This window comes from Tardiphaga sp. GW821-FHT12E02, from assembly GCF_058807155.1.
Map to the genome: position 1 here is coordinate 4,111,297 of NZ_JBXAQK010000001.1, position 110,980 is coordinate 4,222,276.

Consider the following 110,980-nt stretch of genomic DNA (forward strand, 5'->3'; position numbering starts at 1 on the left):
CATTCGATATTGTAGGTCTTGCCAAGCGAGGTGAATTCCTGCGGCCGCTTCATCATCCAGTATTTGGATTCCTCGGCCGGAATGGTCCAGCCCACCTTGATCGTTTGCTGGGCAAATGCCGCGCCGCTGTTCAGCAGCGCCCCGACACTCACTGCCCCCAGCGCCAAAGCCGCAACAACGCCACGCTTAAAAGTCCGCTTCATCGTGTATCCCCTTGTGATGCCGATAGTGAATGCAAAACTCTTGCCGAAACTCTGCCCTGTCACGATTGTTTCATGCTTCAAATGATCGCGCAATACGCCTCGCAAAGGGCTATATTGTCGCGTGAGTGACTGAGGCTTCCAGCCGGGAATTGATTCAGCATGAGCAATGACTTCTTCTCCGACCTCCTCGCCTCGATCTCAGAGCGCGGCCGCACGCTGTTGCGGCTCGGCCCCGCGTCGGTGGACCCCAAGCAAAACGCCATCGACATGATCGATCTCTGCGGCGATCTGCTCTCCGGTCGCGGCGAAGCCTCGGGCACCGCCATCGCCCGCGGTGTGCTCGATCGCTATCAGTCGCTGGATGAAGCCGGGCGCGTCATGTTCTTCGAAACGCTGGCGCATAAATACGGACCGGATCGCGACAAGCTCGACAAGGCCATCGAAGCCTGGCGCGCCAAGCCCACCAGCGATGGCGCAGGCCTCTTGCATATCGCATCGGAACCGCAACGGCAGGAGCTGTTCCGCCGCCTCAACCGCGCGCCCGGCGGCACCAGCGAACTCGTCAAGATGCGCGAGGATCTGCTCGATCTGAAGAACGGCAACAAGGAGCTCAACGCCGTCGACAACGACGTCGTCCATCTCTTTGCATCATGGTTCAACAGGGGTTTTCTCGTGCTGCGCAGGATCGACTGGTCGACGCCCGCCAACATCCTCGAAAAGGTGATCAAATACGAAGCGGTGCATGAGATCCATGACTGGGACGATCTGCGTCGCCGCATCGATCCCGTCGATCGCCGCTGCTATGCGTTCTTCCACCCTGCCCTTGTCGACGAGCCGCTGATCTTCGTCGAGGTCGCGCTCACCGAAGCGATCCCCGGCGCCATCGCGCCACTGCTGGCGCAGGACCGCCAGCCGGTGCCGATCGATCGCGCCCGCACCGCCGTGTTCTATTCGATCTCGAACTGCCAGCGCGGACTCGGCGGCATTTCGTTCGGCAATTTCCTGATCAAGCAGGTGGTCGAGGAGCTACGCCGCGAATTGCCGAAGCTCGATACATTCGTCACGCTGTCGCCGGTGCCCGGCTTCATGAAGTGGCTGAAGAAGGCGGATGATCTCAACCTCACGAATGAAGATCGCGCGCTGGTGGATCTGCTCGACGATCCGCTCTGGGCGAATGACGCCGCCTTGCGCGAGCAGTTGAAGCCGATCATGGAAGGCCTCGCCGCGCATTACTTCCTGAAAGCGAAGAATGCCCGCGGCGGGCCGGTGGATTCCGTCGCCCGCTTCCATCTCGGCAATGGCGCACGGCTGGAGCGCATCGACTGGCTCGGCGACATGTCGGCCAAGGGCTTGCGCGAGTCCGCCAGCCTGATGGTGAATTATCTCTATCGCCTCGACGACATCGAGAAGAACCACGAAGCCTATGCGGATCACTACGAGATCGCGGCATCGAGCGCGGTGAAGAAGCTGCTCAAGACCGAAGGCGGCGGATTGAAGCTGCTGGACAGCATGCGGTTTTCACGGGCGGAGTGATTGCGCTTTAACCTCTCCCCGCTTGCGGGGAGAGGTCGACGTTCACATGCAAAGCATGTGGGCGTCGGGTGAGGGGAAGCCTCCACAAGCTCCGAGTTCGCGGAGAGTCCCCTCACCCGACCGCGCTTCGCGCGGCCACCCTCTCCCCGCAAGCGGGGCGAGGGAACTACTTACAAGCCTTGGTCTCTTTCACCATCAGCTTGCTCATCGCTCCCGCAATGACGAAATCATTGTAGTCCAGCGCCAGCGCACGCGACACGCCGTTCTCGTACAGTTCGAATGACATCGCATAGACCGGCGTCTGCTCGCCGCCGTCCGCTGCCTTCGCCGACTTGTCGTAATAGCTCACCGTCACCGGCCAGCGCGACATCGTCTTCATCGTGTCGTCGTTCGTCGCCGGATCCGGCTCCGCCACCTTGCGATCGGCCGGGATCGCCTGCCCGATCACCGTCAGCGTGCTGTAGACCTTGTCGCCGGTGTCCGAGCCATCGAACACATTCAGTTCGAGCACCGACTTGCCCTCTTTCGCCGCGGCGATGATGCGGTGGATCTGCTCGGTGGGAAACACGATGTCGCCATCGAGCTTGATGGTCTTCTTCTCCGGCAGCGTCAGCTTGACATTGATGTGGTCGCCTTCGCGCTCGGCGATGCCGTCGATCTTGTTGGGATCGCTGTCATTCATCTGGGTGTCGATCTTGAAGCGATAGCTCTTGCCATCGCCCGCCTCCCAGCTGGTGGAGCGCAGATCGCTCAGCGTCGTCTTGTTCTCGCCGCTGTTCAGTTCGGAGACCTGACGGAAATCCGACGAATAGCCTTCGCAGGAACTGCCGGTGAAATTGTAGAGAATGCGGCCCTCGGCGGCGTTCACATTGGCATTGCCACGCGATTTGGTGAGCTTGAGCTCATACAGCGCCTGATGCGCCAGAAACGGCACTGCCGATCCCGGCGCCGCTGCCTCGCCCGTCACCGGTGCCAGCAGCAGAGCAGCGCCCAGCGCGAGGGTGGCAACCTGAAGGCGCGAGGTCGAGACGGTACAGCGCATGGAGTCGTCCTGTATGATGGAACAATGATCATAAAGACCGCCCCATTGCGCCGCAACTAGGGCCGCAGGGGATGTCCGGGAGTACAACCTGCGGAATGCCATATTTCATCGGGATTGTGGCCTCCCCGGCGTCGTCCGAACGTCACTTGCATGGGCGGACTTGATGGGGGAAACAAACGCGCCCGAACCGCTTCTCGCGGCCGGGCCTTAACTTCAAGCTTTGGGGAATTTTCGTATGCCAGGTGCAGTCGAGCAGAAACTTGCGGAATTGGGTGTCACCCTTCATGAGCCGGTCAGCCCGGTGGCCAATTACGTGGGCTTCGTGCGCACCGGCAATCTCTTGTTCGTGTCCGGCCAGATCTGCCTCGGCGCCGATGGCAAACTGATTGCCAAGGGCAAGCTCGGCGCCAATGTCAGCCTCGAGGACGGCGTTGCCGCCGCCCGTGGCTGCGCCATCAACATCCTCGCCCAGGTCAAGGCCGCCCTCGGCGACCTCGACAAGGTGGCCCGCGTGGTGCGCCTCGGCGGCTTCGTCAATTCGACGCCGGACTTCGTCGATGCGCCCAAGATCATCAATGGTGCTTCGGACCTGATGGTCGCCGCTTTCGGCGACAAGGGCCGCCACTCCCGCGCCGCTGTCGGCGTCGCCTCGCTGCCGGCCGATTGCGCTGTCGAGGTCGATGCGGTGTTCGAAGTGGCCTGATCCCAGGAACAAACCCGATGCGCGCACCTGACTGGCTGATCGCCCGCCCGGTCACGCATCGCGGCCTGCACGACCGTGCCCGCGGCATCATCGAGAACATGCCCGGCGCCATGCATGCGGCCATCGCGGGCAATTTTTCCATCGAGGTGGATGTCCAGCTCACCGCCGATGGCGAGGCGATGGTCCATCACGATGACGCGCTCGGGCGCCTGACCGAGGGCTCGGGTGCCCTGCTCTCCAAGACCACAGCCGAGCTGAAGGCCACAGCGTTCAAGGATACGCCCGAGCGGATGATGTCGCTCGGCGACCTCCTCGCGCTGGTGGACGGCCGGGTCGGCCTCGTCATCGAGATCAAGAGTCACTTTGACGGTGACCGCCAACTGGTTCGCCGCACAGCCGAATTGCTGCGGGCCTATCGCGGCCCCGCGGCCTGGATGTCGTTCGATCCCGATCAGGTTTTTGCCATGCGCGAGGTCGCCCCGGAGATCCCCCGCGGCATCACCGCCCAGCGGACCTATGACGACGGCGAGTGGCTGACGCTAACCGAGGCCCAGCGCGACGGCATGCGGTATCTCCGCCACGCCTTCCGCACCCGCCCGCATTTCGTCTCCTATTGGGTGAAGCAACTGCCTGCGCCCGCGCCTTGGATCGCCCGCAACATCTTTGGCTGCGCGCTGATCACATGGACCGTGCGCACACCGGAGCAGCGCGCCGTCACCGAGCGCTGGGCCGACCAGATGACGTTCGAGGGGTTCGTTCCGTGATCCAGGGGACAACCATCCCCGCGCGCTCCCCTCATGGTGAGGAGCGCGCCCTTGCGCGCGTCTCGAACCATGAGCTGGCCTGGCTCCGAGTTTCGCAGCCATCCTTCGCGACGCCGCTTCGCGGCTCCTCAGGATGAGGGGGAGTAACTCTCCCCCGGGTCTTGAAGTGCGACACGAAGTGCCCAATTGAAGCGCGAGGTCGCCGCGCTGTTCGCCCCTGACCGGTTCAAGTGATTGATGACGTCATCGGACATTACCCTCGAAGCAGTTGGATCGATCAGCCAGGTGCCGCCCGCGGAATGGGACGCTTGCGCAACCGGCCGCGCCGTCGCCGGGCAGACAGTGGCCGACGATCTGGCGGCGCTCGACACGCTCTCAAGCGCTGACAACTCAACTTCAGAAAAGCCCTACAACCCCTTCGTTTCACACGCTTTTCTGGCCGCAGTTGAGGCATCGCATTCAGCCTGCGCGCGCACCGGATGGGGACCCCGGCACCTCCTCGTCAAGCAGGGCGGCAAGATCGCAGGCATCGTGCCCTGCTATCTGAAATCCCATTCGCAGGGCGAATATGTCTTCGACCGCGGCTGGGCCGACGCCTATGAGCGCGCCGGCGGCGACTATTATCCAAAGCTGCAGGTGTCGGTTCCCTTCACCCCGGCCACCGGCCCCCGCCTTCTGATCCGCGACGGTGTCGACGTTGCGCGGGTCAGCGACGCACTGGCTGGCGGCCTTGTCGGGCTGTGCGAAGCGACGGAGGCATCATCGGTCCACGTGACCTTCGCCCGCGAGGATGAATGGAATTTTCTCGCCGGGCGCGGCTTTCTCCAGCGCACCGACCAGCAGTTTCATTTCCATAATCCCGGCTATGACAGCTTCGACGACTTCCTCGCCACGCTGAATTCCCGCCACCGCAAGGCCATCAAGCGCGAGCGCCGCGATGCGCTGGCCGCCGGCATCACCATCGAGGCGCTGACCGGGACAGACATCACCGAGGAAGCCTGGGACGCCTTCTTCGACTTCTACATGGAGACGGGCTCGCGAAAATGGGGGCGCCCCTACCTCACCCGCGAATTCTACACGCTGATCGGCGAGACCATGGCCGATGACGTGGCGCTGATCATGGCGAAGCGCGATGGCAAGTTCATCGCCGGCGCCATCAATTTCATCGGCTCGGACACGCTGTTCGGCCGCCACTGGGGTGCGGTCGAGCATCATCCGTTCCTGCATTTCGAGGTCTGCTACTACCAGGCCATCGACTTTGCTATCCGCCGCAAGCTCAAGACCGTGGAAGCCGGCGCCCAGGGCGAGCACAAGATCGCCCGCGGCTATCTCCCGCAGACCACCTATTCCGCCCATTACATCGCCGATCGCGGATTTCGTGCCGCGGTGGCCGATTATCTCAAGCGTGAGCGCAGCTATGTGGCCGAAGCTGGCCGCGAACTCGCCGAACTCGGCCCGTTCCGCAAGGGCGATCCGGCGCCTTGACCGGAACGCCATCGGCGGCGACATTCGCCGCGCAATGTCGGGAGGATTCCATGGTCGCGTATGACAACAACAACATTTTCGCCAAAATCCTGCGTGGCGAGCTGCCTTGCGTGAAGGTCTACGAGAACGACCACGTCCTCGCCTTCCTCGACATCATGCCGCGCTCCCCCGGCCACACGCTCGTGATCCCCAAAGCCGCCGCGCGAAATATCTTCGACATCCTGCCGGAGGATTACGCCCATGTGGTCCGCGCCGCGCAGAAGATCGCCGTGGCGGCGAAGCAGGCCTTCCATGCGGACGGCATGACCGTCGCGCAATATTCCGAGACCGCCGGCGGCCAGGTGGTGTTTCACCTGCACATGCATGTGATGCCGCGCTTCGAGGGCACCGCACTGCTGCCGGCCGCGAGCGTGAAGGAAGATCCGAAGGTGTTGGAAGCCAATGCAGCGAAGCTGATTGCGGCGCTGACGGCGCTGGGCTGAATCAAACTCCGCCCCTCATGGTGAGGAGGCGCGCAGCGCCGTCTCGAACCATGAGATGGCCTGGCTCGGAGCCTGCCGCCATCCTTCGAGACGCGGCCAAGCGGCCGCTCCTCAGGATGAGGGCAGAGTGGATCACTCTGTCTGAAAATCCCCCGGCTGCGGCGGCGCCAGTGGCGTGAATTCGCAGCGATCGGGCTTGATGTCGAGCAGCGGCGTCTCGTCGAGACAATCCAGCCCGCGCACCAGCACGGTCGCCCCATCGATCCCCACCAGCTTCACCAGCGAGGTGCCGATCGGATTCGGCCGCACCGGCGTGCGCAGCGAGAAGATGCCGCGCGCGGTGCCGTCATTCTTCGGGCTCTGCAGCACCAGATCGCGCCGCGACAGGTGCAGCCAGTACAGCACCTCAAGCGACTTGTAGAGTTCGAGATCCTTCAGCCCCTTGACCCACGGCTCGAAGATCTCGAGGCGGCACACCGGCCCGTCATGCCGGCCCTGCCGCGGCGTTTCCAGCCGCGACGTCCAGGGCGTGCGGATGCGGCCGATATAGACCAGCCCGGCATGGTTCGGTTTCGGTGCCTCGACGACGACTTTGCCGGCGCGGATTTCACTTTCACGAACCATGGTGCATCCCTCGATCAATCCAGCGAGATATTCATCGCCTTGATGACTTTCGACCACCGCGCGCGGTCCTCGTCAACGAATTGATTGATCTCGGCGACCGTCTTCGGCTTCAGCACGGGAAAGCCGATCTTCTCCAGCGAGGCGCGGAAGGTCGCATCGTTCAGCGCCTTGTCCATGCTGGCCATGACCTTCGTCACCACCTCGTCCGGCAGTTTCGACGAGCCCGCCAGACCGAACCAGACGCCGACCTGGTAATCGGGATAGCCGCTCTCGATCACGGTCGGCACATCCGGCAGATCGGGGCTGCGCTCCTTCGACGACACGCCGAGCGGACGCAGCAGCCCGCCCTTCACCGGCGGCAGTGCCGTGGAGAGCGTGTCGAACATCACCTGGATATTGCCCGACAACAGATCGGTCAGCGCCGGCCCCGCGCCCTTATAGGGCACATGCGTCATCTCCACGCCCGCGATCTGCTTGAACATCTCGCCCGCCAGATGGATCGTGCCGCCCGTCCCGGCCGAGCCGAAATTGAGCTTGCCCGGGTTGGCCTTCGCATAGGCGACGAATTCCTTCACCGTCTTCGCCGGCACCGACGGATGCACTTCCATCACGACGGGCAGGTCGGTGACCACCGTGAGCATGCGCAGGTCTTTCTGCGGATCGTATGGCAGCTTTTTGTAGAGCAGCGGGTTGAGCACCATGATCGATGCCGCCGTGACGAACAGCGTGTAGCCGTCCGGATCTGCACGCGACACCATTTCGGCCGCGATGGCCCCCTGCGCGCCCGGCTTGTTCTCCACGACCGTGGTCTGCTTGAGATCGCGGCCGAGATAATCGGCCACGAGGCGCGCCAGCACGTCGGTCGGTCCGCCCGCGGCATAAGGCACGACAAGCTTGATCGCACGCGTCGGATATTCCGCTGCGCGGGCGAGCGGAGCGGCGACCACTGTTGCGGCGATGACGAGCGTGGATAGCAGTGCGGAGCGCAGGCGCGATGTCATGGTTTCTCCCGAGGCATTCTTGTTTGCTTGGGGGAGAGACTATCGTGTTTGGATAGTGAGACAAGAGCGCCGGCCGTAGGGCGGATGAGTGCAGCGTCATCCGCCTTTCTTCGCCACACAAACTCGGCCGGCGGATGACGCCTTCGGCTCATCCGCCCTGCACTTCATCCCATCCAATACTTCCCGCCGACCATCATCAGCTCGCCGCACAACACGCCGGCGAAGATCGAGCGCTTGAAGCCGAGAAACACCAGCAGCCCGAACAGCACAGAGCCGTAACGCAACAGCGCCGGCACCGTCGCCAATGCGCCGGGCGGATGAACCAGGATCTGCGCAATCACGCCGGCAAGGATCGCGGTCGCCACCGCCCTCACCCAGACGAGAATGTCTGCCTCTTCGTCGATGCCGCCGCCAAGCCACAGGCCGAGCATGCGCCAGACCTCGTTCGGCAGAAAGCCTGCGAGCACGAGAATGACAAGCGCATGCCAATCGCCGATGAAGGTCTGCAACGCGCTCACTTTCGCCTCCAGCGATGAACGCCATAGGCGATGGTGCCGGCGGAGATGCCGGAGATCAGGATATCGACGCCGGTGTTGAACCACGACACGATGGGAAACAGCGCAAGGCCAAGCACCAGCGCGATGACATCGGGAAGCTTCTTGCAGTTGCGTGCCGTCGAGAGCAGGAACGCCAGTGGCGTCAGCAGCAGGATCGCAGCACCGAACAGCGGCGGCAGATTGGCGGCAAGATGATAGCCGATCCATGTCGCCGTGAGACATGTCAGCACGAGACCGCAGCCGAGCCCGTTGACGAACGCGATGCGGCGCTCGCGCGGCACCAGTGGCAGCAGGCGAAAACATTCGACCCACAGCGTCACCGCGATGAAATGCGATGGCAGGATCAGCTGTCGCTTCTTCGTCTCCGGCGCCCGCAGCATCGGCAGCACCGACACCACCATGGGAAACAGACGGATGCCGCTGACACCAACGGCGATCGCCGCCTGAACCGCCGTGGCACCGGACCCGAGCGCCGCCAGCAGGATGATCTGCGCCGGACCGGCCCAGATCAGAAACGTGCTCAGCAGCGCCCAGAACAGGCTGAAATGCGTATCATGCGCGAGCGCGCCGATGCCGACATAGGTAGCGAACAGCACCGCCGAGAGAATCGTCGTGGCCACCGAGCGCAGGCCGTAGAGAAATGCCGGTGCGGTCCCCTGCCATCGCGGTGAGTCCAGTGCAGGTAGCAGCGCCACGATGGTCCGTTTCTGTCCGATTGATCCCGCTGCCCATTGGCTGCCGAATGCCGTATCGGTCAAGAGCGCGGCATGCATGGATCACGCAGATCCCCCTCGGCCCTCGCAGATCACGCGTGGCCTGGCTGATGCGGTTGAAACCGCGTCACCTTCAGCAAGCAGAGCGCCAACAGCGCCAGCAGGCTGAGGCCGGACGACACCACAAGCACATAGCCGCCGAGATCATCGATCAGCAGGCTGAACGCCAGCGGTGCCATCGCCTGCGCCACCCGCGCCGGCGCGCCGAGCAGGCCAAGGCGATAGCTGTAATTATGCGGCCCGAAAATCGCCAGCGGAACCGTGCCGCGCGCAATGGTGAGGATGCCATTGCCGGCGCCGTGGAAGATCGCAAACACGATTGCTGCCGGACCGCCGATGGCGGCAATGATCAGTGCGCCCACGGGATGCGCCGCACAGGCCAGGCGGCACGACAGCAGCGGATGTGACCGGCTGAGCAGGCTGGCCTCGACGATCCGCGCCAGCACCTGTGCGGGCCCGATAAACGCGCCTGCGGCCACCGCCTGCACCGTGGTCGCACCCATGCTTTCGAGGATCCGCGGCAGATGCGCAGCCATGGCCCCCGTCACCGCCCATGCCGCCGCGAAGGCAATCGCCAGCAGCACCATCGCCCGGTCGATCGGAATATGCGGTTTGGCCCCGGCCTCCGCCGCCACCACGCGCCGCTCAACGCGCGGCAGGCAGAAGAGATTGAGCGGCAGACCGATCACGAGATGCGCGATGGCCCAGACATAGCAGGTGTTGCGCCAGCCGATATGTTCGAGCCCCCAGGCCGAGAGCGGCCAGCCGATCGTGCTGGCAAAGCCGGCCATCAGGGTGATGCCGGTGATCGCCCGCCGGGCCTTGTCGCCAAAGATGCGCCCGAGCGCGCCAAAGGCGGCGTCATAGAGCCCGAGCCCCATGCCAAAGCCGAGAAACAGCCACGCCACGATGAGCATCGCGCTGGAATGCGCACTGCCGAGCAGCGCCAGCCCGATGGCGAAGGTCACATTCGAGATCGACAGCACCTGCCGCCCGCCGACCCGATCGATCTGCCGCCCGACCCGCGGGCCGAGCAGCCCCGAGATCACCAGCGCACCGGAAAACGCCGCAAAGAACAGCGTCGGCGAAATGCCGAGATCCTGCGCGATCGGATTGGCGAGGATCGCCGGCAGATAGTAGCTGGAAGCCCATGCCAGCGTCTGCGTCGTGCCCAATGCGAGAATGACCCGCAGCTGCTTCTCGCTCATTCCCGACCTTCACCCATCCACGACTCGCGCGCTTGACATGCACCAATGTATCCATAATTCTGGATATATGAAATCACAAGACGCGATTGCAGCACTCTCCGCACTGGCGCAAGTCACCCGCCTCGAGACGTTCCGCTTGCTCGTGAAGCACGAGCCCCCGGGTCTTGCGGCGGGCGAACTTGCGCGCCTCCTGGAGGTGCCGCAAAACACGATGTCGGCGCATCTCGCAACTCTGTCCCGCGCAGGCCTCGTCAGCAGCGAGCGCCAGAGCCGCTCGATCATCTATCGTGCAGACATTGACGGCTTCCGCAAGCTGACCCTGTTCCTGATCCAGGATTGCTGCGGCGGCAGCGCCGAACTATGCGCGCCGCTGGTCGAGAGCCTGCTGCCGTGCTGCGCGCCCGCCAAGAAGGCGCCACGCGTCAAGCGCGCAGCGACAGCAGAGTGATGCCAGCCAACGACGACATAGCGACAGCGATGCCGCGCTTCGATCTTTCGCGACGACTGTTTGCTGAGGCATTGGGATCGGCGCTGCTGGTTGCCACCGTGGTGGGCTCCGGCATCATGGCCGAAACGCTGACCAGAGACATGGCGCTCGCTCTGCTCTGCAACACGCTGCCAACCGGCGCGATCCTCGTCGTGCTCATCAGCATTCTCTCGCCGATTTCCAGCGCGCATTTCAACCCGGCCGTGACGCTGGTCTTCGCCCTCCGGCGTGAGATCACAGCATCCGATGCAATTTTCTACATCCTGGCCCAGATCGCAGGCGCGCTGGCCGGAACCTTGATCGCGCATCTGATGTTCGCGATCCCCATGGAGATGTCGTTGAAAATGCGCACCGGCAGCGCGCAATGGTTCGCGGAAACCATCGCGACCTTCGGACTTGTCGCCACCATCCTGGCCGGCCTTCGTTTTCAGCGCGCCAGCCTGCCATGGCTGGTCGGACTATATATCACCGCGGCCTACTGGTTCACGGCCTCCACATCCTTCGCCAATCCGGCGGTGGCAATCGCGCGCGCCTTCAGCAACACCTTCTCCGGCATCCGCCCGATCGATCTTCCCGGCTTCATCATCGCGCAACTGTCCGGCGCCCTGCTCGCGCTGGCCATCATGACATGGCTGCTGCGTCCAGCGGACAGAGCCATTTGCAGCAAGGCATCCTCATGAGCATCACGATCTACCACAATCCCTCCTGCGGCACCTCACGCAACACGCTGGCCATGATCCGGCAAAGCGGCGTCGAGCCCACCATCATCGAATATTTGAAGACACCACCGACGCGTGCGCGGCTTGTCGAACTGGCCGCCGCGATGGAGCTTCCCCTGCGCAGCCTGCTCCGCGAAAAGGAGGCTGCCTACAAGCAGCTCGGCCTCGATGACGACAGCCTGAGCGACGACGCGCTGCTCGATGCCATCGCGGCACATCCGGTTCTGATCAATCGCCCCATCGTGGTGACAGACAAAGGCACGCGTCTGTGTCGGCCATCGGAACAGGTGCTCGACATCCTGCCCAATCCGCGGATCGGCCGTTTCGTCAAGGAAGATGGCGAGGTCATCGATGCCGGCTGATTGTCCCAACATTCTGGAGACCGCATTCGAAGTGCCCGGATTCGACCGCATGTCGGCAGCGCCGGTGTCCCACAAGCCGCGCATCCTTCTGTTATACGGCTCGCTGCGCGCACGGTCGTTCAGCCGTTTCGCAATCGAGGAAGCGGCGCGTCTGCTCGAAGCCTTCGGCGCGGAGACGCGCATCTTCAATCCGTCCGGCCTGCCCTTACCCGACGACGCGCCCGCCGATCATGCAAAGGTCGGCGAGTTACGCGAACTCTCTGCATGGTCCGAAGGTCAGGTCTGGTGCAGCCCGGAGCGGCACGGCGCCATGACCGCCATCATGAAAGCACAGATCGACTGGATTCCGCTTGCCATCGGCGCGGTCCGCCCGACCCAGGGCAAGACGCTTGCGGTGATGCAAGTGAGCGGCGGATCGCAGTCGTTCAATGCCGTCAACCAGCTTCGCGTGCTCGGACGCTGGATGCGCATGATCACGATCCCCAACCAGTCGTCGGTGGCACGCGCCTATGAGCAATTCGACGACAACGGTCGCATGAAGCCGTCGCCCTATTACGACCGCATCGTGGATGTCGCCGAGGAATTGATAAAGTTCACGCTGCTGACGCGCGGTCACAGCGCCTATCTCACCGACCGCTATAGCGAGCGCAAGGAACATGCGGCTGCGCTGCACGAACGTCTGAGCTTGCAGAACGCGACCTAAGCGCCCCGGTTACGCAACACCAGACAGGCCTGCCCCGCTTTGTGGATCTGGCTGCAGAGGCCATTCGCTTCCTCGCGCGTGTCGGCGCCGATCCGCACCTGATAGAACGGCCGCGTGCCGCGGCTGCGGAAGATCGACCGTACGAGGTTCGGATCGTGATCCCCAACCACCGTGCGTAGGCGCGTCATCGCCCGCGCATATTGCATCAAGGCGCGATCGCGGCTGAAGCCGGCGGACAGCTGGACACCCCATGGCTTTGCCTCGCCAAGTTTCACACGAACTTCGAGCTGCTCGACAAAGGGATTGGGCGCACGCCGCAGCAGCGCCATCAATTCCCGGCAGCTCGATGTCTGCGGCCGCGATGGCGCCTTGCCATTGCGGCCGGTCGCCTGCCAGTCCTCCACCGTAGCCCCGGTAATGGCCGAGACATAGTTGCGCGTCTCGCCGGGCATATAGCCTTTGCCATCGAGCCATTCCTGCACGCGGCGCGGCCCGGCATTGTAGGCCGCAGCCGCAAGACCAAGATTGCCGAACTGATCGCGCAGCTCGCGCAAAAATTCCGCGGATTTCGGCAGCGCCTGCACGGGATCGAAAGGATCGAGCAGCCGCCGCTCGGCGGCCGTCCCCGGCATGAACTGCGCGATGCCTTGCGCGCGTGCGCCGCTGCGCGTCACCGGCCCCACCGCATTGGCCTGGAAACGGCTTTCCTGCCAGATCACACGGGCGAAGAATTCCAGCGGCAGATCATTCGCGCGCGCCGCCGACTCGATCATCAGGCACATCGCCTCGCGGGCGCTGGAGTCGCGCGACGCGTCCGATATCTCCGGACGCATCGGCAACATGCGGTCGGCGCCGGGTTTTGCGAGCTCGCTGAGCGGCAGCTCCTCGGCCTGCGCAGTGCCTGTCAGCAGCAACGCAAGGCTCGCCATCGCTCCCGTGATCCATCGCGTCATGCAGGGCCCTGCGCGAGTTCCGCGCCTTGAACAGTCATTTGCAACCAGCTAGCTATGAAGCAAATACGGCGGATGCGGGAGCGAAAACCATGAGCGAGATTCCGAACGAGACCCCGGACCGCGCGGCACAGGACGATGTGTCGATCCAGTATATGGCGCGCACCCGCGCCTATTACCGCGCCCTCGGCTATGACGCGCCGTATCGCTGGTCGCACAATATCGACGCCCCGTTCCAGTCGCTGAAGAAGCCACTGGCGCAGGCCCGCGTCGCGATCATCACCACTGCCGCCCCCCACGATCCCGCCAAAGGCGATCAGGGCCCCGGCGCGATCTATAATGGCGGTGCAAAGTTCTACGAGGTCTATGACGGCGATACGTCGCAGACGCATGACCTGCGCATCTCCCACATCGCCTATGACCGCGTGCACACCAAAGCCGACGACAGCGGCACCTGGTTTCCCCTCGCAGCACTCAAACAGGCCGCGGCGCAAAAACGCATCGGCGAAGTCGCACCGCGCTTCTTCGGCGCGCCGACCAATCGCAGCCACCGCGTCACGTCGGAAACCGATGCGCCGGAGATCCTCGCCCGTGCGCAGGCCGACGGCATCGACGCCGCCGTGCTGGTGCCGAACTGCCCGGTCTGCCACCAGACCGTCAGCATCGTCGCGCGGCATCTGGAAGCCAACGGCATCCCCACCGTGGTGATGGGCTGCGCCAAGGATATCGTCGAACATGTGGGCGTGCCGCGCTTCCTGTTCAGCGATTTCCCGCTCGGCAATTCCGCCGGCAAGCCGCATGACAAAGCCTCGCAGGCGCTGACGCTCGAACTGGCGCTGCGCTTGCTGGAATCCGCCGTCGGACCACAGACGACCATGCAGTCCCCACTGCGCTGGGCGCAGGATCCGGCCTGGAAGAACGATTACAACAATGTGGCCCTGCTCAGCGCCGAAGAGCTGGCCCGCCGCCGTGCCGAATTCGACAAGCAAAAGGAGATAGCTAAAGGGCTGAAGGATACCGCCGCGTGAATTATGGCCGGTTTTCGGCGGCCGATCTTAAACTTGATTTACGTTAACTTCGCGAGGCCACGCCGGGAGCCTTCCCCGGCCGATGGAACCGCGTAGAGTCCGCCCGAACCAAACGGGGATTTCAGGACATGGACGACCGTCGCAAACAGCCGCGCGACAAGGTGACCTTGGGCGCCACTGCGTCAAAGGACCAGAAGGCCAAGGAATGCATCGTGCGCGATATGTCGGAAGACGGCGCGCGCATCCAGTTTCCGCTCGGCCACCGTCCGATCAAGGAGCAGATGTCGCTGACCATCGAACGCGACGGCCGCCCCGTCACGGCGGATATCGTCTGGACCAAGGGCAATGTGGTCGGCGTGTCGTTCAACGACGCGCGCAGCGATGACGCCTCCGATCTCGACGCCCGCGTGCGCAAGAGCGAAGCAAAGAAGCGCGAACTGCAGATGGAAATCCAGAAGCTGTTGGGGAAGTGACACGCTCCCCTCATCCTGAGGAGCGCGCACAGCGCGCGTCTCGAAGGATGACCTCAAACTCAAGAGCCCAGCCTGCTCATGGTTCGAGACGGCGCTTCGCGCCTCCTCACCATGAGGGACGGAGCCAAACAAAAAGGCCGGTGATCCCTCACCGGCCTTTTTCATTTCACTCGCGCAAAAGCGTTACGCCTTCACCAGCCCCTTCGACGAGCCTGAGCCCTTGCCGGGCTTCGACTTCTTCGCCGAGCCGCGCTTGGCCGGGAGCTTTTCCGGCTTTGGTGTCACCGGACCATCGACGAATTCGAAGCCGATGCTCTCCTGCTCGACGCCAAGAACCTCCTCGCCCTTCTTGAGGACGACGCGGACATGGCCGCCGTTCTTGAGTTCGCCGAACAGCAGCTCTTCCGCGAGCGGCTTCTTGATGTGCTCCTGGATCACGCGGCCCATCGGGCGCGCGCCCATCTGCTCGTCATAGCCGTGCTGGATCAGCCAGGCCTTGGCGGGCTCGGACAGTTCGATGGTGACGTCGCGGTCCGCCAGCTGGGCTTCCAGCTGCAGCACGAACTTCTCCACCACCATGCCGATGACGTCGGAATTCAGATGGCCGAACGACACGATGGCGTCGAGACGGTTGCGGAATTCCGGTGCGAACTGGCGGTTGATCGCCTCATGATCATCGCCTTCCCGCTTGCTGCGGGTGAAGCCGAAGGCTGCACGCGCCATGTCGGCCGCACCGGCATTGGTCGTCATGATCAGGATGACGTTGCGGAAATTGACCTGCTTGCCGTTGTGATCGGTCAGCCGGCCGTGATCCATGACCTGCAGGAGCACGTTGTAGAGATCCGGATGCGCCTTCTCGATTTCGTCGAGCAGCACCACGCAATGCGGATGCTGATCCACGCCATCGGTGAGCAGGCCGCCCTGATCGAAGCCGACATATCCGGGAGGCGCGCCGATCAGGCGCGACACGGTGTGCCGCTCCATATATTCGGACATGTCGAAGCGGATCAGCTCGACACCCAGCGACGATGCCAGCTGTTTCGCCACTTCGGTCTTGCCGACGCCGGTCGGGCCCGAGAACAGATAGGAGCCGATCGGCTTCTCCGGTTCGCGCAGGCCGGCACGCGCCAGCTTGATCGATGCCGTCAGCGCCTCGATGGCCTTGTCCTGGCCGAACACCACACGCTTCAGCGTCCCTTCGAGATGCTTGAGCGTCTCGGCATCGTCCTTCGACACGGTCTTGGGCGGGATGCGCGCCATGGTCGCGATCGTGGTCTCGATTTCCTTGATGCCGATGGTCTTCTTGCGCTTGCTCTCGGTCACCAGCATCTGCGCCGCACCGGATTCGTCGATCACGTCGATCGCCTTGTCCGGCAGCTTGCGGTCATGGATGTAGCGCGACGACAGCTGCACAGCAGCCTCGATGGCCTCGTTGGTGTATTTCAGCTTGTGGTAATCCTCGAAGTAAGGCTTGAGGCCCTTGAGGATCAGGATTGCGTCATCGACCGTCGGCTCATTGACGTCGATCTTCTGGAAGCGCCGCACCAGCGCGCGGTCCTTCTCGAAATGCTGGCGATATTCCTTGTAAGTGGTCGAGCCCATGCAGCGGATGCCGCCCGAAGCCAGCGCCGGCTTCAGCAGATTCGATGCATCCATGGCACCGCCGGAAGTGGCGCCAGCGCCGATCACCGTGTGGATTTCGTCGATGAACAGGATCGCATTGGGATGCGCTTCCAGTTCCTTCAGCACCTGCTTGAGGCGCTCTTCGAAATCGCCGCGATAGCGCGTGCCGGCAAGCAGCGTGCCCATGTCCAGCGAGAACACGGTGGCGGCCTCCAGCACTTCCGGCACATCGCTATCGACAATGCGCTTGGCCAGGCCTTCGGCGATCGCCGTCTTGCCGACACCGGCTTCGCCGACGAACAGCGGATTGTTCTTCTGCCGGCGGCACAGCACCTGGATCGCGCGGTTGATCTCGGACGTGCGTCCGATCACCGGATCGATCTTGCCGTCCTTGGCCTTCTTGTTGAGATTGACGCAATAGGTCTCGAGCGCCTCACCCTTCTTCTTGGTGTCGTCGCCGCCCTTGGTCTCGGTCTCTTCATCGACACCGCGCACCGGCCGCGCTTCCGAGACACCCGGACGCTTGGCAATGCCATGGCTGATGTAATTGACCGCGTCGTAGCGCGTCATGTCCTGCTCCTGCAGGAAATACGCGGCGTGACTCTCGCGCTCGGCGAAGATCGCGATCAGCACATTGGCGCCGGTCACTTCCTCGCGACCGGACGACTGCACATGAATCACCGCGCGCTGGATCACGCGCTGGAAGCCGGCGGTCGGCTTGGCGTCATCGCTGCCATCCGTCACCAAGTTTTCGAATTCGGTTTCGAGATAATTGACGAGACTGCCGCGCAGCTTGTCGAGATCGACACTGCAGGCCCGCATCACCGCTGCTGCGTCCGAGTCATCCACCAGCGACAGCAGGAGATGTTCCAGCGTCGCATATTGGTGATGGCGCTCATTCGCGATCGAGAGCGCCCTGTGCAGCGATTGTTCTAGGCTTTGAGAAAAAGTTGGCATTCCGCGTCCTCTTTGGCCCCCACCATCATGGCCATCGTTGCCCTCGCAGGCAACAAGAACCTTTCTGCATATAGTGATGCAAGATCGTGGCGAAAGGCCGGTTCCAGCACCGATCGTTCAGTGCCGTCATTCGTGCCGGCAAAGCGCAATTTATGACGTCAGGCGACTCATGTCCGAGCAGTTTGGCGCATCGAGGCCAATCTGGAATCGATGCAAGTCCCATTCCCCTTTTCGGGGCCAGCGTGGCGTTATTTCTTTTCCATCACGCATTGCAGGGGATGCTGGTGCTTGCGCGCGAAATCCATCACCTGCGTCACTTTGGTTTCGGCGATCTCATAAGTAAATACGCCGCACTCGCCGATGCCGTGATGATGGACGTGCAACATGATCTGCGTCGCCGCTTCCACATCCTTCTGGAAGAACTTCTCCAGCACGTGGACGACGAATTCCATCGGCGTGTAATCGTCGTTCAGGATCAGCACGCGATACAGATTCGGCCGCTTGGTTTTCGGCTTGGTCTTGGTGATGACCGACGTGTTCGGACCGCCCGGCCCGCCGGACTGATTATCGTCATCTGCCATCGCACTGGTTTTGGCGCGGATAACGGCCTGCACATCAGGTCGCAGCGTCCAGATGGACGGCCACGGATGGTTCTCGGGCTCGGATGTCGAAACTGTCTGCAGCATGGCGCCTGTATAAAAGTCCCCGCCGGGGATTGGCCAGCCCTGCGCAGGCTGCGTCCCCCGGAATTGCTTCCCCGCCCGCTTCGAAAGACGGCCGCCAGGCGGCCACACTGTCGCCGCAAGGATTTAGCCGAAAACGGCCTCCCAGGCGCCTGCCGAAGCTGAAACGGCATGGCCAATATGGGTCCGGCTCCGTCCCCTCGCAAGCGCACCCGGAATATCCGCCCGTGGAACGCCCCACAGCCCGGTCGCCCAAAGGTTAACGGATTCTGCGCAATTGCACGGCTGAACCATATCCCCGGTTTAGCGGCTGTTCAGGATGATACCGAACACCCGCATCCCCGGCTACCAATACAGAGCCTTTTACCGATTTTCCGAGGAGACCTTTACCACCCGTTTAGCCACGTACCGCGAAATGACCGGCATCAAACCATTTTGGCGGTCACCATGTTCATCCCATCGATTTCAGACAAGGCGCGCAACGCGGCTCGGCGGTTCGCCCGCAACGAGCGCGGCAATGTGGCAATGATCTTCGCCGTGTCGCTGGTGCCCCTGCTCGGCTTCGTCGGCGCCGCCATCGACTATTCGCGCACGACGGCGGCCCGGTCATCGATGAAGGTGGCGTTGGACTCAGCCGCGCTGATGGTGTCGAAGGATCTCGGCTCCAATCCGTCGATGTCGACCGCAGAAATCTCGGCCAAGGCCACCACCTATTTCAACGCGCTCTACACCAATAGCGCGTCCAGCCCGATCACCGTCACCGCGACTTACACCACCAACACCAAGAGCGGCTCGACCGTGACCCTGAACGGTTCCGGCACCGTGCCCACCGACTTCATGAAGATGGTCGGCTTCCCCCAGATGACCATCAATGGTGGTTCGACCACCACATGGGGCTCGACGCGCATGCGCATCGCCATGGCGCTCGACGTGACGGGCTCGATGGCGTCGAGCAACAAGATGACTGAAATGAAAAAGGCGGCGAAGAGCCTGGTCGATACGTTGAGCTCGGCGTCGCGCATGACCGAAGATGTCTATATTTCGATCGTGCCCTTCGCACAGATGGTCAATGTGGGCTCGAGCAACAAAGACGCCTCGTGGCTCAAATGGGACGACTGGGATGATTCCAACGGCTACTGGACCTACAAGAACAACAAATGGGTCTGGCAGACTGCGGATCACAGCGGCTGGAACGGCTGCGTCACAGATCGTGATCAACCCTACGACACCACAAATGACGCACCGACGTCTTCGTCAACGCGCTATCCGGCCAATCAGTATAACGCTTGCCCCGACCCCATTCTGGGCATGACCACGGCCTATGGCGCCACCAACACGCAAAAGCTGAAGGACAAGATCGACGATCTGTCACCAAACGGCGCGACCAACCAGTCGATCGGCATGGCATGGGCGTGGCGCACGCTGCAGGTTGGCGGCGATCCGTTCCCGGCTCCGACCAAGGACTCGAACTACAAATATACGGATGCAATCATCCTGTTGTCCGATGGCGACAACACCAAGAACCGCTGGTACGGCAACGGCAGCAGCAATTCGCCGGAAGTCGATGCGCGGCAGAAGATCCTTTGCGACAATATCAAAGCCGAAATGGTCGATGGCAAGCGCAAGACGACCATCTACACCATTCAGGTCAACACCGACGGCGGCCCTGATTTTGCCGTTCTCAAATACTGCGCCGACTCCGGTCAATTCTTCGCCACCACGACGGCCGCCGGCATCGCCACCGCCTTCCAGGCGATCGGCAACTCGCTCAATGCGCTTCGCGTCTCGCGCTAGGACGCGCAGCACACCCCAAACGAAAAACGCCCGGCCAGATGGCCGGGCGTTTTGTTTTCTGATGATCCCTGCTCTCAGGCAGCCGACGTCATCTTGGCCATGAAACCTTCGAACGGCTTGCAGGCCTGCTTGGCCAGATCCGCATACAGGCCGCCGATCTTCTGACCTTCGGCAACAAAATTCTCATAGGCGATCTTGGCGTAGTCGCTCTGGATCTCGAGCGCCTTTTCCATCGACTTGACGGTGGCCAGTTCGGTCACCATGGCATTGCCATCCTCGATCGACTTCTTGGCATAATCGCCAACTGCGGTCGCGATGGCCTGCGCGTTGCTGCCCATCTCTGCCGCCGACGCAACGGCGCTGGCGAAGTGCTCCTGGCCGTATTGCTGGAAATCTTCGAGCTTGATCATGTGAATCCTTTCCCGGACTGCAGGGGCGGGCGGAAACTGGTTCCCGCCCGGGTGGCGCAACCTGCATCTATCCCGCAATGCACAATTCGGTCAAGAATTGCGTGCAATGCACAAATACCGGCATTTGCCATGAATCCGGGGATGCAGCGCAAGATTTGCTTAACTGTTTGGCAACCCGGGCCGCCTACCCTGATTCCCTGCATTGGTGCGTATTGGCCGCAAGGCCTAAAAACTGCGTGAGCACATGCTCTTAGCCAGAATGGCGAGATCTTTATTGCCTTCCGTCGAGAGCGCGCTCAGGCCGACCAGAAAAACTGAGACGAACCTCCGGTTGCCGGGCATAATTTAGCCTTACCGGTGGGGGAATGAGACCGATCTGACGGGGAAGTCCATGCTTCGCACAACGTTTGCTTCGTCGCGCACCCTTCGTGCGTGCGTATTGGGGCTTGCAACCATCAGCATTGCTGTCGCCTTCACGGTGGACACCGCGGATGCCCGCCGCCGGCACAAATCGGGCAAGGCAAAAATCTCCCGGGTCTCCAGCTACAACCCGGCTTTCGCGACCATCATCGTCGATGGCAATTCGGGCGCCGTGCTGCAGGCGACCAACCCGGACTCGCTGCGCCACCCGGCATCGCTCACCAAGATCATGACGCTGTATATGCTGTTCGAGAAGCTCGAACAGGGCAAGATCACGCTCGACTCCGAGATGGACGTCTCGCAGCACGCCTCGTCACAATCCCCCACCAAGCTTGGCCTGCGCCCCGGCCAGACGCTCCGCGTCGAGGACGCCATCAAGGGCCTCGTCACCCGCTCGGCCAATGACGCCGCCGTCGTGATTGCCGAAGCCATCGCCGGCGACGAAGACGATTTTGCCAAGCTGATGACCAAGAAGGCGCGCGCGCTCGGCATGAGCCGCACCGTGTATCGCAATGCTTCGGGCCTTCCTGATGATGCGCAGGTCACTACCGCGCGCGATCAATCGACGCTCGGCCGCGCCATCCAGGATCGCTTCCCGCGCTATTATCGCTATTTTGCCACCGCCTCCTTCAACTTCCGTGGCCGCAACATCCGCAACCACAATCGCCTGGTCGGCTCGGTCGAAGGCGTGGACGGCATCAAGACCGGCTACACCCGCGCCTCCGGCTTCAACCTCGTGTCCTCCATGAAGCGCGGCAACCGCTTCCTGGTCGGTGTCGTGCTCGGCGGCCGCAGCGGTGGCTCGCGCGATGCGGCCATGCGCACCCTGCTCGCTGACAATCTGGAAAAGGGCGCCAACCGCCGCACCGTGGCCGCCATCACCGAGCGCAGCCCGGCGGAATCCGCGACCGAGGTCGCCGAGGTCGAGGCCAAGTCGCGCCCGACCGAGACCAAGCAGGTCAATGGCGCGATCCAGGTCGCTTCCGCAGCGCCGCCGTCAGCCGAACCGGTTGCCGCGCCTGAGCCCGCCCCTGCCCGCCCGGCCGCAGCCGCCGCCATTCCCAACCGCTCGTTCCTTGCGGCAGCAACTGCCGCCGTGCCGCCTGCAGCCGTGCCACAGGCACGCAAGCCGGACACCGGCCCGCTCAATAGCGGCGTAATCCAGTCGGAGCCGATCTCGACCATTCCGGGCTCGGCCGAGCCGATGAAGCCGGTTCGCGTTCGCACCGTCCAGGTCAAGTCGGGCCAGTATCGCGTCGCCTCGGCGGGCACGGATGCGCCGGTGGCAACCAACTCGACGTCGGCCTCCGCCGAGCCGACCGCCCGCTCTCCCGAGACCACCAATTCGCTCTATGCCCGCTCCGAGATGCCGCGCCAGCCCGCCGGGCATGGCACCGGCAATGGGATTCTCGGCGTCCTCCCCGCCTCTGGCGCCCAGCATGGCGGCACCGCCATGGCCTATGCCGCTCCGGCAGCGGCTCCGGCTCCTGCGCCTGCCCCTCAGGCGGTCCAGCAGGCGGGCTCCATCAAGCCCACCGCAGCCCATTCCGGCTGGATCATCCAGGTCGGCGCGCTGGGCAGCGAAAGCGAGGCGAAGTCGCGCCTCGATGCCGCCCGCGACAGCGCACGCGGCGCACTCGGCAAGGCCGATCCCTTCACCGAGACGGTGGGCGCAGGATCGCGAAAACTCTATCGCGCCCGCTTCGCCGGCCTCGACCGCGACCAGGCGGAGACGGCCTGCAAGGCGCTGAAGCGCTCGGACATCCCCTGCATCACGATCAAGAACTGATCGCCGCCACACACGGCGCGACAACGACAAACGGCCGGGACGATGTCCCGGCCGTTTTGCGTTTCAGGGTAAACAATTCCTCGTACGGGCAACGTCTCGTCAAGAAATCCCGACTACAAAAGTCAGACGGGGAATGATCGACCGCCGAACAACGGCAGGCGACGGGGCGTCCCACAGAGCAACGGAATCCACTCGCAGTCAGTAGCGTAAAGCGTTCTGGAGTTAGCTGCGATGCGTGCGAAACAGAGTATCCTTGGCCTCGTTGACGCGAGCCGCGAGGTACGTCGAGCCCCCCTGGTCGGGATGCAGTTTCTTCATCAGGGATCGATGAGCCCGGCTGATATCGTCACGCCCCGCCCCCGGCTTCACGCCAAGGATCTGATAGGCCTCCTCGTCCGACATTTTGCCCGACGCCGCGCTCCGGTCGTTCCGCCCTGCCGCGTTGCCCTGCGCGTGCTGACGCCAGCCGGGAAACCGGCGGTCAAGCTCTCGTTCGGCCAGCCCGCCGCCGAACGGCGCCCAGCCAAGCAGGCCAGCGCCAAATAACCCGATCGGGATGGCGACCCAGAACTCGCCCCTCAACCCGGTGAAAGCGGCGGCGGCCAGGCACAGAACCCCGCCACCAATCTTGGTGGCGCGCGCCAGCATCGCCGGATTCGCGGTGCGAAGCAGCTGCAGCAGCATGTAGAGAACGAAAACGGCGACAGCGCCGGCGATCAGTGTGGCCATGCGCGATCATTAGTCGGTTGCGGGCGGGGTTGGAAGCGCCGCGCGCCAGCGAAGCTCTCTCTTCAGGATATGCAAGCCATCAACGGCCCATCATGGAACGATCCCGAGCCATGTGCAAAACCGAGGCAATGATGATTTGGCCGACGTCCTTGCGAATTTGATACACAACGAGATACGGAAGTTTGGGCACGATAAGCTCGTGGGTTTCCGGATGCCGCCCTCGACGCCCGCGCTCCGGAAAGCGATCGAGGACGCTGATTGCACGACGAATACGTTCAAGTACTTTTGTGGCCCTATCGGGACTGTCTTGCGCGATCCATTCGCGAATAGCCTGAAGGTCGGAGATTGCCTTGTCGTCGAAGACAATCTTCATGACGGGCCCGACTAGTCTTGGAGTCCCAAACGGCGCCAGGCCTCTTCGTAGGAGATCAAGATCCGATCAGGATCGGCAATACGGCGATCAATTTCTGCCAACTGCTCATCCGATAGCTCGAACTTGTCCTTGCTATCCAGATAGTCGATCAAGGCATACGCGGCCTGTTCCTGCTCCTCAGCGGACAGTTCCTTCACCTTGGCAATTGTCTGATCGAACAGGTCTGACATGCCTCAACCTAACACGCGGCGATGACCGCGTCAGATCAATTCACGCTGGGCGTATACCGCGCGAGCTTGTCCGGCTCGGTCACCATGCTCTGCTGGGCAGGCGCAGCGGCCGGCTTCTGCAGGATCTGCGGCTTGCCGCTGACCGGCGACAGCTTGCTATCGTCGTCCAGGAACTTGGACAGCAGACCCTGGATCTTCTCTTTCAGCGCCTCCGGTCCGCGGTCGCTCATATCCGTGTGCTGGGCACCGGTGTTGACGACGGTGATGCCGGCCTTCTCGCAGACGTCGTCATCGGGCACCACGCCGGGATCGGGCTTGAACACCGCATCATGCGAACGGAACGACAGGATCTTGAACTTTCCGTCGGTCATGAACGGCACGCGCAGATTATCCAGCGTCACGACCTTCTTCACTTCGTCCGGATATTCCTTGGCGAAGAACATCGAGATGTCGCCGCCATTGGAATGACCGACCAGCGTCAGATGATCGTAATCGGAGCTCGGCTGAATCTTCTTGAGCTCCTTGACCGCGAATTTGATATTTTCGACGCCGCGCTCATAGACCGGCAGGCGGCCGACATAGACTTCACCAACTTTGGTGACGAGCGGCGCGTCCGTCGCCAGATCATGCTGGATGCTCACGGCCATATAGCCGCGCGCAGCAAACACGTTTGCGAGGAACGAGTATTCGGTGAACTTGACGGTGTTGCCGTGATTGAGGATCGCCACCGGCAACGTGATCATGCCGGCATTGGCCTGCATTTCCTTGTCGCGGCGGACGGCGATATCAACCTGGATCTCACGGCCACGCGACTTGTCGAAGAATGTCAGCGTCTCATGGCGGATCGCCCACTTGCTCGCGGTGAAATACGCGACAGCGGTCAGTACGCAAACCGAAAGCAGAATCAGTAGTCCGCGTTTCATGTTCGGTCCCTCGGCATGATCCCTCAGAGGACGCTCGCCGGTTCAAGGCTGCGATGATTGTGATCGGTGGATGACAATGACCGCTGCTTGAACAGCATATATGTCACAGCGCCGTGACAGAAAGACTAAATGTTGTGAATCTCGCGCCGTAACATTGTGCGCCGCATCCCTTTCTTGTGCAGTTGCGAAGAAAAGCCACGATTGAATTCAGCGAATTTGGCCCGTTTTCGCAAGGGAACGACGTTCCAAACTCGGTCGCATCTCGACGATGAATCAACTGTGAAATGCAGCTCACGTTCCACGGTTCAGGGCCATAGTACCCGTGAAATCGCTGTAACGGCTTAGGCCGACAGTTAAAATTTTAAATATTTCAATCGCTTAAGAAATCGACTGATTGCATCAGGGATCGACGATATCGTGCAGGTCGAGTGGCCCGACGGCCTGCGATGCCCATTCCGCCCGGTTCGCGGCCCGGCGGCGACCACGCTCGTCGAGCGGTAATTTGAGTTTGCGGAGCAGCTCCACCACTTCTTCGCGGGCAGTGACGTGGCCCATGCTCGGGCGGCGGCCGAGCGTGGCCTCGTTGAGGTCGTCGAGGGCCGTCAGACCACGCGGGAAGAATTCGCGATACATCACTCGCTCGGCCAGCCCGTCCACCGGGCGGAAGCCTAGTCGGAAAGCAAGCTCGTCCAGCACGCCGGCGACCAGCATCTTGTTGCGCGAGCCAAGCATCGAGAGCCGGTTGCGCACCACGATCCAGTCGGTGGAGGAGCCATCGTGCTGACGGCGCTTGCGCCTGGAATCACGCGCCATTTGCGCATAATGACTTTCGCCGGTCACCGTGTAGTTCGCGGGATCGACGGTGCCGAGCACATCGAAATCGAGAAAGCTGTCATTGATCGGCGTGACCAGCGTATCCGCCATCGAATGCGCCAGACGCATCAGGAAGGTGTCGCTGCCCGGCGTATCGATCACGATGAAGTCGTGCGTACGCTCGACGGCCGCCATCGCTTGCGCAAACTGTTCGAGCTCGAATGACTCGTTCTCGGCAATCTGCATGCTGCCGCCGAGCTGCAGGCAATAGTGCTCGGGCACTTCGAGCGCCAAACCTGCCTGCGCGGCCCATGTGCGACGATTATCGATGTAGCGCGTAAAGCTGCGCTGGCGGCAATCGAGATCGATGGTGGCGACACGCTGGCCGGCCTTGAGCAAGGCCACGGCGATGTGAAGCGCGGTCGTGGACTTGCCCGACCCGCCTTTCTCATTACCCAGCACGATGACATGCGCCGTGCCGGATTGCTGTGCGCTCTGCATCAACATCGATTGAATCCTTGCCTCACCATCAAAGCAGAGCTGTTCGAGCGTCAAGGAAAATGCGGACCCGAAGGTACCGGAGGTCGCAGCCGATGGTCTTAATGATGAATCCGGCGAATGCCCGCGGCATCGGAACACCACAGCGAGGCTTGGCGCACCCATACGGGCTTTGCTAAGCAGACGCGCCCGCCTTGCCACGACGCCAACGATAACGAGCCAACATGCCCCGTCGCGCCCCCCTCATTGCCCGCACCCTCCCCACGCTTCGCCGCGCCACGGATGGCCTCCGCGCACGCAAGGCCACCATCGGCCTGGTGCCGACCATGGGCGCGCTGCATGACGGCCACATCTCACTGGTCCGGCTCGCCCAGCGCCGCTGCGACAAGGTGGTGGTGTCGATCTTCGTGAATCCGACCCAGTTCGCCCCCACCGAGGATTTTGGCGCCTATCCGCGCACCTGGAAGAGCGATCTCGCCAAACTGACCGAGGCCGGCGCCGACCTCGTCTGGAATCCCGACGCCAAGGTCATGTATCCCGAAGGCTTCGCGACCAAGATTGTCACCGAAGGCCCTGCCACCGCTGATCTCGAAGATCGCTTCCGCCCGCATTTCTTCGGCGGCGTCGCCACCGTGGTCGGAAAACTGTTCACACAGGTGCGCCCTGACATGGCGTTCTTCGGCGAGAAGGATTTTCAGCAGTTGAAAGTGGTGACGCGAATGGCACGGGATCTCGATCTCGGCGTCAAGGTGATCGGCGCCACCACCGTGCGCGAACGCGACGGCCTCGCGATGTCCTCACGCAATGTGTATCTCTCGCCCGAAGACCGCGCGACGGCGCCGGTGCTGTACAAGGCGATGAAGGACACGGCGAAGCGGTTGAAGGCCGGCGACGATGTCGAGACTGCACTGGCGGGTGGTGCCGCGATGATCACCGCGGCGGGGTTCGTGCTCGATTATTTCGAGGCACGGCATAGCGAGACGCTGGCGAAGATTGCGTCGATGAAGGACGGGCCGGTGCGGCTCATTGTGGCGGCGAAGCTCGGCAAGACAAGGCTGATCGATAATATCGGGGTGTAGAACGTAGGGCGGATGAGCGAAGCGTCATCCGCCGCGGAGTTTCAGCGATGCACTCGGCCGGCGGATGACGCCTTCGGCTCATCCGCCCTACGGCACACCTACTCCGCCGCGATCTGCCGTGGCACCGGCGGCGGGTTCACCAGGTCCTTCGCCAGCCCCGCATAACGTGCCTTCGCCGCCTCCACCGCCGCTTCCTTCACCGGACCATAGCCGCGGATCGTGTCGGGCAGCGACAGCAGCTCCACCGCGATCTCGACATTCGCCGGCGACAACAGCTCCAGCACCGTCGCGATATCCTTCTCGTAGCCCGCGATCAGATCGCGCTCGATCTTGCGGTCGGCGCTGTAGCCGAACACATCCAGCGGCGTGCCGCGCAGACCGCGTGCACCAGCCAGCAGCTTGAACAGCGGCATCATCCACGCACCAAAAGCGCGCTTCTTCGGACGGCCGGACGCATCCGTGCCGGGCAGCATCGGCGGTGCCAGATTGAAGTGGATCTTGAAATCACCCTCGAACTGGTCGCGCAGCTGCTTTTCGAAACGGCCATCAGTATAGAGCCGCGCCACTTCATACTCGTCCTTGTAGGCGAGCAGTTTTGCATAGTTGATCGCCACCGCCCGCGGCAGCGCATCGTCATAGCCGCCGCGCAGCGCGGCGTCGCGCACCTGTCCCACCGTCGTGCGATACGCCTCTGCCAGTTTCACATTCTGGTAGTCGGTGAGCATTGCGCTGCGATGGGCGATGATCTCGTCCAGCGACATCTCATCCTGTGTCTTCGGCGCGGCGACGCCGTCGCTGCCCTTGAGCATGGACGCCAGACGTGCCGGATCGTGAGCGGCAAGACGGCCGAGCTGGAACGCCAGCATGTTCATCTTGATCGAGACGCCATTGAGCTCGATCGCCTGATGGATGGACTTGACCTGCAGCGGCAGCAGGCCCTGCTGATAGGCATAGCCCATCATCATCATGTTGGTCGCGATGCTGTCGCCGAGCAGACCTTCGGCCGCCTTGGTGAAATCGAGGAAGGTCGATGTCTTGCGCAACGCCATCGACAGCACGTCATTGACGCGGCCGCGCTGGAAGTTGAAATCGCGGTTGCGGACGAAGTCGGCGATCGGAATCAGATGCGTGTTCACGATACCCGTGGTGCGCTCGCTCTCGCACAGCGAGATCGTCTCCTTGGCGATCGCCACCACCTCGTCGGCGGCGATCAGGAGATCGGCGCCGCCGGTGACGATGCGCGAACAGGTCACCTCGGCGGTGTCATTGGCGAGCCGCACATGGCTCAGCACCGCGCCGCCCTTCTGCGCCAGGCCGGACATGTCGAGGATCATCGAGGCCTTGCCCTCGATATGCGCGGCCATGCCGAGCAGCGCGCCGATGGTGAGGACACCGGTGCCGCCGACACCGCCGACAGCGACATTGTACGGACGATCCAGCGTCGGCCGCGACGCCGGCTCCGGCAGTTCGCCGATATTGCCGAGCTCCACCGGCGCCTTCCGCTTCAGCTTGCCACCATCGACGTTGACGAAGGACGGGCAAAAGCCCTTGAGGCAGGAATAGTCCTTGTTGCAGCTCGACTGGTTGATGGTCCGCTTGCGGCCGAGTTCGGTTTCCAGCGGCTCCACCGAGATACAGTTCGACTGCACCGAACAATCGCCGCAGCCTTCGCAGACCGCGGGATTGATGATCACGCGACGCTGCGGATCTTCCAGGATGCCCTTCTTGCGACGGCGGCGTTTTTCGGCCGCACAGGTCTGCACGAAGACGATGGCCGAACAGCCTTCGATCTCGCGGCATTCCTTCATCACGCGATCGAGCTCGTCGCGATGCGCAAGCTTGGTGCCCGGTGCGATGGAGCTGGCCGGATAAGCATCCGGACTCTCCGACACGAGATAGATCGCGCGGATGCCTTCGGAGTGGAGCTGGAAGGTGATCTGCTGCGGCGACAGTTCGCCGTCATGCTTCTGGCCGCCGGTCATGGCGACGGCGTCGTTATAGAGGATCTTGTAGGTGATATTCGCCTTGGACGCGATCGACTGCCGAATCGCCAGCGAGCCGGAATGAAAGTAAGTGCCGTCGCCGAGATTGGCGAAGATGTGCTTTTCCTTGGTGAAGGGCGCGATGCCGGTCCATGGCACGCCCTCGCCGCCCATATGGGTGAAGGTCTCGGTATTGCGGTCCATCCACAGCGTCATGAAGTGGCAGCCGATGCCCGCGAGCGCGCGCGAGCCTTCCGGCACCTTGGTGGACGTATTATGAGGGCAGCCTGAGCAGAAATACGGCGTGCGCGTGATCGGCACGACGTTCTGGACCTGCGATGCCTCGCGACCGTAAAACCAGTCGGCCTTGGCGCGCAGCAGTGCTGCGATCTCCGGATCGATCTCCATCGCCAGCAGGCGATCGACCATCGATGTCGCAAGCTTGGCGACGCTCAGTTCTTCCGCAAAAGGCAGGAAACGCTGATCATGCGAATCCATCTTGCCGACGATGCGCGGCCGCACATCGTCGCGCCAGTTGAACAGCTCCTGCTTGACCTGGTTCTCGACGATCTCGCGACGTTCCTCGACAATGAAGATCTCTTCAAGACCCACCGCGAACTTGCGCACGCCTTCCGGCTCCAGCGGCCACGGCATGCCGATCTTGTAGAGGCGCAGACCAATGCGCGCAGCGACCTGTTCGGTGATCCCCAGTTCGCGCAACGCCTGCCGCACATCCTCATAGCTCTTCCCGGACGCCATGATGCCGAAGCGTGCATTGGGACTATCGATGGTGACGCGGTTGATATTGTTGGCGCGCGCGAAGGCGATCGCGGCAAAGCCCTTATAATCCTGCAGGCGGCGATCCTGCGCATAGCGATCGTCGGGCCAGCGCAGGTTGAGACCGCCGGGCGGCATCTCGAAATCGGTGGGAATCTTGAAGGGTGTCATCTCGTCATTGAGATTGATCTCTGCCGTGGTTTCCACCGTCTCGGTGATCACCTTCATGCCGACCCAGCAGCCGGAATAGCGCGACATGGCGATGCCGAGCAGGCCCATGTCGATGATCTCATGGATCGACGACGGGTAGAGATAAGGCATCAGCGCCGAGATGAAGGCGTGATCGGACTGATGCGGCACAGTGGATGATTTCGCGCCGTGATCGTCACCGGCCAGGCACAGCACACCGCCATGCGCGGCGGAGCCTGCCGCATTGCCGTGACGAAACACGTCGCCGCAGCGATCGACGCCCGGCCCCTTGCCATACCAGATGCCGGTGATGCCGTCGTAATTGGCGCCGGGCGACAGATTGAGCTGCTGGGTGCCCCAGATCGCGGTGGCGGCCAGATCCTCGTTCACGCCGGGTTGAAACTTGATGCCATATTGATCGAGATGTTTTCGCGCAGCCATGAGCTGCTGGTCGTAGCCGCCGAGCGGCGAGCCGCGATAGCCGGTGACGAAAGCCGAGGTGTTGAGCCCGGCCGCCCGGTCCCGCCGCACCTGCGCCATCGGCAGCCGCACCAGCGCCTGGATGCCGGTGAGGAAAATATGACCTGAACCCTGGGTGTATTTCTGATCGAGACTGATCGGGCCTTGATTGATTCCCATTCCACCCTCAGTTCTGCCGCCCGCATCATTTCCGGCGGGCGTGCTTGCGCAATTTATGTGGGGTCGTTCGACTCCCTTAGAAATAGTCTATGTTGAATTGGAAACTGCGCGCACCACAAATGTGATCGGCGCGTGACTGCCATCCAAAAACGCAACTTCGTGATGCGGCTGGGCCAAGATCCGCCACGTTATGTCGCTGCAGGCAGTCGCGGCGAAATGAGATGCCAGCGCCAGTGCGCTGCAGCAAAATTGCCAGGGTACCTTAGTGGGAATATCCCGGTTCACTGGGGCCGAATGACAACTCTATGCCGGGCAGGTTTAACCAACCCGGCACAGGTCCGATAGCTTCAATGCATCAGGCCTTGCGCCAATGACTGCCGTTGAGCCTGTTGGCGATGTCCGCAACATGCATGCCCTGAAAGCGGGCGATGGCGAGTTCGTTCTTGCTGGGCTGGCGAGCACCATTGCCGCCGGTCAACGTCGAGGCTCCGTAAGGGCTACCGCCCGAAATCTCGTCCATCTCGACCAATCGCTGCTCGGTGTAAGGAACGCCGACGATCACCATGCCGTGGTGAAGCAAAGTGGTATGAAAGCTCGTGATCGTGGTTTCATGTCCTCCGTGCTGAGACGCCGTGCTGGTGAATACGCTACCGACCTTCCCGACCAGGGAGCCGCTCGCCCATAGCGGCCCGGTCTGATCGAGGAAATTGCGCATCTGCGCGCACATATTTCCGAACCGGGTCGGCGTGCCGAAGATGATCGCATCAGCTTCCGCAAGCTTGCCGGGCTCGGCGACTGGCACTGTTGCGAAAGCTGCACGCGTCTCGCGCGCGCCGCTGAGCAGCAGGACGTCATCAGGAACAAGCTCCGGCACCTGCAGGAGGGTGACTTCGGTGCCTTCGATGGCCCCTGCGCCGGCGGCGACGGCCTCGGCCATTTTATGCATGTGTCCATACATACTGTAGAATACGACGTGAATGCGTGTCGGCATGGTAGATCTCCGATTGATCGACGAAAGGTGTCAGCGGCAGAGGACGCGCGTGAGCGCGCCTGACAGCGATGCTGCCGCATCCGGCATGAAGGCCTTCTGACGCCACGCCACGTAGCCGTCCGGACGTACCAGCACGGCCCCGGATGGCTCGATCCCGTAGGCCACCGGAAAGGCTGGCGTGAAGAGCGACGAAATCTTCTCGCGATACGGCGGCAGATCCGTCAGCTTTTCTCCTGACCCCGGACTACCCACCACATGCGCCCTGATCGCCACGCCGGTTTGCTCGCTCGCTTGGCGGGCGGCTCCGATCCAGCCCTCGCCGGCTTCGCCTGCCATCAGCACGAATTCACCGTGATACAGATCCAGCGAGGAGATCTTGACATCACCTTGGCGCAGCATGATGTGCGGTGCGCGCGTGCCAGGAAGGGCGTACGATTTTCGGGGATCGATATCAACGATCTGATCGTCGATTGCGTCCGGATCCGGAACGACCGCATCGGAACGATAGCGGTTGAACTCGATATGTATGTCGGGAATGGCTTTCTTCATTCCGTCCGTCCCGAGATCCGGATCTGAACGCGTGACATAGCGATTATACGCCTGCTCGATCGCCTGCCGACCGGCCGGCTGTCGCTCGGAGTCGTAACTATCAATGAGGCGGGGCCCCGCTGCACCTCGTGTGACGAAAGCGAGTTTCCATGCGAGATTATGTGCGTCCTGTATGCCGGTATTACCGCCATAGCCGCCGGTTGGCGTCATCGTGTGCGCAGCGTCCCCTGCGATCAGGATACGACCGTGCTGGAACGTCTCGGCAGCCCGGCAAACGGCCACCCACTTGGCAACGTCCTCGACCTTCACATCGAGATCAGCCTCGCCAACAGCCGCTCGGACGAGCTGCGCAGCCTTTTCAATGGTTATGCCGTCCGCCGTCCGGCGCGCTGCGGGGTCCTTGATATCACCCGTGGTGAAGACGACCAGGAATCCGCCCAATCCTGTCTTCTCCAGGCGGAAAAAGCCTCTGACCTCCGGGTTATTGACGTAGATAACACCGAGATTGCGTCCGCGAAGTGCGCGTGAACAATCCGCGCGAAAATAGATCGTGACGCTGTGGCTCATGATTGGGTGCCCCTGCATCGCGATACCGAGCTTTTCGCGTACGGGGCTGCGATTTCCGTCGCAGGCCACCATGTATTTTGCGCGGATACTTTCTTCCTTCAAGCTGTCGACGTCCCGGACGACGGCGGTTACGCCATCGTCATCCTGCTCGAATGATACGAGTTCAGTGCTGTAGCGAAACTGGGATCCAAGCTCGACCGCCCGGCGTTGGATGATTGGCTCAAGCACCTGCTGCGGCATGAAGAGCCGACGCGCCGGGCTTATGTCCGCGATGCCTTGATTGATGTCCGGAATGTAGTTGGCGATCTCTCGTCCGGCCAGCGTCTCGACCGCGTTCATGCCGCCATTCGGGTCATACATCGCATGCGCGGCTGCAATAACCTGCTCATCGATTCCGGCGACGCGCATCATTTCGAGGGTGCGGAGCTGAAAAAATCCAGCCCGTGGATGAATTGCCGTTCCTCGATGCTTCTCAATCGAGAGACACGGCACACCATGCGTCCCGAGAAACATCGACGTCGCCAGACCAACCAGACTTCCACCGATAACAAGTACTTCCGGCTCGCTCATGATCCATCCTTGATTCAGGCCGGCATGCATTCCGATCGGTCAGTTCAATACCCGATCATCTGCACAACGGCGGTTGCTCAACGAACCGGCGCACGAATGCTTTATGTGCAGGTCCAGTCGATTTCTTGCGCAGTTTTCGCGCTGATGATCGTTGTCGTCTTCCAGATTTCCGAGCTAGTTTTCCAGAATTACGAGATTGCGGTGGAAGGTTTCCGATGAACGCCGTGAGCCCGCCCCTCGGCGGCAATTTTGTCTCGCCGTTTCGTGCCAGCGAGACGCACTCAATAGAACTCGATGCTGGCAGCAAGGTCTTATCGACAAGCGACGGCCTTGGCTGGAAGGATATCCATGCTTCGGTGACGTCCGAACGGCGCTGGCAGGGCTCTCTGGCCCCGATCGATCATATCTGCTTCGCTTACTGCTTGAGGCAATCTGCCAGGATCGAACGGCGCATTGCTGGAGAGACAAAGATCTCCACGCTCGCGCTTCGTCCGCGTCAGTTCGGTATATTGCCCACGCGCATGGCCTCGAGCTTCCGGCTGACCGGCACGGCCGACATCATGATGGTCTATCTACGTGGATCGCTTGTCGAACGCGCCGCTGAGCAGATCTATAGTATGCAGGCGAGAGAACTCGACATGTTGCCCAAGGTCGGCTTCGTCGATCCGCTGCTTGAGCAAGTCAGCATGGAGATCGTCGCTGCGCTGGAACGGCGCAATGCGGATCTCGACTGCCCCTATGTTGATGACCTTGCGAAAACAGCGGCGTCCCACTTGCTGCGCCATCACACCGTTCGCCAGAGTGCCGAGACGCCTGCAGTATTGGCCGCCCAGACCGGCCACGGAGCGGCGCTTACGCGTGTGCGCATGCATATCGAAAATAATTTATCGGACGATCTCGGTCTACCGATCCTGGCGCAGATAGCCGGCCTCGGTACGGCAAGCTTTGCCCATGCCTTCGTGGCGGCCCATGGCGAGACGCCACATCAATATGTCATCAGGCGACGCATAGAATGCGCGAAGCGGCTTCTGATCTCCACGAACGACTCGATCGCCAGAATAGCTTTCCAGGCTGGTTTCTCGAGCCAGAGCCATTTGTCAGACATGTTCAGACGCTTCAGCGGTACAACGCCGCGTGCATACCGAGATGCAGCGAAGACGCAGGCTTGGGGAACACAGATTAGCCGAGATTAGCTTCTGCTACCTCTGGTCCGGAAAAATCTCGCCAATAATCTTCAGGAGATCCGCCTCGCGAAACGGTTTTCGCAGATACGCCCGGAAACGCCCGGCGCGGTCGCGGACGACGTTTTCCAGCAGCGAGGTCATGACCACCACCGGAATGTCACGCAATCGCTCCTCCGCGCGCATCGCGGTGATCAGCCCTGCCCCGTCGACAAACGGCATCATGAAATCGGTGAGCACGAGATCCGGCGTCTCGCGATGCAGGATGTCGAGCGCCTCGCGGCCATTGCCGGCGACCAGCACATTGAAGGCGCTCTCGCTGAGCAGCACTTCCAGCCAGTCGGCGATCGCCCATTCGTCCTCGACAATCAGGACAGTCCGCACCGCTAATCTCCAGTCAATTTGAGGTCCGCGGCCGGCGTCGGCTGCGATCCCTGACTGGAAATATCGCGAAGAATGCGTTCGGCCCGCTCGTGGTTCTCATCAAGAACGATGCCGCCATCGTGAATTTCAAAGCGGCGCATCCGCATATCGGTCCGACGGTCGCGTGATTTCAAGATCGTCATCAGGCGATGGTTTTCCGAACGCAGGGCTGCGAGATGCAGCGCGATGATATTCTCGGCAACAGCGGACAGACCGGTCTGGTTCACACCCTTGAGCGGCTGCCCGGGTGTCATGCCGGCATGGTCGGTTTCCGCCGTTGCCAGAGTCGTAACACCGAGCGCGCGCAACTCGTTGCACAGCGCCGACAAAAAAGAACCCATGCGGGTCTTCTCGTCGGTGAGCTTCGAAAAGCCTTCGATGCCGTCGATGACCAGACGGCGAACACCGGTCTGCCGGATCGTGCCGAGCAATTCCGTCGCCACCTCGTCCAGCACCGCTTCGGTCTGCGGGCGCCACATCAGGCTGATATTGTCGGGCAGCGCGAGCTTGAGGCTCTTGGCCTTCACCCGCAGCGCCATCGGATTTTCGTGGAAGCCGAAGAACAGCGCCTTCTCTTCCGCCGGACCACCGGTGAGGAACTGCAGGCCCGCGGTCGTCTTGCCGGAGCCCGACGGCCCCAGCACCACCGTCACCGAATGCGTGTCGATGCCGCCGCCGAACATCTTGTCGATGCCGGGAATGCCGATCGGCACCATGGGTCCATCGGCGCTGTCCCAGACGCTCGGCGTCTCCAGCAGTGCCTCGATGCGGGGATAGATGGCGTGGCCGTCATCGGTGATGCGATAGGCATGCTTGCCGCCCATGAACCAGCCGCCGCGCAATTTGTGGATCTGGATCGAACGCTCCGAGCGCCGGCCATGGAGCTGCGACTGCAGCTCGATCAGCCCGTCCACCATCGTGTGCTCCGGTGGATGCGCATCGGCATCGAAGGCGCTGGTGAGCAGGAACATGGTGCAATTGCTGAACCCCGCCTGGGTCTGCAGCTCATGGATGAACTTCTTCAGTTCGAGCTCGGTCCGCGCCTTCTCATGCACCGTGATCAGGCCGTCGAGCACCAGGATGCTGGCCTTGCGGGTGCGCACCTCGCGGCGGACGACATCCAGCAGCCCGCGCAGCCCGTCATCCTCCAGCGTCTTGAAGGCGCCGACATAGGACATCCGGTCCGGCACCGCGTCTTCGTCAAAGAAGTTCAGCCGCCGCATATGCCCGATCATGCGGGCATGGCTTTCCGCCAGCAGCGTGATGTACAGCGCGTTACGGCCCTGCGCCGCCTGCGCGAAGCAGATCTGGTTGCCGAGAATCGTCTTTCCGGCGCCGGGCGCGCCCTGAATGATGTAGATGCCGCCGTCGAAAACGCCCCCACCCAGAATCGTATCCAGACCAGCGATGCCGGTCGCGACCCGGCCGTTATCAGCACTCATCCCACTACTGCCCCTGAAGCGTCACCTAGAACGGTGAGATGCTGAAACGCGCCGGGATGCAATCGGTTCCGCGGGTTTTGCAGAAATATTTCGAAGAACGACGACGACATTCGTGAGCGCACGGAAAACGCGGAACATCCGGGCGGCATCGACCATTGGACCCCGGTAGCAGCTGACGAGGAGAATGGAATGACCCAGCTTTCCAATATCCAGATGGCACAGGCCGGCTTCGCCAACCGCAAGGCAGACGCGCATCCGGACAAGTATCATCCCCGCTGCGGCGATGAGCATAGTCACAAGCCGACCAAGGCCGTGATCGGGATCGCCCTGCTGATCGTACTGAGTTTTCTGCTTTACGGAATCACAGGCCACGCGAGCGAGCCGACAGCGCACCACGCCTCGCCATCGACGTCGATTTCTCGATAGGCGAGAAAATCAGGCCCCGACTTTGGCGGGGCTTGCTGCTTCGTCATGCTCGGCCGCGGGCACCACCACCCGAAACTGGAAGCCGTGCAGGTCGATGGAGGGCACGATGCCGAAATGGTCGGTGCCGAACACCTCGACCCGACGTTTCAGCTCGTCCGGCGCGATCGTCAGCGGGATGTCGCAAATACGCTCATAGGCCGCACGCGTCTGCCGGTTGCTGCCCCAACGCATGGCGCGCTCGATCAGCGGCTCCGACTGGGTCGCGAGCACGCGGGCCATGCGCCAGAACATCTGCACCAGCCGCGTATAGGTCATCTCTTCGAGACCGCCGACGCTGATGACCGGCGGAATGGCGAACACCTCGACCTCCACGATCGGCCCGGCATCGACGCGCTCGATCATGCGATGCATGGTGCAGCCGAAATCCTGCGCGCGCTCATACAGCGCGAAATGCGCCGGCGCCCAGCCCGGAAAATTCGGCGGCCCCGGATGAAAATTATAGGCGCCATAGCCGAGCTGATCGAGCACCGCTCCGGGCACGATCACGTCGGTGGTGAAGGAGATTAGCCGCGCGCGACGCAGCCAGTCGGGCTCGATCGCCGCAAGGTCTGCCGCGGTGAACACCGGCACCACATGGAGATGCGGATTATGGCCGCGCAGAAGCGTCGTGAAGACGGAATGCTCGGAGGGGCCTGTGAGAAGAATGATAGTGTCAAACATGTCAGGCGCCACGGCTACGAATCAAGTTTCGCCAGAGTCGCAGCCCGGTCTTAACAACTGATGACCGCGCGACAGCAGCGCCGCACAGCAGCAAATGCGCGACCTTGCGATTGTGACAAAGATCGGAACATGCGCCCGCCCCGGCGGTTATTTCCTCGCACAGGAGGAATCGACATGGCGAATTTTGAAAACCCAAACGATCCCCAGCGCCCAGTTCAGGACACTGCGGATACACGCAACACCACCCGTTTCGATAGCGAATTGCAGGCAGACCCGGAACTGCAGGAAGGCCCTGCATCGGGCGGCCGCATGCTGGCCTATGGTGCCGCAGCGCTGGTGATCTTGGGCGTCGTATTCTATGGCCTGAACAGCGGATCGATGAACCCAAACGACGCGACCAAGACAGCGTCGCAATCGACTCCGACCACTCAGGACAGCGCGCCGAAGGCGCCTGCACCCACCAACAATATCGCGGACTCCAACACCAAGCCGCCGGTGGCGCCCGGTGTGCGCGACGTGACACCGACCAAGGATAATTCGGGCGTGACGACGGGCTCGGCGCCCGTCCGCTCGCAGGGCCCGCAATCCGGCCCGACCGGAACCGAGGTCGACAGCTCGAAGGGCGGCGCAGCAAAATAGTGCTTGCGCATGGGCAGGCAAAGCAGCGGGCATCATGACGCCCGCTGTTTTGCCGTGCCTGCTCGCGGCTGATCGGCAAATCGTGATGGCGATGTGATTTTACTTCGAGAGTGGCATCGACCAGACCGTCACCACGCGTCGTCGAACCGGATCTGATAATGAAACCTCTGCTGCTGCTCGCATCGCTCGCCATCTTGTCTTTGACACCGCATGATGCGGCATCTGCGGCGGAGCGCCAGCCCTATGGCATCGGCCTCGAAGGCTTTCAGTATCCCTACCCCGTCCAGATGCTGCCGTTGACGAATGACGGCGAGCAGTTGCGCATGGCCTATATGGATGTGCCATCTGCCAAGCCGAACGGCCGCACCGTGGTCCTGCTGCATGGACGCAATTTTCCGTCGAGCTATTGGGCGCCCGTGATCCGGACGCTGAACGATGCGGGCTACCGCGTCGTGGTGCCGGATCAGATCGGCTTCGGCAAATCATCTAAACCAGCGGGCGAACTGCATTTCGACACCCTCGCCCGCAACACCATCGCCTTGATGGATCATCTCAACATCGCCAGGTTCGACGTCGTCGCGCATTCGCTCGGCGGCATGCTGAGTGTCCGCATCGCCCGCGCTTATCCCGACCGCATCGATCACTTGCTGCTGGCAGCACCGATCGGCCTCGAAGACTATCGTCTTTACGTGCCGCCGACCCCGACCGAGAAGATTATTGAGACCGAGGACAAGCTGACGCCCGAGGGCTATCGCAAACAGCTTGAGACGAACTATGCGCTCAAACTCCCGCCCGAGCAGGTGACGCCGTTCATCGACGCCCGCTTCAACATCAAGGGCGCTTCTGATTATCCGCGCTGGCTGCGCGCCTTCGTCAGTTCGGCACAGATGATCTATCGCGAGCCCGTGGCGCATGAGATCCCGCTGATCGGCCTGCCGACCTTGTTTATCATGGGCGCCGACGATCACAACGCGCCCGGCAAACCCAACGCGCCGGAAGCCCTGCGGCCCAAAATGGGCCAGAATGCCGATCTGGCCAAAGCCTTGGCGGCAAAGATGCCGAAGGCGACAGCCGAAGTGCTACCCAATGCCGGACATCTGGTCTTCCTGGATGCTCCCGCCAAATTCAACGAGCTGATGCTGGGCTTTCTCGCCACCAGGCCGTGACATCCGCCAGCCTCGCACAAGCCCCGGCGAAATATTCATCTCCCGTTCAGATGGAATCGCGTGATTTCGCATCGTGAAGCGACGATCTGCCGCAACATTTTCGCCATGCCGGCGTTAGGTCGCGGGGACGCGATGTCACCATTCTCGGCGCCGCATCGCGGCACCATCCATGGGAGAAGACGATGAAAAAGATTTTTGCAGCGGCTTTGTTCGCAGCCACCGTCGCCGGCTTCGGCGCCGCCAATGCCGCAATGCCAATAGCGCCCCTCAGCGCTGCCGACACCGCTGAGGTGATTCAGGTGGCTCAGGGCTGCGGTCCCGGCTATGCCCGCGGTCCGCGCGGCTTCTGCCGTCCGATGCGCATGGGCCCGCCGCCCGGCCGCTTCTGCCCGCCCGGCATGTTCCGCAATCCCTATGGCCGCTGCATCCGCCGCTGGTGATCGCGCATAATACCAACGAAGAAGAACCCCGCCTCGTGCGGGGTTTTTTGTTGCCCGCAAAGCGCTTGCAACGACGTCACGAAGACATGTCACAGTGACCGTTCATTGCCATGGAGATTGTCGTGCCGCGCGCCCTGCTTCACCTTTTCGCAATAGGCTTGTCCGGCCTCTCCATCACAGCAGCCGTGGCCCAGACACTGCCATTACCGACCGAACCGCAACTCGGGCCGCGCCCCTTCTATCTCGCCGACACCATGAAGGACGGCGCTTTGAAGACGCGCCTCAGCACCTGCACCGGCCCGTTTCGCAAGAGCGATTTCTCCATCGCCCATCGCGGTGCGCCGCTGCAATTTCCCGAGCACAGCCGGGAATCCTATCTCGCCGCCGCGCGCATGGGCGCCGGCGTGATCGAATGCGATGTCACCTTCACCAGGGATCGTCAGCTCGTCTGCCGGCATTCGCAATGCGACCTGCACACCACGACCAATATTTTGTCGGTGCCGGCGCTGGCCGCCAAATGCACGCAGCCCTTCAGCCCTGCCGATCCCGCCACCAGCAAGAAGGCCTCCGCAAAATGCTGCACCAGTGACATCACGCTGGCCGAGTTCAAGACGCTGCGCGCGAAGATGGACGCCGCCGATCCATCGGCGACCACCGTGGCCGACTACCAGAACGGCACGCCGCGCTGGCGCACCGATCTGTATGCCAGCCCCGGCACGCTGATGACCCATGCCGAGAGCATCGCCCTGATCAAGAGCCTCGGCGCCAAATTCACGCCGGAGCTGAAGGCGCCGGAAGTCCCGATGCCGTTCGATGGCGACTACACGCAGGAAAAGTACGCGACCCAGATGCTCGACGAGTATCGCGCGGCCGGCATTCCAGCCAGCGACGTATTCCCACAAAGCTTTGATCTCAACGACATCAAGTTGTGGCTCCGCACCACGCCGGACTTCGGCAAGCAAGCCGTCTTCCTCGACGGACGCTACGCGGCGCCCGGCTTCGATCACCTGCGGCCGGAAACATGGAGGCCCTCCATGCCGGAGCTGAAAGCCATGGGACTGCCGATCCTGGCGCCGCCGATCTATATGCTGCTGACGCTCGACGGCAGCGGCCGCATCGTGCCCTCGCCCTATGCGCGCACAGCGCGTGAAGCGGGCCTCGATTTGATCGCCTGGTCGCTGGAGCGTGACGGACCGCTTGCCAATGGCGGCGCCTTCTTCCATCGCTCCATCAAACCAGCCATTGACCGCGACGGCGACACGCTGACGGTGCTCGATGTGCTGGCCAGGGATGTCGGCGTGCGCGGCGTGTTCTCCGACTGGCCGGCGACGACGACCTTCTATGCCAGCTGCATGGGGCTGCAATAAGCGTAGGGCGGATGAGCACAGCGTCATCCGCCGGCCGAATTCGTTTGGCGAAGAACCGCGGATGATGCCTTCGGCTCATCCGCCCGACACATCCCCTCTACTTCGCGTCGCTGTCATAGATGAATTTCGGCATTTCCCATTTCATCCGGATCGCGAGCAAACGGAATGTGAGGCCGACACCGAATGCCACCGCGATCACGATATCCGGGCTCAGCCCGTAGGTGATGCCGCCGATATAGAGCAGCCCGGTGACGATCGACACGCTGGCATAGAGCTCGGCGCGAAACAGCAGCGGCACATCATTGCACAGCACATCGCGGATCACGCCACCGACACAGCCTGTGATCATCCCCGCGACGACAACGATCAGGAATGGCTGGTTCATGCTCATGGCGACATTGGCGCCCATGATCGTGAATACCACGAGGCCGATGGCATCGAGCAGCAGGAAGATCGTGTGGAAGCGATGCACGAATTGCGCGAGGCCGATGGTGGCGAGCGCCGCCCCGCCCGTCAGCAGCAGCAGATACGGGCTCTTCACCCACCATAGCGGATAGTGCCCGAGCAGCATGTCACGCACCGAACCGCCACCAAGCGCGGTGATGCAGCCGAGCATGGCGACGCCAAGCCAGTCCATCTTCCGCCGTCCGGCGGCCAACGCCGCCGTCATCGCTTCAGCAACCAGCGCAATCATTGCAAGGGGAAACAGCAGGGCTTCGGTATGGGGCATGAATCAGCAGCGTTTGAGGACGCTGCTGTCTAGCATGGATCCGCGGATCGTCGTTGCGCGTGGCTGTAGGATGGGTTGAGCGTCAGCGATACCCATCACCGCATGCGCCGGCGGTGATGGGTATCGCTGCGGCGCTCTTCGCCTCCACTCAACCCATCCTACGACTCAACCCCATTCGCTTGCACACCGCGCAAGATTGAACGGGCGCAACCATCATCGCCCCCTTGACATAATTCCTAAAGGATAATATACCCCTCCTTGTCCTGTTCACGAGGGGCGCTTCTCGAGGGCGTCTTGAGCGGTGGGGCAGGATACGGAGCCCGCGGCCTGCCTCGCAAGCAGGACTCGGGAGGCCGGGGGTCACCGTCCGCCCCCATTAAGAGGGGCTGCCGATAGTTCGGCTGAGACGGCACAGGCGAACGGCGGAGAAATCCGTCGGGATCAGCGAAACCGAAACCTGCTACGGCAGCGAGTAAGGGACGCGCCGGTGCATAAAAAGAATGGTCCTCCAGCCAAAAGTCCCGTGATGGCGCGCCGAGAGGCGTTGCGATGGGCGGAGGCTGACGTTTCAGCCCGAGCACATCGCATGGACTACCCAAATTGCGCTTCTTGGCGCGTCATTCCCCTCTCCTGTCGAGGGGGAAACCAGGGACCTCCACCTCGCGCCGCGGACGCGACAAGGACGGCGCGTGCGCGCAAGAAATTTCACGGACGTGGCTGTTTGACATGGTGAGATGGACAAGCGGCAAAGCTCGGTCCCGTAGGATGGGTTAAGCGCAGGCGCGCCAGCGCCGAAGCGAAAACCCATCGGCAGAGCTTGCCACATCGTTCGGCCGATGGGTTTTCGCGAAGACGCTCAACCCATCCTACGATCTTGCACTACCAATATCGGCGACGCCAGACACGACGGCGCCAGACGCGGCGGCGACGCCAGGCCCGCGGGCGCCAGTAGCGGCGACGCCATGCACGCCTGCGCCAGCCGTAGCGCCGGCGACGCCATTGCACCTGCTCCGGCTGCAGGCGATTCACATCGTCCTGCGTCGCCACCGCGGGCTGCGGCTCGTTATCCTGCTTGCGATCACCAGCCGGTCCGACAGGCGGCAGTGGTGCGGCCTCTGCGGTGGCAAGCGTCTTCGCAACCAGCATACCGCTCGCAGCGAAAGCCAGCCCGAGCTTCAGAAAATGACGGCGTTCCATCGCGATCCCTCCCTGAGACGTGTGAGGGAGAGCTTTGCGCCAGTCCGATGAATGCGGGCTGAATGAGATTCGATCAGGGTCAATCACATATGCCAGGAACTTGACTTGGTATCACAGCGTGATACATTCTGGATTATGAGGGTCGGTCTATGATCCGGAGCTTCAAGGGTAGGTTTGCAGAAGCCGTTTTGGCGGAAAGACGCGCTCCGAAAGGATTCCCTGCGGATCTGCTGGACGTTACACGGCGAAAGCTCGTGCAATTGAATGCCGCAGCGGCTCTCGTTGACCTTCGTATTCCACCCGGCAACCGCCTCGAAGCACTTCGCGGTGACCTAGTCGGCTACCACTCGATCCGCATCAACGATCAGTGGCGGATTATCTTTCGATGGGACAATGGTTCGGCGTCGGACGTCGAGATCATCGACTATCATTGAAGCGGAGGCGATCATGGCGCGCAAACTTGCACCCGTTCATCCTGGAGAAATCCTCCGAGAGGAATTCCTGGGCCCGATGCAGCTGTCTGCCTACGCTGTCGCCGCTGCCTGCGGCGTGCCGCGCACACGGATAGAACGACTCGCGCGCGAAGAAACACCGGTGACTGCGGACACAGCTCTGCGCCTCGCCCGATATTTCGGCACAACGCCAAACTTCTGGATGAACTTGCAAGCTCAGCACGATCTTGAACAGGCCGAAGATGAAAGCGCCGAAGATCTAAAACGGATCAAGCCTGCGAAAAACAAAGCGGCGTGATCGACCGAGATCGACCACGCCGCACATTGGTCACAAGCGCCAATATCTCTACAACGGCATATTGTCGTGCTTCTTCATCGGCACTTCGACATGCTTGTCCTTCAGCATCGCCAGCGCACGCGCGATGCGCTTGCGGGTGGAGTGCGGCATGATCACGTCGTCGATATAGCCGCGCTCGGCCGCCACGAACGGCGACAGGAAACGGTCCTCGTATTCCTTGGTGCGCGCGGCGATCTTCTCGGCATCGCCGATGTCCTGACGGAAGATGATTTCCACCGCGCCCTTGGCGCCCATCACGGCGATCTGCGCGGTCGGCCAGGCATAGTTCATGTCGGCGCCGATTTCCTTCGAGGCCATCACGTCGAACGCGCCGCCATACGCCTTGCGCGTGATGACGGTGACGAGCGGCACGGTGCACTGGCTGTAGGCGAATAGCAGCTTTGCGCCGTGCTTGATGAGGCCGCCATATTCCTGCGCGGTGCCCGGCAAAAAGCCCGGCACGTCCACGAAGGTGACGATCGGAATGTTGAAGGCATCGCAGAAGCGCACGAAGCGCGCGGCTTTTCGCGAGGCATCGCTGTCAAGCACGCCGGCCAGCACCATCGGCTGGTTGGCCACAAAGCCCACCGTCTTGCCGGCAATGCGGCCAAAACCGGTGACGATGTTCTTGGCAAAGGTGTCCGCGAGTTCGAAGAAGTCGCCCTCGTCCACGACCTTCAGGATCAGTTCCTTGATGTCATAGGGCTTGTTCGGATTGTCCGGGATCAACGTATCGAGACTGTCATCGGTGCGTTCGATATCGTCGAAGCTCGGCCATTCCGGTGCGCCCGCCGTGTTGTTCGACGGCAGGAAGTCGATCAGCCGGCGCATCTGCAGCAGCGTCTCGACATCGTTCTCGAACGCGCCGTCGGCGATCGACGACTTGGTGGCATGCACGCTGGCGCCGCCGAGTTCCTCGGCGGTGACAACCTCGTTGGTAACGGTCTTCACCACATCCGGGCCGGTGACGAACATGTAGCTGGTGTTTTTCACCATGAAGATGAAGTCGGTCATGGCCGGCGAATAGACGTCGCCGCCGGCGCATGGGCCCATGATGACGGAGATCTGCGGGATCACGCCGGAGGCCTGCACATTGCGGCGGAACACGTAGGAGTAACCAGCGAGCGCGGCGACGCCTTCCTGGATGCGTGCGCCACCGGCATCATAGAGACCGATGATCGGCGCCCGCGCCTTCATGGCCATGTCCTGAATCTTGGTGATCTTCAGCGCATGGGTCTCCGACAGCGAGCCGCCGAACACGGTAAAATCCTTGGCGAAGACGAAGATCTTGCGGCCGTTGACGGTTCCCCAGCCGGTGACAACACCGTCACCCGGAATTTTGGATTTCTCCATGCCAAATTCCACGGAGCGGTGTTCGACGAACATGTCGAACTCCTCGAAGGATCCCTTGTCCAGCAACAACTCGATGCGCTCGCGGGCGGTCAGCTTGCCCTTGGAGTGCTGCGACTCGATGCGCTTCTCGCCACCGCCGAGTTTGGCGCCGGCGCGGCGCGCTTCGAGGGTATCCAAGATCTCTTTCATGTGCTCCAGCCCGTCAAATTCGCGTGTTTTCGCCCGCTTTGGCGGCGGGGTTTGGACGTCGTTCTAGCATGGGGTTTTCGGGTCTGGAAACGCCCATCCGCATGGCTGGAAAGTGCTGGAAACGCATGGCAACGCGGCCCGCGCTGCCTATATCGGTGTCAGTCAGGGAGGCCGAGATGTCGAATATCACGATCAACGAGAACAGCGGCGCAGCCACCGGCGGCGTGCGGGATTTGCTGCGCTGGGAGGGCGTCGCCCTCTTCATCGGCATGACGCTGTTCTACTGGATTTCGGGCGCGTCCTGGCTGCATTACGCGCTGGGCTTCTTCGTGCCGGATCTTGCTTTGCTGGCCTATCTGGCCGGCCCGCGGATCGGCGCCGGTGTCTACAACGCCACCCACGCCACCATTGGCCCGCTCCTGCTGGTTCTGTTCGGCCTCCTCACCGCCGAGCCACTGCCCGGCGCCTTCGCCATGATCTGGCTGGCCCATATCGGCTTCGACCGCACGCTCGGCTACGGCCTGAAATATGAGACCGGCTTCCGCTTCACTCATCTCGGTCGCATCGGCAAGGACGCGGCAGCAGTCAAGACCGCCGCGACCAATCCAACGACCGATAACCAGATCAAGGCTGCGTGACGGCGGCTATGGTTCGCCCGGCTTGAACGGCGGCTCCTTGCCGGGCGGCGTCGATTCCTCCGCCATCGCCAGCAGCATCGCGACCATCACATAATTACCGGACACCGCGGTGAGATCGACGATCTGCTGATCGCTAAAAATCTTCTTGGCGCGCGCATAGGTCTCGTCCGAGACCTTCTTGGTGGTCGTGAGTTCGGTGACGAAGTCATACACCACCGCTTCATCCTCAGCCATGTTGGCTGGGCGCTTGTTGGCCTTGAGATCAGCGATGATCTGCGGTGACAGACCTGCCTTCTGCGCCAGCGGCGCATGCGCGAACCACTCCACCTGCGAACGCCATTGCCGTCCGATGATGATGATTGCGAACTCGTTGAGCTTTGCGGGAACGCTCGTATCCCAGCGCAGATAGGCGAACAGATCGAACAGCTTTTGTCCGAGCACGGGGCTGCGCATCATCGGATTGTAGGGACCTGCGAGTCCCACGCTCGACACTTTCATCACCTGTTCGCCAAGCGGCTTCTGCCTGGCGTCGAGCTGATCCATGGTGAGTTGCGGAAAGCGCGGCTCCTTGCTGGTGGCAGGCGGCGCGAATAGCGTGGCGGCAAACCAGCCGCTCGCCGCAGCAGCGGCCAGCGACGACATCCAGAGCGACATCGACTTCATGGGATTTCCTCCGTGACGTTTTTAGTTGTCACGGATGCTAGGCCCGCGCGGCCTGCAGCGCCAGAGGCGCAAATGCTATCGACCGCGCCCAGACATGCGCAGGACGAAGACCAGAACCTCAGCAACGGCCTTGTAAAGCTCTTCCGGGATCTCGTCGCCGAGCTCGATATTGGAGAGCGCGCCGGCGAGCACCTCGTTCTCCTCAATCGGGATGTCGTGTGCTTTCGCGACCTCGATGATCTTCTCGCCGACAGCGCCACGTCCTTTGGCGGTGACGCGCGGCGCGCCGGTCTTGTCGTAATGGAGCGCGACCGCAAGCGCGCGTTTCGGCTGCACGATCATAGCGCCATATCCAGAAAATGACCGGCCGAAGCTGGTGCGGCCTGCTGCGGCGCGCCTTCGCGCACGACGATATCGCCGGGTTGAAGATTGGCGCGGATCAGCGCCTGGGTTAGTTGCCCTGCACCTGCCTGCAGTTGCTGCGCAGTCGCAGGTCGCTCCGCCCACATGCGAACGGAGGTCTTCTCGCCGGTGAGCGAAATCACCGCGTGAATGGGACCTGTCGGCTCGACATCCAGCGAGAAGCGCGCGCACCAGACTTTCTTGGCTGACTCGGCCTCGCTGCCCTGCCCGCCATCGCGCGAAATCTCGAACTGCGCGACGGCTGTCCCATGCGGCACGGCGAATGGAATTTCAAAACTCCAGCGCGGCGTCGCCTGATCCATGCGCTGCGCGACAGCTGCATCGACGCGTTCCGGCAGCGATGCGACCTGATGCAATGTCTGCCTTGCGATCGCAGCGTCTGTGTCGGCAAGCAGATGTTGCACGGTCTCGCCAAGCGGTGCGTTCGATACAAGCGTCGGCTGCGCCATCGGCTGTGGCGTCGGCAAGGCGCCACGCAACGGAGGTGGTGGCAGCTGCGAGCGCAAGCCCTGCGCATCAACGTAAGCACCCGGCTGGCCCTTGCCCATCGCTGCCTGTTGCAGCAACGCATTCTCATCGGGAAGCAGTTTTGCGATCATCTCGGCGATCTTGGCGCTGGACTGCTGCGCGCCGTTATTCGCCATCGCGCCAACGGCCCTCGCCGTCGCGGCAGCGACCTGCGGGCGAATATCCGCTTCAGCGCCGTCGTCGGGCGTCGCCGAAACAGCCGCCTGGGATGCCTCGTCTTTCACGGCAGCCTTTGACAGCATTGCCGGCACCAGCGTTGCTGCGGCGGCCTGCACCTGCGCGGCTGTCGTCATCGGCGTTGCGACGGCCTGCTGCTGCGCTGGTGCAGCCTGTGGCGGAGCTGGCGTCGTCACTGCAGGTTTGCCGCTTGCATCATTGGCCAGCACCGTCGTCAATGCTTGCTTGAGCACGACCAGCGCTGCTTTTATGTCGGGCATGGCGCCCGAAGCTGGCGTGCCCTTTGCCAGCGACGCTTCGAGAAACAGGCCGGAGTTCTGGAACGCCGTTTTCACCTCACCGCCCGTTAGCTTCGCATCGAGCGGCGGCCGCTGCGCCAGCACCTGCGCGATGGCTTGCTGCAGTTTCGGCGGCAGGTTCTCGAGCGAGGTTGCAGCACCGAGATTGGCGAACAGCGCCGAGAGGCTCGCCTGCTTGGTCACAGCGCCAAGGGCTGCTTGCGACACAGCCACAGCTTCCGGCGCGGTGAGCTGCGCTTTGGAGGCAGCCAGCGTCGTTAGCAGCGTGGCGGAGAGATCAGAGGACGATGCCAGAGCGGCGCCATTCGCGGCCGCCTGCTGCGGCAGCACCGCGAGGCGAATGCCATCGGCGGTCTGCGACACGGAAAGTTGCAACGTCTGCCCAGCCTGCAACGGGACCTGGGTCTGAACGTCGATCGCCTGGCCGGCGATCGAAATACGCGCCTGGTTGTTAGCCCCGACCTCGATCACCCGTGCGGCAACGACGCTGCCGGGCTGGAACGCGACATCGCGCGCCACGCCTTGCGCGGCGACGAGGGATGGAATCGCATTGACGAGAACCGACATGGCTGCACCCGAGTCTGGTGCAGCACGTTAGGTGAAGCGGCGTTAACTTCCGATTAACTGCCGAGCGCCCGCAGCACGGCAACGGCGCCCTCGAAATCGACCTTGCGGGCGGCCCGGCGTGCCGCGGCTTCCTCGTCGAGGCCCCATTTTTCAGCGTTCCAGTCCTCGTCTACAAAGGCCGCGGCCCAGACCTCGTCGGCGCTCAGCCGGCCGCGCAGCAGCGCCAGCGCCAGCAGCGCAGAGCCGGTGATCGTGGTCACCATATGCAGCGCCGCGACACGCCATGAATCGGTCGGCAACGCTGCCTGCGCAGCAGCGAGCGCCTGCGCCGGCTGGCCCACATGCATGACGCCCTCGGCAAGGATGAAATGCGCGTTGAGCTCTTCGGCAACCCAGAACAGCACGGGGTCCCATGCGGCTGCCTCGCGCTCGATCAGCGCGTCCGGATGCGACGCACGATAGAACAGCAGGTCGGAGCCGAAATATTTTGCGATGTCGTCGCGCACCGCCGCGATCTGTTCTTCGGTCGAGATGGCATCGAGCACGCTATTGGCAAGACGCGTGATCGGCATCGACAGCGGATCAATGAACTCCTGCTGCGCGTCCCATTCGGCAGCCATCAGGTCAGCGACCGCGCGCGACGGCACTGCAAGCGCATTGCGTGACGGCGTCCGGATCGTCTTGTCGTCGAGCGTAACGGAATGGCCCTCGTCAGCCGCACTGACGCCGACCTTGGTATAGAAACGCTTGCGGCGCGTGCCCGTCGATTTCTCGCGCGATTCCTGCACGGTGAAGCCGGGCTTGCCATAGACGTCGTCGAACAGTTCACGCATCGGTCATCTCGATCCAGTTTCTGGCCGCAGTTTACGCGATGCCGAGACGCTAGGCGAGGCCATCAGCGATTGGCGCAGGACCGCGAATACGCAGCACGATCATTGGGACCGAGCCCTGCCGCGGCGCCATCCTGCAGGCAGTTGGTGATCCGGTCGCCGAATGATGGCCGCGCCTGCGGCACGTAGTTCTGCCGAGGCAGATCGCCCATCTTCGGCACCACGGGTACTTCGATCTTGGGCGGCGGTGGCGCAGGTGGCGGAGGCACGGTCAGCGCGCTGCTTCCCGGCGGCAGAAACTGCGCAAATGCGGGCGCCCCGCTCGACAACAGGAGCAGAGCCACGGCAAGACATCTGTAAAGTCGAAACATGCAGGCCATATCGTTACGATCTCCGGCGCTCGCAAGCGCGACTGCATCAACGCCGGAGGATGTGATCCGTTGCAGCGCGGCGGTGCTCCCAGCCTTCACGTTCAAGTTCAGGGCGATCGTCCTCGCCTTCGGGATAGCCGATACAGAAATAGCCGATCAGCCGCCAGTCGTGGGGAATGTCGAGCGCATCGGCAACGACAGAAGGATCGAGGATGGACACCCATCCCATGCCGATCCCTTCCGCGCGCGCGGCAAACCACATGGTGGTCACCGCCGTCACCACCGAATATTCCGCCATTTCCGGCATGGTGCGACGGCCGACGCCATGTCCGACATCGGTGCCGCGATCTGCAAAGACGGCCAGATGCCCCGGCGCCTCGCGCAGGCCCGCAAGCTTCAACCGCGCATAGAGTTGCGCGCGCTCGCCATGATACGCGTCGAGCGCCTCCGCATTGCAGGCGGAGAAGTTATCAAGCACAGCCTGACGCCGCGCGAGATCATCGACGATGACGAAACGCCACGGCTGACTGAGCCCTACCGAGGGCGCGAGACACGCGGTTTCGATCAACCGCTCCAACGCGCCCGCCGGCAAAGGATCGCTGCGAAAACGCCGGACGTCGCGACGCCACGCAAACAGGTCATGCAGGCGTGCGCGAAACTGATCGTCGAACTCGGGCAACGTCCTAGTCTTCCGGCGCGTGTTCGATGGGATCGAACCGATCATGCTCGAGCGCCAGCAGATTCCACGACTGCAGCATGTGCGGCGGCAGTGGCGCGGTCGCGTCGATCATGCCGCCACGCGGATGCGGGATGACGATGCGGCGCGCCAGCAGATGCAGGCGGTTCTGCAGGCCGCCCGGCAACTGCCAGTTCTCGATGTTGAAATATTTAGGATCGCCGACAATGGCGTGGCCGATATGAGCCATATGCGCGCGGAGCTGATGCGTACGCCCGGTCACCGGCTTCAGCGATACCCAGGCGAGCTTCTGGCCCGACGTCTCGACGACAGCGTAATAGGTCACCGCATGGCTGGCACCATCATCGCCGTGCTTGGCGACGCGCATGATGGTGTCTTCCTCGTTCTCTTCCTTGGCGAGGTAGGTCGAGATACGGCCCTGCTTCGGCTTCGGCACGCCGGCAACCAGCGCCCAGTAGAATTTGCGCGCCGAACGTTCGCGAAACGCCCCGGTCAGGAAAGAAGCTGCAAACCGCGTCTTGGCGATCAAGAGACAGCCCGACGTCTCGCGATCGAGACGATGCACGAGGCGCGGCTTCTGGCCCTTGGAGTCGCGCATCACTTCCAGCATCATGTCGACGTGACGCGTCATGCCCGAGCCGCCCTGCACCGCAAGGCCGGCCGGCTTGTTCAGCACCATCACGTCGGCGTCCTCGAAGATCGTCATCTCCTTCAACGCATCGAGCGTTTTCTGAGCGGCTTCCGAGAGCACACCGACGGTCTTCGGCGCGTCGAGCTTGAGCGGCGGGATGCGAACGGTTTGTCCTGCTTCGAGGCGATCCTTGCTGTCGGCACGCTTGCCGTTCACACGCAGCTCGCCTTTGCGGACGATGCGCTGGATATGGGAAAATGACAGGCCCGGGAAACGGGCTTCGAGGAAGCGATCGACGCGCATGTCGTTCTCGTCAGGGGTGACGATCACGGTCTGCACGCTGGTCGGCATGACGACGGACTCGGCCTCCGGCTTGACCGGTGCCTCGACGGCAGGTTCTGGTTTTCGCGTGCGCGTCACAGCACCGGCAAGACGCGGCGCGGGCTTGCTGCCGGTGCGCGGACGGGATGGACGTTCGCCCTGCTCCGGTCGTTCCGATCTTCCACTTCGCTCGGACCGCTCAAAGCGCTGCGGACGTTCCGCGCGCTCGGGACGCTCCGATCGCTCAAAACGCTGCGGGCGCTCCGATCGCTCAGAACGCTCCGAGCGCTCGAACCGTTCAGGCCGCTCGGCTGCACGCGCACGCGGCGGACGCGCACTGGTCGGGCGTTCCGCATCGCCGCGCTCGGCCCGGAAGCGATCGCCCTTCGCTGCGGCGTTCTTCGGAGGGGTTCTGGCTGGCCCCTTGGCAGCCTTCTTCGCTGCCGCCTTGGCCATCGTGGCGCCCGGCTTGGCGCGTCCCGAACGGCCAGCGCCTCCGGTGCCACGGTTGGCGGGGGATCTCGTGTCGCGGCGGCTCATCTGTAACTCCAGGGGGAAAGTCCGTCCGTAGCGCATCTACCGACTTGGGTCACGGTCAAATCGCCCATTGGCGCAAACCTTCGGGTTCCGCCCGCGCTAGCGGCGGAAACCGCCATACGGGGACTGACCGGACAGCAGGCGCGATGTCGCGGTGCCATCGTCCAATTGATTTTGGGTAAAACTGCCCTCGAGCGACAAGGTGACATTCGGAGCCGGCTGAAACGCAATGCCCGCACGCGCCCTGTATCCGGTCGCGATACTGGTATCGGAACTGAACGGCGCCAGCGCCGTGCCGATGCCCGGACGGTAGTTCAGGGTGTCGAAGCCGGCAAAGACCGTGACGGGCAGATCTCCGGCGCCCTTGAATGCGTAGCCGGCCAGCGTGCTCTGCGCGGAGAGCCCGCCGAAATCACTGGTGGTGCCGGCCCAGCCGAGGCCCATGCGGCTAAAACTGGCGGCCTCGCTGCGCACATAGGCACCGGTCTTGAAACTGGACTTCCAGTCGCCGTCATATGTAGCCCCGGCGTCGAAACCGGGGAAATTCCCATAGCTCATAATGCCGGCATCAGACCAACCGCCGAGGCCAAACGGTCCATTCGGCACCCAGTATTGCACCGGCGCCGCCTGCTGGGCCGAAGCCGCCTGGACGATCAGGCAAAACGCTGCACCGATGGCGGCCGCGCATAGTGGGCGAGACGAGACAATCGACATCGGCCTCTACGCCTCCGTGCTTTTGGCGGCGCGCAGCTTGGCCCAGTAATCCAGCCGCTTGCGAATCTCGCGTTCGAAACCGCGCTCGGGGGGATCATAGAAGGTCTGGCGGCCCAAGGCCTCCGGGAAATAGTCCTGGCCGGAAAACGCATCCGGCGTGTCGTGGTCGTATTGATAGCCGTCGCCATAGCCTTCGGACTTCATCAGCTTGGTCGGCGAATTCAGGATGTGCTTGGGCGGCAGCAACGAGCCGCCTTCCTTGGCGACCCGCATCGCCGTTTTATAGGCGGTATAGGCGGCATTCGACTTGGGGGCGGTAGCTATGTAGATCACGGCTTGCGCGATGGCGAGTTCGCCTTCGGGATGACCGAGGAAATCATAGGCATCCTTGGCGGCGTTGCAGATCACCAGCGCCTGCGGATCGGCGAGGCCGATATCCTCGACGGCCATCCGCACCACGCGGCGCGCGAGGAAGAGCGGGTCCTCGCCGGCATCCAGCATCCGGCACAGGTAATACAGCGCCGCATCGGGATCGCTGCCGCGCACGGATTTATGCAGCGCCGAGATCAGATTGTAATGGCCATCGGCCGATTTATCGTAGATCGGCGCGCGACGTTGCAGGATGTCCTGCAACTGCGCGGCATCGAAAACCTCATTGGCGCGTGCTGCGCGCCAGACCTCTTCGGCGAGCGTCAGCGCCGCGCGGCCATCGCCATCGGCCATGCGCACCAGTACGGCACGCGCTTCGGCATCCAGCGGCAGCTTGCGGCCTTCGATCTTCTCCGCATTGGCAAACAGCTTTTCGATCGCTTCGGCATCATGCGACTGAAACACAAGTACGCGCGCACGGGACAGAAGCGCCGCGTTGAGTTCAAAGGACGGGTTCTCGGTGGTGGCACCGACCAGCACGACAGTGCCGTCTTCCATCACCGGCAGGAACGAGTCCTGCTGCGCCTTGTTGAAGCGATGCACCTCGTCGACGAACAGCAGCGTGCCCCTGCCCATCTGGCGGCGGGCGCGCGCGGCGTCGAACACCTTCTTCAGATCCGCAACGCCGGAGAATACTGCGGAGATCTGCTCGAAATGCAGTTCGGTCGCATCGGCCAACAGCCTTGCGACTGTGGTCTTGCCAGTGCCCGGCGGACCCCAGAAGATCAGCGAGCCGAGCGTGCGCGTTTCCAGCATGCGCGTCAGCGCGCCGTCTGGGCCGAGGATGTGGTCCTGGCCCACGACATCGGCAAGCACGCGCGGCCGCAGCCGCTCGGGCAGCGGACGCGGTGCGTCCTGCTCCATCCCGGCGGCAGCGAACAGGTTGGCTGATGGTTGCTTCTGGCTCATCCGCCGAGTGTGACGTTGATCTGCTGGCCGCCGCGCACCACGACGATGCGCCACAGCCGCGCGCCTTCGCCGGTGATCTTTTCGAGATCGCTGGTCTTGCCGATCTTGACGCCGTTCACTGCCAGAATGAGGTCGCCCTTCTGGAAGCCGACGCCAGCGGCCGTCGCGGTATCGGTGAGATCGGTGATGACGACGCCTTCAGTGCTGGAATCGAGCCGCAACTCATCGGCCAGTGCCGGCGAGATGTTGGCGACCTTGGCGCCCTGGAACGGCGAGCGGCCCTTCAGCACGATTTCATCACGCCCCGTATCCGGCGCCGCTTCGAGCGCAACGGTGAGCTTGACCGGCTTGCCGCCACGCTGTGCATCGAGCTGCGTGGAGCCGCCGAGCGGACGGGTCGCAAAGCGATATTCGAAAGCGTTGGGATCCTCGATCACCGTGCCATCGATGGCGGTGACCAGATCGGAGACCTTCAGGCCGGCCTTAGCCGCCGGACTGTTCGGCGTGACATTGACGACCAACGCCCCCGATGGCGTCTTCAAGCCGAGTGTTTCGGCAATCTCAGGCGTGATGTTCTGCAGCCGCGCGCCAAGCCATGGACGCTTTACGGCCTTGCCGCCTGATTTGGCGGAAGCGACAACGACGCGGACCATGTTGGCGGGAATGGCGAATCCGATGCCCTGCGAGCCGCCCGAGCGCGAGAAGATCGCGGTGTTCACGCCGACCAACTTGCCGGTCATATCCACCAATGCGCCGCCGGAATTACCGGGATTGATCGCGGCATCGGTCTGGATGAAGAACTGATAGTCGGTGATACCGACCTGCGTACGCGCCAGCGCCGAGATGATGCCGTGGGTCACGGTCTGGCCGACGCCGAACGGATTGCCGATGGCAAGCACGACGTCGCCGACCAGCAGATCATCGGAATTGGCAAAATCGAGAGTCGGGAATTTTTCCTTGGCGTCCTTGATGCGCAGCACTGCAAGATCGGTACGGCTGTCCTTGAGCACGATCTCCGCTTCGAACTCGCGTTTGTCGGAGAGCGAGATCTTCACCTGATCCGCGCCTTCGATGACGTGGTTGTTGGTGACCACGAGACCTGATGCATCGACCATCACACCCGAGCCGAGCGAGCGCTGCATCTGCTCCGGCTGCATGCCCTGCCCGCCGAAGAAACGGCGGAACACGGGATCGTCGAGCAGCGGATTGCGGTTCTGCACCGTCTTGGCCGCATAGACGTTCACGACCGCCGGCTGCACCCGCTGCACGATCGGCGCGTAGGACAGCTTCAGCTCGGTGGGCGACGTCGGCACCTGCCGGTTCTGGGCCGAGGCAAGGCTCAGAGACAGGGCGCTCAGGGACAGGACAATGGCGCACAGGGCAGAAACGGTCGCAACCTTGCGGGAAAATGGAATCATCTGGGCCTCTTTGCGGAAATTACCGCGAATATAAGCCTCTCAGCAGGGCAATAGAAGGGCAAGGAACCCGCAAAGCTTGCAATCCGCCCGATCCGGGGACAGCTAGAGGTAACAAACCATGCCGCTTTCCAAGGAGCCCCCATGAAGGCCGTCGGCTACACCAAATCCCTCGCCATCGATGACCCGCAAGCGCTGGTCGATTTCGACGCCCCCAAGCCGGAGCCGACCGGGCGCGACATCCGGGTGGCGGTGAAGGCCATCTCGGTCAATCCGGTGGATTTCAAGGTCCGCAAGCGCGCAGAGCCGAAGGCTGGCGAGACCAAGATCCTCGGCTATGACGCAGTCGGCGTGGTCGATGCCGTCGGCTCCGATGTCAGCCTGTTCAAGGTCGGCGATGAGGTCTTCTATGCTGGCTCGATCCAGCGCCAGGGCACCAATGCCGAGTTCCATCTGGTCGATGAGCGCATCGTCGGCCGAAAGCCGGCCTCGCTCTCCAATGCCGAAGCAGCGGCGCTGCCGCTGACGACCATCACGGCCTGGGAGCTCCTGTTCGACCGCCTCGGTGTTGCGCCGGGCAAGAGCCTCGATCCTCGCACCCTTCTCATCATCAGCGGCGCCGGCGGTGTCGGCTCGATCCTGATACAGCTCGCGCGTCGGCTCACCGGCCTCACGGTGGTCGCGACCGCGTCAAGGCCAGAGACGTTCAAATGGTGCGAAGATCTTGGCGCTCATGCCGTGATCGATCACAGCAAGCCTCTGAAGCCGCAAATCGAGGCGCTGAAGCTTCCGCCGGTTGCCCTCATCGCCAGCCTGACCGCGACAGACCATCACTACAAGGCACTTGCGGATCTGATTGCGCCACAGGGCAAGTTTGCCCTGATCGATGATCCCGCCGAATTCAACGTGTCTGCCTTCAAGGGCAAGGCGGTGTCGGTGCATTGGGAATCCATGTTCACTCGCTCGTCGTTCCAGACGCCGGACATGATCGCGCAACATCATCTTCTCAATGACGTCGCCGATCTCATCGACAAGGGCGTCTTGCGCACGACGCTCGATAAAACCTTCGGGACCATCAATGCTGCGAATCTCAAGCGGGCGCATGCACTGCTCGAGTCCGGCAAGTCACACGGCAAGATCGTGCTCGAAGGCTGGTGACGGCCGAATTGTCGCCGACACATTCCCGCCGAGCGATACCCACTCGCGGCAAGCGCATCTGCGGGTGCGCTTTAATCGCTTAATTAGCTATTTAAGATAGCTAATCTGCAAAATAACCTGTGCTTGAAAAGCGACACTGTCGCCTCGTCACCGCAATGCGTTGCGGGTTTTGCAGAACTGTCACAGAGCGAAACTAGGTTGCCCCCGAGCTCAACAGTGGCTCGCTTGTAACAAGTCGGACAGCCCGCTCGGCGGCAACTCTCCTTCTACAAGTCCACAAACACAGATCAGCACGCGTCACCACCTGCGAAGCAATTCGCGGGGCGTGTCGGATTTTGTCTTCTACAGGGGTTATCCATGTCTTCCACGACACACAAATTCTTGGGCACCGTCGCCGTGCTCGGCGCGATGGCGATGTCCGGCCACGCACATGCACAGGCCACCAGTGATGACGTCGCAGCTTTGAAGGCGCAGCTCCGCGCGCTGGAAAAGAAGCTCGACAACGTTCAGAAGCAGGCCACCGCCACGCAGAAGCAGCAGGCCGTGACGCAGGCGAGCTTCGCCAATGCCAACGCTGCCATGCACAAGAAGGCCGTGCCGTTCATCGACGCCACGCTGACCATGCCGGGCAACCGCCCGACTTTCTGCACCGGCGACGGCATGAATTGCGTCGCCATCACCGGCCGTATCCACTTCGACGCCGGCGCCTACTCGTTCTCGCCGAAATCCGCTGCCACCTCGCCGCAGAGCGTCAATGACGGCATCAATGCCCGCCGCGCGCGCCTCGGCCTGATCGGCACCTACAACAAGGATTGGGAATACGGCCTCATCATCGACGCTGGCGGCACCACCGATGGCTCTGCCGTGCTCAACAACGCCTATGTCGCCTATAAGGGCATCAAGGGCATGATCATCCAGGGCGGCTATATCGACGTGCCGTACACGCTGGATGAATCGATCAGCTCGAACAACACCTTCTTCATGGAGCGTGCAGCCTCGCAGGTGCTCGCGACCAACCTCGCCGCCGGCGACTTCCGCTCCGCCTTCGGTGGTCAGGTGTTCGACAAGCATTACTGGGTCGGCGCTTACGTCACCGGTCCGACCACGGGCGCTGGCGTGAATCATTCGATCCCGCAGCCGCTCGGCGCCACCTTCCGCGCCGTTGCCGTGCCGATCAACAACGAAGTCTCGACCGTGCTGCTCGGCTTCGACGCCTTGTATCTTGCCGAGACCGGCGGCGCGACCAACAACACGCTGCGCATGAACGACCGCATCGAAGTCCGCATCGATCCGTCCACCAATGCGCTGCTCGACACCGGCACCATGAACTTCGTCAACAGCGCGCACGTGCTGAGCGGTGAAGGCGCCGTCCGTTACGGCAGCTTCCTGGCAACCGGCGAATACTTCAACTACAGCGTCCAGCGCACCAACGGCCTCGGCGACCTCAACTTCGAGGGCGGCTACGGTCAGGCGGCTTACGTGCTGACCGGCGAATCCCGCAAGTACAGCACCTCGGCCGGCGCCTTCGGCGGCGTCTCTCCTGCCCGTCCGGTCAACTTCGCGACCGGCGATCTCGGCGCCTGGGAACTGGCCGTACGCTACAGCTATGCCAGCCTCAACGACCTCACGGTCCGCGGTGGTGAGCTGAAGAACACCACGGTCGGCCTGAACTGGTACGTCAACAACAACACGCGCTTCATGTTCAACTGGATCCACGGCACCGTGGACAAGGTGAACACCGCCGGCCTGAACGCTGGCGCCGACTACGACGTGTTCGCGATGCGCACCCAGGTTGCTTGGTAATCAAGCCCGCCTGGTAAGCGCGAGGCGCTTCGGTAACCTCCAGGCTAAGGGGCTGAATGCCCTCGGCCCCATCATGAATGAAGGCGGCGCTCCGGCGCCGCCTTTTGTGTTACGATGATGCAGCGGGCTAGCGCGGCGGCAGTGTCCGCAAGAACGCAACGATCGCATCCTGATCCTGCCGCGTCATCTTTGCATATGAAGCGTAACCCATCGGCGGCTTCAGCTTGCGCCCGTCGCGTGAAATACCTTCGGTGATTGCTCGACGAATTTCATCGTCACGCCATTGGCCAAGACCATCGGCCGGACTCGATGTGATATCCGCAGAGATGACCTGTCCCCACGGCCCTTTGAACAATTTGCCGCCCTTGCCTGCAGCGCCTGCATAGTCGTGCCCGCCTGGGGTTCGAGGTGTATGACATTCCAGGCAATGCGCGATGGCGACGAGATAGCGGCCCCGCTTGAGCGGATCGGTCATGTCCGCATCCCGCATCTGCGCCCCGACATATGGCGGCTTTTCCCGCTCGAGCTTCACGCGATATTCAGGCGTCGGCATCTCGCGGCGAACCGCGGGGACCGAACGCAAATAGGCGACAAGCGCGTCCAGATCGCGCGGCGTCAGCACCGGATAGAACGCCGTCGGCATGATCGGTGCGGCGTCGATTCCGTCGGGCTTCGTACCAGTGACCAGGAATGTCTTGAGCTGGGCATCGGTCCAATGACCGATGCCTGTTTCCTTGTCCGGCGTGATATTCGCTCCGGAGACCTTGAAGGCCGGTTCATCGAATAATTGCTGACCACCTGACAGCACGCGCGAGACGTCGAACCCGCTTGCTCCGCGCGGCGTATGGCAATTGTGGCAGGTCATGACGTCGGCAAGATAGGCGCCGCGCTCGACCAGCGTCTCCGCCGTCGCAGTTGTCGCCCAGAGCGCCAGCAGCGCTCCCATGATCCGTCTCCGCACACATGCCCCCAAGGTCGAATTCCAGCCGATAGACGACCAGAAAATCATACCCTCAACTGCAGGAGAAGCGGCGGAGACAGACGTATTGCAAATTTCAGAAAATGATCAGCGCGCCTTCAGAGAAGGCGCGCTGATGTGTCAAGCGATCGTCTGCACGATGCCGCCTTCGGCCCGCAGCGCGGCGCCATTGGTGACCGACGCTTCCTTCGAACTCACGAAGACGACCATGTTGGCGATCTCATCGACGCTGGCAAAACGCTGGATCAGCGAGGTCGGACGGTTTTGCTTAACGAAATTCGTTGCGGCTTCCTCGACCGACTCACCCTTCTGCTTGGCAAGATCCTTCACGAACGTCTCGACGCCTTCCGACATGGTCGGCCCTGGCAGCACCGAGTTCACGGTCACCGCCGTGCCTTTGGTGAGTTCGGCGAGACCGCGTGAGATCGACAGCTGCGCCGTCTTCGACATGCCGTAATGGATCATCTCGCTCGGAATATTGAGGCCGGACTCCGACGAGATGAAAACGATACGCCCCCAATTGCGCTTCAACATGCCCTGCATATAAGCGCGCGACAGCCGGACGCCCGACATCACATTGACGTCGAAGAAGCGCGTCCAGTCTTCATCCGGAATATCGAAGAAGCCCTTGGGCTCGAAGATGCCGGCATTGTTGATGAGGATATCGACGTCAGGCAGCGCGGCAACCAGAGCCTTGCAGCCCTCGGCGGTCGAGACGTCAGCCGCAACGCCTTTCACCTTGGCGCCGGGGACCGCCTTCGCGATCGTGGCGATGGCAGCATCGACCTTGGCCTGGCTGCGGCCGTTGACCACGACATCAGCGCCGGTGCCAGCGAGGCCCTTTGCAATGGCAAGGCCAATGCCTGCGGTGGAGCCTGTGACGAGTGCAGTCTTGCCGGTGAGATCGATCTTCATTGGATGCTCCATGAGTGAGGGTGGAGCTGATATCGGAACTGGGATGTGGAGTCGCAATGACGGTCACGCGGCGGTGAGCGACTGTAAGGTGGGCAAAGCGCAGCGTGCCCACCTTACAAACAAAAAAACGGCGCCCGAAGGCGCCGCTTTCAAAACTCGTATCTATCCGCAGCTTATGCCGCTTCGGCTTCGCCGCCCTGCACCGGGCCCGAATCCTTGCCCTTGGCGTCTTCGTCGCGATCGACGAATTCGATCACGGCCATCGGGGCGTTGTCGCCGTAGCGGAAGCCGGCCTTGATGATGCGGGTGTAGCCGCCCTGACGATCGGCGTAGCGCTTGGCCAGCACGTCGAACAGCTTGCGGACCTGATCCAGATCCTTCATCTCGCTGATCGCCTGGCGGCGCTTGTCGAGGCCACCCTTCTTGCCGAGGGTGACAAGCTTCTCCACGATCGGGCGGAGCTCCTTGGCCTTCGGCAGCGTGGTGACGATCTGCTCGTGCTTGATCAGCGACGCGCACATGTTGGCGAACATCGCCTTGCGGTGCTCGGCGGTGCGGTTGAGTTTGCGATGAACCTTGCCGTGACGCATGGAAGTAGTCCTCTATTCAATTGCCGCGACGGTTCGTCGGACATCATGTTGCAGGTGGGCTGCCTGCGTTCGCCCTCACCTTGCGTCATTCCGGACGCTGCGCAGCAGCGATCCGGAATCTCGTCGAGATGATCGTAAAGCAAAACACTTCGAGCTTCCGGATCGCAGCTACGCTGCGTCCGGAATGACGCGGGAAGTGCTCAGTAGTGGTCTTCGAAGCGCTTGGCCAGCTCGTCGATATTTTCCGGCGGCCAACCGGGCACTTCCATGCCGAGATGCAGACCCATCTGGGCCAGCACTTCCTTGATTTCGTTCAGCGACTTGCGGCCGAAGTTCGGGGTACGAAGCATTTCCGCTTCCGACTTCTGCACGAGGTCGCCAATGTAAACGATGTTGTCGTTCTTCAGGCAGTTTGCCGAACGCACCGAGAGCTCGAGCTCGTCCACCTTCTTGAGGAAAGCCGGGTTGAAAGCGAGATCCGGAATGACTTCCTGAGCGACTTCCTTGCGGGGCTCTTCGAAGTTCACGAACACGTTGAGCTGGTCCTGCAGGATGCGGGCCGAATAGGCAACCGCGTCCTCGGGCGTCAGCGCGCCGTTGGTCTCGATGGTCATGGTGAGCTTGTCGTAGTCGAGGATCTGGCCCTCACGGGTGTTCTCGACCTTGTAGCTGACCTTGCGGACCGGCGAATACAGGCTGTCGACCGGGATCAGGCCGATCGGCGCGTCTTCCGGACGGTTATGCTCGGCAGCGACATAGCCCTTGCCGCCGGCAACGGTGAATTCCATGCGGATTTCAGCGCCATCGTCGAGGGTGCAGAGCTGCAGGTCGGGATTGAGGACGGTGACGTCGCCGACGGTCTGGATGTCGCCAGCGGTGACGGCGCCCGGACCCTGCTTCTTCACGACCATACGCTTCGGGCCTTCGCCCTGCATCTTGATCGCGATGTCCTTCACGTTCAGCACGATGTCGGTGACGTCTTCACGCACGCCGGCGATCGAGGAGAATTCATGCAGCACGCCGTCGATGTGCACGGCCTGCACGGCAGCGCCCTGCAGCGACGACAGAAGAATGCGGCGCAGCGCGTTGCCGAGGGTCTGGCCGAAACCACGCTCGAGCGGCTCAGCGACGAGGGTCGCGAAACGGGTCGGATCGCTGCCAGGGGTCACCTGCAGCTTGTTGGGGCGGATAAGCTCTTGCCAATTTTTCTGGATCGTCACTGGGTCACCCATGGCCATCGAACTCTCTGGCTTGGAGATCGCGGAATAAGTCCGCGTAAAGATAAGGCAAACGCAATTGCGGGCGGCCGAGCCACCCGCAATTCATATAAATATTAAACGCGACGACGCTTGCGCGGGCGGCAGCCGTTGTGCGGCACCGAGGTCACGTCACGGATCGAGGTGACGGTGAAGCCGGCGGCCTGCAGCGCGCGGAGCGCCGATTCACGACCCGAACCCGGACCGCCAACCTCGACTTCGAGGGTGCGCATACCGTGTTCCTGCGCCTTCTTGGACGCGTCTTCAGCAGCGACCTGCGCGGCATACGGGGTCGACTTGCGCGAGCCCTTGAAGCCCATCGTGCCAGCCGAGGACCAGGCAATGGTGTTGCCCTGCGCGTCGGTGATGGTGATGGTGGTGTTGTTGAACGACGAGTTCACGTGGGCGACGCCCGACGCGATGTTCTTGCGTTCGCGACGACGGACGCGGGTGGCTTCCTTTGCCATTGTAGACCTTTCTAGAGATATCAACGCCGCCGTATTGCCAGCGGCTACACCGAAAAATGCAAACGACGAGAAGGGAGCGGCGACGTCATCGCCACTCCCTGCCCGCGGTCAGCGCTAAATTACTTCTTCTTGCCTGCGATGGCCTTGGCCGGACCCTTGCGGGTGCGCGCATTGGTATGCGTGCGCTGGCCACGAACCGGCAGACCGCGACGATGACGCAGGCCGCGATAGCAGCCGAGGTCCATCAGACGCTTGATGTTCATGCCCGTCTCGCGACGGAGATCGCCCTCGACCAGATAGTCGCGGTCGATGACTTCACGGATCTGAAGCACTTCAGCGTCGCTCAGCTGATTGACGCGACGATCTTCAGCGATCTTCACCTTCTCGATGATGTCGGCAGCGTTCTTCTGGCCGATACCATGAATGTACTGCAGCGCGATCAGGACGCGCTTGTTGGTCGGGATGTTTACACCGGCGATACGGGCCACAACTTCTCTCCTGTCACCAGCCGATCATGAACTGGCATTATCTTCATTTTGTCGGGCGGGCATTCACAATGCGCGAATACGACGCCCGTCCCTCAACTCAGTGGGGCCCGGCATCGTCTGGAATCTTCCGACTGGATGAGGGCCGTATTTAGAGACACAACTCAGGTACGTCAACCGCCCCTAGCGCTTCGCTCGCTTTTTCGCGAGCTTTCGCACGGACTTGGCTGATTTCTTGGCGACTTTCGTGACGGCCTTTTTGACCGTCTTTTTCACCGTTTTGGCCGCCTTTTTGACGGCTTTCTTGGTGGATTTCGTCGTTTTGGCCTTGGAAGCGGCTTTGCCGGCCTTCTTTGGCGCTTTCACGGCCTTTTTGGCGGTCTTCTTGACCACCTTCTTGGCCGCCTTTTTAGCGACCTTGGTCTTCTTTGCCGGAGCCTTCACAGCCTTCTTTGCCGGGGCCTTGGCTTTGGCGGCCTTTTTCGGCGCGGCCGACTTCTTGGCCGGCACCTTCTTGGCAGCCTTGGCCGAACCGCTATCGTCGCGAATCGCAGCGAGCACGCGGTCGATTTCCAGCGTCACCTCGTCGATGGACATCATGCCATTGATGGTGATCAGCTTGCGCTTCTCGGAATAGTAATCGATCAGCGGCTCGGTGGACGCGCGATAGGCAGCCAGGCGCTTCGACAGCACCTCCGGCGTATCGTCCGCACGAACGGCCTCGCCACGCGCCATCATTTCGGCGACGCGCGTTTCCACGCGCTCAATCAGCGCGCTCTCATTGACGCGCAGCTCGACCGCGGCGTCCAGATTGAGGCCCTTGGACTTCAGCAACACATCCAGCGCTTCGGCCTGCGGCACGGTGCGCGGGAAGCCGTCGAGGATGAAGCCATTGGAGGCATCCGCCTGCTCGATGCGATCCGAAATGATTCCGATCACCACCTCGTCGGGCACCAGACCGCCAGCGGCCATGATGTCCTTTGCCTTGAGACCGATCTCGGTCTCGGCAGCCACGGCTGCACGGAGCATGTCGCCCGTCGAGAGCTGCACGATCCCGTGACGCATCACGAGACGCTGTGCCTGTGTTCCCTTGCCCGCCCCCGGCGGCCCGAGAAGAATCAGTCTCATTTACGGCGGCCCTTCAGCTTCGACTTGCGGATCAAACCTTCATACTGGTGCGCCAGCAAGTGGCCCTGCACCTGGGCGACCGTATCCATGGTCACGCTGACCACGATCAGCAGCGAGGTGCCGCCAAAGTAGAACGGGACTGCAGCATAGGAGATCATGATTTCCGGGATCAAGCAGACGATCGCCAGATAGGCAGCGCCGACCACAGTGATACGCGACAGCACGTAGTCGATATATTCCGCGGTCCGCTCACCCGGACGGATGCCCGGAATGAAGCCGCCATGCTTCTTCAGATTGTCGGCGGTCTCGGTCGGATTGAACACGATCGCCGTATAGAAGAACGCGAAGAACACGATCAGCGAGACATACAGCACCAGGAACAGCGGACGGCCGTGGCTGAGCTGCGTGGTGATCATCTGGAACCACTCCGGTCCCTTGCCTGCATTGAAGCTGGCAATGGTGGCGGGCAGCAGCAGCAGCGACGATGCGAAGATCGGCGGGATCACGCCCGACGTGTTCAGCTTCAGCGGCAGATGCGAGGACTGGCCTTCGAACATCTTGTTGCCGACCTGACGCTTCGGATACTGGATCAGCAGGCGGCGCTGGGCGCGTTCCACGAAGACGATGAAGGCGATCACGACGACGGCCATCACGATCACGACCAGGATCAGGCCGGTCGACAACGCGCCCTGGCGGCCGAGTTCGAGCATGTTGGCGATCGCCGCCGGCAGTTCGGCCACGATGCCGGCCAGGATGATCAGCGAGATGCCGTTGCCGATGCCGCGGGACGTGATCTGCTCACCCAGCCACATCAGGAACATGGTGCCGCCGGTCAGCGTCACCGACGCCGAGATCAGGAAGAAGATGCCGGGCTCGCTGACGACATTGCCGGCGCTCTGCAGCCCCGCCGCGATGGCGTAGGACTGGAACGCAGCCAGGATGACGGTCAGGTAGCGGGTATACTGGTTCAGCGTCTTGCGGCCAGCTTCCCCCTCTTTCTTGAGGGCTTCAAGCTGCGGCGACACGGTGGTCAGAAGCTGGATGATGATCGATGCCGAGATATACGGCATGATATTCAGCGCAAAAATCGCCATGCGATTGATGCCGCCACCCGCGAACATGTTGAACATGCCGAGGATGCCGCCGGCCTGCTGGCGGAACACCTGCTCCCATGCCGACGGATCGATGCCGGGCAGCGGAATATAGGTACCAAGCCGATAAACAAGCAGCGCACCCAGTGTGAACCAGATGCGCTTCTTCAGTTCTTCGGCCTTGCCGAGCGCGGCAAAGTTGAGATTGGAGGCGAGTTGCTCTGCTGCGGAGGCCATGTCGGACTTTCTCCCGCACCTCAAGAACCGCGGTGTCAGCGTGATCGCGACACCGGTCGAGGCCGGACGTTATTTGATGCTCGGTAGTGATAGAATCTAGCGGAGATAAAATCTACCCGAACACCGCGCAAGGCCGCCTGCTGACGCAGGCGGCGCGCAGGCATCAGGCGGCTTCGCCGTCTTCCTTCTTGGCGGGCGCAAGGATGGTCACCTTGCCGCCGGCCTTCTCGATCGCTTCGATCGCCGACTTCGACGCACCGGCAACTTCAAGAACCAGCTTGGCCTTGATTTCGCCACGGCCGAGCACGCGCACGCCGTCCTTGACGCGGCGGATCACGCCGGCTTCGACCAGCGAGGCTGCGGTGATCGTACCCGACGCATCGAGCTTCTTGCTCTCGATCGCATCCTGGAGACGATCCAGGTTGATCTCGGTGAAGTCGAGACGGAAGATATTGTTGAAACCGCGCTTCGGCAGACGGCGATGCAACGGCATCTGACCGCCTTCGAAGCCCTTGATGCGCACGCCCGAACGTGCGGTCTGGCCCTTGCCGCCACGGCCGCCGGTCTTGCCCTTGCCGGAGCCAATGCCGCGGCCGATGCGCATACGCTTCTTACGGGAGCCGGCGTTATCGGCGATATCGCTGAGCTTCATCGTTCTGTTTCCTGTTGCGTCCTGCCCTTCCGGAGCGGCCTGAAAGGCCATTTCTGCCGAAAAACCAGTGTCATCCTTGCGGCAACCGTGTGGCCGGCTTGAGACGACGTGAAAGTCCTTAGTCCTCGACCACGCGGACGAGGTGCTGCACCTTGGCGATCATGCCGCGCACTTCAGGAGAGTCCTGAAGTTCGGTCACGCGGCCGATCTTGTTGAGCTTCAGGCCGACCAGGGTCGAGCGCTGCGAGTGGTGACGGCGGATCGCGCTGGCGATCTGCTCCACCTTGATTGTCTTTGTAGCGGCCTTGGCCATCGTCATACTCCGAAGTCAGGCTTACTCGGCAACCACTTCCGCATCGGTGCCAACGCGGCGCGACTGCAGAGTAGAAACCTTGAGGTTACGACGAGCGGCGACCGAACGCGGCGAATCCTGATGCTTCAGCGCGTCGAAAGTGGCGCGAACCATGTTGTACGGATTCGACGAGCCGACCGACTTGGCGACAACGTCCTGGATGCCGAGCGTCTCGAACACGGCGCGCATCGGGCCACCAGCGATGATGCCGGTACCGGCCGGCGCTGCACGCAGATAGACGCGGCCCGCACCGTGGCGGCCAGCGATATCGTGATGCAGCGTGCGGCCTTCGCGCAGAGCGACGCGCGTCAGGTTGCGCTTGGCGCTGTCGGTTGCCTTGCGGATCGCTTCCGGAACTTCACGGGCCTTACCGTGACCGAAACCAACCCGACCCTTCTGATCGCCGATGACGACCAGCGCGGCGAAGCCGAAACGCTTACCGCCCTTAACGACCTTCGCCACACGGTTGATGTGGACGAGCTTGTCGACGAATTCGCTATCACGCTCTTCCCGGGGGCCCCGGTCGCGTCCGCCGCGTTCGCGTTCACCTGCCATGGTGTTTTCCAATCTTTGCGAAGCTTTCGCTTCTGTGTCCGTTCAATTCGTTGAATACAAAACGCTTAGAAGCTCAGCCCGCCTTCGCGAGCGGCATCTGCCAGCGCCTTGACGCGACCGTGGTACAGATACTGCCCACGATCGAAGATCACTTCCTTGACGCCATTCTTGACGGCGCGCTCGGCGAGGAGCTTGCCGACGGCCTGCGCCGCATCGACATCCGCACCGGTCTTGCCACCATCGCGGAGACCCTTCTCCAGCGACGAAGCCGAAGCCAGCGTCTCGCCCTTCAGGTCGTCGATGACCTGCGCATAGATGTGCTTCGACGAACGGAACACCGACAGACGCGGACGACCATTGGCATTGCGGCGAATGGCCAGACGGACGCGCTGCTTGCGCCGGGCATTCGTAATCTTGAGTTTCGACATGACCCGCTCCGTTACTTCTTCTTGCCTTCCTTGCGGAAGATAAATTCGTCGGAATAACGAACGCCCTTGCCCTTATAGGGCTCCGGCGGACGATAGCTGCGGATCTCTGCAGCAACCTGACCGACGCGTTGCGAGTCGATACCGGCGACATTGATCTCGGTCGGCTTGGGAACCGTGATCGTGATGCCTTCCGGAATCTGGTAGACCACGTCGTGGCTGTAGCCGAGCGCGAGCTGCAGGTTCTTGCCCTGGAGCGCGGCGCGGTAACCGACGCCGGTGATCTCGAGCTTCTTCTCGAAGCCCTTGGTGACGCCTTCGAGCAGATTCGAGATCTGCGCGCGGGCGGTACCATAGAGTGAACGCGCGCGCTTGGTTTCGGCACGCGGAGCGACGGTGATCTTGCCGTCCTTCAATTCGACCGAGACGTCGTCGTGGACGACGAACTGAAGAGCGCCCTTCGGGCCCTTCACCTTGACGGTCTGCCCTTCGATATTCGCGGTAACGCCAGAGGCGATCGCGACGGGCTTCTTGCCTACACGGGACATGAGCTATCCTTCCTCAGAACACCGTGAAGAGAACTTCGCCGCCCACATTCGCGTCTCGCGCGGCGTGGTCAGCCATAATTCCCTTCGGCGTCGACAGAACCGAAATGCCAAGCCCGTTACGAACGCGCGGCAGGTTCTTCACGGAGACGTAAACGCGGCGGCCCGGCTTGGACACGCGCGAGATCTCGCGGATGACCGGCTCGCCATCGAAATACTTCAGTTCGATTTCGAGCTCGGAGCGGCCATTGGCATGCTCGATCGAAGCGAAGTCACGGATGTAACCTTCGGTCTTCAGAACTTCGAGCACGTTGGCGCGCATCTTGGAGCCCGGGGTCGAAACCTTGGACTTGGTGCGCATCTGCGCATTGCGGATGCGGGTGATGAGATCGCTGATCGGATCGTGTGTGGACATGTGCGACCCTCCCCTTACCAGCTCGACTTGACCAGGCCGGGAACCAGGCCCTTGGAGCCGAGTTCACGCAGCGCGATACGGCTGAGCTTGTTGAGACGATAGACCGAGTGCGGACGACCGGTCACTTCGCAGCGGTTCATGACGCGAACCACGGACGAATTGCGGGGCATCTCGGCAAGCTTCAGGGTCGCGGCGAACCGCTCTTCCATCGGCTTTTCCTTGTCGGCGATGATGGCCTTGAGACGCGCGCGCTTCGGCGCAGCGTTCGCGGACATCTTCTTCCGACGGTTGTTCTTTTCGATTGAACTCTTCTTTGCCATGCTTGGCTCCTGGGTTACCGCGTTTGAGAAGCTGTGAAGCTGCTCACTGCCGGAACGGGAAATTGAAAGCGGTCAACAAAGCGCGGGCTTCGTCATCCGTGCGTGCGGTCGTGCACACCGTGATGTCCATGCCCAACGGCGAATCCCCGGCTTTATCGAAATCGATTTCCGGGAAAATGATGTGCTCCTTGAGACCGAGCGAGTAGTTGCCACGGCCGTCGAAGCTCTTGCCATTGAGGCCGCGGAAGTCGCGGACGCGCGGCAGGGCGACGTTCACCAAACGATCGATGAACTCGTACATCTTTGCTTTACGCAACGTCACCTTGGCGCCGATCGGCTGGTTTTCACGCAGCTTGAAGGTCGCGATAGCAACGCGCGAATAGGTCACCACAGCCTTCTGACCCGCGATCAGGGACAGGTCGGCAGCGGCGGTTTCGGCCTTCTTGCGGTCGTTGACGGCTTCGCCAACGCCCATGTTGAGGACGATCTTGTCCAGGCGCGGAACCTGCATGACGTTCTCGTAGCCGAACTGTTCGATCAGCTTGGCGCGAATGCTCTCGTCATACTGTGCGCGCAGGCGCGGAGTGTATGCGGTCTCAGACATCAGATCTCTGCTCCCGAACGCTTGGCGACACGCACCTTGGTGCCGTCTGCCTGAATCTTGAAACCGACGCGGGTCGGCTTGCCGTCCGCACCAACGATAGCGATATTCGACAGCTGGATCGGCGCCTCTTTCGAGATGATGCCGCCTTCCTGGGTCTGCGACTGCTTCTGGTGACGCTTCACCAGGTTGACGCCGCGAACCAGCGCCTTGCCTTCGGTCGGGCGCACTTCGAACACCTCACCGGTGCGACCCTTGTCGCGACCGGTCAGAACGATGACTTTGTCACCCTTGCGGATCTTGGCAGCCATTACAGCACCTCCGGCGCAAGCGAAATGATCTTCATGTGGTTCTTGGCGCGCAGCTCGCGCGGCACGGGCCCAAAGATACGGGTCCCGATCGGCTCGGACTGATTGTTGATCAGCACGGCTGCGTTGCGATCGAAGCGGATGACGGATCCGTCCGGACGGCGGATGTCCTTGCGGACACGCACCACGACGGCCTTCATGACGTCGCCCTTCTTCACCTTCCCGCGCGGGATGGCTTCCTTGATCGATACGACAATAACGTCGCCAACGGATGCATAACGGCGCTTGGATCCCCCAATCACCTTGATGCACATGACACGGCGTGCGCCTGAATTATCGGCCACGTCGAGGTTGGTCTGCATCTGAATCATTGATGCACCTCGTCCTCTGATTATGCGCTAAGCGCGGATTAAGCAGTTTTCTGTTCGCCCCGGACAACCGTCCAGCGCTTCAACTTCGAGATCGGCTTGCTCTCTTCGATCCACACGGTGTCGCCTGGCTTGAACTGGTTGTTCTCGTCATGCGCGTGATAGTTCTTCGAGCGGCGAATGGTCTTCTTGTAGATCGGGTGTGTGAAGCGACGGTCAACGCGGACCACGATGGTCTTCGCCTGCTTGTCGCTGACGACCACGCCCTGCAGAGTACGTTTCGGCATGTGCGGCCCCTTACTTCGACTTGCCGTCGCGCTTCTGCGCGGCGATGGTCTTGATACGTGCGATGTCGCGGCGAGCTTCACGCAGGCGCGAGGTGTTTTCCAGCTGCCCGGTGGCGCGCTGGAAACGCAGGTTGAAGCGCTCTTTCTTCAGGTTGAGGACGGCATCGTCCATCTGGTCCTGGCTCATAGCGCGGATATCGCTGGTCTTCATTTCAGCCATGGCTCAATCCTTACTCGGCAATACGCTGCACGAAGCGCGTCTTGATCGGAAGCTTGGCGGCCGCAAGGGTCATGGCTTCCTTTGCGATCTGCGGCGTGACGCCGTCGATCTCGAAAATCAGCTTGCCTGGCTTCACGCGCGCCACCCACAATTCCGGCGAACCCTTGCCGGAGCCCATGCGGACTTCAGCAGGCTTCTTCGACACCGGCAGATCCGGGAAAATCCGGATCCAAACGCGACCGGCGCGCTTCATGTGACGGGTCAGTGCACGACGGGCAGCTTCGATCTGACGGGCGGTGATCCGCTCAGGGGCCATCGCCTTCAGGCCGAACTGGCCGTAAGCCAGTGTCGCGCCAGACGACGCAACGCCGTGGATACGGCCTTTGTGCGCCTTGCGGAACTTGGTCTTCTTTGGTTGCATCATGGCTGTAACGCCTCAATCCCTAAATTTGTACGCTCAGGCAGCGTCGCGGCGCGGGCGCGAATTGTCGCCTTCAGCCATACGCTTGTCCTGGGCCATCGGATCGTGCTCGAGGATCTCACCCTTGAAGATCCAGACCTTCACGCCGCAAGTGCCGAAGGTCGTGAACGCGGTACCCACACCGTAATCGATGTCGGCGCGCAGCGTGTGCAACGGCACGCGACCTTCGCGATACCATTCCATACGTGCGATTTCTGCACCGCCCAGACGACCCGAGCAGTTGATACGGATGCCCTCGGCGCCGAGACGCATCGCCGACTGAACGGCGCGCTTCATGGCACGGCGGAACGCAACGCGGCGCTCGAGCTGCTGCGCGATGGACTCTGCAACCAGGGTCGCGTCGAGTTCCGGCTTGCGGATTTCGACGATGTTGATCACGACGTCCGACGCGGTGATGTCGGCAACCTTCTTGCGAAGCTTGTCGATGTCGGCGCCCTTCTTGCCGATCACGACACCCGGACGAGCCGACTGGATCGTGACGCGGCACTTCTTGTGCGGGCGTTCGATGATGATCTTGGCGACGGCCGCCTGCTTGAGCTCCTTGTGCAGGATCTCACGGATCTTGATGTCTTCGTGCAGCAGCTTGCCGTACTCGTTCTTGCCGGCGTACCAGCGAGAATCCCAGGTCCGGTTGATGCCGAGGCGCAGACCGATTGGATTGATCTTTTGACCCATCTTACTCTCCTGCCTGCTTACGCGGCTTCAGCTTCGACCTGACGAACGACGATCGTCAGCTGCGCAAACGGCTTAAAGATACGACCCGAACGACCACGGCCGCGCGGTGAGAAACGCTTCATGACAATGCCCTTGCCAACATGCGCCTCGGAGACGATCAGCGCGTCAACATCGAGGTCATGATTGTTCTCGGCGTTTGCAATCGCCGATTCGAGGCACTTCTTTACATCAACTGCGATCCGCTTGCGCGAAAATTGCAGATCTGCGAGGGCTGCCGAGGCCTTTCGACCGCGGATCATCTGCGCCACCAAGTTCAACTTCTGCGGGCTGACGCGCAGCATGCGGGCGATTGCCTTGGCTTCGTTATCCGGGAGAACCCGTTCGCGCTTTGGTTTGCTCATAGCTGTGCGCCTTACTTCTTGGACTTCTTGTCGCCGGCGTGGCCATGGAAGGTACGGGTCGGCGAGAACTCGCCGAACTTGTGACCAACCATTTCCTCGTTGATGGCAACAGGAACGTGCTTCTGACCATTGTAGACGCCGAAGGTCAGTCCGACGAACTGCGGCAGGATCGTCGAGCGACGGCTCCAGATCTTGATCACTTCATGACGGCCAGACGAACGTGCGGCATCTGCCTTCTTGAGCAGAGAACCCTCAACGAACGGGCCTTTCCAGACTGAACGAACCATGTCCGGCGATCCTTACTTCTTCCGCTTGTGGCGGCTGATGAGAATGAACTTGTCTGTCGACTTGTTCGAACGGGTCTTCTTACCCTTGGTCGGCTTGCCCCAGGGCGTAACCGGGTGACGACCACCCGAGGTACGACCTTCACCACCACCATGCGGATGGTCGATCGGGTTCATGACGACGCCGCGGTTATGCGGACGCCAGCCGAGCCAGCGGGTACGACCGGCCTTGCCGATCGAGGTGTTCATGTGATCCGGGTTCGAGACAGCGCCGATGGTGGCGGTGCAACGACCATGAACCAGGCGCTGTTCGCCCGAGTTCAGACGGATGATCACGTAGTCATGGTCACGGCCGACCAGCTGGGCATAGGTGCCAGCCGAACGGGCGATCTGACCGCCCTTGCCGATCTTCATCTCGACGTTATGCACGATCGTGCCGATCGGCATGTTGCCCAGCGGCATGACATTGCCCGGCTTCACGTCGACATAGCTGCCGGCGATCACGGTGTCGCCGACGGCCAGACGCTGCGGCGCCAGGATGTAGGCGAGCTCACCGTCTTCGTACTTGATCAGCGCGATGAACGCGGTGCGGTTCGGATCGTATTCAAGACGCTCCACCTTCGCCGGCACGTCAAGCTTGGTGCGCTTGAAGTCGACGATACGGTAGGTCTTCTTGTGACCACCGCCGCGGAAGCGGACAGTGATACGACCGGTGTTGTTACGACCGCCTGCCGAGTGCTTGCCTTCGGTCAGAGTCTTGACCGGCTTGCCCTTGTACAGCGCCGAACGATCGACCATGACCAGCTGGCGCTGGCCCGGCGTCGTGGGATTGAATGTCTTCAGTGCCATTGTCTATCCGCCTTATAGACCGGTCGTAACGTCGATGCGGTGGCCCTCTTCGAGGGTAACCACTGCACGCTTGACGTCAGACTGCGAACCGAAAGTGCCGCGGAAAGCCTTGGACTTGCCCTTGCGCACCAGCGTGTTCACGCTCTTCACCTTGACGTCGAAAAGCTTTTCGACGGCTTCCTTGATCTGCGGCTTGCTAGCCTTGCTCGCGACCTTGAACACGACCTTGTTGAACTCGGACGCAGTGGTCGCCTTTTCGGTGATCACCGGGGCCACGATCACGTCGTAGTGGCGCGGATCGATATTCTTCGTCATTTGAAGCGCGCCTCCAACGCATCGAGCGCCGCCTTGGTCAGGACCAGCTTCTGACGACGCAGAATGTCATAGACGTTGATGCCCTGGATCGGCAGCACGTCGATGTTCGGGATGTTACGGGCCGCCTGAGCGAAACCGACATGAACCTCGGCGCCATCGATGATCAGCGCATTGGTCAGGCCGAGACCCGAGAAGTGACCGAGCAGAGCCTTGGTCTTGGCTGCCTCGAGGGTCGCGTTCTCGATCACGATCAGCGAGCCGTCCTTGGCCTTGGCCGAGAGAGCATGCTTGAGCGCGAGCGCGCGGACCTTCTTCGGCAGGTCGGTCGCGTGCGAACGCACGACCGGACCGAAGGCGCGACCACCGCCACGGAACTGCGGCACGCGGGCCGAGCCGTGACGAGCACCGCCGGTGCCCTTCTGCTTGTACATCTTCTTGCCGGTCCGTGCGATTTCCGCGCGGCCCTTGGCCTTGTGAGTGCCGGCCTGGCGCTTGGCCAGCTGCCAGTTGACGCAACGCTGGATCAGATCGGTGCGCGGATCGAGACCGAAGATGGCCTCGTTCAGCTCGATCGAACCGGCGTCCTTGCCCTCAAGCGTGGTGACGTTCAGTTTCATCTCACGCTCCTTCCTGCTCAGCGGCCGGGGCTTCGACAGCACCCTCACCTGCCAGCTTGAACTTGCCGGGCTTCGGCGCGTCCTTCGGCAGTTCCTTCTTCACGGCGTCGCGGACCGAGATCCAGCCGCCCTTGGAGCCGGGAACGGCGCCTTCGACGAGGATCAGGCCACGCTCGACATCGAGCTGCACGACGCGCAGGTTCAATGTGGTGATCTTGTCGACGCCCATGTGACCGGGCATCTTCTTGTTCTTGAAGGTCTTGCCCGGGTCCTGACGGCCACCGGTCGAACCGATCGAACGATGCGACACCGACACACCGTGCGTGGCGCGAAGACCGCCGAAGTTCCAGCGCTTCATACCGCCGGCAAAACCCTTACCGACCGAGGTGCCGGTGACGTCGACGAACTGGCCGACGACGAAGTGGTCGGCCTGGATCTCGGCGCCGACCGGGAGCAGCGCGTCTTCCGACACGCGAAACTCGGCGACCTTGCGCTTCGGCTCGACATTGGCGACCGCGAACTGTCCGCGCTCGGCCTTGGGCATATAGACGGTCTTACGCGAACCCGAACCGAGCTGCAGAGCGACATAGCCGTTCTTCTCGGTGGTGCGATGACCCAGCACCTGGCAATTGCCAAGCTTCAGAACGGTCACGGGGATATGTTCGCCGGCCTCTGTAAAGACCCGCGTCATTCCGACCTTCTGTGCGATCACTCCGGAGCGCATCGGCGTGCTTCCTGTTCTTTCTGTCCGTTTGACCGGACGGGACCTAAAAAATTCTTAGAGCTTGATTTCGACGTCGACACCGGCGGCCAGATCGAGCTTCATCAAAGCATCGACGGTCTGCGGGGTCGGATCGACGATGTCGAGGAGGCGCTTGTGGGTGCGCATCTCGAACTGCTCGCGGCTCTTCTTGTCGACGTGCGGCGAACGGTTGACCGTGAACTTCTCGATGCGCGTGGGCAGCGGGATCGGTCCGCGGACCTGTGCACCCGTGCGCTTCGCCGTGCTCACGATCTCGCGGGTCGACGCATCGAGGATGCGATGGTCGAACGCCTTGAGTCGAATGCGGATATTCTGGCCGTTCATTGCCGTGTCTTCCTTAGAATGCGATTGGTGAGTGGCGAGTAGCGAATGAACTCCATTCGCCACCCCCTATTCGCTATTCGCTATTACTCGATGATCGAAGCGACGACGCCTGCACCGACGGTGCGGCCGCCTTCACGGATGGCGAAGCGCAGCTTCTCTTCCATCGCGATCGGCACGATCAGGTGCACTTCCATTGCGATGTTGTCGCCCGGCATCACCATCTCGGTGCCTTCCGGCAGATGCACCACACCGGTCACGTCGGTGGTGCGGAAGTAGAACTGCGGACGGTAGTTGGTGAAGAACGGGGTGTGACGGCCACCTTCGTCCTTGGTGAGGATGTACGCCTCAGCCTTGAACTTGGTGTGCGGCTTCACCGAACCCGGCTTGCACAGCACCTGGCCGCGCTCGACGTCTTCACGCTTGGTGCCGCGCAGCAGCGCGCCGATGTTGTCGCCGGCCTGGCCCTGATCGAGCAGCTTGCGGAACATTTCCACGCCGGTGCAGATCGTCTTCTGGGTGGCGCGGATACCGACGATTTCGATTTCCTCGCCGACCTTGACGATGCCGCGCTCGACACGACCGGTGACGACCGTACCGCGACCCGAGATCGAGAACACGTCTTCGACCGGCATCAGGAACGGCTGGTCAACCGGACGCTCCGGCTGCGGGATGTAGGCGTCGACATTCTTCATCAGCTCGAGGATCGCGTCGTGGCCGAGCTCCTTGGAGCTATCTTCCAGCGCGGCCAGGGCCGAACCCTTGACGATCGGAATGTCGTCGCCCGGGAAGTCGTACTTCGAGAGCAGTTCGCGGACTTCCATTTCCACGAGCTCGAGCAGTTCCGGATCGTCGACCATGTCGCACTTGTTCAGGAACACGACAAGCGCCGGCACGCCGACCTGGCGGGCGAGCAGGATGTGCTCGCGGGTCTGCGGCATCGGGCCGTCGGCAGCCGACACGACCAGGATCGCGCCGTCCATCTGGGCGGCACCGGTGATCATGTTCTTCACATAGTCGGCGTGGCCGGGGCAGTCGACGTGCGCGTAGTGGCGGTTGGCGGTCTCGTATTCGACGTGGGCGGTCGAAATCGTGATGCCGCGGGCCTTTTCTTCCGGCGCCTTGTCGATCTGGTCGTAAGCGGTGAACGACGCACCGCCGGACTCCGCCAGCACCTTCGTGATCGCAGCCGTCAGCGACGTCTTGCCGTGGTCAACGTGACCGATCGTGCCGATATTGCAGTGCGGTTTGTTACGTTCAAATTTTGCTTTGGCCATGATTCTCTCCTCTGGGTCGTAAGCTTGCGCCTACGACGATCAGGCAAACTTCTTCTGGACTTCGGCCGACACGTTTGCCGGCGCTTCAGCGTAGTGATCGAATGACATCGAGAACGTTGCACGACCCTGGCTCATCGAGCGCAGCGTGTTCACGTAACCGAACATGTTCATGAGCGGCACCATCGCGTTGATGACGTTGGCATTGCCGCGCATGTCCTGGCCCTGGATCTGGCCACGTCGCGAGTTCAAGTCGCCGATGACCGAACCGGTGTAGTCTTCCGGAGTCACGCACTCGACCTTCATGATCGGCTCGAGCAGAACGGACTTGCCCTTCTGCAGAGCGTCACGGAGCGCCGCACGCGAGGCGATTTCGAAGGCGAGAGCCGACGAGTCGACGTCGTGGTAAGCGCCGTCCACGAGCTGGACATGAACGTCAACCACCGGGAAGCCGGCGACGACGCCCGAGGTCATGACGCTGTTCAGGCCCTTTTCAACGCCCGGGATGTATTCCTTCGGAACAGCACCGCCGACGATCTTTGACTCGAACACGAAGCCCGTGCCCGGCTCGCCCGGCTCGACCACGAACTTGACGCGGGCGAACTGGCCGGTACCACCGGTCTGCTTCTTGTGGGTGTAGTCGACTTCAGCGCGCTTCGTGATCTTCTCACGGAACGCCACCTGCGGAGCGCCGATGTTGGCATCGACCTTGTAGGTGCGCTTCAGGATGTCGACCTTGATGTCGAGATGGAGTTCGCCCATGCCCTTCAGGATGGTCTGGCCGGACTCGTGGTCGGTCGACACGCGGAACGACGGATCTTCCGCAGCGAGCTTCGCGAGAGCCACGCCCAGCTTTTCCTGGTCGGCCTTCGACTTCGGCTCGATCGCGATTTCGATCACCGGCTCCGGGAATTCCATGCGCTCGAGAATGACCTGCTTGTCCGGATCGCAAAGCGTGTCACCGGTGCGGGCTTCCTTGAGGCCAGCCAGAGCGACGATGTCGCCGGCATAGGCTTCCTTGATGTCTTCGCGGTTGTTCGCATGCATCAGCAGCATGCGGCCGATACGTTCTTTCTTCTCACGGGTCGAGTTCACGACGCCGGTACCGCTCATCAGCACACCCGAATAGATGCGGCAGAAGGTGATGGTGCCGACGAACGGGTCGTCCATGATCTTGAATGCGAGCAGAGCCAGCGGCTCCTTGTCGTCGGCCTTGCGGACGATCTCGTTGCCCTCTTCGTCCGTGCCCTTGATGGCAGGAACGTCGACCGGCGACGGCAGATAATCGACAACGGCGTCGAGCAAAGGCTGCACGCCCTTGTTCTTGAAGGCCGAGCCACACAGAACCGGATAGAACGCGCCAGTCAGCACGGCCTTGCGGATCAGGCGCTTCAGGGTCGCCTCGTCCGGCTCGGTGCCGTCGAGGTAAGCAGCCATGGCGTCGTCGTCGAGTTCGACGGCGGCTTCAAGCATCTTCTCGCGATATTCCTTGGCCTGCTCGACCATGTCTTCCGGAATATCAATGGAGTCATATTTCGCACCGAGGGATTCATCATTCCAGATGATGCCCTTCATGGTGACGAGATCGACGAGACCCTTGAAGTTGTTCTCGGCGCCGATCGGCAGCTGGATCGCGATCGGCTTGGCACCGAGGCGGTCAATGATGTCCTGCAGGCACTTGTAGAAGTCAGCGCCCGTTTTATCCATCTTGTTCGCGAAAACGATCCGCGGAACCTTGTACTTGTCGCCCTGGCGCCAGACGGTTTCGGTCTGCGGCTCGACGCCCTGGTTGGAGTCGAGAACACACACGGCGCCGTCGAGCACGCGCAGCGAACGCTCGACTTCAATCGTGAAGTCGACGTGGCCGGGAGTGTCGATGATGTTCAGGCGCTTGCCGTTCCAGAATGCCGTGGTGGCAGCGGAGGTGATCGTGATGCCACGCTCCTGCTCCTGCGTCATCCAATCCATCGTCGCGGCACCTTCGTGCACTTCGCCGATTTTGTGGCTCTTGCCGGTGTAATAAAGGATGCGCTCGGTCGTTGTCGTCTTACCGGCATCGATATGCGCCATGATACCGAAGTTACGGTAGTCCTCAATGGCATGTACGCGAGGCATGGGATGTTCCTTAAATTCCGGAGTTTCGCCGTTACCAGCGATAATGCGAGAATGCGCGGTTGGCTTCCGCCATCTTGTGCACGTCTTCACGCTTCTTCACGGCGTTACCACGGCTGTTCGATGCATCGAGAAGCTCAGCCGAGAGACGCTCGGTCATGGTCTTTTCGTTGCGGGCGCGAGCAGCAGTGATCAGCCAGCGAATGCCGAGAGCCTGACGACGCACGCTGCGCACTTCAACCGGCACCTGGTACGTTGCACCACCGACGCGGCGCGAACGAACTTCGATGGTCGGCATGACGTTTTCGAGCGCCTGCTCGAACACGCCCAGCGGGCCCTGCTTGGTCTTGGCTTCGATCAGGTCGAAAGCACCGTAGACGATCTGTTCAGCGGCAGACTTCTTGCCGTCATACATGATCGAATTCATGAACTTGGTGACGATGATGTTCCCGAACTTCGGATCCGGGTTCACAACGCGCTTTTCAGCAGAATGGCGACGAGACATCGATCAGGCTCCGGCTTACTTCGGACGCTTCGCGCCGTACTTCGAACGACGCTGCTTACGGTTCTTGACGCCCTGGGTATCCAGCACGCCGCGGAGAATGTGGTAACGCACGCCGGGCAAATCCTTGACGCGGCCGCCGCGGATCATGACCACGGAATGCTCTTGCAGGTTATGACCTTCGCCCGGGATGTAACCGATGACTTCGAAGCCATTGGTCAGACGCACCTTGGCGACCTTACGAAGCGCCGAGTTCGGCTTCTTCGGCGTCGTGGTGTAGACGCGCGTGCAAACGCCACGCTTCTGCGGCGACTGCTGCAGAGCCGGCACCTTCTTGCGCGCCTTCTGAATGACCCGCGGATTTGCGATCAGCTGGTTGATCGTCGGCATGTCAGCCTTCACCCTTTATTCGCGCGAAACCTGCATGGCTTCGCAAAAATTGCTCGGAGCTTCCGGCCCCACCGGTCTCGCCTGACGCGAATGAAATTCACGCAAAACGAAATAACGCCAACCATTCATGACTGAATGGAAAGCGCTAACGCCGCAGAGGACCACGATGGTGACTTCGGGCTTGCGCCCTTGTCGTTATCGAGGTCATGCACTGAATTCGACTTCCTGAGGTGACCTCAAGAGATCAAACGTCGTTTGGCATTGCCTAGATTTAAGCGACAGCGTTTGAGCGTCTTGGTCGAGGTTGGTGCCCGCCCGGCTCAAATTGAAAGCCTTCGGGGTGATCCGTACCGACACTGGCGAAGCTCACCGCCTGTCGTTAGTGGCCGGGTTGTATCCGCAGGGGTTAGGCAAGTCAACACCTATCCACGTGCAAAATACGCTTGTGCCGCAGCATTTTCTAGCATGCGAAGCCCCTGAAAAACACGCGGAATCCGCATGGATTCAGCGTCATCCACGGTTCGCTTGGCCAGGTCGAAAACTGCAGTTTGATGACGCCTGGATGGAGGTCTGATGAGATTCTTTGACCTCGAACCAGGCGATTCCGGCCCCTCCTCCCGATTCCCCCGTCATCAGACGGTTAGAATCGGGAGAATCGTCGTTCAGGCCATTACCGAGTCGTTAAGGCAGGCGGGCGATGACCTTGATCTCGAAATCAAAGCCGGCGAGCCAGTTGACGCCCACGGCGGTCCAGTTCGGATAGGGCTTCTCCGGAAAGATCTTTGCACGGACGACGTTGACGGTGTCGAACTGGACCTGCGGGTTGGTGTGGAAGGTGGTGACATCCACGATGTCGTCAAAGGAGGCTCCGGCAGCCTTCAGGACATTGGCAAGGTTGTCGAAGGCGAGCTGGACCTGCTTGGCAAAATCGGGCTCCGGGGAGCCGTCCTCGCGGCTGCCGACCTGGCCGGAGACGAACAGAAGGTCGCCCGAGCGGATCGCCGCCGAATAGCTGTTGATCTCGTAGAGGGCCTGCCGGCCGGCGGGGAAGATTGCGTCGCGTTTGGCCATGATATCTCTCCTGTTTGTAATTGAGGCGCTAGTTGATATACGCGCCGTATGTGACTACTTGGGGACATACATTGCGTATGTCAATATTGACATACGCAATGTATGTGAGTTTGGAGAGCGATCGTGTCGACTGGTAAGCGCGCACAGATGATGGAGGAAACGCGGAGCAAGCTCGTCCAGGCCGGCCGCAAGGCGTTCGCCGCCAAGGGATATGCCGCGTCCTCCATGGACGACCTGACCAAAGAGGCTGGGCTGACGCGGGGCGCGCTCTATCACAATTTCGGCGACAAGAAGGGCCTGCTCCAGGCCGTGATCGACCAGATCGATGCCGAAATGCTGGCCCGCATGCGGGTTGCGTCCAGCCAGGCCGAGACGCCGTGGCTTGGCTTCATGACTGAGGGTGTCGCTTACATCGAAATGGCGCTGGAACCCGAAATCCAGCGCATCATGCTGCTGGATGGGCCGGCGGTGCTGGGCGATCCCTCGCAATGGCCGAACCAGACGGCGTGCCTGCGCACGACCACGCAGACAATCCAGCAATTAATCGATGACGGGACGGTGAAGCCCGTGGATGCTGAAGCGGCCGCGATGCTGATCAATGGCGCGGCGCTGAATGCGGCGCTGTGGGTTGCGGCGGCAAAAGAGCCTACGGCGGTATTGCCGAAGGCGGTGGAAGCGTTTCGAGAACTGGCTTCGGGATTGCTGCGAACGGAGGGCTGAAACTCACATAGTCATCCCCGCGAAAGCGGGGATCCAGTGAACGATGCCGCCGAGATTCAATCGCTAAAGCCAGTGTCTACTGGATCGCCCGGTCAAGCCGGGCGACGACAATCCAAGATGACGACTAGTCCTCGTCGTCTTCATCCTCGTCGTCCTCCTCATCATCATCTTCTTCGTCATCCTCGTCATCGTCATCATGCGCATCGGCGTTGTGACGACCCTGATTGTCCCACAGCTCACGATAGGTGCCGTCGAGGGCGAGCAGCTCCGCATGCGAGCCGCGCTCGATCACCCTGCCCGCGCTGATCACGATGATCTCATCCATATCGACGACGGATGTCAGCCGATGCGTCGATGAAATCATGGTGCGGCCTTCGGCGAGCTTGAACAATGTCGTGTTCAGCGCCGCTTCCGTGGTCTGGTCGAGCGCGGACGTCGCTTCATCCAGCAACAACACCGACGGATTGCGGACAACCGCGCGGGCGATCGCGATGCGCTGCCGCTGGCCGCCGGATAGCGTGTCGCCGCGCTCGCCGACCTGGGTGTCGTATTGATCCGGCAGGCTCATGATGTAGCGATGGATCTCGGCCTTCTTGGCCGCTTCCTCCACCTCCGCGTCGGTCGCACCTTCCTTGCCGAGCCGGATGTTCTCGCGGATCGACATGTTGAACAGCATGTTCTCCTGGAACACGACCGCCATGTGGCTGCGCAGCGACTCGCGCGTCACTTTACGGATATCGACGCCGTCGATGGTCAGCTTGCCCTCGTCCGGCACATAAAGCCGCAGGATCAGGTTGAGCAGCGTGCTCTTGCCCGAGCCGGACGGCCCGACGATCGCAATCTTCTTGCCGACATCAAGCTTCAAACTGAGATTGTCGAGCACCGGCGCGCGGCTGTTCTCGTATTGGAAGGTGACGCGATCAAAGCTAATGTCATGCTCGACACGCGGCAGTTCCGGTGCGCTCGGCTTGTCGGAACCGCGGGTGGGCTCGTCCAGCATCTCGTTGATGTGATGCACGGCGGCGGCGGTCTGAATCGAGACCGGGATGAAGTGCATCACGTGGGCGATGTTATACGACACCTCCCAGAACGCGCTTTCAAAGGTGACGAAGGTGCCAACGGTGATCTGGCCCTTGGTGGCGAGATAGGCGCCGATGGCCAGCACCACGAGATGCAGCAGCAACACCGAGACCGTGACCGAGCGCTCCACCATGGTGGACAGGAAGGTCGCAGCTGCGATCCGCTTCTGGGTGTCGTCGTTGCGCAGCCGGAACCAGCCCATGGTGCGGCGCTGCAGGCTGAAGGCCTTGATCACGGCCTGTGCGGCGATGTTCTCCTGGATGGTGCCGAGGATCGCGGCTTCGCTCTGCTTCTGCTCGTAATTGGCCTGCACTGCCTTGGGCGTGAGGATGCGCGGGCCGATCAGCGTGATCGGGAAGATCAGCAGCGCGACCAGTGCCAGTTGCCAGTTCAGATAGAACATCAGCAAAATGCCGGCGATCAGTTCGAGGAACGGCAGCAAGGCGCTGTTGGCAAAGCTCTTGATGCAGGTCTCGAAGGAGGCCATGTCGATGGAGAAGCGCGACAGGATCTCGCCGCGCTTGGTGCGGGCGAAATAGGCCGATGGCAGCTCCTGCACATGGCCGAACAAGCGCTCGCGCGCGCTGGAAATGATCGAGGCGGCGAGCCGCGCGTCCCAGCGCTCGTACCAGATCGCCACGATCGAGGTGATGATGCCGGCCACGGCCAGCACCGAGAGAATCTTGATCAGCGCGTCGAAATCTTCCTCGCCGAGCGCGTCGTCGATGAGGAATTTGAGGCTGAGTGGCATGATGACGTTGAACAACGTCTCGACCACCACGCCGAAGCCGACAAAGGCCAACATCTTGCGTCGGTTGGCGAGGAACGGCCGGGTGAATGCATAGATCGTCCCGAAAGCGCCGGCGGCTTCGCGCGCGGTGAAAACGACGAGTTCCTCGTCGTCATCATCATCATCGTCGTCGTCATCATCCTCGTCGGCGGGCTTGGCTTTAGCGCCTTTGTCGGCGACGAGTTTCTCCGGCGCTGGCGGCTTGGTGCTCGGTACCGCGGCGGCAGCGGCGCCGACCGGCAGCGCAAACTTGTCGTCCAGCGGATCGCTCGCCTTGGCGTTGTTGGAGGTGGGTTTCTCTGGAGGCTTCGACGCCATGAACCGGACCGTTGCTGCAGGCCCGGACCGTCCGAACCGAAAGAATCACGCCGTGGCGTCTTACAGCCACGGCATGAAGTCTATGCGATCAGGATTGGTTCCGCAAAAGGCTCACTTGTCGCCACCCGGCTTGACCGGGTGGCCCAGTAGACACTGGCGGGTGAGATAGAACCTGAGCTTCGCCGTATACTGGATCCCCCGCTTACGCGGGGCATGACAGTTTGAGATCATGGCTGCGGCTCAGTCCTCGTCCTCCGCCTCGACCTTGTCGAAGAACGAATAACGCAGGCTGTCCGCGTCGGCATACCAGTGGCCGGGGCCCTTTCCGGCTGCGAGCGTCGCCTCCCACACCTGTTCGGTGCAATCGCGACGATGCATGGCGAGATCGAAACCGTTGCTGAAGAACAATTCGGACCATTCCCACCAGGTGCCGAGCTTCTTCACGCCACGCAGCAGGTCGTAGCGGTCGATCACGGCCGGCGCCATGTCGGAGGTGACGGAGCCGAAAATCAGGCCGGTCGAAATGACACGGTTGAGCTCGGCGAGCGCGTCCACGATCTGCTTGTCGCCGACATGGCACAGCGAGGTTTCGAACACGAAATCGAACTGCTCGGTCTTGAACGGCAGATCGGTGATGGAGCCGAGCTTGTTGAATTTTTGCAGCGCCTTCGGCGTCCTGGCGTGGATCGCCTTGTTGTTCTCGACACCCCAGGCATCGATGCCTTTGGCGCGCAGCGCGCCAACCAGCTCGCCGGAGGCAGAGCCCGCGATCAGGAGCTTGTAGCCCTTGGCGCGGCCCCAGACGATCTTGATGAGGTTCATCAGATAGGCAGGATCGGTGAACTGGCTCCAGACCTCGCTGTAAGGCCCGACGCCGCGATAGTTCCTGAAATAATCGGCGTCGATCTTGTCGGAAACGACGACACCGCCCTCGCCGCGGGCGCGGCGCAGCTTCATCATTTCGGTGACGATGATGTCGGTGGCCGCATCCGAGGAATCGAGGAGGCCGTTCAGCGTGGAGTCGAACAGATAGTCGCCGACCACGACGAAGCCCGGATGTCCCTTTGGCTCCGGCCGGTGATTGGTCATCACGTCGCGCACCGGCATGCCGCCGGGAATCGCATTCACCGACGACAGCCAGCGGTGGATCTTGCCCTCGACGAGATGCGCCCGCGCATTGCCGAACGAGGCCGGCAGCGACTTGACCGCGGCATCAATCAGTTCTTCGTCGGAGAGATTTGCAAAGGCCAGCGCATCGGAGCCAGCGATCAGCCAGTTCAGCACGCCGTGCTTGCCCACATCGTGGCGCGCGCCTTCATTATAGACGCAGCAGCCGCCAAAGGATTCCGACATAAACCACGCGCCGGGGATCTGATCGCCCCAGAACGGGGTGTCGAACAGCAGCGAGACGCGCAAGTAATGCGCAGGGCGATCGAAGTAAGCGACATGCTTGACCATCGACTTGCGCAGCTCTTCGCCGTCCCAGCGCATGGTGCCGAGCCAGGAATGCGGCAGGCACATCACGACCAGATCGAAGTCGCGCGTCTCCGGCCCCTTGCCGTTCATCATGTCGAGGCGATAGCGCCCCTCCTCGGTCTTGCCGACCTTGAGGACGCGATGGTTGAGCTCGATGTCAGCATTGACCTCCGAGCGCAGGCAGGAGATCAGTTGCTCATTACCGTTCTGGATCGAATACAGGCCGATATAGCCCTCGATATCCATCACAAAGTTCTTCAGCGCATTGAGTCCATTGGTGTTGTGCGCTTCGGTCGCAATATCCGAGCGCGCCATGGCCTTGAAGAAGCGCTTGGCGGTGGGATCGCTGACTTCCTTGTCGAGCAATTCCTCGGCTGTCAGCTTCGCCCACGGGTTCTCGTTGTCATGCGCGCCGACGCCTTCGTAATATTCCAGCGGCGAGATCATCTTCGCGCATTTCTTGCGGAAGGCCTCGATCGCCGCCGCGGTCTTGGCGCCGTATTTCTTGCGCATGCCCGGCACGTCTTCGAGCAATTCGCCATCGAGCATCACCTGCTCGGCATCCATCGGAATGGTCTGCAACCCGAAATGCTGGATCAACTCCCGCAGCGGATCCGGTCCGATCATCGAGTAATCATAGATCTCGGCGACGCCGGCTTCATACATCGCTGGCGACGAGTCGAATTTGCGCGTGACGATCTTGCCGCCGAGACGATCCGAGGCCTCATAGATGGTGACACGGCAGAGATCGCCGAGCTTCTTCTTGAGATACCAGGCGCTCATCAATCCGCCGGGACCGCCACCAACAATCGCAAGATCAAGCATCTAAATTCTTTCGCGCCCTGAACAGAGTTGCCGGCCGCCCCCGGCCTGAATCGATCTAGCGCATTCACCGCGGGAGTGGAATCCGGGGCGGTGCAAGGCTGCTGCCTGCCCATCACCAAGCGCACTAAACCATTCCAAATAAGACCATTTTCGATCTGAAGGAAAGATGAACGGAAGTCTTTGACGCACCGCAATACACGCCAAACGCGAAAAGGGCCGGTTAAGGCCGGCCCTTTCGGTGATTTTAGAAAGACTCAGCCCAGTTCTACCATCTGGAAACTACGGATACGCTCGCTTTCAGCCCGGTCGAGCGCTTCCGACCTGCCATCACAGATGCTGGACAGACAGTCGGGCTTCAGAGCCCATTCCGCCATCCTGCAATAAAGGACGATCCCCTTACGGGCTCCCGTAAATAAATCGGCGACATGCCGGTCCTCAAGATCAGCCCCCTCAATGGCCTCGAGTATCTGGTCACCATGCGGCAAGGTCTCGTGTTGGTGCAGTATCAGGAACTTGGTGTTGTCGCGGCTCAGAAAATCACAGCTCAGCGCCTGCTGAACCAATGGCCGTGCAATCCCAGCAGAAATGTTCTCCAGGATGGTTGCGGCGCCCAGCCGAATGAATGGACGCGTCTCGATGATCGATCGAAAATACGCGTGCCACATTTCGACGTCAAACGGCATCGGCAACGGCTCTTCATTCAACCGGTCAAGATCATTGGCAGCGACGAGATAGTGCAATTCCTCCTCATTTGCGAAATCGTAGAGGAATGATCTCAACTTGCGGCGGTGCGCGAGATCGGCATGCGCCGCGATAGACATAAAGTATCGCTGCACGTCCTTGGTGAGATGATATTGAAAGGACAGATAGCGAATATATTGTTCGCGCGTGGCCGCCCCGGCATGCAGGTGCGAAGCCAGCAGTTTCGCAAACTTTCGCTGCGACAAAGTTATCAAGTCCCGAATATCGCAGACTTCAACTGCTCGCATTGGCGCTATCTCCAATCGGTTCAAGGAGTGGTGATCTGATTTGCGCGAGATATCCACGATCGTTCAGATCCAAACGGAAGACATGAAGAATTCCTGCAACAGGATCGGTGAAGCACCGCCCGGTCATTCGAAATCCGAACCTCTCGAATATGCCGCGAAGCTCGAGCCTAGTCGCAAGAAAGTTGTGCTCAATGCCGAGCTCCAGACCGCAACGATAGATCTCCTGAAACAAAGGTACGATCGACCTGCGTGCAGATAACGTTGGCTGCACAATCAGACGGGATGTCACGGAAATGACCTTTAGATCGATGGCGCCTGATGCCTCGGTCACGAGCGCGGTCTGCGGATCTTCCAATGCGTCTCGCCCCCGCGTCAGCCTCACCGCCGCAAGAAGATCGGCGCCTCGGCTAGATTTGAAATTCAGACTGAGGCAGTCGATCGGATCTTCGAATAATCGTTTGGCGTGATCGGCTGTGCGATACGGCTTCTCATCTCGCGCGATATAGAGCTTGTAGCGCAATCGAGCGATTGCGCGCATGTCATCACGAGTCGTCGCAATGCTGACTGAAGGGCAGCAGAATCGAAATATCTCCTCTGGCCAATTTGAATGAGCAAACCTCCAGGTGCCGACGGCGCCCTGCTTCAAAGGAGCTGACGCCGCAATATCCGCATCACATGAGCTGCTCATCGGCGTGCCTTGCTCTCAAGCCGCATAGCTCAAAATGTCGGCCGCCAAGCGGGGCCTTTTAAGAGGTCCTCGTGGGTCGCATAAGCGATATAGAAACAGCCTTCGTTCTGATTGAATCGCTGTTCGTAAGAAACGAAATTCCGGTCCGGCGCAACTTTGAATATCTGAAGTTCAGAAACAAACGGATACTCGACAGTAATCCATGTTGGTGTGCTTACCGCGCTAAAGATTGCCTCTCTGACTACGCCGGTGTCATTCGGACTTCGGTAGATTGTTGTCGCCGATTGCACCGGACCAGTCCCATCGTGCAACCACTGACTCACCCTTGCGTCACGAGCGACATTTTTGGTTTCGCAGAAACAACCTGCTCTCGTCCGAATGATATATCCGCCGGGAACCGGAAATTTATTAGGATATCCCGACAATCGCTGCGGCACAGGCAAAGGCGGCAAAAGTAGTTCTGTAGGAAATGGAATGGTTGGCGCCTGAGCGAGTGCTCGGTTAGCAATCGATAAAGATGCTATCGCGACAGTTGCTGAGAGGAACGTACGCCTATCCATGTGTCACCCAATAAGTTTTCAAACACTCAATGGATGATGAGCGATACGTTGTCCGTAAACATCACCCGCGAGGGTGAACGGACAAGATTTTCTCAAAACTGACGGGCTTCAGAGCTTCGGCGAACCAACAGAACTGCAGCCATCGCGCGCCGTCAGTACGCTTCCGGCCAACAGTGAGATCAATTCCTGTTGCCGCGAAAGTCCGGTTTTAGACAAAACCGCCTTCAACTGACTGCGAACGGTCTCCCGCGATACGCCCAGTGCTAGAGCGATCGTATCGACCGTTTGGGCCTCTGCGACACTTCGAGCGACCCGTGCTTCCGCCGGCGTCAGATCGAATAGCCCCTGCAACACTTCCGCTGACGGAACCAGCGCACGATTGACTGGTGTCACGACGAGCATCAGGTCAGCCTGTACGAATATATCGTGAGCCACGCCGCGCACCGGAATGAGATGCACAACCATTGGCAACCGCTCGATCGTTGACGCCACAGGAGTCGACCACACCCCTTGCTTGTCGGCTTGCCGCGCAGCGAACAACGCATTGCCGAACATCGTATCAGCCGAAGTTTCGGTTACGACCAGACGATCGGCACGGTCCAGAAACAGTGAAGGAATTAGCGCTTCGAATAATAAGTTAGCTGCCAGCACCTTTCCGCTCGCTCGTAGCATAGCTCCCGGAAGCCCGATCGCTTGTAGAGCTTGTGTCTGCGCAAGCGCGTTCTGAAATCCCAATCGACTTGCCGTTAATGTAGCGCGAGCTAAATGAGGACGGAGATTGTCGAGAAAAGAAATAGTTTCGCTTTGAACACTCCCCTGTTCACGGTTTCTAAAAATCGTGACCGCGATAGTATCACCCACAGGCATGGAGATGATGGTTCCAGCGCGATGGTCCAAGCCATGCTTGCGAAAGAATTCACAATAGACTTCGTCTTCGTTCAACTCCGCTTCAGACAACAAATCACGTTCGCTGACGAAACCGGCGTGGTTGAGAGCGAGCGCTCGGGGCAACGTCTTGTCACGCCTGCTCCAACCGCCTTGCAAGAACAAGTTCATGACACCGTCGTGATCAGGGGAATTGACGGCGCGAGCATAACCGTCGCGCACCGCGAATATTGCGCCACCATTACCTCCAATAGCACGGCCTATATCGGAAAGCAGAGTGGGCCACAGGGACGGCATAAGACCAGCCTCATGAATTTGGTCCATCAGTACCGCTACTGGGAGAAAACCAGTCATATGCCCATCAAGAGTCGCCTAGCTCTACAGCACTCTAAACTATCGCATTTGAACAATTCAACTTAAAATGGCGATTTTCGATACCTCAAAAATATAGGCCGGTCGCGAGGCGCCGGCCTATATTGGTTGAGCGTGGAGTACGACCTATTCCGCCGGCGGCAGAGCCAGCGGCTCGGCTTCCGGAGCCGACGGAACAACAGCTGCCTGCCGCTCGCGCTCGTCCTGGATCATCGTGTCGCGCTTCATGGCGACCTCGCGGATCTTGGCCATGGAGGCGCCCGTACCGGCCGGGATCAGGCGGCCGACAATGACGTTCTCCTTGAGACCCTCGAGCGGATCGACCTTGCCGTTGACCGCCGCCTCGGTGAGGACGCGGGTGGTCTCCTGGAACGATGCCGCCGAGAAGAACGAACGCGTCTGCAGCGAGGCCTTGGTGATGCCGAGCAGCACCGGGTTTCCGGTTGCCGGCTTCTTGCCTTCCTCGACCGCCTTGGCGTTGAGCGCGTTGAACTCGATCTTGTCGACCTGCTCACCCGAGATCATGTCGGTATCACCCTGATCGGTGACCTCGATCTTCTGCAGCATCTGACGGACAATCACTTCGATGTGCTTGTCGTTGATGAGCACGCCCTGCAACCGGTAAACTTCCTGAATTTCGTTGACCAGATAGGCAGCGAGTTCCTCGATGCCCTTGATCGCCAGAATGTCGTGCGGCGCCGGATTGCCTTCGACGATGAAGTCGCCCTTTTCGACGATATCACCATCCTGCAGATGGATGTGCTTGCCCTTGGGAATGAGGTACTCGCGAGTCTCCTCAAGCTTGTCGAGCGGTTCGATCGAGATGCGACGCTTGTTCTTGTAGTCGCGTCCGAAGCGGATGGTGCCGCCGATCTCTGCGATGATTGCCGCGTCCTTCGGCTTGCGGGCCTCGAACAGTTCGGCAACGCGCGGCAGACCGCCGGTGATGTCACGCGTCTTCGCGCTTTCGGTCGAGACACGGGCGAGAATGTCGCCGGCCTGGACCTTGGCACCGACGTCCACCGACAGGATCGCGTCAGGCGAAAGCATGTAACGGGCATCGCCACCGCGAGCCAGCTTCAGCACCTTGCCATCCGAGCCCTTGACCACGATGGCCGGACGCAGGTCTGCACCTGCGCGCGACGAACGCCAGTCGATGATGACGCGCTTGGCGATACCGGTCGACTCGTCGAGGGTTTCCGTGACGGACTGGCCGTCGATGAGATCCTCGAACGCGATCGTGCCGTCGACTTCGGTCAGCAACGGACGGGAATATGGATCCCATTCCGTGATGCGCTGGCCGCGCTTGACGGTGTCGCCATTGGCCACGTGAACACGGGCACCGTACTGAATACGATACGTCGCGCGCTCGGTGCCGTCGGCATCGCTGATCGCGATGACCATGTTGCGCACCATCGCCACGGTATGACCTTCGCCGTTCTTGGCGAGCGCCTCGTTGCGGATGGTGACCTTACCGTCGAAGTTCGACTCGATCACCGACTGCTCGTTGAGCTGCGCCGCGCCGCCGATGTGGAACGTACGCATCGTCAGCTGGGTGCCGGGCTCACCGATCGACTGCGCGGCGATGACGCCGACAGCTTCACCGTGGTTGACTGGCGTACCGCGCGCGAGATCGCGGCCGTAGCAGGTGCCGCAGATACCGGCGACCAGTTCGCAGGTTAGTGCCGAACGGATCTTCACTTCCTGGATGCCGGCCTTCTGCAGCCGGTCCACGTCGCGCTCTTCCATCAGCGTGTTGCGCTTGATCAGCACTTCGCCGCTGTTTGGATCGACGATGTCCTCGCATGCCGAGCGGCCGAGGATACGCGACGCCAGCGACGCGACCACGGAGCCCGCATCCACGATGGCGCGCATCTTGATGCCGAGATTGGTGCCGCAATCGGTCTGCGTGATGATGCAGTCCTGCGCGACGTCAACCAGACGACGGGTGAGATAACCCGAGTTCGCGGTCTTCAACGCGGTGTCCGCGAGGCCCTTACGAGCGCCGTGGGTCGAGTTGAAGTATTCGAGAACCGACAGGCCTTCCTTGAAGTTCGAGATGATCGGCGTTTCGATGATCTCGCCCGACGGCTTGGCCATCAGGCCGCGCATACCACCGAGCTGACGCATCTGAGCCGGCGAACCACGGGCACCGGAATGCGCCATCATGTAGATCGAGTTGATCTGGGCTTCTTCACCCTGCGCATTGGTCTTCACCGAGGAGATTTCCTTCATCATCTCCTTGGCGACTTCTTCCGACGCCTTCGACCAGGCATCGACGACCTTGTTGTACTTCTCACCGTGGGTGATCAGACCGTCATTGTACTGCTGCTCGAAGTCCTTCGCGAACGCACGGGTGGCGTCGACGACCTTCCACTTCGTGGCGGGCACAACCATGTCGTCCTTGCCGAACGAGATGCCGGCCTTGAACGCATTGTAGAAGCCGAGCGCCATGATGCGGTCGCAGAAGATCACGGTCTCTTTCTGACCGCAGTGACGATAGACCTGATCGATGACGCCGGAGATTTCCTTCTTCGTCATCAACTTGTTGATGGTCTCGTAAGGCACCTTCGGCGACTTCGGCAGAACCTGACCGAGCATCGCGCGACCAGCCGTGGTTTCGATCAGACGCGTGACGGTCTTGCCCTCGGGGTCGAGGCCGGTCCACGAATACTTGATCTTGGTGTGGAGGTGGATGACCTTCGCATGCAGGGCATGCTCGATCTCCGACATCTCACGATACACCTTGCCCTCGCCCGGGAGACCCGCGCGCATGGTGGACAGGTAGTACAGACCGAGCACGATGTCCTGCGACGGCACGATGATCGGCTGACCGTTCGCGGGATGCAGGATGTTGTTGGTCGACATCATCAGCACGCGCGCTTCCAGCTGCGCTTCAAGCGACAGCGGAACGTGCACGGCCATCTGGTCGCCGTCGAAGTCGGCGTTGAAGGCCGAGCAGACCAGCGGATGCAGCTGGATTGCCTTGCCTTCGATCAGCACCGGCTCGAACGCCTGGATGCCCAGACGATGCAGCGTCGGCGCGCGGTTCAGCAGCACGGGATGCTCGCGAATGACCTCGTCGAGGATGTCCCAGACCTCGGGACGCTCCTTCTCCACGAGCTTCTTCGCCTGCTTCACCGTGGTGGACAGACCCTTGGCGTCGAGACGCGAATAGATGAACGGCTTGAACAGTTCGAGCGCCATCTTCTTCGGCAGGCCGCACTGATGCAGGCGCAGTTCGGGACCGACCACGATGACCGAACGGCCCGAGTAGTCGACGCGCTTGCCGAGCAGGTTCTGACGGAACCGGCCCTGCTTGCCCTTCAGCATGTCGGCGAGCGACTTCAGCGGACGCTTGTTGGCGCCGGTGATGACGCGGCCGCGACGGCCGTTGTCGAACAGCGCGTCAACGGCTTCCTGCAGCATGCGCTTTTCGTTGCGGATGATGATGTCCGGCGCGCGGAGCTCCATCAGGCGCTTCAAGCGGTTGTTGCGGTTGATGACGCGGCGATACAGGTCGTTCAGATCCGACGTCGCGAAGCGGCCGCCATCGAGCGGCACCAGCGGACGCAGGTCAGGCGGGATCACCGGCACAACGGTGAGGATCATCCATTCCGGCTTGTTGCCGGAGAAGCGGAACGCTTCGACGATCTTCAGGCGCTTGGCGAGCTTCTTGTGCTTGATGTCGGATTCCGTTTCCTTCATCTCGGCACGCAGATCGACATCGAGCTTCTCGAGGTCGAGGCCGCGCAGCAGCTCGCGGATCGCTTCCGCGCCGATCATGGCGGTGAACGAATCCTGGCCGTATTCGTCCTGGGCGCGCAGATACTCGTCTTCAGACAGCAGCTGACGGTCCTTGAGCGCGGTGAGACCCGGCTCGAGAACGACGTAATATTCGAAGTACAGGATGCGCTCGAGATCCTTGAGCGTCATGTCCAGCAGCTGGCCGATGCGCGACGGCAGCGACTTCAGGAACCAGATGTGAGCGACCGGCGCGGCCAGCTCGATGTGGCCCATGCGCTCGCGTCTCACGCGCGACAGCGTCACCTCGACCGAGCACTTCTCGCAGATGATGCCCTTGTACTTCATGCGCTTGTACTTGCCGCACAAGCATTCGTAATCCTTGATGGGCCCGAAGATGCGGGCGCAGAACAGGCCGTCGCGCTCGGGCTTGAAGGTCCGGTAGTTGATGGTTTCCGGCTTCTTGATCTCGCCGTAGGACCACGACAGAATCTTCTCCGGGGACGCAATCGAGATCCGGATCTGGTCGAAGACCTGAGCCGGAGTCGTCGGATTGAAGAGATTCATAATTTCTTGGTTCATCGTCTTCTCCTCGCGTGCCGATCGCCATCAGCAGCAGAAATTTCAGTAGCCACGCACCCTGCCTCACGTCCCGGCGGGGTGCGGACGCCCGGCCAACAAGGCCGGGCGTAACGCTTGATCTTACTCGGCAGCTTCGGAGGTCGGGCCTGGCAGCTTGGAATTGTGCAGGTCGACGTTGAGGCCGAGCGAGCGCATTTCCTTGACCAGCACGTTGAACGATTCCGGGATACCGGCCTCGAACGTGTCGTCGCCGCGCACGATCGCCTCGTAGACCTTGGTACGGCCCGCGACGTCGTCCGACTTCACCGTCAGCATTTCCTGCAGCGTGTAAGCCGCGCCGTATGCTTCCAGTGCCCACACTTCCATTTCACCGAAGCGCTGGCCGCCGAACTGCGCCTTGCCACCCAGCGGCTGCTGCGTGACGAGCGAGTACGGACCGATCGAACGCGCGTGGATCTTGTCGTCCACGAGATGGTGAAGCTTGAGCATGTAGATGTAGCCCACGGTCACCTTGCGATCGAACTGGTCGCCGGTACGGCCGTCATAGACGGTCGACTGACCCGAGGCGTCGAAGCCCGCGAGCTTCAGCATCTCTTCGATGTCGGCTTCCTTCGCACCGTCGAACACCGGCGTTGCGATCGGCACGCCCGGCTTCAGGTTGCGCGCAAGCTCGAGCAGCTGATCGTCGTCCAGCGACTTGATGACTTCGTCATCGCCATAGACCTTCTTCAGGGTCTCGCGCAGCGGCTTGAGATCCTGCCTCTGGTAGAAGGCGTCGATGGTTTCGCCGATCTTCTTGCCCATGCCGGCGCAGGCCCAGCCGAGATGCGTCTCGAGGATCTGACCGACATTCATGCGCGACGGCACGCCCAGCGGGTTGAGCACGATATCCGCATGCGTACCGTCTTCGAGGAACGGCATGTCTTCGATCGGAACGATCTTCGACACGACGCCCTTGTTACCGTGACGGCCGGCCATCTTGTCGCCCGGCTGGATCTTGCGCTTCACCGCGACGAAGACCTTGACCATCTTCATCACGCCCGGAGGCAGTTCGTCGCCGCGCTGCAGCTTCTCGACCTTGTCGAGGAAGCGCTGTTCAAGGCCCTTCTTCGATTCGTCGTACTGCTTCCGCATCGCTTCGATTTCGGTCATCAGCTTGTCGTTCGCGGTGGCAAACATCCACCACTGCGACCGCGGATTTTCGTCGAGAACGGCGCGGTTGATCTTGCTGTCCTTCTTGAAGCCCTTCGGACCGGCGATGCCGACCTTGTTCTCCAGCAGGTCAGCCAGACGGCCATAGACGTTACGATCCAGGATGGCCTGTTCGTCGTCACGGTCCTTGGCGAGACGTTCGATCTCTTCCCGCTCGATCGCCAGCGCACGCTCGTCCTTGTCAACGCCGTGACGGTTGAACACGCGGACTTCGACGATGGTGCCCTGCACGCCCGGGGGCACGCGGAGCGAGGTATCGCGAACGTCCGACGCCTTTTCACCGAAGATGGCGCGCAGGAGCTTTTCTTCCGGCGTCATCGGGCTTTCGCCCTTCGGGGTGATCTTGCCCACCAGGATGTCGCCGGCGCGGACTTCGGCGCCGATGTACACGATGCCGGCTTCGTCGAGGTTCTTCAGCGCTTCTTCCGACACGTTCGGAATGTCGCGGGTGATTTCCTCAGGACCAAGCTTGGTATCGCGGGCCATTACTTCGAATTCCTCGATGTGGATCGAGGTGAAGACGTCTTCCTTCACGATCCGCTCGGAGAGCAGGATCGAGTCTTCGAAGTTGTAGCCATTCCACGGCATGAATGCGACGAGCACGTTACGGCCGAGCGCGAGTTCACCGAGATCGGTCGACGGACCGTCGGCAATGATGTCGCCCTTGCGCACGACGTCACCGACCTTCACCAGCGGACGCTGGTTGATGCAGGTCGACTGGTTCGAGCGCTGATACTTCATCAGACGATAGATATCGACGCCCGACTTGGTGGGGTCGAGATCTTCGGTCGCACGGATAACCACGCGGGTCGCGTCGATCTGATCGATCACGCCCGAGCGGCGGGCGGCGATCGCAGCACCGGAATCGCGGGCCACGACGGCTTCCATGCCGGTGCCGACGAACGGCGCTTCGGCGCGCACAAGAGGTACGGCCTGACGCTGCATGTTCGAGCCCATCAGCGCGCGGTTGGCGTCGTCGTTCTCGAGGAACGGGATCAGCGCCGCAGCGACCGAAACCAGCTGCTTCGGCGACACGTCCATGTAGTCGACCTTGTCGGCCGGCAATGGCAGCACGTCACCGGCGTGACGGCAGATGATCATGTCCTCGGTGAAGTTGCCCTTGGCATCCAAAGGCACATTCGCCTGCGCGACCGAGTAGCGGCCTTCTTCCATCGCCGACAGGTATACGACCTCGTCGGTGACGCGGCCGTCCTTGACCTTGCGGTAAGGCGTTTCCACGAAGCCGTACTTGTTCACGCGCGCGAAGGTGGCGAGCGAGTTGATCAGACCGATGTTCGGGCCTTCCGGCGTCTCGATCGGGCAGATACGGCCATAGTGAGTCGGATGCACGTCGCGGACTTCGAAGCCGGCGCGCTCGCGGGTCAGACCGCCCGGTCCAAGCGCCGAAAGACGACGCTTGTGGGTGATTTCCGACAGCGGGTTGGTCTGGTCCATGAACTGCGACAGCTGCGACGAGCCGAAGAACTCACGCACGGCAGCAGCAGCAGGCTTCGCGTTGATGAGATCCTGCGGCATCACGGTGTCGATATCCACCGACGACATGCGCTCCTTGATGGCGCGCTCCATGCGGAGCAGACCGACGCGATACTGATTTTCCATCAGCTCGCCGACCGAACGCACACGGCGGTTGCCGAGATGGTCGATGTCGTCGATTTCGCCCTTGCCGTCGCGCAGGTCCACCAGGGTCTTGATGACCGAGAGGATGTCTTCCTTGCGCAGCGTGCGATGGGTGTCCGGCGCATCGAGTTCGAGGCGCATGTTCATCTTCACGCGGCCCACGGCCGAGAGGTCGTAGCGCTCCGAGTCGAAGAACAGCGACTGGAACATGTTCTGCGCGGAATCGACCGTCGGCGGCTCGCCCGGACGCATCACGCGATAGATGTCGAACAGCGCGTCTTCACGCGTGACGTTCTTGTCGGCATGCAGCGTGTTGCGGATATAGGCGCCGATATTGACATGGTCGATATCGAGCAGCGGCAGCTCCTTGTAGCCCTCTTCGTCGAGCGCCTTGAGCAGCTTCTCGGTGATCTCTTCGCCGGCTTCGGCGTAGATTTCACCGGTCTTCGCATTGACGAGGTCGTCGGCGAGATAGCTGCCAATCAAATCCTCATCGGTCAGCTGGAGCGCCTTGAGGCCCTTCTCGGCGAGCTGGCGGGCCGCACGCACGGTGAGCTTCTTGCCGGCTTCGAGCGCGACCTTGCCGGTGTCGGCGTCGATCAGATCGTTGACGGTCGAATAGCCGCGGAAACGCGACGGATCGAACGGCACGCGCCAGCCGCCTTCCTTGATCTGCTTGTAGATGATCTTCTGGTAGAACGTAGACAGGATTTCTTCGCCGTCCAGGCCCAGCGCATACATCAGCGACGTCACCGGAATCTTGCGGCGGCGGTCGATACGCGCGAACACGATGTCCTTGGCGTCGAACTCGATGTCCAGCCACGAACCGCGATACGGAATCACGCGGGCAGCGAACAGCAGCTTGCCCGACGAATGGGTCTTGCCCTTGTCGTGATCGAAGAACACGCCTGGCGAACGATGCATCTGCGAGACGATGACTCGCTCGGTGCCGTTGACGACGAAGGTGCCGTTCATGGTCATGAGCGGGATATCGCCCATGTACACGTCCTGCTCCTTGATGTCCTTGACGGACTTGGCGCCGGTTTCTTCGTCGATATCGAACACGATCAGGCGCAGCGTCACCTTCAGCGGCGCCGCATAGGTCATGCCGCGCTGACGGCACTCGTCCACGTCATATTTCGGCGGTTCGAATTCGTAGCGGACGAATTCGAGCATTGAGGTGCCGGCGAAATCCGAGATCGGGAAGACCGAACGGAAAACGGCCTGAAGGCCCTCGTCGAGGCGACCGCCCGTAGGCTCGTCGACCATCAGGAACTGGTCGTAAGACGCCTTTTGAACCTCGATGAGGTTCGGCATCTCGGCAACTTCCTTGATGTGACCGAAGAACTTACGAACGCGCTTGCGACCGGTGAACGTCTGCTGACCCATCGTGGCCTCTCATTGCGTCGCCCGGGAGGGGCGAACCTTCCGAAGCGCAGCTGCCGCCGCCCCCGGGTTGAATTTTTCCGACATCGCCCTGAAACCCGCGTCCATATTCAGGAACAAAATCCCTAAATCGAACGTTCAAATTCCAGAACGCAAAACGACGTGCGCGATGCCCGACTGCATCTCGCCCGTCCAAACCGTCTAACTGCGGACCGAAAAGCCCGAAATTGGCCAATCTCCCAACGGCTTAGGATAGAACGTCACCGTTCTCGCCGTCAAACCGCGCTTTCGTGCTGCCGACCCGATATGGGGCGGCAATCATGGAGATTCGAGGGTCGTTCCCTCAGCATCCCCACACTTTGTTGTGTGCAACCATCGCTGGATACACGCGAGATCCCGAAGAAGGGCGGCCCGAGGGCCACCCTCCGGAGAACTCAGAGGTCTTACTTGAGCTCGACCTTGGCGCCAGCCTTCTCGAGCTGAGCCTTGATCTTTTCGGCTTCGTCCTTGGCAACGCCTTCCTTGAGGGGCTTCGGCGCGCCTTCGACGAGGTCCTTGGCTTCCTTGAGGCCCAGGCCGGTGATGGCGCGGACTTCCTTAATGACTTCGATCTTCTTGTCGCCGGCAGCTGCCAGAACGACGGTGAAGTCGGTCTTTTCTTCAACAGCGGCGGCAGCGCCACCAGCAGCCGGACCAGCAACCGCAACAGCGGCAGCAGCCGAAACGCCCCACTTCTCTTCGAGAAGCTTCGCGAGTTCAGCGGCTTCGAGCACGGTCAGGCTCGAGAGGTCGTCAACGATCTTATTGAGGTCAGCCATTGTCTATATCCTTAAGCGTATTTGGTTCGAACCAGGTTGATTGCGAAGGGCGTCAGGCCGCTTCGCTCTTTGAGGCATAGGCCTGAACGACGCGCGCGAGCTTGGCCGCGGGCGCAGTCGAGAGCTGAGCGATCTTGGTCGCAGGCGCCACAACGAGGCCAACGATCTTCGCGCGCAGTTCGTCGAGCGAGGGCAGCGAGGCCAGGGCCTTGACGCTGTCGACGTTCAGGACGGTGGTCCCCATCGAGCCGCCAAGAATGACGAACTTCTCGTTCGCCTTGGCAAATTCGACGGCAACCTTCGGTGCAGCTACCGGATCGTCCGACGTGGCGATCACAGTCGGGCCCTTCAACAGGGACCCGATGGCAACAACATCCGTGCCTTCAAGAGCAATTTTGGCGAGACGGTTTTTCGAGACCTTCACCGAGGCACCCGCCAGCTTCATCTGCTTACGCAGGGTCTGCATCTGGGCAACGGTGAGGCCGGAATAATGGGCGACGACCGCAACGCCGGTGGTCTTGAAGACCCCGTTCAGCGCTTCGACCGCGTCCTTTTTAGCCGCTCTTTCCACAGCAAGCTCTCTCCGGTTGGCAGCCTCGATCAGATGAAGCCGCCGGTTTGCACCCAACCGCCCCACCGACATGACCTCGAGACACACGGCCTCCAGACATCCCGGGCGAGACGATCATGATAGCCTGCCCTCCCGAACCGGTGCTGCAAGCAGCGATGGCGCGGGGTGTCGAGGTTCGAACCAAATACGCGATCAGCCGCAGGGCGGCAGAGGCGAGATCAGTCTTCACCCATCTATGCTGGCTTGAGGATTAAGCCGTTGATCGAATTGAAATTCGTCGCGGGCGCCAGCAGTCTCGGACAGGATTCGAGATCATCGATTGGCCATGATTGGCCAGCCAAAGACCCCTGCTCGCCTTCCTTAAAACGGGGCCGCGGCTCCCATGCCCTTCGAGCGATCCATACGGATAGCCTGAAAGGAAAGGTCTCCTAGATACCGGGTTGTCGGAATACGAACACAGACGTGCCAGCACAGGCCAGCATGTCCGGAAGCGGCTCTTTAACGAGTCTTGACGGGCTTGCCAAGGGGGAAGTGCTGACTTGGCATCGTTTTTGCCAAAGCAACCGTGTGGAACTCCGGAGGCGGCGGCGCTATGGAGCGCCGCCGCTTTGTCCGAGCCGCCTTACCCCTTCGGGCAAGCCGCCCCAGCATCTGCCCACGCCTTGATCAGTTCACCGAACTGCTTCTGCGTACCCGGCGCCGGCGTCCGGTTGCCGCCGGGCTTCCAGCCCCAGCCGACCAGTTCATCTTCGGCCATGTGGTGCACCAGCGCCGCCATGTCCTTGCCGCCGTTGCGCTCCTTGTTCTTGATCTGCGCGCAGATCTGACCGAGCGTCTTGCCCTGCCAGGCCATTTCGATCGGCGCCAGCGACCACTTCGCATTGCCGGGCACATTGGCCGCGTCAAAATTGTTTTCGTGGTGACAGGTGGTGCAGGCGAGACCGCCGGCCGCGCCCATGCCGCCCTCGCCGCGGACGACCAGCGGGATATGCGGACGCATGCGGTCGGTCTGGGTCGGGCGATCGCCAGCCGGATGGCAGTTCATGCAGCGCGGCGACTGGATCACCTTGCCGGCCTCGTTGAACAGCGCCACCGCGCGCTCGTTCTTGTTCTTGATCTTGGCGAACGCCGACACCGGCTGCAGCGTCTTCGGATTGCTGACCGCCGCATCCGCTTCATTCATGCCAAACTGTGCGAGAGCGAGGCCGCCAGCCGACATCCCGCCGGCGACCAGCGCCAGCATTGCATACTTCACCAGCTTGTTCATGCCGAGGCTCCGGGTACGATGGGCAATTGTCGCGGTCGTCCGACGCCGAGCTTCGCCATGGCGTTGGCCACAGCCGGCCCGAGCGGCGGAACGCCGGGCTCGCCGACGCCCGATGGTTTCTCGGTCGATTTGACGATCACCACTTCGACCTCCGGCATCTCGTTGATACGCAGCGAGCGATAGGTGTCGAAATTGCCCGACACCGGCGCGCCCGCATCGAGGGTCTGCTCGGCATAGAGGATGTGGCCGAGGCCGAATCCGATGCCGCCTTCCATCTGCGCACGGATGATGTCCGGGTTGACGGCAACGCCGCAATCGACCGCACACCAGACCTTGTGAACCTTGGGACCTTCCGCGGTCATCGACAGTTCGACCACCTGAGCCACGAAGCTGTTGAAGCTTTCGACCACGGCGACGCCGCGGGCACGACCTTCCGGCACCTTGTAGTTCTTCCAGTCGGCGAGTTCGGCCACGGCCTTCAGCACACCGGCATGGCGCGGCTTCTTGCCGAGCAGTTCAAGGCGGCCCTCGACCGGATCCTTGCCGGCAGCTTCCAGCAACTCGTCGACAAAGGCCTCGACCACATAGCCGGTATGGGTGTGGCCTACTGAGCGCCACCACAACACAGGCACGCCGACATCGACCTGATGCATGTCGCAGCGGAAATTCGCAACTTCATACGGGATCTCATTCGAGCCCTCATAGGAGGTCGGATCGAGACCGTCCTTGAACATGATGGCCTCGAAGAACGAGCCCTTCATGATCGACTGCGAGACGATCGTGTCGCTCCATGCCTCGATCTTGCCGTCACGTACCGCGCCACGCATGCGGTGAATGGCATAGGGTCGGTAGTAACCACCGCGCATGTCGTCCTCGCGGGTCCAGACCAGCTTGACGCCCTTGCCCGGTCCGATCGCCTTGGCAACCTCGGCCAGTTCGACCGCCTGATGGGTGGTCTGCTGCGCCCGGCGGCCGAAGCTGCCACCGGCGATCAGCACGTCGATCTTCACCTTCTCGATCGGCAGGCCGAGCACCTTCGAGATGGCCTGGTGATCGGGAGTCGGAAACTGGCAGCCATAGCGCGCATAGGCGCTGTCGCCATCCCATTTCAGGTAGGCGTTCAGCGGCTCCATGGGGGCGTGGGCGAGATAGGGGAAGACATATTCGACTTCCACCACGCGGCCGCCCTTGGCCATGGATTCCTCGAACTTGCCTTCGGCCTTGACCAGCTTGCCCTGGGTTTTCGACAGCGCTCGGAATTGCTGCAGCAATTCGGGACTGCCGCGCTTCTCGGCCTTGCTGTCATCCCATGTGATCTTCAGCGCCTCGCGGCCGGTCTTCGCCGCCCAGAAGCCTTTGGCATAGACGGCCACACCGGTCGGCACCTGCTTGACATCGACCACGCCGGCAACGGCCTTGGCGGCCGTCGCATCGAACGACTTCACCTTGCCGCCGAATTTCGGCGAGCGTGCCACCACCACGGTGAGCATGTCGGGTTCATTGATGTCGAGCGTGTAGAACGCCTTGCCATTGCTCTTCTCGACACTGTCGAGGCGCTTCACCACCCCTTCCTTGCCGATCAGCTTGAAGTTGGCCGCATCCTTCAGCTTCGGCTCAGCCGGTACGGGCATCGCCATCGCCTTGTCAGCGAATTCGCCGAAGCTGCCTTCCTTGCCGGAGGCATGCTTGATCACACCATTCTCGACGGAGATCTCGCCGGCCGGCACCTGCCAGGCATCCGCAGCCGACGCGACCAGCATCTGCCGGGCGGCAGCACCGACCTGGCGCATCTGGATGAAAGAGTTGGCGATGGCGGTGGAGCCACCGGTGCCCTGCATGCCGAAAGCGAGATTTTTGTAGAGCACGGGATTTGATGGCGCGTGACTGGCGCGCATCTGCGACCAGTCAGCGTCGAGTTCTTCAGCAACCAAAGTTGCCATCCCGGTAAGCGGCCCCTGCCCCATCTCGAAGCCCTTGCACAGCACGGTGACCGTGTTGTCGGAGCCGATGATCAGAAACGTGTTGGGCGCGATGTTGATTTTCGCCGGTGCCGCCGACTGTGCGAACAGCTTGTCGGCGCGCGCAACATAGGCGCCGATGACAAGACCGGCACCGGCCTTGAGCAGCGTGCGGCGTGAAAGATTGGTGTCGTGGACGGTCATGGCTCAGCCCTCCAACGTTTTCGCGGCGCTATGGATCGCGGCGCGGATGCGGACATAGGTGGCGCAACGGCAGATATTGCCGTTCATCGCCAGATCGATGTCTTCATCGGTGGGCCTTGGATTGAGATTGAGCAGCGCGGCGGCGCTCATGACCTGGCCGGACTGGCAATAGCCACATTGCGGCACATCATGCGCGGCCCATGCCGCCTGCACCGCCTTGGCTTCCTTGCTGGTCGCGCCCTCGATGGTCGTGACCTCGCTCGAGCCGACAGCCGAGACCGGCATCGAACAGGAACGGACCGGCTGCCCATCGAGATAGACGGTGCACGCGCCGCATTGGGCGACGCCGCAGCCATATTTGGTGCCGGTCAGCCCAGCACCTTCACGAATTGCCCAGAGAAGCGGAGTATTGGGATCGACGTCAATTTGACGCGACTCCCCGTTGATCTTGAGGGTGAACGCAGCCATCGCTGTTGTCCTTGTCATCGAATGTACGCCTACATTCGAGTTGTTCTAATTCGAAACCGACAATTACAACCGCAGTGCGGAATGGCCTACTCAATTATTTTTGTACCGCGCGGGAACGAAAGTCTATTGCCAGCGTTCAACAGGGCTTTTGCGACAGTCATTCCGAACTAGATGATCGACGATGACACAGGCATGACAGCTAGGGACGTACTGCCGGCGTCTCGACCGTTAAGCTATTGGCGCGCGACGCGAGATAGAGCTGCAGATTGACCATCTCCTGTGAGTCGGCGGCATAAGGCTGCGCGCGCACGCCGATCATGCAATTGCGGAGCCGGCGCTTGAGCGATCCCAGACCTTGCCATTCCAGGCGATAGATCGGGTAACCGGTCGGATGCGCCTGTGTGATGGAGGAGCCAGCCAGTTGCCGGTCCCAGTTGTCGTCGTGGCAGTTGCTGCAGGCCAGATTGAGCTGGCCCTGCCGGCGCATGAACAGCTCGCGCCCGTTGGCGACGAAGCTTGCAAGCCGCGGATCATGGCCGGCATCGATGGGCAGCCCGCGCGACTGACGTCCAATCAGCGCCGTCAGGGCGAGCAAGTCACGGCTCTCATCGGGGAGCGGCCCCTTGTCCTGATGGCGGGACCGACAAAGATTGATCCGCTGTTCGAGATCGACCGGCTTATCCAGCGCTGCATCCAAGGCAGGGTATTTTGCACTGACGCCGCGCATGGCCTGAATATCGCCATGGCAGTCCGCGCAGGATTTCTCTGATGGCAGGCCCTTCGCCTTCCAAAGTGCCTCGCCATCCAGCACCCATAGCATTGCAGGATTGGCCGTACCGTCGTCCTGCATAGCCCGCGTCTCGGGCGCCATGAAGGTCGAACCGGAGCGACGCTGCTCCGTCGCGATTTCGCTAGCATTGGCCAGCGAAACCATCGCCATCCACGCGAAAAACAACAAGCCCACGACACGCGCGCTCATGACACCGTGATGTTTGCCGAAGCGGTTTCCTGAAAGCCGCGATCACCCGTCCAGTTGAATTCGAGCGTCCCGCTCTCCACGGCCGTCGTGAAAAACGAGATGAACGGATTGGCCGAGGAGGCAGGAAACAGATCGGCGCGAAAGATCTCGATGCCATTATAGCGGCAGCTAAAACCAGTGATGATATTGCGCGGAATGACCTCGCCCGTCTCCGTATGGCGATAACCGGTCTCCATGATGTGCGACATCAGCGCCTTGATCTCGATGATGTCGCCACGTTTCGCCGTCGCCGGCACATTGATCAATGCGGAGGCCATCAGCTCGCCTCCTCGGTGCAGGCAGCGAGCGTCACCACGACATCGGCCGTGGCCGACCAGAACGTGCCGTCGGAGAGTTTTGCGATGGCCGTCAGCGTCTGCGTGTCGGCGAGCCGGATCCGCGTCGACACCTGCGCCCGGCCGGCGCGCGGACCGATGTAGAAATTGCCGACATTCGGCTGCGGATTCTTCTCGTTGAAGATATGGATGCTGACCACATGGTCGACGTCGGTCATCGGGCTGGTCACCGAGACCGTGAGCGGAACTGTGTTACCGTTCTCGACCAACGGCGGCACGTCGAGCTTCACCTTGCCGCTGCGCACAGGCGCGGCCTTGACGACGTCACGGATCGCCGCCTTCATCATCTCCGGCGTCGCCTGCGCAGAGCGCAGGCTGACCAGCGCCACCACGACGCCGGCCCCGAGCGCCAGCAGGCGGCGGCGATCCGCATCGGCCAATGGCTCTATTGCAGCTGTCTTCATCATGGGTCTTTCAATGTCCCGAGATAGGCGACCACATCCTCGATCTGCTCCGCCGACAAGATTGGCCTGTCACGCCAGTTCGCGCCAACACGCGCGAGGCCTTCGGTGCGATAATAGGATGGCATGATCGTCGCATCATTGAGGCGCGACGCATCGACCATCCTCAGCCGCAACTGCCCCATTGACCAGCGCGCGCCGGTGCCGGTCAGGTCAGGAGCCAGATTGCCCTGGAATCGCTGCTCGGCGAACGGCCCGCTATGGCACAGCAGGCACGTATTCTGCCGCGCCACCACGATGGCACGCCCGCGCACGGCGTCGCCCGGATGCCCCGTGAGCGACGCCGGGATGGCATCGCCGACCACCTGATAGGGCCGCAACGCCTCGCACATGGCAGGCCCGGACAGCAGGAGTGCCGCAGCGCCGATACCCGCTATCATGGCTTGCTTGCGCCTATCCAAAAACTTCGCTCGTGATCGTGTCGAACCAGGCCAACGCATAGTCGGCCTCCTGCTTGCGGAACGTACGGGGCGCATCGAGCGGACTGGTGCCACCGGCACCTTCCACATCGGTCAGCAGGCCGTTCTTCGGCTGATACACCCCAGCGATCGAGATGCCATAGTCCGGCGCCACCAGACTGTAGCAGGTGTTGATCAGTTTTGGCGGCACCGGCGCCTGCCCTGCCAGCAGCGCTGCCACCGCGCTTGCACAGGCCTTGGCTTGCGCATTGGCGGAGAACGCCGATTTCGGCATGCCGCCACCGATGCAGGCATCGCCGATCACGTGGATGTTCGGGACCTGCCTGGCCTCGAATGTGACGGGATCAATCGGACACCAGCCGGAGCGATCGGTAACTCCGGCGATGGCAGCAATCTGCCCGGCCCGCTGCGGCGGCAGGATATTGGCAACCTGCGCCTTGTGCTGCGCGAAGTCAGTGACCACCGTGTTGGTCGCAGCATCGACCGAGGTCACCTTGCCGCCCTGCGACAGGCCGACCCATTCGACAAGGCCGGGATACAACTCCTGCCAACCTTGCTGAAACAGCCGCTGCTTCGAGAACACATCCTTCGCATCGAGAATGATCAGCTTGGAGCGCGGTTTCCGTATCTTCAGATAGTGCGCGATCAGGCTGGCACGTTCATAGGGGCCCGGCGGGCAGCGATACGGATTGGCCGGCACCGAAATGACGACGAGCCCACCATCGTCCATCGCTTCCAGCTGCCGTCTCAGGAGCAGCGTCTGCTCTCCCGCCTTCCAGGCATGTGGCATGCGCGCGGTGGCGGCCTCGTCATAGCCCTGCAAGGCATCGAAGCGCAGATCGATGCCGGGTGACAGCACAAGGCGGTCATAGGTGAGCACTGTGCCATCGGCAAGCCCGACACTGCGCGCCGCGCTATCGATCTTCACCGCAGCCTGCATCGCCATCGTGACGCCGCTCGCCGCGACCTTGTCGTAGCCGAACTGCTGCGCCTCGATGGCGCGATCGCCGGCGATGACCTCGTTACTCAGCGGACATGCCGTGAAAGTGCGATTGGGCTCGACCAGCGTGACATCAAGTTTGGAATCGATTGCAAGCAGTGCACGCGCGCAGCTGGCGCCGCCAAAGCCGCCGCCGATCACCACCACGCGCGGACGCGCCTGCGCAAGCGCCGGACCAGCCATGGCCAGCGCGGCCGTCGCAGCAGCGGCCTGCCCAAGAAACTGTCGTCGCGATGCAGGGGGAATGCGAACCATCAGCGCTCTATTTCTGTTCAGCAAGCCAGGCCGCGATCTGGCGCAACTCGTCGTCAGAAAACCCTTTGGCGATGCGGTTCATCACCGTTGCCGGCCGGGTGCCGTTATAAAAGGCGGTCATCGCATCCATGATCTCGCTGGCATCGCGCCCATGAATGTGCGGCATCGCGGACGATGCCGCACCGTGCGCCGCATGGCAGCCGGAGCACGAGGTTGCGCCGGGCGGCGGAGCTGATGCTGCCAGCGCCGGACTGACCGACGCGATCACAAGCGTGGCGATCAGCACCTTCATCGCAACAGATCCCGACAGATGTGCCAATCGCCGCGCTGCATCGCGCTACGCAAAGGTGATGTCGTGTTTCTTCAGCGGCACCGAGCGGATCCGCTTGCCCGTCGCCGCGAAGAACGCGTTGAGCACCGCGGGCGCCGCCACGCAGATCGTGGGCTCGCCGACGCCCCCCCAGAACCCGCCCGACGGCATCAGGATCGATTCCACCTTCGGCATCTCCCTCAGCGTCATCGACTCATAAGTATCAAAGTTCTCCTGCTCGATGCGGCCCCCCTTCACGGTGCATTCGCCGTAGAACAGCGCCGACAGGCCGTAGACGAAGGAGCCGGCGATCTGCCGATCGATCTGCCAGGGATTGACCGCGTATCCGGGATCGGTGGCCGCGACGATGCGATGGATCTTGATCTTGTTGCCGTCGGTCACCGAGATTTCAGTGGCCGCCGCCACATAGCTGCCAAAGCCCATATGCTGGCAGATGCCGCGGAACACGCCCTTCGGCGCCGGCGTGGTCCAGCCGATCTTGTCAGCCACGGCATTCAGCACCGCGAGATGCTTTGGATGTTTCGCCATCAGCTTGCGGCGGAATTCCACTGGATCCTGACCGACTGAATGCGCCAGCTCATCCATGAAGCATTCGAGATAGATCGCATTCTGGTTCACATTGACGCCGCGCCAGAACCCCGGCGGCACATGCGGATTGCGCATGGAGTGGTCGACCAGCAGGTTGGGGACCGTATAGCCGATCGCCGCTTCGCCTGACGTATTGAGGCCCTGGAAGACGACGGGGTCCATGCCATTCTGCATGCCCTCGGGGCGCACGCTGGCCAGGATCGACTGGCCGGAAATGCGCACATGCAGGCCGATCAGGTTGTTGTCGGCATCGAAGGCGCCGACCAGCTTGCTCTGCGTGATCGGATGATAGCGGCCATGCAGCATGTCCTCTTCGCGCGTCCACATCAGCTTCACCGGCACGCCGGGCATCTGCTTGGCGATGGCGACAGCCTGACGGACATAGTCGGTCATGCCGCGACGACCGAAGCCGCCGCCGGGCATGATCTTGTAGACCTCGCATTTGTCGCTCGGTAGGCCGGAGGACTCGACCACCGCGGCGAACACCGCTTCGCCGTTCTGCGTGCCGGTCCACACTTCGCATTTGTCTGCCGTGTAAAGAGCCACGGCGTTCATCGGCTCCATGGTGGCGTGGTTCTGATAGGGATAGGCGTAGACCGCCTCGACCTTTTTGGCCGCCCCGGCAATGGCTGCTTTCACATCGCCGTTCTTGTTGGCGGCGAAAGCCGGCTGCGCGGGATCGAGACCTTCCTCCAGCCATTTGGCGATGGACGCACTGGAGACATTGGCGTTCGGGCCCTCGTCCCACACCACCGGCAGGGCTTCGAGCGCCGTCTTGGCGCGCCACCAGGTGTCGGCCACGACAGCCACGGCGGTGTCGCCAACCCGGACGACTTTCTTGACGCCCTTCATGCCGGTGATCTTGCTCTCGTCAAAGCTCTTCAGCTTGCCGCCGAACACCGGGCAATCCTTGATGGCCGCATTCATCATGCCGGGCATCGTGACATCGGCACCATAGATCATCTTGCCATTGACCTTCTCGACGGTGTCGAGACGGCGCAGCGGTTTGCCCGCGATCTTCCAGTCCTTGGGATCCTTGAGCGGAACATCTTTCGGCGGCTCGAGCTTGCCTGCCGCATCCGCCACTTTGCCAAAAGTCACGGTGCGGCCGGACGGCGTATGCGTGATCACGCTGTTCATGGCCGCGCATTCTGCCGCCGGCACCGCCCATTCGTTGGCAGCGGCCTGGATCAGCATCATGCGGGCCGCGGCACCGCCTTTGCGGACATAGTCATGTGAAGCGCGAACGCCGCGGCTGCCGCCCGTGGAGAAATCACCCCACACCCGCTTGCGCGCGATGCTCTGGCCAGGGGTCGGATATTCGGTGGTCACCTTCGACCAGTCGCATTCGAGCTCTTCAGCCACGAGCTGGGCGAGACCGGTCAGCGTGCCCTGCCCCATCTCGGAACGCGCGATGCGCACGACCACCGTATCGTCGGGCTTGATCACCACCCAGGCATTCACCTCCGGCGGCAGATCCGCGGCGCGGGCCGCAGCGGGGCCACCGAGCTGCAGGTCAAAGCCAAGCGCCAGCCCGCTGCCCGTGGCGGCGGTGCCCAGCACGAAAGAGCGGCGATTGAGGACGGTCGATGTCGGACCATATGTCATGATCGCCTCCCTCAAACGCCAGCAGCGGAGTGGATGGCTTCACGCACCTGCTGGAACGTGCCGCAGCGACAGATATTCGTCACTGCATGATCGATGTCCTCGTCGGTCGGCTGCGGAATCATCTCCAGCAGCGCCGCCACGGCCATGATCATGCCGCTCTGGCAATAGCCACATTGCGGCACGTCGTGGTCGATCCAGGCCTGCTGCACCTTGTGCATCACGCCATTGGCCGCGAGGCCTTCGATGGTGGTGATCTGCTTTCCGACCGCATCGCTGAGCGGCATGCTGCAGGAGCGAACCTGCTGCCCGTCCACATGAACGGTGCAGGCGCCGCATTGCGCCACGCCGCAGCCATATTTGGTGCCGGTCAGGCCCGCCTGCTCGCGGATCGCCCACAATAGCGGCGTATCCGGCTCGGCATCGATCTCGTAGGTCCGGCCATTTATCGTGAGGTTCGCCATCGCAATTCCTCGAGGTAGCGGCGCATATCGCCTTTCCCCGAGCATCGCCGACATTTGGAATTGCTCCAAATCAAATTTGCTTGGCGGCAAGAATGGCCCCGCGCGGGAACCAAACGTCATCGGCCTGTCGCATGCCCGACAAGGTGCCGAGCATGCTAGCTGTCCTCAGAGTTACGCCTTCACGGAATATGGCAATGCGTTGCCCGCATAAAACGCGTCGAGATTGGCGATCACGCAATCCTGCATGGCCACATGCGAGTCGAGCGTATGGCCGCCTATATGCGGGGTCAGCACGACATTCGGAAACGCCGTCAGCGCGTCCGGTGCATGCGGCTCCTTCTCGAACACGTCGAGGCCGGCACCTGCGATTGTCTTGCTTTCAAGCGCTTGGACCAGCGCCGCCTGGTCGATTACCGAGCCGCGCGAGATGTTCACCACATAGCCATCCGGACCGAGTTTCGTCAGCATCTCGGCATCGATGATGTGATGCGTTTCCTTGCCGGCGCGCACGGCGACCATCAGCACGTCGCACCATGCGACCAGTGCAGCGAGATCCGGCTCGTAACGATATGGCAGGTCGTCATATTTGGTGCGGTTGGTATAGGCGACATCGCACTCAAACGCGGCAACACGCGACGCGATCTTGCGGCCGATCTCGCCCATGCCGTAGACGCCGACCTTGCGGCCGGGATTGCCCGGCTGCGGCGCCATCAACGGCGACGGTTTTGCGCCGGACCAACCGCCCTCGCGCACGTACTGATCCGCAGGAATCACGCGCCGCGTCGCCGCCAGCATCAAGGTCAGCGCGAGATCGGCCACCGAGGCGG

General features: G+C 61.7%; 116 protein-coding genes (2 of these 116 running past the window's edge). 26 read left to right on the forward strand and 90 right to left on the reverse strand.

The features are described from left to right. A protein-coding gene (locus AC1RQ5_RS19465) for an ABC transporter substrate-binding protein (RefSeq protein WP_398479087.1) crosses the window boundary here: on the reverse strand, positions 1-203 show its start. Its footprint begins 799 nt before the window's first position; only the first 203 of its 1,002 coding nucleotides appear in the window; its start codon is at positions 201-203; its stop codon lies beyond the left edge, outside the window. Between the two features lie 159 nt (positions 204-362). Here AC1RQ5_RS19465 and AC1RQ5_RS19470 point away from each other — a divergent pair, with 159 nt between their 5' ends. After that, positions 363-1,736, forward strand: a complete 1,374-nt coding sequence (locus AC1RQ5_RS19470; protein WP_493201104.1) for a malonyl-CoA decarboxylase — start codon at positions 363-365, stop codon at positions 1,734-1,736. 166 nt (positions 1,737-1,902) lie between these two features. Here the strand turns inward: AC1RQ5_RS19470 and AC1RQ5_RS19475 are convergent, their stop codons facing one another. After that, complete coding sequence (locus AC1RQ5_RS19475) at positions 1,903-2,778, reverse strand: cell envelope integrity EipB family protein (RefSeq protein WP_493201105.1); 876 nt, start codon at positions 2,776-2,778, stop codon at positions 1,903-1,905. Between the two features lie 235 nt (positions 2,779-3,013). Between AC1RQ5_RS19475 and AC1RQ5_RS19480 the strand changes: the two genes are divergently transcribed. The 4 genes from AC1RQ5_RS19480 to AC1RQ5_RS19495 all read left to right on the forward strand — a co-directional run bounded on the left by AC1RQ5_RS19480 (position 3,014) and on the right by AC1RQ5_RS19495 (position 6,212). Next, complete coding sequence (locus AC1RQ5_RS19480; protein ID WP_233022108.1) at positions 3,014-3,481, forward strand: RidA family protein; 468 nt, start codon at positions 3,014-3,016, stop codon at positions 3,479-3,481. A gap of 17 nt (positions 3,482-3,498) precedes the next feature. Next, positions 3,499-4,245, forward strand: a complete 747-nt coding sequence (locus tag AC1RQ5_RS19485) for a glycerophosphodiester phosphodiesterase (protein ID WP_493201107.1) — start codon at positions 3,499-3,501, stop codon at positions 4,243-4,245. 237 nt (positions 4,246-4,482) lie between these two features. After that, on the forward strand, positions 4,483-5,730 hold the full coding sequence (locus AC1RQ5_RS19490) for a GNAT family N-acetyltransferase (protein ID WP_493201109.1): 1,248 nt from the start codon (positions 4,483-4,485) through the stop codon (positions 5,728-5,730). A 50-nt stretch (positions 5,731-5,780) separates the two neighbouring features. Beyond that, the gene (locus AC1RQ5_RS19495; RefSeq protein WP_493201111.1) at positions 5,781-6,212 is read left to right on the forward strand and encodes an HIT family protein; all 432 of its coding nucleotides are present in this window, start codon (positions 5,781-5,783) and stop codon (positions 6,210-6,212) included. Between the two features lie 132 nt (positions 6,213-6,344). On the opposite strand, the gene tsaA is transcribed toward AC1RQ5_RS19495, so the two are convergent. The 5 genes from tsaA to AC1RQ5_RS19520 form a co-directional block, all read right to left on the reverse strand. After that, a complete protein-coding gene (gene tsaA, locus AC1RQ5_RS19500) occupies positions 6,345-6,836 on the reverse strand; it encodes a tRNA (N6-threonylcarbamoyladenosine(37)-N6)-methyltransferase TrmO (RefSeq protein WP_493201113.1) in 492 nt (163 codons plus the stop codon). Positions 6,837-6,850: 14 nt separating this feature from the next. After that, positions 6,851-7,837 carry a Bug family tripartite tricarboxylate transporter substrate binding protein gene (locus AC1RQ5_RS19505; RefSeq protein ID WP_493201114.1) on the reverse strand — a complete coding sequence of 329 codons (987 nt, stop codon included), beginning with the start codon at positions 7,835-7,837 and terminating at the stop codon, positions 6,851-6,853. Positions 7,838-8,001: 164 nt separating this feature from the next. Then, positions 8,002-8,346, reverse strand: coding sequence for an AzlD domain-containing protein (locus AC1RQ5_RS19510; RefSeq protein WP_493203483.1), 345 nt, complete (start codon positions 8,344-8,346; stop codon positions 8,002-8,004). A 5-nt stretch (positions 8,347-8,351) separates the two neighbouring features. Continuing rightward, positions 8,352-9,167, reverse strand: a complete 816-nt coding sequence (locus AC1RQ5_RS19515) for an AzlC family ABC transporter permease (protein WP_493201116.1) — start codon at positions 9,165-9,167, stop codon at positions 8,352-8,354. 32 nt (positions 9,168-9,199) lie between these two features. After that, positions 9,200-10,375 (reverse strand): MFS transporter, encoded by a 1,176-nt coding sequence (locus AC1RQ5_RS19520; protein WP_493201118.1) that lies wholly within the window; start codon positions 10,373-10,375, stop codon positions 9,200-9,202. Between the two features lie 67 nt (positions 10,376-10,442). Between AC1RQ5_RS19520 and AC1RQ5_RS19525 the strand changes: the two genes are divergently transcribed. Genes AC1RQ5_RS19525 through arsH form a run of 4 tightly spaced genes read left to right on the forward strand, consistent with a single transcriptional unit; the run spans position 10,443 to position 12,646 of the window. After that, positions 10,443-10,823: an ArsR/SmtB family transcription factor gene (locus tag AC1RQ5_RS19525; RefSeq protein WP_493201120.1), complete on the forward strand. Its 381-nt coding sequence runs from the start codon at positions 10,443-10,445 to the stop codon at positions 10,821-10,823. 29 nt (positions 10,824-10,852) lie between these two features. Continuing rightward, positions 10,853-11,542 (forward strand): aquaporin, encoded by a 690-nt coding sequence (locus AC1RQ5_RS19530; protein WP_493203485.1) that lies wholly within the window; start codon positions 10,853-10,855, stop codon positions 11,540-11,542. Then, on the forward strand, positions 11,539-11,943 hold the full coding sequence (gene arsC, locus AC1RQ5_RS19535; protein ID WP_493201122.1) for an arsenate reductase (glutaredoxin): 405 nt from the start codon (positions 11,539-11,541) through the stop codon (positions 11,941-11,943). The genes AC1RQ5_RS19530 and arsC overlap by 4 nt, the downstream gene beginning before the upstream one ends. Then, complete coding sequence (gene arsH, locus AC1RQ5_RS19540) at positions 11,933-12,646, forward strand: arsenical resistance protein ArsH (RefSeq protein ID WP_493201123.1); 714 nt, start codon at positions 11,933-11,935, stop codon at positions 12,644-12,646. Before arsC ends, arsH begins: the two co-directional genes overlap by 11 nt. Here arsH and AC1RQ5_RS19545 read toward each other — a convergent pair. Then, positions 12,643-13,488, reverse strand: coding sequence for a transglycosylase SLT domain-containing protein (locus tag AC1RQ5_RS19545; RefSeq protein WP_493203487.1), 846 nt, complete (start codon positions 13,486-13,488; stop codon positions 12,643-12,645). The genes arsH and AC1RQ5_RS19545 overlap by 4 nt on opposite strands. A gap of 200 nt (positions 13,489-13,688) precedes the next feature. On the opposite strand from AC1RQ5_RS19545, the gene AC1RQ5_RS19550 reads away from it, so the two are divergent. Together AC1RQ5_RS19550 and AC1RQ5_RS19555 are read left to right on the forward strand one after the other, a co-directional pair. Then, on the forward strand, positions 13,689-14,624 hold the full coding sequence (locus AC1RQ5_RS19550; RefSeq protein ID WP_493201125.1) for a glycine/sarcosine/betaine reductase selenoprotein B family protein: 936 nt from the start codon (positions 13,689-13,691) through the stop codon (positions 14,622-14,624). Positions 14,625-14,752: 128 nt separating this feature from the next. Further along, the gene (locus AC1RQ5_RS19555) at positions 14,753-15,097 is read left to right on the forward strand and encodes a PilZ domain-containing protein (protein ID WP_493201127.1); all 345 of its coding nucleotides are present in this window, start codon (positions 14,753-14,755) and stop codon (positions 15,095-15,097) included. 183 nt (positions 15,098-15,280) lie between these two features. Here AC1RQ5_RS19555 and clpA read toward each other — a convergent pair whose 3' ends face one another. Then, a complete protein-coding gene (gene clpA / locus AC1RQ5_RS19560) occupies positions 15,281-17,677 on the reverse strand; it encodes an ATP-dependent Clp protease ATP-binding subunit ClpA (protein WP_493201129.1) in 2,397 nt (798 codons plus the stop codon). A gap of 248 nt (positions 17,678-17,925) precedes the next feature. Then, complete coding sequence (gene clpS, locus AC1RQ5_RS19565; protein WP_398479171.1) at positions 17,926-18,258, reverse strand: ATP-dependent Clp protease adapter ClpS; 333 nt, start codon at positions 18,256-18,258, stop codon at positions 17,926-17,928. 549 nt (positions 18,259-18,807) lie between these two features. On the opposite strand from clpS, the gene AC1RQ5_RS19570 reads away from it, so the two are divergent. Further along, on the forward strand, positions 18,808-20,154 hold the full coding sequence (locus tag AC1RQ5_RS19570; RefSeq protein WP_398479122.1) for a TadE/TadG family type IV pilus assembly protein: 1,347 nt from the start codon (positions 18,808-18,810) through the stop codon (positions 20,152-20,154). 74 nt (positions 20,155-20,228) lie between these two features. Here the strand turns inward: AC1RQ5_RS19570 and AC1RQ5_RS19575 are convergent, their stop codons facing one another. Beyond that, complete coding sequence (locus AC1RQ5_RS19575) at positions 20,229-20,564, reverse strand: phasin family protein (RefSeq protein WP_398479124.1); 336 nt, start codon at positions 20,562-20,564, stop codon at positions 20,229-20,231. 391 nt (positions 20,565-20,955) lie between these two features. Here AC1RQ5_RS19575 and AC1RQ5_RS19580 point away from each other — a divergent pair, with 391 nt between their 5' ends. Next, entirely contained in the window at positions 20,956-22,773 is a 1,818-nt protein-coding gene (locus AC1RQ5_RS19580; protein ID WP_398479127.1) for a serine hydrolase, read from the forward strand. Between the two features lie 222 nt (positions 22,774-22,995). Here the strand turns inward: AC1RQ5_RS19580 and AC1RQ5_RS19585 are convergent, their stop codons facing one another. The 5 genes from AC1RQ5_RS19585 to AC1RQ5_RS19605 all read right to left on the reverse strand — a co-directional run bounded on the left by AC1RQ5_RS19585 (position 22,996) and on the right by AC1RQ5_RS19605 (position 26,348). Continuing rightward, on the reverse strand, positions 22,996-23,502 hold the full coding sequence (locus AC1RQ5_RS19585) for a DnaJ domain-containing protein (protein ID WP_398479129.1): 507 nt from the start codon (positions 23,500-23,502) through the stop codon (positions 22,996-22,998). A gap of 79 nt (positions 23,503-23,581) precedes the next feature. After that, the gene (locus AC1RQ5_RS19590; RefSeq protein WP_493201132.1) at positions 23,582-23,875 is read right to left on the reverse strand and encodes a type II toxin-antitoxin system RelE/ParE family toxin; all 294 of its coding nucleotides are present in this window, start codon (positions 23,873-23,875) and stop codon (positions 23,582-23,584) included. 11 nt (positions 23,876-23,886) lie between these two features. Next, on the reverse strand, positions 23,887-24,105 hold the full coding sequence (locus tag AC1RQ5_RS19595) for an addiction module protein (RefSeq protein ID WP_493201134.1): 219 nt from the start codon (positions 24,103-24,105) through the stop codon (positions 23,887-23,889). 35 nt (positions 24,106-24,140) lie between these two features. Beyond that, the gene (locus AC1RQ5_RS19600) at positions 24,141-25,028 is read right to left on the reverse strand and encodes an alpha/beta fold hydrolase (RefSeq protein WP_398479135.1); all 888 of its coding nucleotides are present in this window, start codon (positions 25,026-25,028) and stop codon (positions 24,141-24,143) included. A gap of 399 nt (positions 25,029-25,427) precedes the next feature. Continuing rightward, positions 25,428-26,348, reverse strand: a complete 921-nt coding sequence (locus AC1RQ5_RS19605) for a division plane positioning ATPase MipZ (protein WP_493201136.1) — start codon at positions 26,346-26,348, stop codon at positions 25,428-25,430. Between the two features lie 215 nt (positions 26,349-26,563). Between AC1RQ5_RS19605 and panC the strand changes: the two genes are divergently transcribed. Next, entirely contained in the window at positions 26,564-27,418 is an 855-nt protein-coding gene (panC, locus tag AC1RQ5_RS19610; RefSeq protein WP_493201138.1) for a pantoate--beta-alanine ligase, read from the forward strand. 98 nt (positions 27,419-27,516) lie between these two features. Here panC and AC1RQ5_RS19615 read toward each other — a convergent pair whose 3' ends face one another. The 3 genes from AC1RQ5_RS19615 to AC1RQ5_RS19625 all read right to left on the reverse strand — a co-directional run bounded on the left by AC1RQ5_RS19615 (position 27,517) and on the right by AC1RQ5_RS19625 (position 33,682). Beyond that, positions 27,517-31,005, reverse strand: a complete 3,489-nt coding sequence (locus AC1RQ5_RS19615; RefSeq protein WP_493201140.1) for an indolepyruvate ferredoxin oxidoreductase family protein — start codon at positions 31,003-31,005, stop codon at positions 27,517-27,519. A 355-nt stretch (positions 31,006-31,360) separates the two neighbouring features. Continuing rightward, positions 31,361-31,996: an NAD(P)H:quinone oxidoreductase gene (gene wrbA, locus AC1RQ5_RS19620; RefSeq protein ID WP_398479143.1), complete on the reverse strand. Its 636-nt coding sequence runs from the start codon at positions 31,994-31,996 to the stop codon at positions 31,361-31,363. Between the two features lie 30 nt (positions 31,997-32,026). After that, positions 32,027-33,682, reverse strand: coding sequence for an FAD-dependent monooxygenase (locus AC1RQ5_RS19625; RefSeq protein ID WP_493201142.1), 1,656 nt, complete (start codon positions 33,680-33,682; stop codon positions 32,027-32,029). A gap of 215 nt (positions 33,683-33,897) precedes the next feature. Here AC1RQ5_RS19625 and AC1RQ5_RS19630 point away from each other — a divergent pair, with 215 nt between their 5' ends. Further along, the gene (locus tag AC1RQ5_RS19630) at positions 33,898-34,875 is read left to right on the forward strand and encodes a helix-turn-helix domain-containing protein (protein ID WP_493201143.1); all 978 of its coding nucleotides are present in this window, start codon (positions 33,898-33,900) and stop codon (positions 34,873-34,875) included. 6 nt (positions 34,876-34,881) lie between these two features. Here the strand turns inward: AC1RQ5_RS19630 and AC1RQ5_RS19635 are convergent, their stop codons facing one another. Both AC1RQ5_RS19635 and AC1RQ5_RS19640 read right to left on the reverse strand, forming a co-directional pair. Then, positions 34,882-35,247, reverse strand: a complete 366-nt coding sequence (locus tag AC1RQ5_RS19635; protein WP_398479149.1) for a response regulator — start codon at positions 35,245-35,247, stop codon at positions 34,882-34,884. Between the two features lie 2 nt (positions 35,248-35,249). Then, positions 35,250-36,728, reverse strand: a complete 1,479-nt coding sequence (locus tag AC1RQ5_RS19640; RefSeq protein ID WP_398479151.1) for an RAD55 family ATPase — start codon at positions 36,726-36,728, stop codon at positions 35,250-35,252. 189 nt (positions 36,729-36,917) lie between these two features. Here AC1RQ5_RS19640 and AC1RQ5_RS19645 point away from each other — a divergent pair, with 189 nt between their 5' ends. Then, complete coding sequence (locus AC1RQ5_RS19645; RefSeq protein WP_493201145.1) at positions 36,918-37,154, forward strand: hypothetical protein; 237 nt, start codon at positions 36,918-36,920, stop codon at positions 37,152-37,154. Between the two features lie 9 nt (positions 37,155-37,163). Here AC1RQ5_RS19645 and AC1RQ5_RS19650 read toward each other — a convergent pair whose 3' ends face one another. Further along, a complete protein-coding gene (locus AC1RQ5_RS19650) occupies positions 37,164-37,874 on the reverse strand; it encodes a formyltransferase family protein (RefSeq protein WP_493201146.1) in 711 nt (236 codons plus the stop codon). 174 nt (positions 37,875-38,048) lie between these two features. On the opposite strand from AC1RQ5_RS19650, the gene AC1RQ5_RS19655 reads away from it, so the two are divergent. The 4 genes from AC1RQ5_RS19655 to AC1RQ5_RS19670 all read left to right on the forward strand — a co-directional run bounded on the left by AC1RQ5_RS19655 (position 38,049) and on the right by AC1RQ5_RS19670 (position 41,486). Beyond that, the gene (locus tag AC1RQ5_RS19655) at positions 38,049-38,513 is read left to right on the forward strand and encodes a hypothetical protein (RefSeq protein WP_493201147.1); all 465 of its coding nucleotides are present in this window, start codon (positions 38,049-38,051) and stop codon (positions 38,511-38,513) included. Between the two features lie 158 nt (positions 38,514-38,671). Then, positions 38,672-39,679 (forward strand): alpha/beta fold hydrolase, encoded by a 1,008-nt coding sequence (locus AC1RQ5_RS19660; protein WP_493201149.1) that lies wholly within the window; start codon positions 38,672-38,674, stop codon positions 39,677-39,679. A 182-nt stretch (positions 39,680-39,861) separates the two neighbouring features. After that, positions 39,862-40,119, forward strand: a complete 258-nt coding sequence (locus AC1RQ5_RS19665; protein WP_398479159.1) for a GCG_CRPN prefix-to-repeats domain-containing protein — start codon at positions 39,862-39,864, stop codon at positions 40,117-40,119. 116 nt (positions 40,120-40,235) lie between these two features. Then, positions 40,236-41,486 carry a glycerophosphodiester phosphodiesterase family protein gene (locus AC1RQ5_RS19670; protein ID WP_493203488.1) on the forward strand — a complete coding sequence of 417 codons (1,251 nt, stop codon included), beginning with the start codon at positions 40,236-40,238 and terminating at the stop codon, positions 41,484-41,486. 97 nt (positions 41,487-41,583) lie between these two features. On the opposite strand, the gene AC1RQ5_RS19675 is transcribed toward AC1RQ5_RS19670, so the two are convergent. Both AC1RQ5_RS19675 and AC1RQ5_RS19680 read right to left on the reverse strand, forming a co-directional pair. Further along, on the reverse strand, positions 41,584-42,216 hold the full coding sequence (locus AC1RQ5_RS19675) for a trimeric intracellular cation channel family protein (protein WP_398479163.1): 633 nt from the start codon (positions 42,214-42,216) through the stop codon (positions 41,584-41,586). A gap of 879 nt (positions 42,217-43,095) precedes the next feature. Further along, a complete protein-coding gene (locus AC1RQ5_RS19680; RefSeq protein WP_493201152.1) occupies positions 43,096-43,413 on the reverse strand; it encodes a twin-arginine translocation (Tat) in 318 nt (105 codons plus the stop codon). A 149-nt stretch (positions 43,414-43,562) separates the two neighbouring features. Here AC1RQ5_RS19680 and AC1RQ5_RS19685 point away from each other — a divergent pair, with 149 nt between their 5' ends. Both AC1RQ5_RS19685 and AC1RQ5_RS19690 read left to right on the forward strand, forming a co-directional pair. Then, on the forward strand, positions 43,563-43,847 hold the full coding sequence (locus AC1RQ5_RS19685; RefSeq protein WP_493201154.1) for a type II toxin-antitoxin system RelE/ParE family toxin: 285 nt from the start codon (positions 43,563-43,565) through the stop codon (positions 43,845-43,847). A 13-nt stretch (positions 43,848-43,860) separates the two neighbouring features. Then, positions 43,861-44,163, forward strand: coding sequence for a HigA family addiction module antitoxin (locus AC1RQ5_RS19690; RefSeq protein ID WP_493201156.1), 303 nt, complete (start codon positions 43,861-43,863; stop codon positions 44,161-44,163). A gap of 48 nt (positions 44,164-44,211) precedes the next feature. Here the strand turns inward: AC1RQ5_RS19690 and AC1RQ5_RS19695 are convergent, their stop codons facing one another. Then, entirely contained in the window at positions 44,212-45,744 is a 1,533-nt protein-coding gene (locus AC1RQ5_RS19695; RefSeq protein WP_493201158.1) for an acyl-CoA carboxylase subunit beta, read from the reverse strand. 176 nt (positions 45,745-45,920) lie between these two features. Between AC1RQ5_RS19695 and AC1RQ5_RS19700 the strand changes: the two genes are divergently transcribed. Next, entirely contained in the window at positions 45,921-46,382 is a 462-nt protein-coding gene (locus AC1RQ5_RS19700; protein WP_493201160.1) for a DUF4260 domain-containing protein, read from the forward strand. Positions 46,383-46,388: 6 nt separating this feature from the next. Here AC1RQ5_RS19700 and AC1RQ5_RS19705 read toward each other — a convergent pair whose 3' ends face one another. The 10 genes from AC1RQ5_RS19705 to AC1RQ5_RS19750 form a co-directional block, all read right to left on the reverse strand. Next, positions 46,389-47,045 carry a carboxymuconolactone decarboxylase family protein gene (locus AC1RQ5_RS19705; RefSeq protein ID WP_493201161.1) on the reverse strand — a complete coding sequence of 219 codons (657 nt, stop codon included), beginning with the start codon at positions 47,043-47,045 and terminating at the stop codon, positions 46,389-46,391. Positions 47,046-47,120: 75 nt separating this feature from the next. Further along, entirely contained in the window at positions 47,121-47,387 is a 267-nt protein-coding gene (locus tag AC1RQ5_RS19710) for an EscU/YscU/HrcU family type III secretion system export apparatus switch protein (RefSeq protein WP_398481316.1), read from the reverse strand. Further along, a complete protein-coding gene (fliK, locus tag AC1RQ5_RS19715) occupies positions 47,384-49,039 on the reverse strand; it encodes a flagellar hook-length control protein FliK (RefSeq protein ID WP_493201163.1) in 1,656 nt (551 codons plus the stop codon). Before fliK ends, AC1RQ5_RS19710 begins: the two co-directional genes overlap by 4 nt. Positions 49,040-49,092: 53 nt before the next feature. Continuing rightward, positions 49,093-49,872, reverse strand: a complete 780-nt coding sequence (locus tag AC1RQ5_RS19720) for an ATP12 family chaperone protein (RefSeq protein ID WP_398481312.1) — start codon at positions 49,870-49,872, stop codon at positions 49,093-49,095. 62 nt (positions 49,873-49,934) lie between these two features. Further along, positions 49,935-50,213 (reverse strand): hypothetical protein, encoded by a 279-nt coding sequence (locus AC1RQ5_RS19725; protein ID WP_493201165.1) that lies wholly within the window; start codon positions 50,211-50,213, stop codon positions 49,935-49,937. Between the two features lie 73 nt (positions 50,214-50,286). Beyond that, complete coding sequence (gene bluB / locus AC1RQ5_RS19730; protein ID WP_493201167.1) at positions 50,287-50,919, reverse strand: 5,6-dimethylbenzimidazole synthase; 633 nt, start codon at positions 50,917-50,919, stop codon at positions 50,287-50,289. Positions 50,920-50,923: 4 nt separating this feature from the next. Then, a complete protein-coding gene (locus tag AC1RQ5_RS19735; RefSeq protein ID WP_493201169.1) occupies positions 50,924-52,429 on the reverse strand; it encodes an RluA family pseudouridine synthase in 1,506 nt (501 codons plus the stop codon). Between the two features lie 96 nt (positions 52,430-52,525). Continuing rightward, on the reverse strand, positions 52,526-53,140 hold the full coding sequence (locus AC1RQ5_RS19740; protein WP_493201171.1) for a hypothetical protein: 615 nt from the start codon (positions 53,138-53,140) through the stop codon (positions 52,526-52,528). A 6-nt stretch (positions 53,141-53,146) separates the two neighbouring features. Further along, positions 53,147-54,478 (reverse strand): replication-associated recombination protein A, encoded by a 1,332-nt coding sequence (locus AC1RQ5_RS19745; RefSeq protein WP_493201173.1) that lies wholly within the window; start codon positions 54,476-54,478, stop codon positions 53,147-53,149. Continuing rightward, entirely contained in the window at positions 54,475-55,896 is a 1,422-nt protein-coding gene (locus AC1RQ5_RS19750) for a DegQ family serine endoprotease (protein ID WP_493201175.1), read from the reverse strand. Before AC1RQ5_RS19750 ends, AC1RQ5_RS19745 begins: the two co-directional genes overlap by 4 nt. Positions 55,897-56,037: 141 nt before the next feature. On the opposite strand from AC1RQ5_RS19750, the gene AC1RQ5_RS19755 reads away from it, so the two are divergent. Both AC1RQ5_RS19755 and AC1RQ5_RS19760 read left to right on the forward strand, forming a co-directional pair. After that, positions 56,038-57,051 carry a zinc-binding alcohol dehydrogenase family protein gene (locus tag AC1RQ5_RS19755; RefSeq protein ID WP_493201176.1) on the forward strand — a complete coding sequence of 338 codons (1,014 nt, stop codon included), beginning with the start codon at positions 56,038-56,040 and terminating at the stop codon, positions 57,049-57,051. Positions 57,052-57,408: 357 nt separating this feature from the next. Then, entirely contained in the window at positions 57,409-58,854 is a 1,446-nt protein-coding gene (locus AC1RQ5_RS19760) for an OprO/OprP family phosphate-selective porin (protein WP_493201178.1), read from the forward strand. Positions 58,855-58,981: 127 nt separating this feature from the next. On the opposite strand, the gene AC1RQ5_RS19765 is transcribed toward AC1RQ5_RS19760, so the two are convergent. From AC1RQ5_RS19765 to AC1RQ5_RS19930, 34 genes are all read right to left on the reverse strand, one after another. After that, the gene (locus AC1RQ5_RS19765; RefSeq protein WP_493201179.1) at positions 58,982-59,800 is read right to left on the reverse strand and encodes a c-type cytochrome; all 819 of its coding nucleotides are present in this window, start codon (positions 59,798-59,800) and stop codon (positions 58,982-58,984) included. A 153-nt stretch (positions 59,801-59,953) separates the two neighbouring features. Beyond that, complete coding sequence (locus tag AC1RQ5_RS19770; protein ID WP_398481291.1) at positions 59,954-60,748, reverse strand: SDR family NAD(P)-dependent oxidoreductase; 795 nt, start codon at positions 60,746-60,748, stop codon at positions 59,954-59,956. A 173-nt stretch (positions 60,749-60,921) separates the two neighbouring features. Next, positions 60,922-61,338, reverse strand: coding sequence for a 50S ribosomal protein L17 (gene rplQ, locus AC1RQ5_RS19775; RefSeq protein ID WP_398481289.1), 417 nt, complete (start codon positions 61,336-61,338; stop codon positions 60,922-60,924). A 200-nt stretch (positions 61,339-61,538) separates the two neighbouring features. After that, on the reverse strand, positions 61,539-62,570 hold the full coding sequence (locus AC1RQ5_RS19780) for a DNA-directed RNA polymerase subunit alpha (protein ID WP_398481330.1): 1,032 nt from the start codon (positions 62,568-62,570) through the stop codon (positions 61,539-61,541). A 101-nt stretch (positions 62,571-62,671) separates the two neighbouring features. Beyond that, positions 62,672-63,061 (reverse strand): 30S ribosomal protein S11, encoded by a 390-nt coding sequence (rpsK, locus tag AC1RQ5_RS19785; protein ID WP_398481287.1) that lies wholly within the window; start codon positions 63,059-63,061, stop codon positions 62,672-62,674. A gap of 119 nt (positions 63,062-63,180) precedes the next feature. Next, complete coding sequence (rpsM, locus tag AC1RQ5_RS19790; RefSeq protein ID WP_398471748.1) at positions 63,181-63,549, reverse strand: 30S ribosomal protein S13; 369 nt, start codon at positions 63,547-63,549, stop codon at positions 63,181-63,183. A 180-nt stretch (positions 63,550-63,729) separates the two neighbouring features. After that, positions 63,730-64,674, reverse strand: coding sequence for an adenylate kinase (locus tag AC1RQ5_RS19795; protein ID WP_493201182.1), 945 nt, complete (start codon positions 64,672-64,674; stop codon positions 63,730-63,732). Next, positions 64,671-66,002, reverse strand: coding sequence for a preprotein translocase subunit SecY (secY, locus tag AC1RQ5_RS19800; RefSeq protein WP_398481282.1), 1,332 nt, complete (start codon positions 66,000-66,002; stop codon positions 64,671-64,673). Before secY ends, AC1RQ5_RS19795 begins: the two co-directional genes overlap by 4 nt. Before the next feature lie 163 nt (positions 66,003-66,165). Beyond that, positions 66,166-66,654 carry a 50S ribosomal protein L15 gene (gene rplO, locus AC1RQ5_RS19805; protein WP_398481280.1) on the reverse strand — a complete coding sequence of 163 codons (489 nt, stop codon included), beginning with the start codon at positions 66,652-66,654 and terminating at the stop codon, positions 66,166-66,168. Between the two features lie 118 nt (positions 66,655-66,772). Beyond that, positions 66,773-66,967 (reverse strand): 50S ribosomal protein L30, encoded by a 195-nt coding sequence (rpmD, locus tag AC1RQ5_RS19810; RefSeq protein ID WP_398481278.1) that lies wholly within the window; start codon positions 66,965-66,967, stop codon positions 66,773-66,775. A gap of 21 nt (positions 66,968-66,988) precedes the next feature. Continuing rightward, positions 66,989-67,561, reverse strand: a complete 573-nt coding sequence (gene rpsE, locus AC1RQ5_RS19815; RefSeq protein ID WP_398471755.1) for a 30S ribosomal protein S5 — start codon at positions 67,559-67,561, stop codon at positions 66,989-66,991. 65 nt (positions 67,562-67,626) lie between these two features. Further along, a complete protein-coding gene (rplR, locus tag AC1RQ5_RS19820) occupies positions 67,627-67,989 on the reverse strand; it encodes a 50S ribosomal protein L18 (protein WP_211909014.1) in 363 nt (120 codons plus the stop codon). A gap of 11 nt (positions 67,990-68,000) precedes the next feature. Further along, on the reverse strand, positions 68,001-68,534 hold the full coding sequence (rplF, locus tag AC1RQ5_RS19825) for a 50S ribosomal protein L6 (RefSeq protein ID WP_493201185.1): 534 nt from the start codon (positions 68,532-68,534) through the stop codon (positions 68,001-68,003). 13 nt (positions 68,535-68,547) lie between these two features. Beyond that, on the reverse strand, positions 68,548-68,946 hold the full coding sequence (gene rpsH, locus AC1RQ5_RS19830; RefSeq protein ID WP_398481273.1) for a 30S ribosomal protein S8: 399 nt from the start codon (positions 68,944-68,946) through the stop codon (positions 68,548-68,550). Positions 68,947-68,960: 14 nt separating this feature from the next. Beyond that, positions 68,961-69,266: a 30S ribosomal protein S14 gene (gene rpsN / locus AC1RQ5_RS19835; RefSeq protein ID WP_398481270.1), complete on the reverse strand. Its 306-nt coding sequence runs from the start codon at positions 69,264-69,266 to the stop codon at positions 68,961-68,963. Positions 69,267-69,309: 43 nt separating this feature from the next. Next, positions 69,310-69,870 (reverse strand): 50S ribosomal protein L5, encoded by a 561-nt coding sequence (gene rplE / locus AC1RQ5_RS19840; protein ID WP_398481268.1) that lies wholly within the window; start codon positions 69,868-69,870, stop codon positions 69,310-69,312. Beyond that, positions 69,870-70,178 (reverse strand): 50S ribosomal protein L24, encoded by a 309-nt coding sequence (gene rplX / locus AC1RQ5_RS19845; protein ID WP_398481267.1) that lies wholly within the window; start codon positions 70,176-70,178, stop codon positions 69,870-69,872. The genes rplE and rplX overlap by 1 nt, the downstream gene beginning before the upstream one ends. Further along, positions 70,178-70,546 (reverse strand): 50S ribosomal protein L14, encoded by a 369-nt coding sequence (gene rplN, locus AC1RQ5_RS19850; RefSeq protein ID WP_068731479.1) that lies wholly within the window; start codon positions 70,544-70,546, stop codon positions 70,178-70,180. The genes rplX and rplN overlap by 1 nt, the downstream gene beginning before the upstream one ends. A gap of 38 nt (positions 70,547-70,584) precedes the next feature. Then, on the reverse strand, positions 70,585-70,830 hold the full coding sequence (gene rpsQ, locus AC1RQ5_RS19855; protein WP_398471761.1) for a 30S ribosomal protein S17: 246 nt from the start codon (positions 70,828-70,830) through the stop codon (positions 70,585-70,587). Positions 70,831-70,840: 10 nt separating this feature from the next. After that, a complete protein-coding gene (gene rpmC / locus AC1RQ5_RS19860; protein ID WP_211909022.1) occupies positions 70,841-71,050 on the reverse strand; it encodes a 50S ribosomal protein L29 in 210 nt (69 codons plus the stop codon). 10 nt (positions 71,051-71,060) lie between these two features. Then, positions 71,061-71,474 carry a 50S ribosomal protein L16 gene (gene rplP, locus AC1RQ5_RS19865; protein WP_398481264.1) on the reverse strand — a complete coding sequence of 138 codons (414 nt, stop codon included), beginning with the start codon at positions 71,472-71,474 and terminating at the stop codon, positions 71,061-71,063. Positions 71,475-71,507: 33 nt separating this feature from the next. Next, a complete protein-coding gene (gene rpsC, locus AC1RQ5_RS19870) occupies positions 71,508-72,206 on the reverse strand; it encodes a 30S ribosomal protein S3 (protein ID WP_398481262.1) in 699 nt (232 codons plus the stop codon). A 17-nt stretch (positions 72,207-72,223) separates the two neighbouring features. Beyond that, positions 72,224-72,607, reverse strand: coding sequence for a 50S ribosomal protein L22 (gene rplV, locus AC1RQ5_RS19875; protein ID WP_233022159.1), 384 nt, complete (start codon positions 72,605-72,607; stop codon positions 72,224-72,226). 11 nt (positions 72,608-72,618) lie between these two features. Next, positions 72,619-72,894, reverse strand: a complete 276-nt coding sequence (gene rpsS, locus AC1RQ5_RS19880) for a 30S ribosomal protein S19 (RefSeq protein ID WP_398481259.1) — start codon at positions 72,892-72,894, stop codon at positions 72,619-72,621. Positions 72,895-72,906: 12 nt separating this feature from the next. After that, entirely contained in the window at positions 72,907-73,740 is an 834-nt protein-coding gene (rplB, locus tag AC1RQ5_RS19885) for a 50S ribosomal protein L2 (RefSeq protein WP_493201188.1), read from the reverse strand. Positions 73,741-73,752: 12 nt separating this feature from the next. Further along, complete coding sequence (locus AC1RQ5_RS19890) at positions 73,753-74,055, reverse strand: 50S ribosomal protein L23 (protein ID WP_398481254.1); 303 nt, start codon at positions 74,053-74,055, stop codon at positions 73,753-73,755. Continuing rightward, entirely contained in the window at positions 74,052-74,672 is a 621-nt protein-coding gene (rplD, locus tag AC1RQ5_RS19895) for a 50S ribosomal protein L4 (protein ID WP_398481252.1), read from the reverse strand. The genes AC1RQ5_RS19890 and rplD overlap by 4 nt, the downstream gene beginning before the upstream one ends. 1 nt (position 74,673) lies before the next feature. Then, positions 74,674-75,396, reverse strand: a complete 723-nt coding sequence (gene rplC, locus AC1RQ5_RS19900; RefSeq protein WP_398481249.1) for a 50S ribosomal protein L3 — start codon at positions 75,394-75,396, stop codon at positions 74,674-74,676. 54 nt (positions 75,397-75,450) lie between these two features. Beyond that, positions 75,451-75,759 carry a 30S ribosomal protein S10 gene (gene rpsJ / locus AC1RQ5_RS19905; RefSeq protein WP_013166261.1) on the reverse strand — a complete coding sequence of 103 codons (309 nt, stop codon included), beginning with the start codon at positions 75,757-75,759 and terminating at the stop codon, positions 75,451-75,453. An 83-nt stretch (positions 75,760-75,842) separates the two neighbouring features. Beyond that, positions 75,843-77,033: an elongation factor Tu gene (gene tuf / locus AC1RQ5_RS19910; RefSeq protein ID WP_398480422.1), complete on the reverse strand. Its 1,191-nt coding sequence runs from the start codon at positions 77,031-77,033 to the stop codon at positions 75,843-75,845. Between the two features lie 39 nt (positions 77,034-77,072). Next, on the reverse strand, positions 77,073-79,145 hold the full coding sequence (fusA, locus tag AC1RQ5_RS19915; RefSeq protein ID WP_398480424.1) for an elongation factor G: 2,073 nt from the start codon (positions 79,143-79,145) through the stop codon (positions 77,073-77,075). A 31-nt stretch (positions 79,146-79,176) separates the two neighbouring features. Further along, positions 79,177-79,647 carry a 30S ribosomal protein S7 gene (gene rpsG, locus AC1RQ5_RS19920; protein ID WP_398480426.1) on the reverse strand — a complete coding sequence of 157 codons (471 nt, stop codon included), beginning with the start codon at positions 79,645-79,647 and terminating at the stop codon, positions 79,177-79,179. A gap of 15 nt (positions 79,648-79,662) precedes the next feature. Next, positions 79,663-80,034: a 30S ribosomal protein S12 gene (gene rpsL, locus AC1RQ5_RS19925; RefSeq protein WP_211909034.1), complete on the reverse strand. Its 372-nt coding sequence runs from the start codon at positions 80,032-80,034 to the stop codon at positions 79,663-79,665. Between the two features lie 681 nt (positions 80,035-80,715). After that, complete coding sequence (locus AC1RQ5_RS19930; RefSeq protein WP_493201191.1) at positions 80,716-81,105, reverse strand: RidA family protein; 390 nt, start codon at positions 81,103-81,105, stop codon at positions 80,716-80,718. A 123-nt stretch (positions 81,106-81,228) separates the two neighbouring features. On the opposite strand from AC1RQ5_RS19930, the gene AC1RQ5_RS19935 reads away from it, so the two are divergent. Further along, a complete protein-coding gene (locus tag AC1RQ5_RS19935; protein WP_493201193.1) occupies positions 81,229-81,825 on the forward strand; it encodes a TetR/AcrR family transcriptional regulator in 597 nt (198 codons plus the stop codon). Between the two features lie 124 nt (positions 81,826-81,949). On the opposite strand, the gene AC1RQ5_RS19940 is transcribed toward AC1RQ5_RS19935, so the two are convergent. The 21 genes from AC1RQ5_RS19940 to AC1RQ5_RS20040 all read right to left on the reverse strand — a co-directional run. Beyond that, positions 81,950-84,013, reverse strand: coding sequence for an ABC transporter ATP-binding protein (locus AC1RQ5_RS19940; protein WP_493201194.1), 2,064 nt, complete (start codon positions 84,011-84,013; stop codon positions 81,950-81,952). A 240-nt stretch (positions 84,014-84,253) separates the two neighbouring features. Further along, positions 84,254-86,314, reverse strand: coding sequence for an FAD-dependent oxidoreductase (locus AC1RQ5_RS19945; protein ID WP_493201196.1), 2,061 nt, complete (start codon positions 86,312-86,314; stop codon positions 84,254-84,256). Between the two features lie 254 nt (positions 86,315-86,568). Continuing rightward, entirely contained in the window at positions 86,569-87,303 is a 735-nt protein-coding gene (locus AC1RQ5_RS19950; RefSeq protein WP_493201198.1) for a hypothetical protein, read from the reverse strand. Next, positions 87,290-87,991: a hypothetical protein gene (locus AC1RQ5_RS19955; protein ID WP_493201200.1), complete on the reverse strand. Its 702-nt coding sequence runs from the start codon at positions 87,989-87,991 to the stop codon at positions 87,290-87,292. Before AC1RQ5_RS19955 ends, AC1RQ5_RS19950 begins: the two co-directional genes overlap by 14 nt. A gap of 668 nt (positions 87,992-88,659) precedes the next feature. Next, complete coding sequence (locus AC1RQ5_RS19960; RefSeq protein ID WP_493201201.1) at positions 88,660-89,790, reverse strand: helix-turn-helix transcriptional regulator; 1,131 nt, start codon at positions 89,788-89,790, stop codon at positions 88,660-88,662. A 144-nt stretch (positions 89,791-89,934) separates the two neighbouring features. Beyond that, positions 89,935-94,134: a DNA-directed RNA polymerase subunit beta' gene (gene rpoC, locus AC1RQ5_RS19965; protein ID WP_398480438.1), complete on the reverse strand. Its 4,200-nt coding sequence runs from the start codon at positions 94,132-94,134 to the stop codon at positions 89,935-89,937. A gap of 120 nt (positions 94,135-94,254) precedes the next feature. Further along, on the reverse strand, positions 94,255-98,373 hold the full coding sequence (gene rpoB / locus AC1RQ5_RS19970) for a DNA-directed RNA polymerase subunit beta (RefSeq protein WP_398480440.1): 4,119 nt from the start codon (positions 98,371-98,373) through the stop codon (positions 94,255-94,257). Between the two features lie 440 nt (positions 98,374-98,813). Continuing rightward, positions 98,814-99,188, reverse strand: a complete 375-nt coding sequence (rplL, locus tag AC1RQ5_RS19975; RefSeq protein WP_398480442.1) for a 50S ribosomal protein L7/L12 — start codon at positions 99,186-99,188, stop codon at positions 98,814-98,816. 52 nt (positions 99,189-99,240) lie between these two features. Then, a complete protein-coding gene (rplJ, locus tag AC1RQ5_RS19980; protein ID WP_398480450.1) occupies positions 99,241-99,759 on the reverse strand; it encodes a 50S ribosomal protein L10 in 519 nt (172 codons plus the stop codon). Between the two features lie 622 nt (positions 99,760-100,381). After that, positions 100,382-101,026 carry an Isoquinoline 1-oxidoreductase subunit gene (locus AC1RQ5_RS19985; protein ID WP_493201204.1) on the reverse strand — a complete coding sequence of 215 codons (645 nt, stop codon included), beginning with the start codon at positions 101,024-101,026 and terminating at the stop codon, positions 100,382-100,384. Further along, on the reverse strand, positions 101,023-103,188 hold the full coding sequence (locus AC1RQ5_RS19990; RefSeq protein ID WP_493201206.1) for a xanthine dehydrogenase family protein molybdopterin-binding subunit: 2,166 nt from the start codon (positions 103,186-103,188) through the stop codon (positions 101,023-101,025). The genes AC1RQ5_RS19985 and AC1RQ5_RS19990 overlap by 4 nt, the downstream gene beginning before the upstream one ends. A gap of 3 nt (positions 103,189-103,191) precedes the next feature. Then, positions 103,192-103,656, reverse strand: coding sequence for a (2Fe-2S)-binding protein (locus AC1RQ5_RS19995; protein ID WP_493201208.1), 465 nt, complete (start codon positions 103,654-103,656; stop codon positions 103,192-103,194). Between the two features lie 199 nt (positions 103,657-103,855). Beyond that, positions 103,856-104,596 carry a sulfur oxidation c-type cytochrome SoxA gene (gene soxA / locus AC1RQ5_RS20000; RefSeq protein ID WP_493203491.1) on the reverse strand — a complete coding sequence of 247 codons (741 nt, stop codon included), beginning with the start codon at positions 104,594-104,596 and terminating at the stop codon, positions 103,856-103,858. 35 nt (positions 104,597-104,631) lie between these two features. Then, positions 104,632-104,952: a thiosulfate oxidation carrier complex protein SoxZ gene (gene soxZ / locus AC1RQ5_RS20005; RefSeq protein WP_493201210.1), complete on the reverse strand. Its 321-nt coding sequence runs from the start codon at positions 104,950-104,952 to the stop codon at positions 104,632-104,634. Then, the gene (locus tag AC1RQ5_RS20010) at positions 104,952-105,437 is read right to left on the reverse strand and encodes a SoxY-related AACIE arm protein (RefSeq protein WP_493201212.1); all 486 of its coding nucleotides are present in this window, start codon (positions 105,435-105,437) and stop codon (positions 104,952-104,954) included. Before AC1RQ5_RS20010 ends, soxZ begins: the two co-directional genes overlap by 1 nt. Beyond that, positions 105,434-105,871, reverse strand: coding sequence for a sulfur oxidation c-type cytochrome SoxX (soxX, locus tag AC1RQ5_RS20015; protein ID WP_493201214.1), 438 nt, complete (start codon positions 105,869-105,871; stop codon positions 105,434-105,436). The genes AC1RQ5_RS20010 and soxX overlap by 4 nt, the downstream gene beginning before the upstream one ends. 13 nt (positions 105,872-105,884) lie before the next feature. Beyond that, the gene (locus tag AC1RQ5_RS20020) at positions 105,885-107,165 is read right to left on the reverse strand and encodes an FCSD flavin-binding domain-containing protein (RefSeq protein WP_493201216.1); all 1,281 of its coding nucleotides are present in this window, start codon (positions 107,163-107,165) and stop codon (positions 105,885-105,887) included. Positions 107,166-107,172: 7 nt separating this feature from the next. Next, positions 107,173-107,457, reverse strand: a complete 285-nt coding sequence (locus AC1RQ5_RS20025) for a c-type cytochrome (protein WP_493201218.1) — start codon at positions 107,455-107,457, stop codon at positions 107,173-107,175. A 45-nt stretch (positions 107,458-107,502) separates the two neighbouring features. After that, positions 107,503-109,692 (reverse strand): xanthine dehydrogenase family protein molybdopterin-binding subunit, encoded by a 2,190-nt coding sequence (locus tag AC1RQ5_RS20030; RefSeq protein ID WP_493201220.1) that lies wholly within the window; start codon positions 109,690-109,692, stop codon positions 107,503-107,505. Positions 109,693-109,703: 11 nt separating this feature from the next. Further along, complete coding sequence (locus tag AC1RQ5_RS20035; RefSeq protein ID WP_398484292.1) at positions 109,704-110,153, reverse strand: (2Fe-2S)-binding protein; 450 nt, start codon at positions 110,151-110,153, stop codon at positions 109,704-109,706. A 171-nt stretch (positions 110,154-110,324) separates the two neighbouring features. Continuing rightward, positions 110,325-110,980, reverse strand: partial view of a 2-hydroxyacid dehydrogenase gene (locus AC1RQ5_RS20040; RefSeq protein WP_493201222.1) — the 3' portion only. Its footprint extends 298 nt past the window's final position; 656 of the gene's 954 nt are visible here — the last part of the coding sequence; its start codon lies off the right edge, out of view — the gene reads right to left on this strand; its stop codon occupies positions 110,325-110,327.

Excerpts from the sequence above, each read along its gene's own strand:
- AC1RQ5_RS19470 (WP_493201104.1), top strand. The coding sequence starts at position 363 with ATGAGCAATGACTTCTTCTCCGACCTCCTCGCCTCGATCTCAGAGCGC.
- AC1RQ5_RS19475 (WP_493201105.1), bottom strand. The coding sequence starts at position 2,778 with ATGCGCTGTACCGTCTCGACCTCGCGCCTTCAGGTTGCCACCCTCGCG.
- AC1RQ5_RS19480 (WP_233022108.1), top strand. The coding sequence starts at position 3,014 with ATGCCAGGTGCAGTCGAGCAGAAACTTGCGGAATTGGGTGTCACCCTT.
- AC1RQ5_RS19485 (WP_493201107.1), top strand. The coding sequence starts at position 3,499 with ATGCGCGCACCTGACTGGCTGATCGCCCGCCCGGTCACGCATCGCGGC.
- AC1RQ5_RS19490 (WP_493201109.1), top strand. The coding sequence starts at position 4,483 with ATGACGTCATCGGACATTACCCTCGAAGCAGTTGGATCGATCAGCCAG.
- AC1RQ5_RS19495 (WP_493201111.1), top strand. The coding sequence starts at position 5,781 with ATGGTCGCGTATGACAACAACAACATTTTCGCCAAAATCCTGCGTGGC.
- tsaA (WP_493201113.1), bottom strand. The coding sequence starts at position 6,836 with ATGGTTCGTGAAAGTGAAATCCGCGCCGGCAAAGTCGTCGTCGAGGCA.
- AC1RQ5_RS19505 (WP_493201114.1), bottom strand. The coding sequence starts at position 7,837 with ATGACATCGCGCCTGCGCTCCGCACTGCTATCCACGCTCGTCATCGCC.
- AC1RQ5_RS19515 (WP_493201116.1), bottom strand. The coding sequence starts at position 9,167 with ATGCATGCCGCGCTCTTGACCGATACGGCATTCGGCAGCCAATGGGCA.
- AC1RQ5_RS19520 (WP_493201118.1), bottom strand. The coding sequence starts at position 10,375 with ATGAGCGAGAAGCAGCTGCGGGTCATTCTCGCATTGGGCACGACGCAG.
- AC1RQ5_RS19525 (WP_493201120.1), top strand. The coding sequence starts at position 10,443 with ATGAAATCACAAGACGCGATTGCAGCACTCTCCGCACTGGCGCAAGTC.
- AC1RQ5_RS19530 (WP_493203485.1), top strand. The coding sequence starts at position 10,853 with ATGCCGCGCTTCGATCTTTCGCGACGACTGTTTGCTGAGGCATTGGGA.
- arsC (WP_493201122.1), top strand. The coding sequence starts at position 11,539 with ATGAGCATCACGATCTACCACAATCCCTCCTGCGGCACCTCACGCAAC.
- arsH (WP_493201123.1), top strand. The coding sequence starts at position 11,933 with ATGCCGGCTGATTGTCCCAACATTCTGGAGACCGCATTCGAAGTGCCC.
- AC1RQ5_RS19545 (WP_493203487.1), bottom strand. The coding sequence starts at position 13,488 with ATGTTGCCGATGCGTCCGGAGATATCGGACGCGTCGCGCGACTCCAGC.
- AC1RQ5_RS19550 (WP_493201125.1), top strand. The coding sequence starts at position 13,689 with ATGAGCGAGATTCCGAACGAGACCCCGGACCGCGCGGCACAGGACGAT.
- AC1RQ5_RS19555 (WP_493201127.1), top strand. The coding sequence starts at position 14,753 with ATGGACGACCGTCGCAAACAGCCGCGCGACAAGGTGACCTTGGGCGCC.
- clpA (WP_493201129.1), bottom strand. The coding sequence starts at position 17,677 with ATGCCAACTTTTTCTCAAAGCCTAGAACAATCGCTGCACAGGGCGCTC.
- clpS (WP_398479171.1), bottom strand. The coding sequence starts at position 18,258 with ATGGCAGATGACGATAATCAGTCCGGCGGGCCGGGCGGTCCGAACACG.
- AC1RQ5_RS19570 (WP_398479122.1), top strand. The coding sequence starts at position 18,808 with ATGTTCATCCCATCGATTTCAGACAAGGCGCGCAACGCGGCTCGGCGG.
- AC1RQ5_RS19575 (WP_398479124.1), bottom strand. The coding sequence starts at position 20,564 with ATGATCAAGCTCGAAGATTTCCAGCAATACGGCCAGGAGCACTTCGCC.
- AC1RQ5_RS19580 (WP_398479127.1), top strand. The coding sequence starts at position 20,956 with ATGCTTCGCACAACGTTTGCTTCGTCGCGCACCCTTCGTGCGTGCGTA.
- AC1RQ5_RS19585 (WP_398479129.1), bottom strand. The coding sequence starts at position 23,502 with ATGGCCACACTGATCGCCGGCGCTGTCGCCGTTTTCGTTCTCTACATG.
- AC1RQ5_RS19590 (WP_493201132.1), bottom strand. The coding sequence starts at position 23,875 with ATGAAGATTGTCTTCGACGACAAGGCAATCTCCGACCTTCAGGCTATT.
- AC1RQ5_RS19595 (WP_493201134.1), bottom strand. The coding sequence starts at position 24,105 with ATGTCAGACCTGTTCGATCAGACAATTGCCAAGGTGAAGGAACTGTCC.
- AC1RQ5_RS19600 (WP_398479135.1), bottom strand. The coding sequence starts at position 25,028 with ATGAAACGCGGACTACTGATTCTGCTTTCGGTTTGCGTACTGACCGCT.
- AC1RQ5_RS19605 (WP_493201136.1), bottom strand. The coding sequence starts at position 26,348 with ATGTTGATGCAGAGCGCACAGCAATCCGGCACGGCGCATGTCATCGTG.
- panC (WP_493201138.1), top strand. The coding sequence starts at position 26,564 with ATGCCCCGTCGCGCCCCCCTCATTGCCCGCACCCTCCCCACGCTTCGC.
- AC1RQ5_RS19615 (WP_493201140.1), bottom strand. The coding sequence starts at position 31,005 with ATGGGAATCAATCAAGGCCCGATCAGTCTCGATCAGAAATACACCCAG.
- wrbA (WP_398479143.1), bottom strand. The coding sequence starts at position 31,996 with ATGCCGACACGCATTCACGTCGTATTCTACAGTATGTATGGACACATG.
- AC1RQ5_RS19625 (WP_493201142.1), bottom strand. The coding sequence starts at position 33,682 with ATGAGCGAGCCGGAAGTACTTGTTATCGGTGGAAGTCTGGTTGGTCTG.
- AC1RQ5_RS19630 (WP_493201143.1), top strand. The coding sequence starts at position 33,898 with ATGAACGCCGTGAGCCCGCCCCTCGGCGGCAATTTTGTCTCGCCGTTT.
- AC1RQ5_RS19640 (WP_398479151.1), bottom strand. The coding sequence starts at position 36,728 with ATGAGTGCTGATAACGGCCGGGTCGCGACCGGCATCGCTGGTCTGGAT.
- AC1RQ5_RS19645 (WP_493201145.1), top strand. The coding sequence starts at position 36,918 with ATGACCCAGCTTTCCAATATCCAGATGGCACAGGCCGGCTTCGCCAAC.
- AC1RQ5_RS19650 (WP_493201146.1), bottom strand. The coding sequence starts at position 37,874 with ATGTTTGACACTATCATTCTTCTCACAGGCCCCTCCGAGCATTCCGTC.
- AC1RQ5_RS19655 (WP_493201147.1), top strand. The coding sequence starts at position 38,049 with ATGGCGAATTTTGAAAACCCAAACGATCCCCAGCGCCCAGTTCAGGAC.
- AC1RQ5_RS19660 (WP_493201149.1), top strand. The coding sequence starts at position 38,672 with ATGAAACCTCTGCTGCTGCTCGCATCGCTCGCCATCTTGTCTTTGACA.
- AC1RQ5_RS19665 (WP_398479159.1), top strand. The coding sequence starts at position 39,862 with ATGAAAAAGATTTTTGCAGCGGCTTTGTTCGCAGCCACCGTCGCCGGC.
- AC1RQ5_RS19675 (WP_398479163.1), bottom strand. The coding sequence starts at position 42,216 with ATGCCCCATACCGAAGCCCTGCTGTTTCCCCTTGCAATGATTGCGCTG.
- AC1RQ5_RS19680 (WP_493201152.1), bottom strand. The coding sequence starts at position 43,413 with ATGGAACGCCGTCATTTTCTGAAGCTCGGGCTGGCTTTCGCTGCGAGC.
- AC1RQ5_RS19685 (WP_493201154.1), top strand. The coding sequence starts at position 43,563 with ATGATCCGGAGCTTCAAGGGTAGGTTTGCAGAAGCCGTTTTGGCGGAA.
- AC1RQ5_RS19690 (WP_493201156.1), top strand. The coding sequence starts at position 43,861 with ATGGCGCGCAAACTTGCACCCGTTCATCCTGGAGAAATCCTCCGAGAG.
- AC1RQ5_RS19695 (WP_493201158.1), bottom strand. The coding sequence starts at position 45,744 with ATGAAAGAGATCTTGGATACCCTCGAAGCGCGCCGCGCCGGCGCCAAA.
- AC1RQ5_RS19700 (WP_493201160.1), top strand. The coding sequence starts at position 45,921 with ATGTCGAATATCACGATCAACGAGAACAGCGGCGCAGCCACCGGCGGC.
- AC1RQ5_RS19705 (WP_493201161.1), bottom strand. The coding sequence starts at position 47,045 with ATGAAGTCGATGTCGCTCTGGATGTCGTCGCTGGCCGCTGCTGCGGCG.
- AC1RQ5_RS19710 (WP_398481316.1), bottom strand. The coding sequence starts at position 47,387 with ATGATCGTGCAGCCGAAACGCGCGCTTGCGGTCGCGCTCCATTACGAC.
- fliK (WP_493201163.1), bottom strand. The coding sequence starts at position 49,039 with ATGTCGGTTCTCGTCAATGCGATTCCATCCCTCGTCGCCGCGCAAGGC.
- AC1RQ5_RS19720 (WP_398481312.1), bottom strand. The coding sequence starts at position 49,872 with ATGCGTGAACTGTTCGACGACGTCTATGGCAAGCCCGGCTTCACCGTG.
- AC1RQ5_RS19735 (WP_493201169.1), bottom strand. The coding sequence starts at position 52,429 with ATGAGCCGCCGCGACACGAGATCCCCCGCCAACCGTGGCACCGGAGGC.
- AC1RQ5_RS19740 (WP_493201171.1), bottom strand. The coding sequence starts at position 53,140 with ATGTCGATTGTCTCGTCTCGCCCACTATGCGCGGCCGCCATCGGTGCA.
- AC1RQ5_RS19745 (WP_493201173.1), bottom strand. The coding sequence starts at position 54,478 with ATGAGCCAGAAGCAACCATCAGCCAACCTGTTCGCTGCCGCCGGGATG.
- AC1RQ5_RS19750 (WP_493201175.1), bottom strand. The coding sequence starts at position 55,896 with ATGATTCCATTTTCCCGCAAGGTTGCGACCGTTTCTGCCCTGTGCGCC.
- AC1RQ5_RS19755 (WP_493201176.1), top strand. The coding sequence starts at position 56,038 with ATGAAGGCCGTCGGCTACACCAAATCCCTCGCCATCGATGACCCGCAA.
- AC1RQ5_RS19760 (WP_493201178.1), top strand. The coding sequence starts at position 57,409 with ATGTCTTCCACGACACACAAATTCTTGGGCACCGTCGCCGTGCTCGGC.
- AC1RQ5_RS19765 (WP_493201179.1), bottom strand. The coding sequence starts at position 59,800 with ATGGGAGCGCTGCTGGCGCTCTGGGCGACAACTGCGACGGCGGAGACG.
- AC1RQ5_RS19770 (WP_398481291.1), bottom strand. The coding sequence starts at position 60,748 with ATGAAGATCGATCTCACCGGCAAGACTGCACTCGTCACAGGCTCCACC.
- rplQ (WP_398481289.1), bottom strand. The coding sequence starts at position 61,338 with ATGCGTCACGGCAAGGTTCATCGCAAACTCAACCGCACCGCCGAGCAC.
- AC1RQ5_RS19780 (WP_398481330.1), bottom strand. The coding sequence starts at position 62,570 with ATGGGTGACCCAGTGACGATCCAGAAAAATTGGCAAGAGCTTATCCGC.
- rpsK (WP_398481287.1), bottom strand. The coding sequence starts at position 63,061 with ATGGCAAAGGAAGCCACCCGCGTCCGTCGTCGCGAACGCAAGAACATC.
- AC1RQ5_RS19795 (WP_493201182.1), bottom strand. The coding sequence starts at position 64,674 with ATGAGACTGATTCTTCTCGGGCCGCCGGGGGCGGGCAAGGGAACACAG.
- secY (WP_398481282.1), bottom strand. The coding sequence starts at position 66,002 with ATGGCCTCCGCAGCAGAGCAACTCGCCTCCAATCTCAACTTTGCCGCG.
- rplO (WP_398481280.1), bottom strand. The coding sequence starts at position 66,654 with ATGAAGCTCAGCGATATCGCCGATAACGCCGGCTCCCGTAAGAAGCGT.
- rpmD (WP_398481278.1), bottom strand. The coding sequence starts at position 66,967 with ATGGCCAAGGCCGCTACAAAGACAATCAAGGTGGAGCAGATCGCCAGC.
- rpsE (WP_398471755.1), bottom strand. The coding sequence starts at position 67,561 with ATGGCAGGTGAACGCGAACGCGGCGGACGCGACCGGGGCCCCCGGGAA.
- rplR (WP_211909014.1), bottom strand. The coding sequence starts at position 67,989 with ATGTCGAAACTCAAGATTACGAATGCCCGGCGCAAGCAGCGCGTCCGT.
- rplF (WP_493201185.1), bottom strand. The coding sequence starts at position 68,534 with ATGTCCCGTGTAGGCAAGAAGCCCGTCGCGATCGCCTCTGGCGTTACC.
- rpsH (WP_398481273.1), bottom strand. The coding sequence starts at position 68,946 with ATGTCCACACACGATCCGATCAGCGATCTCATCACCCGCATCCGCAAT.
- rpsN (WP_398481270.1), bottom strand. The coding sequence starts at position 69,266 with ATGGCAAAGAAGAGTTCAATCGAAAAGAACAACCGTCGGAAGAAGATG.
- rplE (WP_398481268.1), bottom strand. The coding sequence starts at position 69,870 with ATGTCTGAGACCGCATACACTCCGCGCCTGCGCGCACAGTATGACGAG.
- rplX (WP_398481267.1), bottom strand. The coding sequence starts at position 70,178 with ATGGCTGCCAAGATCCGCAAGGGTGACAAAGTCATCGTTCTGACCGGT.
- rplN (WP_068731479.1), bottom strand. The coding sequence starts at position 70,546 with ATGATTCAGATGCAGACCAACCTCGACGTGGCCGATAATTCAGGCGCA.
- rpsQ (WP_398471761.1), bottom strand. The coding sequence starts at position 70,830 with ATGCCGAAACGTACTCTGCAGGGCGTGGTCGTCAGCGACAAGCAGGCG.
- rpmC (WP_211909022.1), bottom strand. The coding sequence starts at position 71,050 with ATGGCTGAAATGAAGACCAGCGATATCCGCGCTATGAGCCAGGACCAG.
- rplP (WP_398481264.1), bottom strand. The coding sequence starts at position 71,474 with ATGATGCAACCAAAGAAGACCAAGTTCCGCAAGGCGCACAAAGGCCGT.
- rpsC (WP_398481262.1), bottom strand. The coding sequence starts at position 72,206 with ATGGGTCAAAAGATCAATCCAATCGGTCTGCGCCTCGGCATCAACCGG.
- rplV (WP_233022159.1), bottom strand. The coding sequence starts at position 72,607 with ATGAGCAAACCAAAGCGCGAACGGGTTCTCCCGGATAACGAAGCCAAG.
- rpsS (WP_398481259.1), bottom strand. The coding sequence starts at position 72,894 with ATGGTTCGTTCAGTCTGGAAAGGCCCGTTCGTTGAGGGTTCTCTGCTC.
- rplB (WP_493201188.1), bottom strand. The coding sequence starts at position 73,740 with ATGGCACTGAAGACATTCAATCCCACGACGCCGGGCCAGCGCCAGCTG.
- AC1RQ5_RS19890 (WP_398481254.1), bottom strand. The coding sequence starts at position 74,055 with ATGACGAAGAATATCGATCCGCGCCACTACGACGTGATCGTGGCCCCG.
- rplD (WP_398481252.1), bottom strand. The coding sequence starts at position 74,672 with ATGAAACTGAACGTCACCACGCTTGAGGGCAAGGACGCCGGTTCGATC.
- rplC (WP_398481249.1), bottom strand. The coding sequence starts at position 75,396 with ATGCGCTCCGGAGTGATCGCACAGAAGGTCGGAATGACGCGGGTCTTT.
- rpsJ (WP_013166261.1), bottom strand. The coding sequence starts at position 75,759 with ATGAACGGCCAGAATATCCGCATTCGACTCAAGGCGTTCGACCATCGC.
- tuf (WP_398480422.1), bottom strand. The coding sequence starts at position 77,033 with ATGGCCAAAGCAAAATTTGAACGTAACAAACCGCACTGCAATATCGGC.
- fusA (WP_398480424.1), bottom strand. The coding sequence starts at position 79,145 with ATGCCTCGCGTACATGCCATTGAGGACTACCGTAACTTCGGTATCATG.
- rpsG (WP_398480426.1), bottom strand. The coding sequence starts at position 79,647 with ATGTCTCGTCGCCATTCTGCTGAAAAGCGCGTTGTGAACCCGGATCCG.
- rpsL (WP_211909034.1), bottom strand. The coding sequence starts at position 80,034 with ATGCCGACGATCAACCAGCTGATCGCAAATCCGCGGGTCATTCAGAAG.
- AC1RQ5_RS19930 (WP_493201191.1), bottom strand. The coding sequence starts at position 81,105 with ATGGCCAAACGCGACGCAATCTTCCCCGCCGGCCGGCAGGCCCTCTAC.
- AC1RQ5_RS19940 (WP_493201194.1), bottom strand. The coding sequence starts at position 84,013 with ATGGCGTCGAAGCCTCCAGAGAAACCCACCTCCAACAACGCCAAGGCG.
- AC1RQ5_RS19945 (WP_493201196.1), bottom strand. The coding sequence starts at position 86,314 with ATGCTTGATCTTGCGATTGTTGGTGGCGGTCCCGGCGGATTGATGAGC.
- AC1RQ5_RS19950 (WP_493201198.1), bottom strand. The coding sequence starts at position 87,303 with ATGCGAGCAGTTGAAGTCTGCGATATTCGGGACTTGATAACTTTGTCG.
- AC1RQ5_RS19955 (WP_493201200.1), bottom strand. The coding sequence starts at position 87,991 with ATGAGCAGCTCATGTGATGCGGATATTGCGGCGTCAGCTCCTTTGAAG.
- AC1RQ5_RS19960 (WP_493201201.1), bottom strand. The coding sequence starts at position 89,790 with ATGACTGGTTTTCTCCCAGTAGCGGTACTGATGGACCAAATTCATGAG.
- rpoC (WP_398480438.1), bottom strand. The coding sequence starts at position 94,134 with ATGAACCAAGAAATTATGAATCTCTTCAATCCGACGACTCCGGCTCAG.
- rpoB (WP_398480440.1), bottom strand. The coding sequence starts at position 98,373 with ATGGGTCAGCAGACGTTCACCGGTCGCAAGCGCGTTCGTAAGTTCTTC.
- rplL (WP_398480442.1), bottom strand. The coding sequence starts at position 99,188 with ATGGCTGACCTCAATAAGATCGTTGACGACCTCTCGAGCCTGACCGTG.
- AC1RQ5_RS19985 (WP_493201204.1), bottom strand. The coding sequence starts at position 101,026 with ATGAACAAGCTGGTGAAGTATGCAATGCTGGCGCTGGTCGCCGGCGGG.
- AC1RQ5_RS19990 (WP_493201206.1), bottom strand. The coding sequence starts at position 103,188 with ATGACCGTCCACGACACCAATCTTTCACGCCGCACGCTGCTCAAGGCC.
- AC1RQ5_RS19995 (WP_493201208.1), bottom strand. The coding sequence starts at position 103,656 with ATGGCTGCGTTCACCCTCAAGATCAACGGGGAGTCGCGTCAAATTGAC.
- soxA (WP_493203491.1), bottom strand. The coding sequence starts at position 104,596 with ATGGCGATGGTTTCGCTGGCCAATGCTAGCGAAATCGCGACGGAGCAG.
- soxZ (WP_493201210.1), bottom strand. The coding sequence starts at position 104,952 with ATGGCCTCCGCATTGATCAATGTGCCGGCGACGGCGAAACGTGGCGAC.
- AC1RQ5_RS20010 (WP_493201212.1), bottom strand. The coding sequence starts at position 105,437 with ATGATGAAGACAGCTGCAATAGAGCCATTGGCCGATGCGGATCGCCGC.
- soxX (WP_493201214.1), bottom strand. The coding sequence starts at position 105,871 with ATGATAGCGGGTATCGGCGCTGCGGCACTCCTGCTGTCCGGGCCTGCC.
- AC1RQ5_RS20020 (WP_493201216.1), bottom strand. The coding sequence starts at position 107,165 with ATGGTTCGCATTCCCCCTGCATCGCGACGACAGTTTCTTGGGCAGGCC.
- AC1RQ5_RS20025 (WP_493201218.1), bottom strand. The coding sequence starts at position 107,457 with ATGAAGGTGCTGATCGCCACGCTTGTGATCGCGTCGGTCAGTCCGGCG.
- AC1RQ5_RS20030 (WP_493201220.1), bottom strand. The coding sequence starts at position 109,692 with ATGACATATGGTCCGACATCGACCGTCCTCAATCGCCGCTCTTTCGTG.
- AC1RQ5_RS20035 (WP_398484292.1), bottom strand. The coding sequence starts at position 110,153 with ATGGCGAACCTCACGATAAATGGCCGGACCTACGAGATCGATGCCGAG.